85 protein-coding genes, 3 rRNA genes, 1 pseudogene and 3 riboswitches (1 of these 92 cut by a window edge) are annotated in these 105,908 nt (G+C 70.2%); of the genes and pseudogenes, 24 read left to right on the forward strand and 65 right to left on the reverse strand.

From position 1 onward, the window contains the following. On the forward strand, positions 1–587 hold the 3' portion of the coding sequence (locus ACSQ11_RS16090; RefSeq protein WP_436007345.1) for a universal stress protein. The gene continues 301 nt to the left of window position 1, outside the view; only the last 587 of its 888 coding nucleotides appear in the window; its start codon lies off the left edge, out of view; its stop codon occupies positions 585–587. On the opposite strand, the gene ACSQ11_RS16095 is transcribed toward ACSQ11_RS16090, so the two are convergent. From ACSQ11_RS16095 to ACSQ11_RS16190, 20 genes are all read right to left on the reverse strand, one after another. Continuing rightward, complete coding sequence (locus tag ACSQ11_RS16095; protein ID WP_436007515.1) at positions 519–2,708, reverse strand: S9 family peptidase; 2,190 nt, start codon at positions 2,706–2,708, stop codon at positions 519–521. The genes ACSQ11_RS16090 and ACSQ11_RS16095 overlap by 69 nt on opposite strands. Before the next feature lie 43 nt (positions 2,709–2,751). Beyond that, positions 2,752–6,360 carry a DNA polymerase III subunit alpha gene (gene dnaE, locus ACSQ11_RS16100; RefSeq protein WP_436007347.1) on the reverse strand — a complete coding sequence of 1,203 codons (3,609 nt, stop codon included), beginning with the start codon at positions 6,358–6,360 and terminating at the stop codon, positions 2,752–2,754. Between the two features lie 123 nt (positions 6,361–6,483). Further along, the gene (locus tag ACSQ11_RS16105) at positions 6,484–7,407 is read right to left on the reverse strand and encodes an RluA family pseudouridine synthase (protein WP_436007349.1); all 924 of its coding nucleotides are present in this window, start codon (positions 7,405–7,407) and stop codon (positions 6,484–6,486) included. Next, a complete protein-coding gene (gene lspA / locus ACSQ11_RS16110) occupies positions 7,400–8,011 on the reverse strand; it encodes a signal peptidase II (protein WP_436007351.1) in 612 nt (203 codons plus the stop codon). Before lspA ends, ACSQ11_RS16105 begins: the two co-directional genes overlap by 8 nt. Beyond that, on the reverse strand, positions 7,975–8,955 hold the full coding sequence (locus ACSQ11_RS16115; protein WP_436007353.1) for a TraR/DksA family transcriptional regulator: 981 nt from the start codon (positions 8,953–8,955) through the stop codon (positions 7,975–7,977). Before ACSQ11_RS16115 ends, lspA begins: the two co-directional genes overlap by 37 nt. A gap of 201 nt (positions 8,956–9,156) precedes the next feature. Beyond that, a complete protein-coding gene (locus ACSQ11_RS16120) occupies positions 9,157–10,569 on the reverse strand; it encodes a DivIVA domain-containing protein (protein ID WP_436007355.1) in 1,413 nt (470 codons plus the stop codon). 72 nt (positions 10,570–10,641) lie between these two features. Then, positions 10,642–10,917, reverse strand: coding sequence for a YggT family protein (locus tag ACSQ11_RS16125; protein WP_436007357.1), 276 nt, complete (start codon positions 10,915–10,917; stop codon positions 10,642–10,644). Positions 10,918–10,961: 44 nt separating this feature from the next. Then, positions 10,962–11,450: a cell division protein SepF gene (locus ACSQ11_RS16130; RefSeq protein WP_436007359.1), complete on the reverse strand. Its 489-nt coding sequence runs from the start codon at positions 11,448–11,450 to the stop codon at positions 10,962–10,964. 53 nt (positions 11,451–11,503) lie between these two features. After that, positions 11,504–12,202: a YggS family pyridoxal phosphate-dependent enzyme gene (locus tag ACSQ11_RS16135; protein WP_436007361.1), complete on the reverse strand. Its 699-nt coding sequence runs from the start codon at positions 12,200–12,202 to the stop codon at positions 11,504–11,506. After that, entirely contained in the window at positions 12,199–12,921 is a 723-nt protein-coding gene (pgeF, locus tag ACSQ11_RS16140; RefSeq protein WP_436007363.1) for a peptidoglycan editing factor PgeF, read from the reverse strand. The genes ACSQ11_RS16135 and pgeF overlap by 4 nt, the downstream gene beginning before the upstream one ends. A 90-nt stretch (positions 12,922–13,011) precedes the next feature. Then, positions 13,012–14,304: a cell division protein FtsZ gene (ftsZ, locus tag ACSQ11_RS16145; protein WP_436007365.1), complete on the reverse strand. Its 1,293-nt coding sequence runs from the start codon at positions 14,302–14,304 to the stop codon at positions 13,012–13,014. A gap of 263 nt (positions 14,305–14,567) precedes the next feature. After that, positions 14,568–15,338, reverse strand: coding sequence for a cell division protein FtsQ/DivIB (locus ACSQ11_RS16150; protein ID WP_436007367.1), 771 nt, complete (start codon positions 15,336–15,338; stop codon positions 14,568–14,570). Then, the gene (murC, locus tag ACSQ11_RS16155) at positions 15,335–16,780 is read right to left on the reverse strand and encodes a UDP-N-acetylmuramate--L-alanine ligase (RefSeq protein WP_436007369.1); all 1,446 of its coding nucleotides are present in this window, start codon (positions 16,778–16,780) and stop codon (positions 15,335–15,337) included. The genes ACSQ11_RS16150 and murC overlap by 4 nt, the downstream gene beginning before the upstream one ends. Before the next feature lies 1 nt (position 16,781). Further along, on the reverse strand, positions 16,782–17,888 hold the full coding sequence (murG, locus tag ACSQ11_RS16160) for an undecaprenyldiphospho-muramoylpentapeptide beta-N-acetylglucosaminyltransferase (RefSeq protein ID WP_436007371.1): 1,107 nt from the start codon (positions 17,886–17,888) through the stop codon (positions 16,782–16,784). After that, positions 17,885–19,132, reverse strand: coding sequence for a putative lipid II flippase FtsW (ftsW, locus tag ACSQ11_RS16165; protein WP_436007373.1), 1,248 nt, complete (start codon positions 19,130–19,132; stop codon positions 17,885–17,887). Before ftsW ends, murG begins: the two co-directional genes overlap by 4 nt. Positions 19,133–19,136: 4 nt before the next feature. After that, on the reverse strand, positions 19,137–20,627 hold the full coding sequence (gene murD, locus ACSQ11_RS16170) for a UDP-N-acetylmuramoyl-L-alanine--D-glutamate ligase (RefSeq protein ID WP_436007375.1): 1,491 nt from the start codon (positions 20,625–20,627) through the stop codon (positions 19,137–19,139). Next, positions 20,624–21,706, reverse strand: coding sequence for a phospho-N-acetylmuramoyl-pentapeptide-transferase (mraY, locus tag ACSQ11_RS16175; protein WP_436007377.1), 1,083 nt, complete (start codon positions 21,704–21,706; stop codon positions 20,624–20,626). Before mraY ends, murD begins: the two co-directional genes overlap by 4 nt. Beyond that, on the reverse strand, positions 21,703–23,109 hold the full coding sequence (locus ACSQ11_RS16180) for a UDP-N-acetylmuramoyl-tripeptide--D-alanyl-D-alanine ligase (RefSeq protein ID WP_436007379.1): 1,407 nt from the start codon (positions 23,107–23,109) through the stop codon (positions 21,703–21,705). The genes mraY and ACSQ11_RS16180 overlap by 4 nt, the downstream gene beginning before the upstream one ends. Next, positions 23,106–24,662 carry a UDP-N-acetylmuramoyl-L-alanyl-D-glutamate--2,6-diaminopimelate ligase gene (locus ACSQ11_RS16185; protein WP_436007381.1) on the reverse strand — a complete coding sequence of 519 codons (1,557 nt, stop codon included), beginning with the start codon at positions 24,660–24,662 and terminating at the stop codon, positions 23,106–23,108. The genes ACSQ11_RS16180 and ACSQ11_RS16185 overlap by 4 nt, the downstream gene beginning before the upstream one ends. An 11-nt stretch (positions 24,663–24,673) precedes the next feature. After that, entirely contained in the window at positions 24,674–26,470 is a 1,797-nt protein-coding gene (locus tag ACSQ11_RS16190) for a peptidoglycan D,D-transpeptidase FtsI family protein (protein ID WP_436007383.1), read from the reverse strand. 262 nt (positions 26,471–26,732) lie between these two features. Here ACSQ11_RS16190 and ACSQ11_RS16195 point away from each other — a divergent pair, with 262 nt between their 5' ends. Next, on the forward strand, positions 26,733–26,954 hold the full coding sequence (locus tag ACSQ11_RS16195; RefSeq protein WP_436007385.1) for a hypothetical protein: 222 nt from the start codon (positions 26,733–26,735) through the stop codon (positions 26,952–26,954). 70 nt (positions 26,955–27,024) lie between these two features. Here the strand turns inward: ACSQ11_RS16195 and ACSQ11_RS16200 are convergent, their stop codons facing one another. The 3 genes from ACSQ11_RS16200 to mraZ all read right to left on the reverse strand — a co-directional run bounded on the left by ACSQ11_RS16200 (position 27,025) and on the right by mraZ (position 29,351). Then, positions 27,025–27,741, reverse strand: a complete 717-nt coding sequence (locus ACSQ11_RS16200) for a hypothetical protein (protein ID WP_436007387.1) — start codon at positions 27,739–27,741, stop codon at positions 27,025–27,027. Continuing rightward, positions 27,738–28,718, reverse strand: coding sequence for a 16S rRNA (cytosine(1402)-N(4))-methyltransferase RsmH (gene rsmH, locus ACSQ11_RS16205; RefSeq protein WP_436007389.1), 981 nt, complete (start codon positions 28,716–28,718; stop codon positions 27,738–27,740). Before rsmH ends, ACSQ11_RS16200 begins: the two co-directional genes overlap by 4 nt. Positions 28,719–28,919: 201 nt before the next feature. After that, entirely contained in the window at positions 28,920–29,351 is a 432-nt protein-coding gene (gene mraZ / locus ACSQ11_RS16210; protein WP_436007517.1) for a division/cell wall cluster transcriptional repressor MraZ, read from the reverse strand. 438 nt (positions 29,352–29,789) lie between these two features. Between mraZ and ACSQ11_RS16215 the strand changes: the two genes are divergently transcribed. From ACSQ11_RS16215 to ACSQ11_RS16225, 3 genes are read left to right on the forward strand one after another with little or no spacing between them, the layout of a single operon-like run. Next, positions 29,790–30,722, forward strand: coding sequence for an AAA family ATPase (locus ACSQ11_RS16215; RefSeq protein WP_436007519.1), 933 nt, complete (start codon positions 29,790–29,792; stop codon positions 30,720–30,722). A 9-nt stretch (positions 30,723–30,731) separates the two neighbouring features. Then, positions 30,732–31,994, forward strand: coding sequence for a DUF58 domain-containing protein (locus ACSQ11_RS16220; protein ID WP_436007391.1), 1,263 nt, complete (start codon positions 30,732–30,734; stop codon positions 31,992–31,994). Then, a complete protein-coding gene (locus ACSQ11_RS16225; RefSeq protein WP_436007393.1) occupies positions 31,991–34,300 on the forward strand; it encodes a transglutaminase TgpA family protein in 2,310 nt (769 codons plus the stop codon). Before ACSQ11_RS16220 ends, ACSQ11_RS16225 begins: the two co-directional genes overlap by 4 nt. 90 nt (positions 34,301–34,390) lie before the next feature. Here ACSQ11_RS16225 and ACSQ11_RS16230 read toward each other — a convergent pair whose 3' ends face one another. From ACSQ11_RS16230 to ACSQ11_RS16255, 6 genes are all read right to left on the reverse strand, one after another. Then, the gene (locus ACSQ11_RS16230) at positions 34,391–36,025 is read right to left on the reverse strand and encodes an RNA polymerase sigma factor (RefSeq protein ID WP_436007396.1); all 1,635 of its coding nucleotides are present in this window, start codon (positions 36,023–36,025) and stop codon (positions 34,391–34,393) included. Positions 36,026–36,239: 214 nt separating this feature from the next. Continuing rightward, positions 36,240–36,614, reverse strand: coding sequence for a universal stress protein (locus ACSQ11_RS16235; protein WP_436007398.1), 375 nt, complete (start codon positions 36,612–36,614; stop codon positions 36,240–36,242). Positions 36,615–36,779: 165 nt separating this feature from the next. Next, complete coding sequence (metX, locus tag ACSQ11_RS16240) at positions 36,780–37,910, reverse strand: homoserine O-acetyltransferase MetX (protein ID WP_436007400.1); 1,131 nt, start codon at positions 37,908–37,910, stop codon at positions 36,780–36,782. 14 nt (positions 37,911–37,924) lie between these two features. Next, positions 37,925–38,034, reverse strand: a riboswitch (SAM riboswitch). A 64-nt stretch (positions 38,035–38,098) separates the two neighbouring features. Beyond that, complete coding sequence (locus ACSQ11_RS16245; protein ID WP_436007402.1) at positions 38,099–39,352, reverse strand: DUF4192 domain-containing protein; 1,254 nt, start codon at positions 39,350–39,352, stop codon at positions 38,099–38,101. A gap of 94 nt (positions 39,353–39,446) precedes the next feature. After that, positions 39,447–39,872, reverse strand: a complete 426-nt coding sequence (locus ACSQ11_RS16250; protein WP_436007404.1) for a YkvA family protein — start codon at positions 39,870–39,872, stop codon at positions 39,447–39,449. A gap of 3 nt (positions 39,873–39,875) precedes the next feature. Then, on the reverse strand, positions 39,876–40,625 hold the full coding sequence (locus ACSQ11_RS16255) for an EcsC family protein (protein ID WP_436007406.1): 750 nt from the start codon (positions 40,623–40,625) through the stop codon (positions 39,876–39,878). A 153-nt stretch (positions 40,626–40,778) separates the two neighbouring features. Here ACSQ11_RS16255 and ACSQ11_RS16260 point away from each other — a divergent pair, with 153 nt between their 5' ends. After that, entirely contained in the window at positions 40,779–42,476 is a 1,698-nt protein-coding gene (locus ACSQ11_RS16260) for a DNA polymerase (protein ID WP_436007408.1), read from the forward strand. A gap of 140 nt (positions 42,477–42,616) precedes the next feature. Here ACSQ11_RS16260 and ACSQ11_RS16265 read toward each other — a convergent pair whose 3' ends face one another. The 3 genes from ACSQ11_RS16265 to ACSQ11_RS16275 all read right to left on the reverse strand — a co-directional run bounded on the left by ACSQ11_RS16265 (position 42,617) and on the right by ACSQ11_RS16275 (position 48,382). Next, positions 42,617–43,525, reverse strand: a complete 909-nt coding sequence (locus ACSQ11_RS16265; RefSeq protein WP_436007410.1) for a proteasome assembly chaperone family protein — start codon at positions 43,523–43,525, stop codon at positions 42,617–42,619. Between the two features lie 63 nt (positions 43,526–43,588). Then, on the reverse strand, positions 43,589–47,422 hold the full coding sequence (hrpA, locus tag ACSQ11_RS16270) for an ATP-dependent RNA helicase HrpA (RefSeq protein WP_436007412.1): 3,834 nt from the start codon (positions 47,420–47,422) through the stop codon (positions 43,589–43,591). 111 nt (positions 47,423–47,533) lie between these two features. Beyond that, the gene (locus tag ACSQ11_RS16275) at positions 47,534–48,382 is read right to left on the reverse strand and encodes a DUF2249 domain-containing protein (RefSeq protein ID WP_436007414.1); all 849 of its coding nucleotides are present in this window, start codon (positions 48,380–48,382) and stop codon (positions 47,534–47,536) included. A 65-nt stretch (positions 48,383–48,447) separates the two neighbouring features. On the opposite strand from ACSQ11_RS16275, the gene ACSQ11_RS16280 reads away from it, so the two are divergent. From ACSQ11_RS16280 to ACSQ11_RS16290, 3 genes are read left to right on the forward strand one after another with little or no spacing between them, the layout of a single operon-like run. Beyond that, positions 48,448–49,209: a helix-turn-helix transcriptional regulator gene (locus ACSQ11_RS16280; protein ID WP_436007416.1), complete on the forward strand. Its 762-nt coding sequence runs from the start codon at positions 48,448–48,450 to the stop codon at positions 49,207–49,209. Further along, on the forward strand, positions 49,209–50,369 hold the full coding sequence (locus tag ACSQ11_RS16285) for a hypothetical protein (RefSeq protein WP_436007418.1): 1,161 nt from the start codon (positions 49,209–49,211) through the stop codon (positions 50,367–50,369). Before ACSQ11_RS16280 ends, ACSQ11_RS16285 begins: the two co-directional genes overlap by 1 nt. Before the next feature lie 8 nt (positions 50,370–50,377). Then, complete coding sequence (locus tag ACSQ11_RS16290) at positions 50,378–53,002, forward strand: multicopper oxidase domain-containing protein (protein WP_436007420.1); 2,625 nt, start codon at positions 50,378–50,380, stop codon at positions 53,000–53,002. Here the strand turns inward: ACSQ11_RS16290 and ACSQ11_RS16295 are convergent. The 3 genes from ACSQ11_RS16295 to ACSQ11_RS16305 form a co-directional block, all read right to left on the reverse strand. Beyond that, entirely contained in the window at positions 52,989–54,185 is a 1,197-nt protein-coding gene (locus tag ACSQ11_RS16295; protein WP_436007422.1) for a hypothetical protein, read from the reverse strand. The two genes, ACSQ11_RS16290 and ACSQ11_RS16295, sit on opposite strands and share 14 nt — an antisense overlap. Next, positions 54,182–54,469, reverse strand: coding sequence for a hypothetical protein (locus tag ACSQ11_RS16300; RefSeq protein ID WP_436007424.1), 288 nt, complete (start codon positions 54,467–54,469; stop codon positions 54,182–54,184). Before ACSQ11_RS16300 ends, ACSQ11_RS16295 begins: the two co-directional genes overlap by 4 nt. A 134-nt stretch (positions 54,470–54,603) precedes the next feature. Continuing rightward, entirely contained in the window at positions 54,604–55,941 is a 1,338-nt protein-coding gene (locus ACSQ11_RS16305) for a bifunctional o-acetylhomoserine/o-acetylserine sulfhydrylase (protein WP_436007426.1), read from the reverse strand. Between the two features lie 17 nt (positions 55,942–55,958). Further along, positions 55,959–56,074, reverse strand: a riboswitch (SAM riboswitch). Between the two features lie 97 nt (positions 56,075–56,171). Between ACSQ11_RS16305 and mgrA the strand changes: the two genes are divergently transcribed. After that, positions 56,172–57,242 carry an L-glyceraldehyde 3-phosphate reductase gene (gene mgrA, locus ACSQ11_RS16310; protein ID WP_436007428.1) on the forward strand — a complete coding sequence of 357 codons (1,071 nt, stop codon included), beginning with the start codon at positions 56,172–56,174 and terminating at the stop codon, positions 57,240–57,242. A 3-nt stretch (positions 57,243–57,245) separates the two neighbouring features. Here mgrA and ACSQ11_RS16315 read toward each other — a convergent pair whose 3' ends face one another. Together ACSQ11_RS16315 and ACSQ11_RS16320 are read right to left on the reverse strand one after the other, a co-directional pair. After that, on the reverse strand, positions 57,246–57,722 hold the full coding sequence (locus tag ACSQ11_RS16315; RefSeq protein ID WP_436007430.1) for a hypothetical protein: 477 nt from the start codon (positions 57,720–57,722) through the stop codon (positions 57,246–57,248). Continuing rightward, entirely contained in the window at positions 57,715–58,071 is a 357-nt protein-coding gene (locus tag ACSQ11_RS16320; RefSeq protein WP_436007432.1) for a hypothetical protein, read from the reverse strand. Before ACSQ11_RS16320 ends, ACSQ11_RS16315 begins: the two co-directional genes overlap by 8 nt. Before the next feature lie 40 nt (positions 58,072–58,111). On the opposite strand from ACSQ11_RS16320, the gene ACSQ11_RS16325 reads away from it, so the two are divergent. Further along, positions 58,112–59,422, forward strand: a complete 1,311-nt coding sequence (locus ACSQ11_RS16325) for an alpha/beta fold hydrolase (protein WP_436007434.1) — start codon at positions 58,112–58,114, stop codon at positions 59,420–59,422. A gap of 34 nt (positions 59,423–59,456) precedes the next feature. On the opposite strand, the gene ACSQ11_RS16330 is transcribed toward ACSQ11_RS16325, so the two are convergent. Continuing rightward, on the reverse strand, positions 59,457–60,263 hold the full coding sequence (locus tag ACSQ11_RS16330; protein ID WP_436007436.1) for a tryptophan-rich sensory protein: 807 nt from the start codon (positions 60,261–60,263) through the stop codon (positions 59,457–59,459). A 100-nt stretch (positions 60,264–60,363) separates the two neighbouring features. On the opposite strand from ACSQ11_RS16330, the gene ACSQ11_RS16335 reads away from it, so the two are divergent. From ACSQ11_RS16335 to ACSQ11_RS16350, 4 genes are all read left to right on the forward strand, one after another. After that, positions 60,364–61,029 carry a cobalamin B12-binding domain-containing protein gene (locus ACSQ11_RS16335; RefSeq protein WP_436007438.1) on the forward strand — a complete coding sequence of 222 codons (666 nt, stop codon included), beginning with the start codon at positions 60,364–60,366 and terminating at the stop codon, positions 61,027–61,029. 84 nt (positions 61,030–61,113) lie between these two features. Next, complete coding sequence (locus tag ACSQ11_RS16340) at positions 61,114–61,410, forward strand: hypothetical protein (RefSeq protein ID WP_436007440.1); 297 nt, start codon at positions 61,114–61,116, stop codon at positions 61,408–61,410. Further along, positions 61,407–62,984, forward strand: a complete 1,578-nt coding sequence (locus tag ACSQ11_RS16345; RefSeq protein ID WP_436007442.1) for a hypothetical protein — start codon at positions 61,407–61,409, stop codon at positions 62,982–62,984. Before ACSQ11_RS16340 ends, ACSQ11_RS16345 begins: the two co-directional genes overlap by 4 nt. A 35-nt stretch (positions 62,985–63,019) precedes the next feature. After that, positions 63,020–64,192, forward strand: coding sequence for a hypothetical protein (locus ACSQ11_RS16350; RefSeq protein ID WP_436007444.1), 1,173 nt, complete (start codon positions 63,020–63,022; stop codon positions 64,190–64,192). A gap of 129 nt (positions 64,193–64,321) precedes the next feature. On the opposite strand, the gene rocD is transcribed toward ACSQ11_RS16350, so the two are convergent. Next, positions 64,322–65,551 (reverse strand): ornithine--oxo-acid transaminase, encoded by a 1,230-nt coding sequence (gene rocD, locus ACSQ11_RS16355; RefSeq protein ID WP_436007446.1) that lies wholly within the window; start codon positions 65,549–65,551, stop codon positions 64,322–64,324. Between the two features lie 70 nt (positions 65,552–65,621). After that, on the reverse strand, positions 65,622–66,305 hold the full coding sequence (gene pdxH, locus ACSQ11_RS16360) for a pyridoxamine 5'-phosphate oxidase (protein ID WP_436007448.1): 684 nt from the start codon (positions 66,303–66,305) through the stop codon (positions 65,622–65,624). Positions 66,306–66,401: 96 nt separating this feature from the next. On the opposite strand from pdxH, the gene ACSQ11_RS16365 reads away from it, so the two are divergent. Beyond that, positions 66,402–66,860, forward strand: a complete 459-nt coding sequence (locus ACSQ11_RS16365; protein ID WP_436007450.1) for a GNAT family N-acetyltransferase — start codon at positions 66,402–66,404, stop codon at positions 66,858–66,860. Here ACSQ11_RS16365 and ACSQ11_RS16370 read toward each other — a convergent pair. Further along, on the reverse strand, positions 66,857–67,387 hold the full coding sequence (locus ACSQ11_RS16370) for a TIGR03086 family metal-binding protein (protein WP_436007452.1): 531 nt from the start codon (positions 67,385–67,387) through the stop codon (positions 66,857–66,859). The two genes, ACSQ11_RS16365 and ACSQ11_RS16370, sit on opposite strands and share 4 nt — an antisense overlap. A 116-nt stretch (positions 67,388–67,503) precedes the next feature. Here ACSQ11_RS16370 and ACSQ11_RS16375 point away from each other — a divergent pair, with 116 nt between their 5' ends. Then, complete coding sequence (locus ACSQ11_RS16375; protein WP_436007454.1) at positions 67,504–68,226, forward strand: hypothetical protein; 723 nt, start codon at positions 67,504–67,506, stop codon at positions 68,224–68,226. A gap of 76 nt (positions 68,227–68,302) precedes the next feature. Then, positions 68,303–69,211: an oxygenase MpaB family protein gene (locus ACSQ11_RS16380; RefSeq protein ID WP_436007456.1), complete on the forward strand. Its 909-nt coding sequence runs from the start codon at positions 68,303–68,305 to the stop codon at positions 69,209–69,211. Positions 69,212–69,243: 32 nt separating this feature from the next. On the opposite strand, the gene ACSQ11_RS16385 is transcribed toward ACSQ11_RS16380, so the two are convergent. Both ACSQ11_RS16385 and ACSQ11_RS16390 read right to left on the reverse strand, forming a co-directional pair. Further along, a complete protein-coding gene (locus ACSQ11_RS16385) occupies positions 69,244–69,603 on the reverse strand; it encodes a hypothetical protein (RefSeq protein ID WP_436007458.1) in 360 nt (119 codons plus the stop codon). A 203-nt stretch (positions 69,604–69,806) separates the two neighbouring features. Continuing rightward, complete coding sequence (locus ACSQ11_RS16390; RefSeq protein WP_436007460.1) at positions 69,807–70,535, reverse strand: SprT-like domain-containing protein; 729 nt, start codon at positions 70,533–70,535, stop codon at positions 69,807–69,809. A gap of 204 nt (positions 70,536–70,739) precedes the next feature. Here ACSQ11_RS16390 and ACSQ11_RS16395 point away from each other — a divergent pair, with 204 nt between their 5' ends. Next, on the forward strand, positions 70,740–71,858 hold the full coding sequence (locus ACSQ11_RS16395; protein WP_436007462.1) for a hypothetical protein: 1,119 nt from the start codon (positions 70,740–70,742) through the stop codon (positions 71,856–71,858). Positions 71,859–71,912: 54 nt separating this feature from the next. On the opposite strand, the gene ACSQ11_RS16400 is transcribed toward ACSQ11_RS16395, so the two are convergent. The 3 genes and pseudogenes from ACSQ11_RS16400 to ACSQ11_RS16410 all read right to left on the reverse strand — a co-directional run bounded on the left by ACSQ11_RS16400 (position 71,913) and on the right by ACSQ11_RS16410 (position 75,709). Further along, positions 71,913–73,286, reverse strand: a complete 1,374-nt coding sequence (locus tag ACSQ11_RS16400; RefSeq protein WP_436007464.1) for an NERD domain-containing protein — start codon at positions 73,284–73,286, stop codon at positions 71,913–71,915. A gap of 152 nt (positions 73,287–73,438) precedes the next feature. Next, a pseudogene (locus tag ACSQ11_RS16405) lies at positions 73,439–74,765 on the reverse strand (ISL3-like element ISPfr2 family transposase). Positions 74,766–75,397: 632 nt separating this feature from the next. Next, the gene (locus ACSQ11_RS16410; RefSeq protein ID WP_003941073.1) at positions 75,398–75,709 is read right to left on the reverse strand and encodes a putative quinol monooxygenase; all 312 of its coding nucleotides are present in this window, start codon (positions 75,707–75,709) and stop codon (positions 75,398–75,400) included. 108 nt (positions 75,710–75,817) lie between these two features. Here ACSQ11_RS16410 and ACSQ11_RS16415 point away from each other — a divergent pair, with 108 nt between their 5' ends. Then, complete coding sequence (locus ACSQ11_RS16415) at positions 75,818–76,759, forward strand: GlxA family transcriptional regulator (RefSeq protein WP_003941078.1); 942 nt, start codon at positions 75,818–75,820, stop codon at positions 76,757–76,759. A 395-nt stretch (positions 76,760–77,154) separates the two neighbouring features. Here the strand turns inward: ACSQ11_RS16415 and ACSQ11_RS16420 are convergent, their stop codons facing one another. From ACSQ11_RS16420 to ACSQ11_RS16440, 5 genes are all read right to left on the reverse strand, one after another. Then, positions 77,155–78,018: an HNH endonuclease gene (locus ACSQ11_RS16420; RefSeq protein ID WP_436007467.1), complete on the reverse strand. Its 864-nt coding sequence runs from the start codon at positions 78,016–78,018 to the stop codon at positions 77,155–77,157. Between the two features lie 197 nt (positions 78,019–78,215). After that, the gene (locus ACSQ11_RS16425; RefSeq protein ID WP_436007471.1) at positions 78,216–81,185 is read right to left on the reverse strand and encodes a vitamin B12-dependent ribonucleotide reductase; all 2,970 of its coding nucleotides are present in this window, start codon (positions 81,183–81,185) and stop codon (positions 78,216–78,218) included. Between the two features lie 120 nt (positions 81,186–81,305). Further along, positions 81,306–81,824: a transcriptional regulator NrdR gene (gene nrdR, locus ACSQ11_RS16430; RefSeq protein WP_436007473.1), complete on the reverse strand. Its 519-nt coding sequence runs from the start codon at positions 81,822–81,824 to the stop codon at positions 81,306–81,308. 321 nt (positions 81,825–82,145) lie between these two features. Next, positions 82,146–82,802, reverse strand: coding sequence for a hypothetical protein (locus ACSQ11_RS16435; protein WP_436007475.1), 657 nt, complete (start codon positions 82,800–82,802; stop codon positions 82,146–82,148). A 178-nt stretch (positions 82,803–82,980) separates the two neighbouring features. Further along, positions 82,981–84,492, reverse strand: a complete 1,512-nt coding sequence (locus ACSQ11_RS16440; RefSeq protein ID WP_436007477.1) for a S8 family peptidase — start codon at positions 84,490–84,492, stop codon at positions 82,981–82,983. A 249-nt stretch (positions 84,493–84,741) separates the two neighbouring features. On the opposite strand from ACSQ11_RS16440, the gene ACSQ11_RS16445 reads away from it, so the two are divergent. Continuing rightward, positions 84,742–85,338, forward strand: a complete 597-nt coding sequence (locus ACSQ11_RS16445) for a GNAT family N-acetyltransferase (RefSeq protein ID WP_436007479.1) — start codon at positions 84,742–84,744, stop codon at positions 85,336–85,338. A gap of 13 nt (positions 85,339–85,351) precedes the next feature. On the opposite strand, the gene ACSQ11_RS16450 is transcribed toward ACSQ11_RS16445, so the two are convergent. Further along, positions 85,352–85,780 (reverse strand): SRPBCC family protein, encoded by a 429-nt coding sequence (locus tag ACSQ11_RS16450; protein ID WP_436007481.1) that lies wholly within the window; start codon positions 85,778–85,780, stop codon positions 85,352–85,354. Between the two features lie 33 nt (positions 85,781–85,813). Here ACSQ11_RS16450 and ACSQ11_RS16455 point away from each other — a divergent pair, with 33 nt between their 5' ends. Next, positions 85,814–86,947 (forward strand): winged helix DNA-binding domain-containing protein, encoded by a 1,134-nt coding sequence (locus ACSQ11_RS16455; RefSeq protein ID WP_436007483.1) that lies wholly within the window; start codon positions 85,814–85,816, stop codon positions 86,945–86,947. Positions 86,948–87,001: 54 nt separating this feature from the next. Here the strand turns inward: ACSQ11_RS16455 and ACSQ11_RS16460 are convergent, their stop codons facing one another. Both ACSQ11_RS16460 and ACSQ11_RS16465 read right to left on the reverse strand, forming a co-directional pair. Continuing rightward, positions 87,002–87,469 (reverse strand): VOC family protein, encoded by a 468-nt coding sequence (locus tag ACSQ11_RS16460; protein WP_436007485.1) that lies wholly within the window; start codon positions 87,467–87,469, stop codon positions 87,002–87,004. 305 nt (positions 87,470–87,774) lie between these two features. Beyond that, positions 87,775–88,176 carry a LysM peptidoglycan-binding domain-containing protein gene (locus tag ACSQ11_RS16465; RefSeq protein WP_436007487.1) on the reverse strand — a complete coding sequence of 134 codons (402 nt, stop codon included), beginning with the start codon at positions 88,174–88,176 and terminating at the stop codon, positions 87,775–87,777. 184 nt (positions 88,177–88,360) lie between these two features. Here ACSQ11_RS16465 and lexA point away from each other — a divergent pair, with 184 nt between their 5' ends. Then, positions 88,361–89,113 carry a transcriptional repressor LexA gene (gene lexA / locus ACSQ11_RS16470; RefSeq protein ID WP_436007489.1) on the forward strand — a complete coding sequence of 251 codons (753 nt, stop codon included), beginning with the start codon at positions 88,361–88,363 and terminating at the stop codon, positions 89,111–89,113. A 96-nt stretch (positions 89,114–89,209) separates the two neighbouring features. On the opposite strand, the gene ACSQ11_RS16475 is transcribed toward lexA, so the two are convergent. Next, positions 89,210–91,162 carry a sunset domain-containing protein gene (locus ACSQ11_RS16475; protein WP_436007491.1) on the reverse strand — a complete coding sequence of 651 codons (1,953 nt, stop codon included), beginning with the start codon at positions 91,160–91,162 and terminating at the stop codon, positions 89,210–89,212. Positions 91,163–91,313: 151 nt separating this feature from the next. Then, complete coding sequence (locus tag ACSQ11_RS16480) at positions 91,314–92,195, reverse strand: Sir2 family NAD-dependent protein deacetylase (protein ID WP_436007521.1); 882 nt, start codon at positions 92,193–92,195, stop codon at positions 91,314–91,316. Between the two features lie 447 nt (positions 92,196–92,642). Between ACSQ11_RS16480 and ACSQ11_RS16485 the strand changes: the two genes are divergently transcribed. Continuing rightward, positions 92,643–93,584 (forward strand): LysR family transcriptional regulator, encoded by a 942-nt coding sequence (locus ACSQ11_RS16485; protein WP_436007493.1) that lies wholly within the window; start codon positions 92,643–92,645, stop codon positions 93,582–93,584. A 52-nt stretch (positions 93,585–93,636) separates the two neighbouring features. Here ACSQ11_RS16485 and ACSQ11_RS16490 read toward each other — a convergent pair whose 3' ends face one another. The 9 genes from ACSQ11_RS16490 to ACSQ11_RS16530 form a co-directional block, all read right to left on the reverse strand. Continuing rightward, positions 93,637–95,961 carry a ComEC/Rec2 family competence protein gene (locus ACSQ11_RS16490; protein WP_436007495.1) on the reverse strand — a complete coding sequence of 775 codons (2,325 nt, stop codon included), beginning with the start codon at positions 95,959–95,961 and terminating at the stop codon, positions 93,637–93,639. Positions 95,962–96,047: 86 nt separating this feature from the next. Continuing rightward, complete coding sequence (locus ACSQ11_RS16495; RefSeq protein WP_436007497.1) at positions 96,048–96,977, reverse strand: helix-hairpin-helix domain-containing protein; 930 nt, start codon at positions 96,975–96,977, stop codon at positions 96,048–96,050. A 91-nt stretch (positions 96,978–97,068) separates the two neighbouring features. Then, on the reverse strand, positions 97,069–97,680 hold the full coding sequence (locus ACSQ11_RS16500) for a glycerol-3-phosphate acyltransferase (protein WP_436007499.1): 612 nt from the start codon (positions 97,678–97,680) through the stop codon (positions 97,069–97,071). Between the two features lie 10 nt (positions 97,681–97,690). After that, positions 97,691–98,536 carry a DegV family protein gene (locus tag ACSQ11_RS16505; protein ID WP_436007501.1) on the reverse strand — a complete coding sequence of 282 codons (846 nt, stop codon included), beginning with the start codon at positions 98,534–98,536 and terminating at the stop codon, positions 97,691–97,693. 54 nt (positions 98,537–98,590) lie between these two features. Next, a complete protein-coding gene (locus ACSQ11_RS16510; protein ID WP_436007503.1) occupies positions 98,591–100,009 on the reverse strand; it encodes an aminotransferase class V-fold PLP-dependent enzyme in 1,419 nt (472 codons plus the stop codon). A 43-nt stretch (positions 100,010–100,052) separates the two neighbouring features. Then, positions 100,053–100,167: riboswitch (SAM riboswitch) on the reverse strand. Positions 100,168–100,381: 214 nt separating this feature from the next. Then, a 5S ribosomal RNA gene (gene rrf / locus ACSQ11_RS16515) occupies positions 100,382–100,498 on the reverse strand. A 103-nt stretch (positions 100,499–100,601) separates the two neighbouring features. Continuing rightward, positions 100,602–103,716, reverse strand: a 23S ribosomal RNA gene (locus ACSQ11_RS16520). A gap of 379 nt (positions 103,717–104,095) precedes the next feature. After that, positions 104,096–105,619, reverse strand: a 16S ribosomal RNA gene (locus ACSQ11_RS16525). The 16S, 23S and 5S rRNA genes sit together here, the layout of an rRNA operon. 107 nt (positions 105,620–105,726) lie before the next feature. Beyond that, the coding region (locus ACSQ11_RS16530; protein WP_436007505.1) for a hypothetical protein at positions 105,727–105,908 on the reverse strand (182 nt) is incomplete at its 5' end.

Raw genomic sequence — 105,908 nt, forward strand, 5'->3', positions numbered from 1 at the left:
TGGTCAAGGCGTCGCACGACGCGACCATGGTCGTCCTCGGGGCCGTCGGGCACGGCCTGCTCAGCCGCGCGACGATCGGAGCGGTGGCCCAGCAGGTCGCCGCGCACGCCAGCTGCCCGGTCGTCATCGTCGGCCACGAGGGCCACAGCGAGACACCGCACCACCGCGTCGTCGTCGGAGTCGACGGCTCGGCCGCATCGGCCGCGGCCCTGCACAGCGCATTCGACTACGCGGCGTCGCAGGAGTCGGAGCTCGTCGTCGTCCACGCCTGGGAGGCGAAGGGACCCGCAGACCCGACCCTGCACACCGACTCGAGCTGGCCGGCATACGAGAGCGACCTCGAGCAGGAGGTCGACCGTGAGATCGCCGCGAGCAGCGCGAAGCACCCCGCGGTCAAGGTCCGGCACGAGGTCGTGCGCGACTCACCGGTCGCCGCCCTCATCCAGGCCGCCGACACGGCCGACCTCGTCGTGGTCGGCGCGCGCGGCACCGGCGGCTTCCCGGGCCTGCACCTCGGCTCAGTCTCGAGCCGGCTCCTCGGACGCACGGCCTGCCCGCTCGTCCTCGTGCACCCGCGGGAGCCGTGAGGTCGCGCCGAGCTGGTCGAGGACGAACGCCCACTCCCACGCGACCTGCTCCCAGGCGGCGTAGCGCCCGCTGCGGCCCCCGTGGCCCGCTGACATCTCGGTGCGCAACAGGATCGGACGGCTCTGCGGGTCGTTGGTGACGGTGGCGCGCAGCCGCGCCACCCACTTGGCCGCCTCGGTGAAGAAGACCCGGGTGTCGTGCAGGCTCGTCGTCGCCAGGATCGCCGGATAGTCCTGAGCCGCAACGTTCTCGTAGGGCGTGTAGGCCTTCATGACGGCGTAGACCTCGGGGTCCTCCAGCGGGTTGCCCCACTCCTCCCACTCACCCACGGTGAGCGGCAGGTCGGGTCGGAGGATGGTCGTGAGCGCATCGACGAACGGCACCGCACCGTGCGCCACGCGGAACCGGTCGGGTGCGAGGTTGACCACCGCGCCGACGAGCAGTCCCCCGGCTGACCCGCCCTCGAGCCCGAGCCGGTCGGGGGCCACCCAGCCGAGCTCGACGAGCCGGTCGGCGCAGGCGACGGTGTCGGAGAAGGTGTGGGGCTTGTCGAGCAGCTTGCCCTGGTCGTACCAGTGCCGCCCCATCTCGCCCCCGCCACGCACGTGCGCGGTCGCGTGGACGACACCACGGTCGAGCAGCGAGAGACGGGCCACCGAGAAGTAGGGGTCGCTCGAGTGCTCATAGGCGCCGTATGCCGTGAGCAGACCCGCGTTGGTCCCGTCCGGTCGCAGACCCACCCGGTGCACGACCGAGATCGGCACCTGGGTGCCGTCGGCGGCGGTGGCCCACTCGCGGCGCTGGACGTAGTCGGAGAGGTCGACGTCGCCGAGGACGGGCTGCTGCTTGAGCACCGTGCGGTCGCCGGTGACCAGGTCGAGTTCGAGGACGGTGTGCGGGGTGACGAAGGACTCGTAGGCGACCTGCACCCGCGTCTGGCCCGGCTCGGGGTTGTCGCCGAGCCCGACGGCATAGATGGGCTCGTCGAACGCGACCGGAACCGGTGCGGCATACCCGGATTCGCTCGACCCGTCGACGTGGAGGACGGAGAGGGCGGTGAGCCCGTCACGACGCAGCGACAGCACCGCGACGTCGTCGAACGCGTCGACGCCGAGAAGGCGCTCACCCTCGGCGGCGGAGAGCAGCGGCCGCCACTGCTCGTGGCTCGTGGAGTCGAGCGGCGCCCACGCGAGGTCGGAGTCGGGGTTGTCGGTGTTGTGGACGATGAGCAGACGGTCCGAGGCGGGCTCGACGTCGTACTCGACCCCGTCACGCCGGGGCGCGACGACGCGGAAGTCGCCCGTCGGGTCCGTCGCGTCGAGGAGGCGGACCTCGGAGGTCGTCTTCGAACCGAGGGCGAGGATGAGCCACCGGTCGTCGCGACTCGACCCGATGCCCATCCAGAAGCGCTCGTCGCTCTCGTCGTGGACGAGGACGTCACTGCTCGGGCCCGACCCGACCACCCGGCGCCACAGCTGGTGCGGGCGCCATGCGTCGTCGACCCGGGTGTAGAAGATCGTGCCGCCGTCGTGCGAGAACTCGACGCCGTAGCCGATGCCCGTGATCGCGTCGTCGAGGGTCTCGCCGGTCTCGAGGTCGCGGACCACGAGGTCGAAGCGCTCGTCGCCGGTGGTGTCGGTCGCCAGCGCGAGCCGGGTGTGGTCCGGGCTGACACTGAGGGCGCCGATGGCGAAGAACTCGGAGTCCCCGGCCTCGACGTTGCCGTCGACGAGCACCTGCTCACCGTCGGGTGTCTCGCCGGGAGCGATCACCGGACGCTGCGCCGGGTCGGTCACGGGCACGCGGGCGTGGATGGCGTACTGCTGGCCCTCGACGGTGCGCGAGTAGTACCACCACGGTCCGGACCGCACGGGAAACGACAGGTCGGTCTCGAGGACCCGTGACTTGATCTCGCCGAAGATGCTGTCCCGCAACGGTTGCAGGTGCGTGGTGCGCGACTCGGCGTAGGCGTTCTCGGCGGCGAGGTAGGCGAGGACGTCGGGGTCGTCGCCGTCACGCAGCCACTCGTAGGGGTCGAGCACCCGGTCGCCGTGGTGCTCGCGGACGTGCTCGCGCACCTCCGCCCGCGGCGGGGTCGCTCCATCGGACTGCTGTGTCATCTCGTCCTGCTGTCGTGTGGGCTCGTCGGCCGACGGGGTCGGGTCAGCCACCGGTGAGGCACCTGGCCCCGAGCAGCACCTTGAGGTCGCCGAAGAGCGACTCGGTCGCATTGACCCGCAACGCGTCGTCGAGCTTGATGAGGGTGGTCCGACCCGGCTTGGTGAGCTTGAGGTGGACCTCGGTCGTGCCCGGGTGGTTGGCGAGGACGCCCTTGAGCTCCTCCATCCGGCCGGTCGTGGCGCGCAACGTGTCGAGCGTGACGACGACCGGACCACGCGGACCGTCGGTGAGCTCGGGCAGCGTGAGCTCCTGGGCATAGATCGACACCGAGTCGTCGCGGCGGTTGACCTTGCCGCGCACGACGGCGACGACGTCCTGCGAGAGCATCGTCGACACCGTGAGGTAGGAGCTCGGGAAGAACAGGCACTCGATCGCGCCCTCGAGGTCCTCGACGGTCGCGATCGCCCAGAGATCGCCCTTCTTGGTCCGCTTGATCTGCAGCCCCGTGATGAGGCCGGCGACCGTCACCATCGAGCCCTCGGGCTTGCCGTCCTCGGCGCTCAGCGTGGCGATGGTGGTGTCGGCGTGCTGCTGGAGCACGTGCTCGACGCCGAAGAGCGGGTGGTCCGAGACGTAGAGGCCGAGCATCTCGCGCTCGAAGGTCAGCAGGGTCGACTTGTCCCACTCGACGGTCGGGACCGGTGTGAGGCCCATCATCGTGTCGCCCCCGCCCGCGGCGTCGTCGTCGCCGAAGGCGCCGAAGAGCGAGTCCTGGCCGATGGCCTCCTGGCGCTTGATCGACACGAACGCGTCGACGTACTCCTCGTGGATGCGCAGCAGCCCGGCGCGCGACTCCCCCAGCCCGTCGAAGGCGCCGCCCTTGATGAGCGACTCGATGGTCCGCTTGTTGCAGACGACGGCAGGGCACTTGGAGAGGAAGTCGCGGAACGAGGTGAACGCGCCCTTCTCCTCGCGCGCGGCGATGATCGCCTCGACGACGTTGTGGCCGACGTTGCGGATGGCGGCCATGCCGAAGCGGATGTCGGTGCCGACGGCGGCGAACCGCGCGACGGAGTCGTTGACGTCGGGCGGCAGGACCTTGATGCCCATCCGGCGGCACTCGCCGAGGTAGAGGGCGGACTTGTCCTTGTCGTCGCCGACGCTCGTGAGCAGGCCGGCCATGTACTCGGCCGGGTAGTTGGCCTTGAGGTAGGCGGTCCAGTAGGAGACGAGCCCGTATGCCGCGGTGTGGGCCTTGTTGAACGCGTAGTCCGAGAAGGGGACGAGGACGCCCCACAGGGCCGCGATCGACGCCTCGTTGAAGCCCTTCTCCTTCATGCCGGTCGAGAAGGGGATGTACTCGGCGTCGAGCACCTCCTTCTTCTTCTTGCCCATGGCGCGACGAAGGAGGTCGGCGTTGCCGAGGGTGTAGCCGGCGAGCTTCTGGGCGATCTCCATGACCTGCTCCTGGTAGATCACCAGGCCGTAGGTCGTGCCGAGGATCGGCCCGAGGGCGTCGATCATCTCCTGCTGGAGCTTGCCCTTGAGCTGCGGGTCGAGCGGCGTGAGCTCCTGCTTGCCGTTCTTGCGCAGCGCGAAGTTGGTGTGCGCGTTGACACCCATCGGGCCTGGTCGGTAGAGCGCGAGGGCGGCCGAGATGTCCTCGAAGTTGTCGGGCTGCATGAGCTTGAGCAGCGTGCGCATGCCGCCACCGTCGAGCTGGAAGACGCCGAGCGTGTCACCGCGGGCGAGCAGGTCGTAGGTGGCCTTGTCGGTCATGTCCTTGGACAGCGCGTCGAGGTCGAGGTCCTCGCCGCGGTTGGCCTTCACGTTCTCGATCGCGTCGTCGAGGATCGTGAGGTTGCGCAGCCCGAGGAAGTCCATCTTGACCAGGCCGAGCGTCTCGCACGTCGGGTAGTCGAACTGGGTGAGGACCTGCCCGTCCTGCAGACGCTTCATGATCGGGATGACGTCGATGAGCGGCTCGCTCGACATGATGACGCCGGCGGCGTGCACACCCCACTGCCGCTTGAGGCCCTCGAGACCCTTGGCGGTCTCGACGATCTCCTTGAAGTGCGGCTCGGTCTCGACGAGCTCGCGGAACTCCTTGCCCTCGCCGAAGCGCGGGTGCTCGGGGTCGTAGATCCCCGACAGCGGCACACCCTTGCCCATGACGTCCGGCGGCATCGCCTTGGTGAGCTGCTCGCCGACGTTGAACGGGTGGCCCATGACGCGGGCCGAGTCCTTGACCGCCTGCTTGGCCTTGATCGTGCCGTAGGTGACGATCTGGGCCACGCGCTCCGAGCCGTACTTCTCGGTGACGTAGCGGATGACCTCGCCGCGTCGGCGCTCGTCGAAGTCGATGTCGAAGTCGGGCATCGACGCGCGCTCGGGGTTGAGGAAGCGCTCGAAGATCAGGCCGTGCGGGATCGGGTCGAGGTCGGTGATCCGCATCGCGTAGGCGCACATGGAGCCGGCTCCGGAGCCACGACCGGGGCCGACCCGGATGCCGTTCTCCTTGGCCCAGTTGATGAAGTCCGCGACGACGAGGAAGTAGCCCGGGTAGCCCTTGGAGACGATGACCTCGATCTCGAAGTCGGCCTGCTTCTGCGCATACTCCGGTATGCCGTCCGGGAACCTCGCGTGCAGGCCCGTCTGGACCTCCTTGACGAACCACGACTGCTCGTTCTCCCCGGGCGGGCAGGGGAACTTCGGCATGTAGCGGCCCTCACCCTCGGTGAAGGACACCTCGCACATCTCAGCCACGAGGAGCGTGTTGTCGCACGCCTCCGGCAGCTCGCGCCAGGTGTGGCGCATCTCGGCCGCGGTCTTGAGGTAGTAGCCGTCGCCGTCGAACTTGAACCGGTTGGGGTCCATGAGCGTCGAGCCGGACTGGACGCAGAGCAGGGCGCCGTGGGCCTGCGAGTCCTCGGGGTAGGTGTAGTGGCTGTCGTTGGTCGCGAGGAGCGGGAGGTCGAGCTCCTTGGCCAGCCGCAGCAGGTCCTTGATCGTGCGCCGCTCGATCTCGTTCTGGTGGTCCATGACCTCGCAGAAGTAGTTCCCGGCGCCGAAGATGTCGCGGTAGTCGCTCGCCGCCTGCTTGGCGAGGTCGTACTGCCCCAGCCGCAGCCGGGTCTGGATCTCGCTCGACGGGCAGCCGGTGGTGGCGATGAGGCCCTGCCCGTGCTGGTCGATGAGCTCGCGGTCGAGCCGGGGCCACTTCGCGTAGACCTGGTCGAGCGAGGCCCGGCTGTCCATCTGGAAGAGGTTGCGCAGGCCGTTGTTGTTCTTGGCCAGCAGCGTCATGTGCGTGTAGGCGCCGGAACCCGACACGTCGTCGCCGGGGCGGGTGCGCTCGTCACCCCACTTGACGCGGGTCTTGTCGGTGCGGTGGGTGCCCGGGGTGACATAGGCCTCGAGCCCGATGATCGGCTTGACGCCGGTCCCCTGCGCCTTGCGCCAGAACTCGTGCGCGCCGTAGAGGTAACCGTGGTCGGTCATCGCCAGGGCCGGCATACCGAGCTCCGAGGCGCGGGTGAACAGGTCACCGATACGCGCGGCTCCGTCCAGCATGGAGTACTCGGTGTGGACGTGCAGGTGGACGAAGCTGTCCGTGCTGTCCGGGGCTGGGGAGGAGGTGGGCGACGACATCGTGGATCATCCTAGGTCGCTCCGGTGACAGGCTCGAACGGCTCGCCACGCTGTGAAGGATGTGACCCGTGGGAACGCCGGGACACGCGCCACGACACGCCGCGCGACCTCGCCGTCGGGTCGTCAGAGGCGGTCGAGCGCGTCCTGGAGGTCCTGCGGGTACTGGCTCTCGAAGGTGACCCACTCCCCCGTGCCCGGGTGCTGGAAACCGAGCCCGACGGCGTGCAGCCACTGCCGCTCGAGCCCGAGCTTCTTGGCCAGGGTCGGGTCCGCGCCGTAGGTGAGGTCACCGACGCACGGGTGCCGCAGCGCCGAGAAGTGGACGCGGATCTGGTGGGTGCGACCAGTCTCGAGGTGGATCTCGAGCAGGCTGGCGTGCCGGAACGCCTCCAGCAGCTCGTAGTGGGTCACCGCGTGCTTGCCCGACTCCATGACCGCGAACTTGTAGTCGTGGCCGGGGTGGCGCCCGATGGGGGCGTCGATCGTGCCGACGAGCGGGTCGGGCAGGCCCTGCACGAGCGTGTGGTACGTCTTGTCGACCGTGCGCTCCTTGAACGCCCGCTTGAGCAGTGAGTAGCCCCGCTCGCTCTTGCAGACGACCATGAGGCCGGACGTGCCGACGTCGAGCCGCGAGACGATGCCCTGCCGCTCGCTCGCCCCGCTCGTCGAGATGCGGTAGCCGGCGGCAGCCAGCCCGCCGAGCACCGTGGGCCCGGTCCACCCGACGCTGGGGTGTGCGGCGACGCCGACCGGCTTGTCGACGACGACGATGTCGTCGTCGTCGTGGATGATCCCCATCCCCGGCACCGGTTCGGCGATGACCTCGAGCGTCGGGCTGGGGTCCGAGCTCGGCAGCGTCACCTCGAGCATGTCGCCACCGTGGACGCGGTGGGACTTGCCGACGTGCGCGCCGTTGACGGCGACACTGCCCTCGGCGGCGAGGTCGGCGGCCCGGGTGCGGGACAGGCCGAACAGCCGCGCGATGGCCGCGTCGACGCGCTCGCCCTGCAGGCCCTCGGGCACGAGCATGGTGCGGCTGTCAGACATCGTCGGACCCGGCCGAGTCCTCGGGCGTCTCGTGCCGTCCGTGGGTCACCCCTTCGAGGGGTATGCCGCGCAGCGCCAGAACCGCTCCTGCCGCGGCCGCGACGACGATCGCGATGTCCGCGACGTTGCCGATGAACAGGCCGAAGTAGTCGATGAAGTCGACGACGTGACCACGGCCGAAGCCGGGCGCACGAAGGATCCGGTCGATGAGGTTGCCGACGGCGCCGCCGAGGAGCATGCCGAGTGTGACGGCCCACCCCGAGTGCCCGACCCGGGTCGCGGCTCGGCCCACCCAGACGACGATCCCGAGCGCGACGATGGTGAGCAGCCAGGTGACGCTGTCACCCAGCGAGAACGCCGCACCGGGGTTGCGGATGAGGTTGAGGCGCAGCACCGGTCCGAGGAGGTCGCGCGGTTCCCCTGGCGTGAGGGCACCGAGCGCCCACACCTTGGAGCCCTGGTCGAGGACGAGTGTGAGCACGCCGACCCCGATGAGGAGCGCAAACAGCCGCGACCGGCCCTGGCGATCGTCCGGGGCCGGTGCGGGAGTGGAGGGTGGGCTGGAGGTCAGCGGCGTTCCTGTTTCATCTTGCATGGCATGCATAGGGTCGCACGAGGTGCCGCCTGGAGGCGAAGTTTGCCGATCGGCTGGCCACAGGACTCGCACACGCCGTAGGTGCCGTTGTCGAGCCGCTCGAGCGCGTGCTCGTTCTGCAGGAGCATCTCGCGGGCGTTGTCGGCGAGGGCGATCTCCTGCTCGCGCTCGTAGGTCTTGGCGCCGGCGTCCGCCTGGTCGTCACCCGCGCCGTCACCCGAGTCGCGCAGGAGGTCCGAGAGCTCGGACTCGGCGACCTGGAGCTCGGCCTTGAGCCGGGCGATGTCGCCCTCGATCTCGCCCCGGACCTCGCGCAACTCCTTCGCGGTCCACGGAGACTCGTCCTCACGGACGACGAGCGCGACCTTCTTGGCCGGGGCCTTCTTCGCGGGCGCCTTCGTGGCGGCGGCCTTGGTGGACGTGGCCTTCCTCGTCGCCGGCGTCTTCGCCGGCGCGGCCGGTGCCGCAGCCTTGGCGGCGGACGCCTTCGTGGTCGGCCCCTTCGTCGCAGACGCCTTGGTGGCCGCAGCCTTGGCGGCGGACGCCTTCGTGGTCGGCGCCTTCTTCGCAGACGCCTTCTTCGCGGGCGCCTTCGTGGCCGGCGCCTTCGTGGCCGGCGCCTTCTTGGCGGGCGCCTTGGTCGCCGACGTCTTCACAGCCGAGGTCTTCGTCGCCGAAGCCTTCTTCGCAGGAGCCTTCGTGGGGGCCTTCTTGGCGGGAGCCCTCGTGGCCGCCGCCTTCGTCGCAGCCGCCTTCGTCGCCGACGCCTTGGTGGCCGGCGCCTTCTTGGCGGCGGTCTTGGCCGCCGTCTTCGCAGCAGGCTTCGTCCCGGCCTTGCCCGAGGTCGAGGCCTTCGACGACCTCGCGCCCGCCGTGCTCGCCCCCGCTCGAGAGGCGGTCGTCGTGCCGGATCCAGCCTTGGTGGCCCCCGAGAGGGCGCGCTTGGCAGCCATGCCTGTCCTCACTCGTCAACAAAGGTCGGGCCCGGCAGGGCTCGACCGTGTGCGGCGAGGATAAGCCCTCGTGGTGCGCATCACAACGCAAAACGCCCGGTGACCTGCACTGGTCCTGGACGGCACACCCGGCTCGTGGACCACGACGAAGGGCGCCCGGTCCAGGACCGGGCGCCCTTCGGCGTGGAGATCAGTGACGCGTCACTGGTTCTGCTTGGCTGCTTCCTCGACCTCGGCGTCGACCGCCGTGTGGTCGAGCTCTTGGAGCTGACCCTGGATGTAGGTCTTGAGGCGACCGCGGTAGTCGCGCTCGAAGCCGCGCAGCTGCTCGATCTTGCGCTCGAGCACCGCCCGCTCCTCGCTGAGCTCCTGCAGGATGGCCGCCTTGCGCTGCTGCGCCTCGTGGACCATGCCCGTCGACCGCTCACGCGCTTCGGTGATGAGCTCCTCGCGCTTGGCGTTGGCCTCGGCGAGCATCGTGTCGTGCTGCGTCTGGGCCGTCGAGACGAGCTCGTCGTGCTGCGACTGGGCACTGTTGATGAGCTCGTCGTGGCGGGCCTGCGCCGTGCTGATGAGCTCGTCGTGCTTGGACTGGCCCGTGCTCACGAACTCGTGGTGCTTGGCCTCACCGGTCGAGATGAGCTCGTCGTGGCGGGACTGGGCCTCGCGCACGAGCTCGTCGCGGCGGGTCTCACCGGCGGTGACGTGCTCGTCGTGCAGACGCTGGGCCAGGGCGAGGACGCCTGCGGCGGAGCCGGCACCGGCGCCACCGGCACCGGCGATGGCGGCGAGGTCGCCGCCCTGGTCGGCCTCGGCGGGGGCGGCGTTGGCGACCCGCTCCTGCGCCTCGGACTCGGCCTGCTCGGCCGCGGCCTGGGCCTTCTGGATGCGACGTTGGGCGTCCTTCTCGGCCTCCTCGACGCGCGAACGCAGCGTTGCGAGCTGCTCGTCGGCGTTGCTGTTGGCCTTGTCGTAGACCGCCTGGCGCTCCTGCTCGTTCTTGGCCGAGGCCGCCTCGTGCTCGGCGCGGGCGCGGTCACGCTCGGCGGCGATGGAGTCGCGCTCGCCCACGAGCGAGTCACGCTCGCCCCGCAGGGCGTCGCGCTCACCGATGAGCGAGTCACGCTCGCCGACCAGCGAGTCGCGCTCTCCGACGAGGGTGTCGTGGCGGCCGCGGAGGTCGGAGATCTCACGCTCGGACTCGGCGAGCTTGCCCTCGAGCTCGCGCACCTTGGCCTCGAGCTCGTTGTTGCGCTTCGAGAGGCCGTCGACCTCGCCATCGTTCTGGGCGAGCTGGTTCTTGCCCTCGAGCTCCTCGAGCTCGCGAACACGGGCCTCGAGCTCGGTGTTGCGACCCTCGAGCTTGGCGATCTCGGCCGAGCGGTCGGGAGTGACCGCGGCGGGGGCGGGCATCGCGGCCGTGACGGGCTCGAGACCGCGGCCCTGGCGGCAGTCGTTGAGCTGCTTGCGGACCTCTTCGTCGGTCTTGGTCATCCGACGCATCTCGGCGACGATGTCATCGAGGAAGTCGTCGACCTCGCGCTCGTCGTAGCCGCGTCGGAACTGGGTGGTCGTGAACGTCTTGTTGAGGACGTCCTCGGGCGACAACGCCATGTCAACTCCTCTGTATCGATCGGTTCATGGGACCCTGTGCCCCACGAGGCACAGGTGGCTCAGCGATCCAGCCTAGAGGATCGCGATGAGCAGGTAGAGACCTAGGACCAGCACGAGGAACCCGAGGTCGATCGAGGCGCCGCCGAGTCGGATCGGCGGGATGACCCTGCGCAGCGCGTTGAGCGGCGGGTCGGTCAACGTGTAGACGGCCTCGGCGAGCACGAGGACGACGCCGCGCGGCCGCCAGTCCCGGGCGAACACCCGGATCCAGTCGAGGATGAGCCGCCCGAATACCACCATCAGGTAGAGCCAGACGATGAACTTGAGCAGCGACAGCACGGCGTCCATGGCGACCAGTCTGCGTGAACGTCCTGTGGGTCAGGTGTGTGGGGTCAGCTCTGGTTGAACAGGGTGCGGCCGGGGACGGCGGCGGACTCCTCCGCGTTGACCTCGACGGTCGACGGCGAGAGCAGGAAGACCTTGGCGGTCACGCGCTCGATCGCACCATGGAGGCCGAAAACGAGGCCGGCGGCGAAGTCGACGAGACGCTTGGCGTCGGCGTCGTCCATGTCGGTGAGGTTCATGATCACCGGCGTGCCCTCGCGGAAGTTCTCGCCGATCGTCTTGGCCTCGTTGTAGGTGCGCGGGTGGATCGTCGTGATGCGCGAGATGCCCGAGGCCTCCTGGGTGCGCACGACCTGCGCGACGCTGCGACGCGTCGTCAGGGGGGTGACCTCGGCGGGGCGCTCACGTGTCTCGCGGGCGTCGTCGGGCTCGAACTCCTCCGCCGTGTCGTACTCGTCGTAGGCCTCGTCGTAGTAACGGCCCTCGTCCTCGGCCAGCCCGAGGTAGACCATCGTCTTGCGCAGCGCGCCAGCCATGAGTACTCCTAGTGCGAATCGGCGGTCACCATGACCGTGTTCGTGAAAAGAAGTTACCCAAGTGACGGACGAGAACCGAGTATTGCCGTCCCGACACGCAGGTGTGTCGCCCCTTCGGCGACCGCGTCCTCGAGGTCACCGCTCATCCCGGCCGAGATCCAGGTCGCCTCGGGATGACCTGCCCGTATGCCGTCCGCGACCTCGCGCAGTCGCGCGAACGCACGTCGCGGGTCACCTCCGAGTGGCGCGACCGCCATGACCCCGCGCAGCCGCAGCGCCTCCGCCCCGGCGACGAGGTCGGCGAGAGCGGGGACGTCCTCGGGGCTGGTCCCGCCCCTGCCACCCTCGTCGTCGAGGGCGACCTGGAGGAGGACGTCGAGCCGCCTGCCGTGGCGCTGGGCCCCGCGGTCGAGGGCGGTGACGATCTTGGGCCGGTCGACCGACTGCACGACGTCGGCGTAGGCCGTGACGTGACCTGCCTTGTTGGACTGCAGCTGACCGATGAAGTGCACGGTGACGTCGTCGCGCCGGGACAGCTCGGCGACCTTGGCCCCGGCCTCCTGGTCCTTGTTCTCGCCGATGTGGGCCACACCGAGGTCGACGAGGAGGTCGACGTCGCTCGCGGGGAAGTACTTCGTCACGACGACGAGCTCGAGGTCGCCGACGTCCCGCCCGGCGCTCTCGGCGGCCCGGCCCATCCGCGCGTGGACGTCCTCGAGGCGTGACGCGAGCTCCTCCCGACGCCCGCTCACGAGCCACTCCGCACGATGACGCCGGCGAACCGGCCGGTCGTGCCCTCGCGGCGGTAGGAGAACAGCGCCTCCTCCTCGCGGGCACAGCCCGGGACCCAGGTGAGGTCGTCGACCCCCGCGGCACGCAGCTGCGCGACGACACCGGCGGCGACGTCGATGGCAGCCGTTCCCGTCCACGACACCGCACGCGACTCGGGGCTCACCGCGGCCGCCGACTCTCGCATCTCCAGCGGCACCTCGTAGCAGCGACCACACACGCTCGGGCCCACGACCGCCGCCACCTGCGTCGCCCCGAGGTCGCGCATGAGCGAGATCGCCTGTGCGACAACGCCGGTCGTCATGCCCGGTCGCCCAGCGTGCACCGCTCCGATGACCCCTGCCGTCTCGTCGGAGAGGAGGACCGGGGTGCAGTCGGCGACGAGGACGGCCAGAGCGAGGTCCGGCTCGGTGGTGACGATGCCGTCCACGGGCAGGGGGCCGTCGGGCTTCTCGGTGACGACGGCGACGTCGCTGCCGTGGCACTGGTCCATGAAGACGAGCCGCTCCGGCTCGACGGCGAGGGACGTCGCGACGCGAGCTCGGTTCTCCCGCACCGCCGCTGGGTCGTCGCCGACGTGCCCACCCAGGTTGAGACCGGCATACGGTGCCTCACTCACCCCGCCGGAGCGGTCGGTGAACGCACGGCGGATCCCGCCCAAATCGTCTTGCCAGAAGAACACGGGACCACCGTAGACGCGACGAGGGCGACCGGCCACGGCCGGTCGCCCTCGTCGCGCGTGCGTCAGGTCAGGGCCCGACGCCGCAGGGGGTCACTTCAGGAAGTCGGGAACGTCCAGGTCGTCGCCGTCGTCGAAGGTGACGGTGCGCGGCGGTGCGGGACGCTGCTCGGTCTCGGTGCTGCGCTGCGCGTGGTTGACCTCCACCGGCTGGCGAACCGGCTCGCTCGACGGGTTGACCGGCGGGACGGCGGGCGCCTGAGGAGCCTGCCGCTGGGGCTCGGTGTGCTCGACCCGCTGCGCGGGCTCGGGCTGGGCGGGCGCCTGCCGCTGGGGCGAGGTGTGGTTGGACGAGGCCTGCTGCGCCGCGGCGGCCTGCTGGGTCTTGCTCGGACCCTGGATGCTGCCGATGCCACGCTCGTCCGGACGCTTGGCGGGGGTGCCACCATCGAAGCCGGCCGCGATGACCGTGACGCGGACCTCGTCACCGAGGGCGTCGTCGATGACGGCGCCGAAGATGATGTTGGCCTCGGGGTGCGCGGCCTCCTGGACGAGGCGCGCGGCCTCGTTGATCTCGAACAGACCCAGGTCGCTGCCACCCTGGATCGAGAGCAGCACACCGTGGGCGCCGTCGATGCTCGCCTCGAGCAGGGGGCTCGAGATGGCCAGCTCGGCGGCCTGCACGGCGCGGTCCTCGCCTCGGGCCGAGCCGATGCCCATGAGCGCCGACCCGGCACCCTGCATGACGGACTTGACGTCGGCGAAGTCGAGGTTGATCAGTCCCGGCGTCGTGATGAGGTCGGTGATGCCCTGGACACCGGAGAGCAGGACCTGGTCGGCGCTGCGGAACGCGTCGAGCATCGAGACGGCGCGGTCGCTGATCGACAGCAGCCGGTCGTTGGGGATGACGATGAGGGTGTCGACCTCCTCGCGGAGGTTGCCGATGCCGGACTCGGCCTGGTTGGCGCGACGACGGCCCTCGAAGGTGAACGGGCGCGTGACGACACCGATCGTCAGGGCACCGAGCCCCTTGGCGATGCGCGCGACGACAGGGGCGCCTCCGGTGCCGGTGCCACCACCCTCACCCGCGGTGACGAAGACCATGTCGGCCCCCTTGAGGACCTCTTCGATCTCCTCGGCGTGGTCCTCGGCGGCCTTCTTGCCGACCTCGGGGTCGGCGCCTGCGCCGAGACCGCGGGTGAGCTCGCGGCCGACGTCGAGCTTGACGTCGGCGTCGCTCATGAGGAGCGCCTGCGCGTCGGTGTTGATCGCGATGAACTCGACGCCCTTGAGACCGACCTCGATCATCCGGTTGATGGCGTTGACACCACCTCCACCGATGCCGACGACCTTGATGACGGCCAAGTAGTTCTGTGGTGTTGCCACGGTGTGGGGCCTTCCCTGAGAGTGCTGAGTTCTGGTGCTGGTTGCTCGACTGGTCCGCCGGGGTCACGACGGCGGCTGAAGCCTCGACCTGAAGTCAAGAGTCACAGTTTGGTCACGACCCGATGAAGCGACGCTAGGCGTCAGCGAGGCCTCATGCAACGAGCGCGTGGGCGTGTCGCGCCCGAGTCCGGACCATTCTCACGCACGGCCACCACGCGGGTCACATCACCCCCACCAGCCCCACCTGTCACGGGGCCGACGTCTCACCTCGAGGGTGACGGTGAGGTTCCTCCGCGAGTGACGGGCGAGTCGGGAGCGCTGACGTCGATGACCTGCGGCCGGGTCGGGAGCAGCGCCCTGAGGATCGACAGCTTGCGGTCCGCGTCGTCCGCGCCACCCCACACCACGGTGACGCCACCGAGCGTGAACGACACGAGGTTGGCGGTGCTCATCTGGATCGAGGACACCCGCGCCGAGAGGTCCGGCGGCAGCGTCTGGATCATCGACAGGGCAGCCTCGAGCGCAGCCTTGGTCGTGCCCTTGGGCGAGGCCGCGGTGACGAGCGGGACGCCGACGGGTGGAGCCTTCACCGTGTCGTACGAGACGCCGGTGGCATCCACAACCTCGAGTTGACCCTGAGGGTTCTTGAGCACGAGGGCGGGGTGCCGTTGGATGGTCCGGACCCGCAGGGTCGAAGGCCATCCGCGCTCGACGGAGACCTCGGCGATCGTGCTGCGGCTGCGCACCCGCTCCTCGACTGCCTCGAGGTCCACGCGCGCCAGCGGGGTGCCCGTCGGGACCCCGACGAGGCCGTCGACGGCGGTGCGATCCGCGCCGGTCACCCCACTCACCTCGACCGTGCGCACGGCGAGGAGTGGGCTCCAGAAGACGACCCAGGCCACGCCAGCGAGGACGGCGAGTGCCACCACGGTCCACAGGCCGCGAAGCCACGGGCGTCGGCGACGTCGGAGCGCGCGCTCCCGGAAGCGCGGGTCCGCCTGCGCCAGGCCCCGCCGCACACCGACCCCGCTCACCGCTCCCCCAGCGCCGCGAGGACGTGGCCGGCAAGCTCGGTGACGTCACCGGCGCCGACGGTCAGGACGAGGTCGCGGTCGGTGGCGACGGCAGCGAGGTCCGCGGCGATCGACGTGAAGGTGCCACCGACACTCACCGAGCGCTCCCCCGGCAAGGCCCGCAGAGGGCTGGCGATGAGCTCGCTGGTGATGCTCTCCATCGGCTGCTCGCGGGCGCCGTAGACGTCGAGCAGGACGACGGTGTCGGCCGGCGCGAGGCCGGCGGCGAAACCGTCGGCGAAGTCGCGGGTGCGCGAGTAGAGGTGCGGCTGGAACGCGACGTGCAGCCGGCCACCACGACGCCGGGCGATCTCGGCGGCGGTGGACACGACGGCGGCGACCTTGCCCGGGTTGTGGGCGTAGTCGTCGACGACGGTGACGCCCCCGACCTCGCCGCGGACCTCGAAGCGGCGACGTGCCCCGTCGAACCCGGCGAGCCCGGCGAGCGTCCGGCCGCGGTCGGCACCGAAGCCCTCGGTCGCGGCGAGCAGTGCAGCCGCGGCGTTGAGGGCGTTGTGCGCGCCGGGCGTCGCCAGGCGCAGGGTCTCCTCGGCACCACCGGGCAGGTGGAGCGTCGTCGACGTCCCGATGCCCTCGGGGTCGGGACGGTGGTCGGACAGCCGGAGGTCGGCGGCGGCGTCGAAGCCGTAGGTGAGGACCCGGGTGCCCGAGTCGACGGCGCGTGCCGCGAGCCGCGCGGAGCCCGCGTCGTCGGCACAGGCCACGAGCAGTCCCCCGGGACGCAGGGACGAGGCGAACTCGGCGTAGGCCCGCTCGACCTCGTCGAAGGTGCCGTAGAAGTCGAGGTGGTCGGGCTGGACGTTGGTGACGATGGCGACCTCGGGGCGGTAGACGAGGAACGAGCCGTCGCTCTCGTCGGCCTCGACGACGAAGACGTCGCCGTCGGTCCATGCCGCGTTGGTGCCCTGACCGGTGAGCTCGCCGCCGGAGGCGAACGACGGGTCGAGTCCGGCCTCCTGCAGCGCGACGGTGAGCATCGAGGTCGTCGTGGTCTTGCCGTTGGCACCGGCGACCGCGGCCGGGCGCGAGTCCTTCATCGTGGCGGCAAGGCCCTGGGAGCGGTGCAGGACGAGGCATCCGGCCCCGCGGGCGGCAGCGAGCTCGACGTTGGACTCGGGGATGGCCGACGAGATGACGACCGTGTCGACGTCGGCGACGTTGTCGGCGTCGTGGCCCACGACGACGCGCGCACCGAGGGAGCGCAGGGGGTCGAGCACCGCGCTGTCCTTGGCGTCGGAGCCGCTGACCGCGACACCGCGCGCGAGCATGACGCGGGCGACCGCGGACATGCCGGCTCCGCCGATGGCGATGAAGTGGACCCGGCCCAGCGTCTCGAGCCCGGGGACCTCGCTCGCGAAGTCGAACCGGGGGTTGCGCGACATGTCAGACCTTCCCGGACGCCGCGTCGACGACGAGGTCGGCGAGCAGCTCGTCACCGTCGCGCTCGCCCACTGACGCGGCGGCGGCAGCCATCTCGCCCAGGCGGGACGCGTCACGCAGCAGCGGGACGAGGGTCGTCTCGATCCAGGTCGCGGTGAGCGCCGCGTCCTCGACGACGAGTCCGCCACCGGCGGAGACGACCGCCTCTGCGTTGAGGCGCTGCTCGCCGTTGCCGATGGGCAGGGGGACGTAGGCCGCCGGGAGGCCGACCGCCGTGAGCTCGCAGACCGTGTTGGCCCCCGAGCGCGCCACGACGATGTCGGCCGCGGCGTAGGCGAGCTCCATCCGGTCCGCGTAGGGGACGACGACGTAGGGAGCGCCGGCGCCGGGCTCCTCGACCGCGAACTCCTTGCCGACACCGGTGACGTGGAGCACCTGCACACCGGCTGCTCGCAGCGAGCCCATCGCGGTCCGGAACGCCTCGTTGATCCGCTGCGCGCCGAGCGAGCCTCCCGTGACGAGGACGGTGGGCCACTGCGGGTCGAGACCGAAGGTCGCCAGTGCCTCGGCGCGGCGGGCCTTGCGGTCGAGGAGCGCGATCTCGCGGCGCAACGGCATACCGGTCACCGTGGCACCGCGCAGCGGGGTGCCCGCGAAGGTCACCGCGACGTGCTTGGCGAACCGCGCACCGAGCTTGTTGGCCAGACCGGGCCTGGCGTTCTGCTCGTGGATGACCACGGGTATGCCGCGTCGCCGGGCCGCGAGGTAGGCGGGAGTCGAGACGTATCCACCGAAGCCGACGACGACGCGGGCGTCCGCGCCGGTGATGGCGGCGTCGGCGGCCGCCACGGCCCGGCGCAGCGAAGCGGGGAGCCGGAGCAGGTCGCCGGAGGGACGGCGGGGCATGGGGACCTTGGGGACGACCTCGAGGTCGTAGCCGCGTGCGGGGACGAGTCGCGCCTCGAGCCCCTCGGCCGTTCCGAGGGCGGTGATCCGGATGCCGGGCTCGCGGCGGCGCAGGCAGTCGGCGAGGGCCAGCAGTGGCGAGACGTGTCCGGCGGTCCCTCCGCCTGCGAGCAGGACCGAGCCGACGGTGTCGGGGGTGCTCATCGACGGGACCGCCTCTTGGGGATGACGGCGAAGGAGCGCTTGATGAGCGACGGCCGGCCGGCAAGGGCCTTGGCGCAGCCGGGCTCGGCGCGCGCGAAGGAGAGCAGGATGCCCAGCGCGAGCATCGTCGTCACGAGCGAGGACCCACCCGAGGACACCAGGGGCAGCGGGACGCCGATGACGGGCAGCAGGCCGATCACCGTGGCGACGTTGATCATCGCCTGCACGACGATCCAGCTCATGATGCCCGCCGTCGCCACCCGGACGAAGAAGTCGGAGGTGCGCATGACGAGGCGGTAGCAGGTGAGGGCGAGGACGACGAAGAGCGCGAGCACCATGATCGTCCCGGGCAGCCCGAGCTCCTCGCCGATGATCGCGAAGATGAAGTCGTTGTGCGGCTCCGAGAGCCACTGCCACTTCTCGCGCGACTGCCCGAGCCCGACGCCGGTCCACCCACCGTCGGCGAGGGCGTAGCGACCCTGGATCGACTGTCGCGCCGCGCCGAACGGGTCGGTGTCGCGCCCGAGCCAGACGTCGAAGCGGCCCAGCCGGTTGGGGCTCGTGACGACGAAGGTCACCGCGACCGCGGCGAAGCCGGCCGCCGCCATGGCGAACCAGCGCCCCGGCACACCGGCCGTGAAGAGCACGCCGCCGACGACGGCGGACAGGATGAGCACGGTCCCGAGGTCGTGGCCGAGGAGCACCAGACCGATGGCGAAGAGCGCGACGGGCAGGACGTAGGGCACGAGCGCGTGGCTGACCTGGCCGAGCTGCTTGCGCTTGGCCGAGAGGATGAGGCCACCGCTCAGCGCGAGGCCGACCTTGAGCAGCTCGGAGGGCTGCATCGAGAAGAAGCCGAAGTCGAGCCAGTTGCGGTTGCCCTTGACGTCGACGCCGAGCGGGGTGAAGACGAGTACCTGCAGCACGAGCCCGGCGACGAGCAGCGGCAGTGACAGGCGCTTCCACGCCGCCACCGAGAGTCGCGAGGCGATGAGCAACGCGATCCCACCGATGGCCGCGAAGACCATCTGGCTGATGACGATGGAGTAGGCCGAGCCGGAGTTGGTCGCCTGGAGCGAGGAGACGGTCGACGCGGACAGCACCATGATCAGCCCGAAGCCGACGAGGACCGAGGTGACGCCGACGAGGACGTAGTAGGTCGTGACGGGTCGGTCGAGGCGCTCGAGCCACCCGGGGACGACCCCGAATCCGCGCTCCGCGCCTGAACCGGTCGTGCTGCTCACTGACTCACTCCCCAGAGGCCGCGCGGCGGAGCACCGCCTCGGCGAAGGCGTCTCCGCGTGCGCCGTAGTTGTCGAACATGTCCATGGACGCCGCCGCCGGCGCGAGGAGCACGACGTCGCCCGGCTGGGCGAGCGACGCGGCCTCGGTGACGGCGCGGTCCATGGCTCCAGTGTCGGTCTCGGCGACGTCCACGACGGGGACATCGGGCGCGTGTCGGGCAAGCGCCTCGGCGATGCTCGCGCGGTCGCGGCCGAGCAGCACGACACCCCGCAGCCGGCCGGCTGCCGAGCGCACGAGGTCGTCGACGTCGGCTCCCTTGAGCAGGCCTCCGGCGACCCAGACGACGTGCTCGTATGCCGTGAGCGAGGCTGCCGCTGCGTGCGGGTTCGTCGCCTTGGAGTCGTCGACCCAGCGCACCTCGTCGATCGTGGCCACGTGGGCGATCCGGTGGGGCTCGGGCCGGAACGCCCTCAGCCCGGCCTTGACCGCGCCGGCCTCGACCCCGTGGGCCCGGGCGAGGGCGGCAGCGGCGAGCGCGTTGGCGACGAGGTGGGGTGCGACGTCGGGGGCGTCGCCTCGCAGGTCCTCGAGGGAGGCGAGCTCGGCCGCGGCGTGGCGCCGCTGCTCGACGAACGCACGGTCGGCGAGCACGTCGCCGACGACGCCGAGCATCGACGGCGCCGGGGTGCCGAGGGTGAACCCGACGGCGCGGCAGCCCTCCTGGACGTCGGCCTCCTCGACGAGGTGCTCGGTCTGGGGGTCGTCGACGTTGTAGACGCAGGCGATCTCGGTGCCCTCGTAGACCTTGCCCTTGGCGGCGAGGTACTCGTCGTAGCTGCCGTGCCAGTCGACGTGGTCGGGCGCGACGTTGAGGCACACGGAGGCCTGCGGCCGGATCGAGTCCGACCAGTGCAGCTGGAAGCTCGACAGCTCGACGGCGATCGCGTCGAACGGCTGCGGGTCCATGACGGCCTCGAGGATGGGCGTCCCGACGTTGCCGGCGCTGATGGCGCGCTCACCCGCCGCCCGCAGGATCGACGTGAGCATCTGGACAGTCGTCGTCTTGCCGTTGGTGCCGGTCACCGTGAGCCACGGTGCCGCTCCCTCGCTCGGGCGCATGCGCCAGGCCAGCTCGACCTCGCCCCAGATCGCGACACCGGCCTCCGCCGCGGCGGCCAGCAGCGGCTGCGTCGGTGCCCACCCCGGGGAGGTGACGACGAGGTCGACGGGGTCGGACGGCATACGGGAGACGTGCTCGGGACCGAAGCGGAGCTCGGCGTCGAGGATCTCGAGGATGCGCGCCCGCTCGGCCATGGCCGGCGAGGAGTCGGGCGACGAGCCGTCGACGACGATGACGTGGGCGTCGCGCTCGAGCAGGGCGTCGGCGGCGGCGAAGCCGCTCACCCCGAGACCGGCGACGAGCACGCGGAGGCCGGCCCAGTCGGACTCGCGGGAGGTGAGGGACGCGAGCCGACCGGTGATGTCCTCGGTCATGCCGCGCCCACGACCCACTCGGCGTAGAAGAGGCCGAGCCCGAGGGCGACGAAGAGGCCGGCGATGATCCAGAACCGGATGACGATCGTGACCTCCTGCCAGCCGAGGAGCTCGAAGTGGTGCTGCAGCGGCGCCATCCGGAACACGCGTTTGCCCGTCGACTTGAACGACGCGACCTGGATGATCACCGACAGCGTGATCGTCACGAAGAGTCCGCCGAGGATGACGACGAGGAACTCGGTGCGGGTGACGATGGCCAGGCCGGCGAGCAGGCCGCCGAGGGCGAGCGACCCGGTGTCACCCATGAAGATCTTGGCGGGCGAGCCGTTCCACCAGAGGAAGCCGAAGCACGCGCCCATCGCCGCAGCCGCGACGATGGCGAGGTCGAGCGGGTCGCGCACCTCGTAGCACTTGATGCCGGCGTTGGTCTGGCAGTTCTGGTTGAACTGCCAGATGCCGATGAGGACGTAGGCCGCGAAGGTCATCACCGAGGCGCCGGTGGCGAGGCCGTCGAGCCCGTCGGTGAGGTTCACGCCGTTGCTCGTGCCGGCGATGATGACGTTGGCGAAGAGGATGAAGAGCAGGATGCCGACGATCGTCCCGGCGAACGCGAGGTCGAGGTTGGTGTCGCGGACGAACGAGATCTTCGTCGAGGCCGGCGTACGCCCCCGGTCGTTGGGGAACTGCAGGGCGAGGATCGCGAAGATCACGCCGACGAGGCCCTGCCCGAAGAGCTTCTGCTTGGACCGGAGACCGAGGCTGCGCTGCTTGCTGATCTTGATGTAGTCGTCGAGGAAGCCCACGAGCCCGAGCCCGGCCATGAGGAAGAGGACGAGCAGCCCGCTCCAGCTCGGAGCCGTCCAGAAGGCGAGGTGCGCCGCGCCGTAGGCCGCGATCGTCGCGGCGACGATGACCGCGCCGCCCATCGTCGGCGTGCCGCGCTTGGTGTGGTGCGAGGTGGGGCCGTCGTCGCGGATGAACTGGCCGTAGCCGCGCTTGACGAGGACCTTGATGAACATCGGCGTGCCGAACAGTGCGACGACGAGACTGACCACCGCGGCGACGAGCACGGCCTTCACTGGGGATCCTCCTTGGTGGTGCGGTCGGTGGTGGTGAGTCTGTCTCCGAGCCACCGTAGACCCGCATCGCGGCTGGACTTGAACAACACGACGTCGGGCGGGGCGACTTCGGCGCGCAGCACGGCCTCGGCGGCGTCGGCATCCTCGAACCAGCGGATCCGGGTGCCCGCAGCGGCAGGGATGTCGGCCATCGGGCGGGCCGTCGCGCCCACGACGAGCAGCTCGTCGACACCGCGGCGCTGGGCCTCGGCGCCGACCTCGGCGTGGTCGTCGTCGGACTCGTCGCCGAGCTCGAGCATCGAGCCGAGGACGGCCCAGGTGCGGCGGCCCTCACCCATCGCCTCGAGCGCGGCCAGCGCTGCCCGCATCGAGTCGGGGTTGGCGTTGTAGGCGTCGTTGACGATCGTCACTCCGTCGCGGCGCTCGGTGACCTCCATGCGCCAGCGACTCACGATGCCGGCGTCGCCGACCGCGGCGGTGGCGGCGTCGAGCGACATCCCGCACTCGAGTGCGACGGCGAGGACGGCGAGGGAGTTGCCGACGTGGTGGCGGCCCACGAGCCGCAGGGAGACCGTCCCCTCCCCCGCTGGGGTGACGACGCGGAAGCTCGCGCGCCCGTCGCTCGCCACCGTGACGTCGTCGGCCCGCACGGTCGCGTCGGCGGCCTCGCCGACGAGGACGACGCGGGCACGCGTGCGTTCGGCCATCGAGCGGACGACCGGGTCGTCGGCGTTGAGGACGGCGACGCCGTCGGCGGGCAGCGCCTCGACGAGCTCGCCCTTGGCCCGGCCGATTGCCTCACGGGAGCCGAACTCACCGACGTGGGCGGTGCCGACGTTGAGGACCACGCCGATGCGGGGCGGCGCGATGCGGGTGAGGTACTCGATGTGCCCGATGCCCCGGGCACCCATCTCGACGACGAGGAACCGGGTGTGGTCGGTGACACGCGTGACCGTGAGCGGGACGCCGACCTCGGAGTTGTAGGAGCCGACGGGCGCGATCGTCGGCCCGCTCGTGGCGAGGACGGTGCCGAGCAGGTCCTTGGTGCTCGTCTTGCCGGACGAGCCGGTGATGCCGATGACGGTGAGGTCGGTGGCGCGGTCGAGGACGGCGCGCGAGATGGCGACGAAGGCGGCCTGGACGTCGTCGACGACGACACAGGGCAGCTCGTCGACGACCCGGCTGGTGAGCGCCGCGACGGCGCCGTTGTCGCGGGCCGCCGCGACGAACCGGTGGCCGTCCATCGACTCGCCGATGCGGGCGATGTAGAGGCTGCCGGGCTCGGCCTCGCGGGAGTCCGTGACGACGGCACCGCTGACGACCGGGGGCTCTGCGGGGTCGGCGACGCCGTGGAGGGCACCACCGGTGAGGGTCGCGATCTCGGTGAGGGACAGCGCGATCACCGGGTGGCCTCCTCGTCGGTGTCCGTGTCCACGGCGTCGAGCGCCGCCTTGAGCTCGTGGCGGTCGTCGAACGGCTGCACCACGCCGGCGACCTCCTGGCCGGTCTCGTGCCCCTTGCCGACCACGGCGACCACGGAGCCGGCGCCGCCGCCGCGGGCCAGTCGGACGCCCTCGCGGATGGCCTCGCGTCGACCCGCGACCTCGACGAGGGTCGCGTCGCTGTCGACGGAGCGGGCGCCCTCGAGGACGGCTGCGCGGATCGTCGCGGGGTCCTCGCCACGCGGGTTGTCGTCGGTGACGACGACGGCGTCGGCGAGCCCGGCGGCGGCCCGTCCCATGCCTCGGCGCTTGCCGCGGTCGCGGTCACCGCCGGCCCCGAGGACCACGACGAGGCGGCCAGTGGTCGCCGGACGCAGCGCCGCGAGGGCGGCCTCGACCGCATCGGGGGTGTGGGCGTAGTCGACGACGGCGAGCAGGTCGTCACTGTCGGCCGCGCCGGTGACGCGCTCCATCCGCCCGGGCACGTGTGGGTCGGTGAGGATGGCCCGGCTCACGGCGTCGGTCTCCTCGCCGAGCAGGATGAGTGCCACGGCCGCCATGGCGGTGTTGGCGACGTTGAAGTCCCCCGGCAGGGCCGAGCGCAGCTCGAGCTCCATCCCCCGTCCGCGGAGCACGAAGCGCGACGGCTCCTGCTCATCGACGGTGACGGTCCAGTCGGCCTCGTGGTCGGGCAGGGTCGTCAGGGTGGTCACGGGGACGCCGGACCGCTCGACGAGACGCCGGCCCCAGACGTCGTCGACGCACACGAGCCCGCGCAGCGAGTGCTCCGGCGTGAACAGCCGCGCCTTCGCGCTGAAGTAGTCCTCCATGTCGGCGTGGAAGTCGAGGTGGTCCTGCGACAGGTTCGTGAAGAGCGCGAGGTCGAAGACGACGCCGTCGACCCGGTGCTGGCTCAGGGCGTGGCTCGACACCTCCATGACGCAGGTGTCGGTGTCGCGCTCGTCCATCACGGCGAGGATCGCGTGCAGGTCCGTCGCCTCGGGGGTGGTGCGCACGCTCTTGATCCGCTCGTCGCCGATCCGGGTCTCGACCGTGCCGATGAGACCCGTCCTGTGCCCGAGGACGCCGAGGGCGCTCGAGACGAGGTATGCCGTGGTGGTCTTGCCGTTGGTCCCGGTGATCCCGACCATGGTCAGGCTCTGCTCGGTCGTGTCGTAGACCCGGGCCGACAGGGCTCCGAGCACGGCTCGCGGTTCGTCGACGACGAGGGCGGGCAGGTCCACACCGGCGGCACGCATCCGCTCGACCCCGGCGGCGTCGGTGAGCACGGCCGTCGCTCCGGCCTCCGCGGCTTGGGCGGCGAAGTCGGCGCCGTGCGCACGGGCGCCCGGGAGGGCGGCATACAGGTCACCGGGTTGGACGGCGCGGGAGTCGAGGGTCACTCCGCTCACCCCGAGGTCGAGGTCGGCTGGCTCGTCGACAGAGGCGTCGACGAGCAGCGCGAGCTCACGCAGGCTCGAGCTGTCGCGGGAGGCGGGTCGGGGTGCAGACACGACCAGTCAGACTACTTGGCCCGGTGGCGTGCCTTGTCACGCAGCGTGTCCGGGTTGGACAGCGCCTGCTCGGGCGTGACCGAGAGCGTGATGGGTGCCGCGGACGTCCCCGTCGGAGGGACCTTGAGCTCCTGCAGCGCGTAGGTCATGACGTCGTGGAAGACGGGGGCGGCGACGGTGCCGCCGTAGATGCTGGCGCTGGGACGCTGGAGGATCACGGCGACGACGAGCTCGGGGTCGTCGGCCGGCGCGTAGCCGATGAAGCTCGCGGTCTTGCCGCTGTAGCGGCCGAGCCGGGCGTCGTAGAAGTCGGCGGTGCCGGTCTTGCCGGCGACGCGGTAGCCCGGGATCTGGGCCTGGGGCGCCGTGCCCTCCTTGGAGACGACGCCCTCGAGCATGGCGTTGACCTTGGCGGCGGTGTCCTGCGAGACGACGCGGGTGCCCGGCTTGGGCTCGACCTTGGTGAAGGTGCCGTTCTCGGCGGTCGTACCCTCGACGAGCGACGGCGTCATGCGCACACCCCCGTTCGCGATCGTCTGGTAGACCGACGCCGCCTGGATGGCCGTGACCGACAGGCCCTGCCCGAACATCACGGTCGAGCGCTGGGTGCCGTTCCACGTGCTGGCCGAGGCGAGCAGTCCGGCCGACTCCCCCGGGTAGCCCATGCCCGACTTCGAGCCGAGACCGAACTTGCGGTAGTACTCCTCGAGCTTCTTGGACGCGAGGGTCTCACCGATGAGGATCGTCCCGATGTTGCTCGACTCGGCGAGGGTGCCGGAGACGGTGCGATAGAGCGTGGGGTGGTCGTGGCTGTCCTTGAAGTTCGCGTCGAAGCGCTGCATCCGGTTGGGGATGATGACGGGCTGCCCGGGGGTGACCGTCTTCTCCTCGAGGGCCGCCGCCACCGTCATGACCTTGGCCGTCGAGCCGGGCTCGAAGACGTCGTTGAGGGCCTTGTTGACGAGGCTGCCCTTGGCGCTGGCGATGTCGTTGGGGTCGAACGTCGGGTAGGACGCCAGCGCGAGGACCTTCGACGTCTTGGCGTTCATGACCACCGCCGTGCCGGACTGCGCGCCCATCTTGGCCATCTGCTGCGCGAGGGCGTTCTGGGCGTACCACTGGATGTTGGAGTTGACCGTGAGCGTGACGTCCTGGCCGTCGTCGGCGGCCTTGCCGCCCTGGCGTCCGCCGGGGATCTTCGACCCGTCCGGCGCCTTCTCGAAGACGGAGTAGCCGGCCGTGCCCTTGAGGGCCTTGTCCATCATCGACTCGAGGCCGCCGCCGGCGGCGCCGTCGTTGGTCACGAAGCCCACGAGGGAGGCCGAGTTGGGTCCCTGCGGGTAGACGCGCTCGGGCACGGCCTCGGCCGAGTCGCGATAGATGCCGGGGATGCCGAGGTCGGCGACCTTGCGCCACGTCAGCGGGCTCACCTTGCGGTCGAGCACCTGGTAGCGGCCGGACCCACCGAGCCGGGGTCGCAGCTCGTCGACGCTGCGGCCGAGCAGCGGTGAGAGGGCCTTGGCCGCGAGGTCGACGGCGACACCGCTCGTCGCGGGGTCGCAGGTCTTGGTGCTCTTCTGCTTGTAGGTGCAGACCGCGGTGGGGTCGGCGACGACGGTCTCTCGGGCGCGGCTCGAGGCGAGCACGACGCCGTCGGAGGACGTGATCTTGCCGCGCAGGGCTGGGATGACGACCTTCTCGGTGCGCTGCTCGAGCGCCTGCGCCGCCACGGCGGACGAGTCGAACCCCTGGATGCGCAGCAGCTGCGCCGCGAAGATGCTGAAGACGAAGAGGACCGCGATGGTCATGCCCCGCATGCGACGACGGGGGTTGCCCGGCGAACGGGTGGCCCTGCGGCGCGCCGGCGGTCGGCGCGGCGGTCCGCCGCGACCGGACGACTTCGGCGTGGTCCCCCGCGACGTGGACGGGCGCTGGGACGCCGCGCGGGACGTCGCGGCACGGGAGCCGGCCGCACGGTTGGTGGCGGCGCGGCCGGCGCCACGCGCGGCACCGGCCGCGCGGGACGTGGCCGCGCGGGTCGTGGAAGCGCGACTCGTGGACCCTCGCGCCGTGGCGGGCTTGGCGGACGCCGCCGGGCGCTGGGGTGCCGAGCGCTGCGGTGCCGGGCGCTGGGCCGCAGGTCGCTGCGTCCGGGCGGCACCGGCGGCCGGCGGCTGGCGCTTCTTCGCCGGTCGGGCGGTGGGGCTCGCTGCCGGGCGGGCGGTGGGGCTCGCTGCCGGGCGGGCGGCGGGACGAGCCGCGGGGCGTGCGCTGGGGCGCGCGGCGGGCTGACGGGCGGACGGGCCGGACCCACCGGACCGCCGGGGCTCGCGCCCCTGGGGCGGAGGCGGGGTCCGGGGGGTCACGGCGTCGTCGTGGCGCTCGGCGCCGGGCTCGAGGTCGACGGGGAGCCCGACGAAGAGGGCGAGCTCGACGCGCTCGGCGAGGCCGATGCCGAGGGCGACGCGGACCGGCCGACGGACTCGGTCGACGTCGTCGTGCTGGTCTCGCCGGTGCGCGAGTCGACACTCGTCTTCGTCACCTCGATGCTGTCCCCCTTGACCGTCGTCACCGTCGTGGTCGTCACGGAGCCCACCGTCTTGACCGTGGTCTGGGGTGTGGTGGCCGGACGGGCTGCCGCGGCAGCCGAGCTGCCCTGTGTGGCCACCGTAAATTCCTTCTGCGCCGTTGCCCCCTGCGCCACGCCGAGGACCTTGCCATCACTGAGACGCAGGAAGGCTGCGGTTTCCGACGGGACCATCCCCATGTCGAGGGCGCGCTGGGCGAGGACCGACGGAGCGCTCTGGGCGTTGATGGCATGACCGAGCTCCTCCTCGGCGTCGGCGAGCTGGTTCGACTGGTCCTGGAGGTCGCCGAGGACGAACGAGCCCTTGGCCATGGCGGTGTTGAGCATGAGCACGCCGAGCAGGCCGGCGACCAGCAGCGCGAGGCAGGCCGCGACGAACGCCGGCTGCCCCTGCTGGGGCTGCTGCCGGACGACACGCAGCGGCTGCGGCTGCGGCTTGGTCGGCCGCGCCGGTGAGCGGTGGAGTGGACGTGCGGTGGCGGTGGTGGTCATCGCCGGGCCCCCTGGGTCGGTCGTGTGCGTTCTGCGACCCGCAGTCGCGCCGATGCGGATCGTGGGTTGGTGGACTGCTCCTCGGCGGGGGGCTCCTCGGCACCGCGCGTCAGGAGGCGGAGGTATGCCGCGTGCTCCGGGAGCTCGACCGGCATACCGGGAGGGGAGCTCGAGGTGGCACCGGCGGCGAGAGCACGCTTGGTGATCCGGTCCTCGAGCGAGTGGTAGGAGAGGACGGCGATGCGTCCACCGACGGCGAGGACGTCGATGGCACCGACGACGGCCCGCTGCCAGGCGCCGAGCTCGTCGTTGACCTCGATGCGCAGCGCTTGGAAGGTCCGCTTGGCCGGGTGCCCGCCGGTGCGCTGCGAGGCGGCCGGGACCGCGTCGCGCAGCAGGTCGACGAGACGGGCGGACCGGGTGAAGGGCTCGACCTCCCGCTCGCGGACGATCGCCGAGACGATGCGCTTGGCGAAGCGCTCCTCGCCGAAGTCGCGCAACACCCTGATGAGGTCGCCGGGTGCGTAGGTGTTGAGGACCTCGGCCGCGGTGATGCCGCTCCCCTGGTCCATCCGCATGTCGAGGGGCGCGTCCTGCGCGTAGGCGAAGCCGCGGTCGGCCTCGTCGAGCTGCAGCGAGGAGACGCCGAGGTCGAACAGGACGCCCTGCACCTGCGAGAGACCCGCGTCGGAGACGACGTCGGCGATCTCGTCGTAGACGGCGTGGACGCCGCGGAAGCGGTCGCCGAACCGGGCGAGCCGCTCACCGGCGAGCGCGAGCGCCTCCTCGTCACGGTCGATGCCGATGACGGTCGCCTCGGGGCAGCGCTCGAGGAAGGCCTCGGCATGCCCGCCCATGCCGAGGGTCCCGTCGACGAGCACCGATCCCGGCGCGGACAGGGCCGGGGCGAGGAGGTCGACGATGCGGTCGCGGAGTACGGGCACGTGCCGCTCGTGGGCGGCTCCCCGTGACTCCATGTGGTGCTCCTCGTCTGGCTCGGCGTGCGGTGGGTCTGGCTGGTTGCGGCGGTGGTGCGTGGTGGGTGTCTGCGTGGTGCTGGAGGTCGATCCCTGCGGTGATCCGGGGCCCCGGCCCCTGGTCCCCATCCGTCCGGGGCCCGGCACGGGGGAAGTCGTGTCGGGAACCGGTCGGCTGGAGGCCGGGAGCCGGGGCATGCGTCACATGAGTCCGGGGATGACCTCCTCGGACTGCTCGGAGTAGGCCTGCTCGGTGCTGGCGAGGTAGTCGTTCCACGCCTCGGTGTCCCAGACCTCGACGCGCGAGCCGGTGCCGATGACGGTGCAGTCGCGCGAGAGGCCGGCGTACTGGCGCAGGTGCGCAGGGATGGTGACGCGGCCCTGCTTGTCGGGGATCTCGTCGCTCGCACCGGAGAGGAAGACGCGGATGTAGTCGCGGACGGCGCGGTTGGTCGTCGGCGCCTCCTGCATCTGCTGGGTGACCTTCGTGAACTCGTCCATCGGGAAGACGTAGAGGCAGCGCTCCTGGCCGCGGGTCACGACGAGGCCGGTCGAGAGGCGCTCACGGAACTTCGCGGGGAGGAAGAGACGGCCCTTGTCGTCGAGGCGCGGCGTGTGGGTACCGAGGAACACCGCGCTCACCTCCCCATCCGTTTCGACCCGTGGGCGACACTTCTCTCCGGTATCCCCCACTTTACTCCACCTTTACTTGAAATCAAGTCGTTATGGGCGAGCGAACCCGGTTTTTACGCAGGTCAGAAGCGGTGGTGCAAAGTGGGGCAAGTTTCGAGCCGCGCACCTCACGAGGCCCATTTCCGCCCTCCCACCTGCCCGTATGCCGTCCGCCCCCGGCCCGTTCCCACCTGCACGTTCCCTGTGAACCGCGTTTTCGGGCACGAGGCCCTCCCCCGGTGGAGGAATGTGGGGCAAGATCGAAGGCCCCGACGGCGCACGGCCGTGGGAGCACTCATCACAGGAGTTCCGGTGCCGGCACACGACGAGGTCCACCAGACCCACGAGCACGTCCGCAGCGACCACGCGCCGCACACCGGGGCTGCGCTCGACCAGGTCCTGCAGGTCGCCAGCTCGCTGCAGAACGCGATGAACTCGGTCATCGAGGGCAAGCCCGCCGCGGTGCGCACCGCCGTCATCGCCCTGCTCGCCGAGGGCCACATCCTCATCGAGGACGTCCCGGGCGTCGGCAAGACGATGCTCGCCAAGACCCTGGCCCGCTGCATCGACGCCTCCGTGCGACGCGTGCAGTTCACGCCGGACCTGCTGCCGAGCGACATCACCGGCGTGAGCGTCTACAACCAGGACGTGCGTGACTTCGAGTTCCGGCCGGGCGCGATCTTCGCCAACGTCGTCGTCGGTGACGAGATCAACCGCGCCTCACCCAAGACGCAGTCGGCGCTGCTCGAGTCGATGGAGGAGGCGCAGGTCACCGTCGACGGCACGACCTATGCGCTGCCCCGCCCGTTCATGGTGCTCGCGACCCAGAACCCGATCGAGATGGAGGGGACCTACCCCCTCCCCGAAGCCCAGCGCGACCGCTTCATGGCGCGCATCTCGATGGGCTACCCGTCGGCCCGCAGCGAGCTCGACATGCTCGACCAGCACGGCGCCGGCTCCCCGCTCGACGACCTCCGCCCCGTCACCGACGCCACCACCGTCATCTCGATGATCGACGCCGTCCGTCGGGTGCACGCCTCGCAGGCGCTCAAGCAGTACGTCGTCGACGTCACCCAGGCCACCCGCACCAGCTCGGCCCTGCGCCTCGGTGCCTCCCCTCGCGCGAGCCTGCACCTGCTCCGCGCCAGCCGCGCGCACGCCGCCCTCGCCGGCCGGGACCACGTCCTGCCTGACGACGTGCAGTCGATGACCGCACCGGTGCTCGCGCACCGCCTCATGCTCACCGGCGAGAGCCAGCTCGCCCACCGCTCGGCCGCCGACGTCCTCGCCGACCTGCTGCAGCGCGTGCGCGTGCCGGCGCCCACGCGCTGAGGCAGCGACGTGCGTCGCTTCCGTGAGTCCCTCACGACTCGAGGTGCGGCCTTCCTCGCGTCGGGGATCGTCCTCGTGCTGTCCGGGCTGGCGCTCGGCCAGCACGACCTCAGCCGGATCGGGACGGCGCTGTGCGCGCTGCCGCTCCTCGCGGCGATGCTCGGCCGACGACACGATCTCGCCCTCGTGGTCGAGCGTGAGGCACACCCGTCACGGGTGACGATCGACGAGCCCGCCGTCGTCGGGATGACGATCTCCAACCCGTCGTCCGCACGCTCGCCCGTGCTCCTCGCGGAGGAGCACCTCGACTACTCGCTGGGCGACCGGCCGCGGTTCGTCGTCCCCGGACTTCCCGCTGGGGGCCGGACGCACGTGGAGTATGCCGTCCGCGCCCACGCGCGTGGCGCGCACCGTCTCGGCCCGCTGGGCGTCCGGGTCCAGGATCCGTTCGGCCTCACCCTGCGCCACACGTCGATCAGCAGCCACGACGAGCTGCTCGTGCTCCCCCGCGTCGTCACCCTCTCGGACGGTCGGGCGCTCGGCCGCGGCCTCGGCTCCGAGGGGTCGGTCCCCCACCGCGTCGCGCTGCACGGCGAGGACGACCAGTCCATCCGTGAGTACCGCGACGGCGACGACCTGCGACGCATCCACTGGCCCGCGACCGCTCGGACCGGCGAGCTCATGGTCCGCCAGGAGGACCGCCCGGCGAAGCGCCGCGCCGTCGTCCTGCTCGACACCCGCGCCCGGGCCCACGGAGGCACCGGACCATCCGGATCGCTGGAGTGGGCCGTGACGATGGCGGCGTCGGCGGTCAACCACCTGCTCGACACCGGCTTCGCCGTGCACCTCCTCACCCCGGACCCCGGCCAGGAGTCGGGCGTGCGCGAGGACGCCGACCTCGACGTCGCGCTCGAGACCCTGGCCCGCACCGTCGCCTCCGACGAGGCCGGCGTCGGCAGCATGCTCCACGCCGCGAGCGGTGCCACGGCGCAGGGCGGTCTCGTCGTCGCCGTCGTGGGCGCCATGGACGACGACTCCGCCCGCGCCCTCTCCTCGCTGCGCCAGCCCGGTGGCCCCGGGCTCGCGTTCGTCGTCGACGGGCAGTCCTTCGGGCGCGGCGACCAGCCTCGAGGTGGCGACCTCGACCCGAGGGCCACCACCGCAGCCCTCGCCGGTGCCGGCTGGGCCGCCCTGCCCGTCACCCCCGACGTCGGCGTGGGAGACGCCTGGGCCGCCGTCGCCGGGTCGCGGCGGATGGTGGGTGCGCGATGAACCGCGCCCGTCCGGTCGAGACCCTGCTCGCCGCCCTCGCGAGCTTCACCGTCGCCCTGCCGCTGCTCACCCTCTTCGACTCCAACGCCTGGGTGCGCCCGTCCCTGGTCGTCGTCGCCACGGTCGCGGTGGTCGGCCTCGTCCTGCGGTCGGTCACGGCCTCCCCGATCCGGGTCTTCGCGGCTCAGCTCGTCGCGGCGACCCTCGTCGTGTCGTGGCTGCACGGCCGCGGACACCTCTACTACGGGCTGCTCCCCGGCCCCGACACCATGCGGACGTTCGGCATCCTGCTCGGGGAGGCGCAGCGGACGGTCATGGCCTTCTCCGTCCCGGTCCCGACCGAGCGCGGGGTCGTCGTCGGGATCACCATGCTCGTCGGGCTCACCGCCCTGGCCACCGACACGATCGCGGTGACCCTGCGCCTGCCCGCGCTGTCAGGGCTCGGTCTCCTCACGGCATACCTCGTCTCCGCGACGAACTCGGGTGAGGGGCTGAGCTGGAAGTACTTCGTCCCGCCGATCGCGTTCTGGCTCGGGCTCGTCGCGAGCCAGGGCATCGCGAGCGTCCGGCGGTGGGGCACGGCCGTGCCGCGCACGTCCGACGGCCAGGAGCACGACCCCGTCCTCGGGGTCGCCGGGACGGCACGTCTGCTCGGCGCTGGCGCTCTCGCCCTCGCCGTCGTCCTGCCCATGGTCGTGCCGCACCTGCCGACGACCTACCTCGCCGAGGGGCTCGGTCGCACCGAGAACGGCGAGGGCGGCGGCAGCGTCCGGCTCAACACGACCCTGGACCTGCGCCGCTCGCTCGAGAGCCAGTCGCAGCAGCCGGTCATCGACTACACGACGTCGACCAGCACGCCCGTGCCGCTGCGGGTCGCGATCCTCACCGACTACCGGGGCGGCGAGTGGAGCACCGGCTTCGACGCCAACCGCGTCGTCACCAACGGGGTCGAGCCGATCGTCGGTTCGCAGGACGTCAAGCGCACCGACGTCGAGGTCAAGGTCACCGAGAACCGGCTCGAGGCACCGCAGATCGCGCTGCCCACTCCCCTGAGGTCGGTCGACCTCAACGGGGTGCCCCTGCGGCGCAACTTCGTCGGGGGCTACGAGGTCGACCGCTCGCGCGGCGACTACTCCGCGACCTACAGCGAGGTCGCTCCGGTCGAGGCCGACTTCTCCGGTGACGGTCCCGCGCCCGCCGGCTCCGACCAAGGCATCTACACCGAGGTCGGGGGCGAGGGCATCCTGCGCCTCAGCGAGCTCGTCGACTCGGTCGTGCCCAGCGACGCCACCCCGCTCGAGACGGCCCGGCTGCTCCAGGCACACTTCCGCAGCAGCCAGTACACCTACTCGCTCCAGCTTCCGACCCCGACCGACCCGGTGTCGGGGCGAACGATGATGTCGGACCCCCTGTCGAACTTCCTCGTGTCGCGCACCGGCTACTGCGTCCAGTTCGCGTCGGCGTTCGTCATGGCGGCTCGGCTCAAGGGGATCCCGGCCCGGATGGCGATCGGCTTCCTGCCGGGCACCTTCGCCAACGGCGGCTACACGGTGCGCGCCGCGGACGCCCACGCCTGGCCCGAGCTGTGGTTCCCCGACCTCGGCTGGACGCGGTTCGAGCCGACGCCGGGCGTGCGCGCCGGGTCGGCACCGGTCTACAGCCTCATCCCCACCCAGGCCGACCCCACCACGAGCCCGACGGCGAGCGCGACGACCTCGGCGCCGGCACCGACGGCCAGCGAACGCCCGGACAGCGACCTCGGCGCCGTCAACGACCAGACGTCCTCGCTGCCCGGTCCGCTGAGCTGGGTGCGCGACCACCTCCTCGCCGTGGGCCTCACCCTCGGTGTGCTGCTCGCGCTGCTGCTCCTGCCCGTCGCGGCCTGGGTCCGCCGACGACGTCTGAGGCTCGACGCTCGCGACGACGCCGAGCGGGTCGAGGCCGAGTGGGCCTCACTCATCTCCCGGCTCGGAGACATCGGCATCGCGCCACCGGCCGGCAGCACTCCCCGTCAGGCCGGGGCCCGGCTCACCTCCGACGCGATCCTCACCGGTGACTCCAAGGCCGCCATGGGACGCATCGTCGACACCGTCGAGCGGGCCCGCTACGCCCCACCCCACACACCCGTCGGCGACGTCGGCGACGACGCCCGGGCCGTGTGGAAGGCCGCCGTCTCGGCGCGCCAGCGCAGCGACCGGGCGCGCGCCTACCTCGTCCCCGGTGACGGGGTCCGGCAGTGGAACGACGCCAAGGACGCGGCTCTGGACTGGCCCCGCCAGGCGTGGGCACGCGTGCGCCGCCGCTGATCTCGCCGGGTCGCCTCCACGGAGGCGGCCACGACGCACGTATGCCGTGTGCCCGAGGCCGGCATACGTCGTGCGTGTGGTGCGGCTCGCTCAGTCGAGGTAGTCGCGCAGGGCCTGCGAACGGCTCGGGTGGCGGAGCTTGCTCATCGTCTTGGACTCGATCTGGCGGATCCGCTCACGGGTCACGCCGTAGACCTTGCCGATCTCGTCGAGCGTCTTGGGCTGGCCGTCGGTGAGACCGAAGCGCATCGAGACCACACCGGCCTCGCGCTCGGAGAGCGTGTCGAGCACCGAGTGCAGCTGCTCCTGCAGGAGCGTGAAGCTCACGGCGTCGGCCGGGACGACCGCCTCGGAGTCCTCGATGAGGTCACCGAACTCGCTGTCGCCGTCCTCGCCGAGCGGGGTGTGCAGCGAGATCGGCTCACGGCCGTACTTCTGCACCTCGACGACCTTCTCGGGCGTCATGTCGAGCTCGAGCGCGAGCTCCTCGGGGGTGGGCTCACGGCCCAGGTCCTGGAGCATCTGGCGCTGGACACGGGCCAGCTTGTTGATGACCTCGACCATGTGGACCGGGATGCGGATGGTGCGCGCCTGGTCGGCCATGGCGCGGGTGATGGCCTGACGGATCCACCACGTCGCGTAGGTCGAGAACTTGTAGCCCTTGGTGTAGTCGAACTTCTCGACCGCACGGATGAGGCCGAGGTTGCCCTCCTGGATGAGGTCGAGGAAGAGCATCCCGCGACCGGTGTAGCGCTTGGCCAGCGAGACGACGAGGCGCAGGTTGGCCTCGAGCAGGTGGTTCTTGGCGTTCTTGCCGTCCTGGGCGATCCACCAGAGCTCACGCTTGAGCTTCATGTCGATCTTGTCGCCGGAGTTGAGGCGCTCCTCGCTGAATAGGCCGGCCTCGATGCGCTTGGCGAGCTCGACCTCCTGCTCGGCGTTGAGGAGGGCGACCTTGCCGATCTGCTTGAGGTAGTCCTTGACCGGGTCGGCCGTCGCGCCAGCGGTGACGACCTGCTGGACGGGGGCGTCCTCCTCGTCGTCGTCGCGCAGGACGAAGCCACCGGCGGTCTCGGGGACGGCGTCGGCCTTGGCCTTGTCGTCGCCCTCGCCGTCTTCGGTGTCGTCGTCGGAGTCGGTGGCGCCGGCCGTCGTGGGGGCGTCAGCCTCCTCGACCACCTTGGCCAGCTCGGCCTCGTCGACCTCTTCGGTCTCGACCTCCTCGCCGTCGGCGGCCTTCTTGGCGGCGGCCTTCTTGGCGGCGGCCTTCTTGGTGGCGGGAGCCTTGGCGGCGGCCTTCTTGGCCGGAGCCGCAGCGGCCGCGGCAGCCTTCTTGGTCGTGGCGGCCTTGGCCGCGGTCTTCTTGGCCGGGGCCTCGTCGGCAGTCTTGGCCGCAGCCTTCTTGGCCGGCGCGGCCTTCTTGGCGGGCGCCGCCTTCTTGGCCGGTGCGGCCTTCTTGGTGCTCGCGGACGTCGTCTTCTTGGCGCTGGCCTTGGTGGCGGCCACGGCGCGCTCGGGCGTGATCATGACGACCTCGATGCCCTGGCCCGCGAGTGCCTTGAGGACGACGCGACCCCGGTTGGCGCGCACGCCGGCGGCGACGATGGCCTGGGACACCTGCTCACCGGTCACCTGGCCGGACGTGCGACCCGTGCGGACGAGGTCCTGCAGGGCGGGGTGACTGAACTCGGCGGGGAGGGGCGTCTCGGAGGCGTTCGTGGACACAGGCGACACCGACAACCTTTCGTTCACGGGGAGCACGGTGGTGCTCACGCTCGGGCGGAGCACGGACCGGCTGGTCTGTTTGGTGCACCTTCTGACGTGATCCGCAGGGGTGAGGATCGGCCGTTGCTCGAAGGGTGCATCACCATTATAAATCGCCGCGACCCCCCAGCCCTATTCCAGGGGGTCGCAGCGCGTTGCCGAAGGAGGTGCCGGGTCAGCTCTTGACGGCCAGGACGGGGCAGGGTGCGTCGAGCAGGATGCGCTGCGCGTTGGAGCCGAGGATGAGCTTGCCGACGGGGGTCCGGCGCCGCAGACCGATGACGATGAGGTCGGCCTTGATCTCCTCGGCGACGGCGATGAGGTCCTCGGCCGGCTCGTTGCCCCGGATGAGCTGGCGGACCGTGACGCCCACACCCTTGGCCTTGAGCTCGTCGCCGAGGCGGTCGAGCTCCTCCGAGTCGTCGCCGGCGCCGTCACGACCCGAGTTGATGACGACGAGGTCGGTCTTGCGCAGGAGTGCTTCCTCACCGGCACGCGCCAACGCGGCTGCGCCTTCCTTGGTCGGGATGTATCCCACGACGATCGCCACGAGTGTCTCCTTCTGGTCAGCAGAGCAGCCGGATGGCCCTTGGCTGGACGCTACCGGAGTTTGTGACGCAGGACACGGAAGCCCGGGCTGCCGGATCTGCGGTCAGGCACGCGTCGTCGCGCGGCCACGTCGAGTGAGGGCCCGGCCACGTCTCGTGGCGCCGGCTCAGGTCCGGTCGGCGAGCGCCTCGCGGATGATCGCGCCCACCTGCTCGATCTCGATGAGGAACCCGTCGTGTCCGAACCTCGACGCGATGTGCCGCAGAGTCGTCCCCGGACGCAGCGCGGCGATCTCGTCGGAGAGCCGCTCGGGATAGAGCCGGTCGGTGTCGACCCCCGCCACGACGAGCCGGCCCTCGAAGGCCGCGAGCGCCGACGCGACCCCACCGCGGCCCCGGCCGACGTCGTGGCTGTTCATCGCCTCGCTGAGGACGAGGTAGGAGTTCGCGTCGAACCTGCGACCGAGCTTGCCTGCGTGGTGGTCGAGGTAGGACTCGACCGCGAACCGTCCACCACGGTCCAGCGGCTCCTCCCCCGCCTGGGCCTCGCGCCCGAAGCGCTCGGCCAGCTCACCCTCGTGGCGGTAGGTCACGTGCGCGATCCGCCGCGCGATCCCGAGGCCGTCGCTCGGCACGACGCCGTGCTCGTAGTAGTCGCCGTCGTGGAAGGCCGGGTCGCTGCGGATGGCGAGCAGCTGCGGCTGGCACCAGGCGATCTGGTCGGCCGTCGCGTATGCCGTCGACGCGAGCACGATGCACGTCGCGACCCGCTCCGGGTGGGAGGTCGCCCACTCGATCGCGCGCATCCCACCCATGGAGCCGCCGAGGACCCCGGCCCAGGTCGTGATGCCGAGACGGTCGGCGAGCAGCGCCTCGACGGCCACCTGGTCGCGGATGGTGACGGAGGGGAACCGGCCTCCCCACGGTCGCCCGTCCGACGCGTCGCTCGACGGGCCGGTGGTCCCCTGGCACCCGCCGAGGACGTTGCTCGAGACGACGAAGAACCGGTCGGTGTCGAGCGGTCGCCCCGGACCGATGAGCCCGTCCCACCAGCCTGGGGTCGGGTGACCCGCCCTCGGGGGGCCCTCGACGTGGGAGTCGCCGGTGAGCGCGTGCTCGACGAGGACGGCGTTGTCGCGGGCCGCGTTGAGGGTGCCCCAGGTTTCGTAGGCCACGGTGACGTCCGGCAGCGTGCCGCCGCGCTCGAGGGCGACCGGGCCGAGAGCAGCGAACTGCCGCTCGCCGGGGTCGTCGCCCGGGCGCCAGAACGACGTCGTCGGGAGGTCGGTGATGGTCATCGGAGGTGCTCCTCGGATCGCGCTTGCCCGCCGGTGCCGACGGGCCGTGTCTTCACCCGGGGCACCCCACCGCGAGGAGGGTTGCCGCCCAGCAAGCCGGGGCTTGTCGCTGGGACTCATGACCTTGGGGCGAGTCTAGGTCCGCGTCGCCCGCTCCCGGCAGGCCTGTCCGCACCGTGGATGCGCCCTCAGGCGGCGACGTCGGGCCACCGGTGCCGAGGTCGCATCTGGTGCTGGACCATCTGCGAGAGATAGCCCGCGAGCATGTAGTCGGGGTGGACGCGCAGCGCCCGCTCGACGGCGTCGCCGGCCGTGGCGCCGTTGCCCACTCCCCAGGCGACGCAGCCCGCCACCGTGCTCATCGCCGCCGCCTCGACGGCGAACTCGTCGGGGACGCGCGTGGCGAGGTGCAGCACCCGCCGGAGCACCACCTCGGACTGCTCCGACGTGGTGGTCGGACCAGCGGGCACGTGCTCGACGAGGAGGGCCCGGGAGGTCTCGTCGACGAGGTCGAGCGGGAACATCACCGGTGACATCCACGCGACGAGCGAGTCGCGCCAGTCCTTGTCCGCGAGCGAGTGCGCCATGCGGGCCACTGCGTCGTCGGACACGGTGAAGGAGTCACCGCGCTCCCCGACCGGGGCCAGGACGTGCGCCCACAGATCCGGAACCCGGTCGAGCTCGCGCAGGCGTGCTCGGATGCGGGACAGTGCCTCGCCCAGCGAGGCCTCTCGCGCGGCGCGCTCCTCGTCGTCCTCCTCGTCACCGGTGTCAGGGCTCCACGAGTCGCACCAGTCGCACCCGGACCGGCACGCCCCGTCGCACCCCTCGTCGTCGTGCACCCCCGCCGGGACGACGCCCTCCGGGTCGACCTCGTCGCAGAACTGCTCCCAGAGGTCGGCCAGGACGTCACCGACTCCACGGCTCAGTGCAGGGTCCTCGGCCACGAGAGCACTCACCTCGTCGCGGCTCGCCAGCGGCGCGCTCCCGCGCGCGATGAACTCGGCGACGGCCGGCACCGTGGCCTCGTCCGGCAGCGGGTGACCGTCGAGGTGCTCGGCGAGGAGTCCGTCGAGCTCGTCCCCGGGCCGGCAGCACCACCCCCACCACCGTCCGTCGCGCACGACGACGTGGTCGATGATGCCGACGCCTGCGGCGACCAGTCCGGCGTGAAGGGCACGCAGCAGCGACCGCGACTCCCCCGGCACCGTGTCGTGGCCGACGAGCATGGCCGCCTGCGGGCCGACCCGTCGCAGGCTCTCGAGAAGGTGCTCGGCCGTCGGGCCGACGTCCTTCTCGGGCGGGATGTCGATGCGCGCGACGGGTCCCAGGATCCGGTCGGTCACCATGATGATGGCGACGCACTGCTCCGGCCGGTGCCCGAGCTGGTGCGGCAGCAGGGCCAGCAGCTCTTCGGTGGTGGAGATCTTCACTGAGGTCATGACCCCAGCGTCAGGACGTGTCGGGCAGCCCGGGAAGGGTCAGGTCACGCGCCTGTGGACGGCGGACGGCATACGGGACGCCTGTGGACGATGCTCACGCACGAGGTGGGACGGAACCGCCACGCACCGCGTCGTCGACGACCACGCCCGGTACGGGATCGGCGCCGGCGCCATGGCCGGTGCCACGACCGGTCCGGCGCTCCCACTCGAGGAACGCCTCGGTCTCGGTGACGAGCTGGGCGGCCAGCCACGAGCCCACGACCGCGTCGTCGGCCAGCCCGAAGGCCCCCAGCAGCGCCTCGGGCAGGAGGTCGACCGGGGAGACGAGGTAGCCCGCGGCGCCCGCGATCATGAGCAGCCGACCCACGGAGGTGCCGGTGTACTCACCCGAGCGCACCGCCCTGACCAGCCGCGGCACCGCCTGGGCGCGCTCGACCATCGACGGTCCGCCGGGACGCGTGGCGATGCGGATCGCCGTGGCGAGGCTCTTGAACGTCGTGACCTTGGAGGCCATCGCCATGGGTCAGCCCCTCGCGATCTGCGCCGTCGCCGTGGGGAACTCACGACGCGCGTTGTCCGAGATCCGCTTGAGCAGCCAGCCGTCGAGCCCGGCGCCGACGACACCGCCGACGAGCGGGACGTTGCGGCCGAAGCGCGAGAACGTCTTCTTGCCGGCGGTCGAGAGCAGCCGGAACCCGATCGCCTTGTTGACGACCATGAGGGCCGGGCCGGGCAGGCGCTGGGCCGCGAGGTTGGTGAGGCGACCGGTGGGCGCGACCATGCCGGCCTTGGCCAGAAGGTCGTCGGCGTCGGCGCCCACGAGCGTGAGCAGGACGGCCGTGCGGATCTGCGGCTGGGCGATGTCGTGGCCGCGCACCTGCGCGATGGCGCCGGTCATGCGCGTGGCGATGAGGTAGAAGCCGAGGACGTTGGCCGGCAGCGAGACCGGGAGGGTGATGAACCCACCGAGGCTCGTGACGAACCCGCCTGCGGCCGCGAGCTTGAGGTGGCTCTTGACGATGTCGTCGACGGCCGCGTCGGCGTTGCCGCCGTTCTTCTTGAGTGCGGCGGCCGCGACCTTGGCCGCGGAGTCGAACGGACCCTTGCCGTCGATGCCGGTGTCGAGGAGGTTCTCGACCATCTTGGTCGCGGAGTTGCCGACGAAGCCTTGGTCCTTGGGCGCCTCCTGGGCCTGCTCGAGCGCGGACTTGGTCTGCGCGATCCGGTCCTTGGCGTCCTTGGCATCGTCCTTGCCGAGTCCGAAGAGTCCCACTGATGACCTCCTGTGGCGCCCGGGTCGCCCCGGTGCCGTTGCGAAGCTGTCTCGTCGCTGCCGCGACGCTGCTGTCCGCACCGATCCTGCCACGTCAGGGCGGGTATGCCGCTCGCGCGCGGAGGTGTCCTGGCCCTCACCTAGGCTTCGCCCATGCCCCCTCCCGGCGGCCCCGCCGACCTCGTCGCCGCTGTCGTCCACGGTGGCCGCGCCGCCCTCGTCGGCGACGGTGTGCGGCACGTGGGCTCCGTCGCGGACGTGGCTCGCGAGATGGCCGGGATCGAGTCCGCCTCAAGGCCGCGGTGGGTCTGGTGGTCCGCCCGGTATGCCGGTGAGCTGGCCTCCGCTCTCGGCTCACCGATCGCCCGGGCCTGGGACCTCGCCGAGGCCCACCGCATCCTCCACGGCGGCTGGAACGCCGAGCCCGGCCGCGTCTGGGCGGGAGCACACGGCATACCCCTGTCGACGATGCCGGCGCCGTCGGCAGGCGACCTGTTCGACTTCTCCGCAGGTGACGAGGTGGGGCCGGACGAGCTCGTCCGGCCCGACGGCCACCTGCGCGCCGACGCCGCCTCGGGGTGGCTGGAGAGCGACGACCGCCTGCTGCGCTGGGCCGAGGCTGCGCTCGAGTGCGCTGTGCGGCAGCGGGATCGGGCCGAGTCGCTGCGGGCACGGACGGTCGGCACGATCCACTCGGAGTCGGCGGCGGCGCTCATGTGCCTCGAGCTCGAGTGGGGTGGCCTGCCGGTCGACCGGGTCGTCATGGAGCGGCTCATCGGGGAGTTCGCCGGACCGCGGGCGGCGTCGGAGGAGGCCGCGGCGGCCGCCCGCCACGAGCGCGACGCCGAGGTCCTGCGCCACGTGCCCGGCCGCGAGTCGACCGACCTACGCAACCCGCAGCAGGTGCGCGACATGCTCGCGGCCGTCGGCGTCGACGTGCCCAACACCCGCAAGTGGGTGCTCGACGCCTACCGCCAGGTCCACCCCGTCGTCGACGCGCTGCTCACGTGGCGCAAGGCCGAGCGGATCGCGACGACCTACGGCTACCGGTGGCTCGACGAGTGCGTCGGGCCGGACGACCGGTTGCGGGGAGGGTGGTCGGCCTGTGACGGCGCGGCCGGGCGGATGACCGCCGAGAACGGCCTGCACAACCTGCCCGCCGCCCTGCGCTCCGGCGTGGCCGCGCACCCGGGGCACGTGTTCGTCAGAGCCGACCTAGGGCAGATCGAGCCGCGGGTGCTCGCCGTGGTCTCCGGTGACCCCGTGTTCGCCGAGGCCACCCGCGCCGACGACCTCTATGCGCCGGTCGCGGCCCGCCTCGGGGTGGAGCGTCCGGTGGCCAAGGTCGCGGTGCTGGCGGCGATGTACGGCCAACGCAGCGGCGCCGCCGGTGAGGCGCTGCGCGGGCTCGAGCGGGCCTACCCGGTGGCGATGGGGCTGCTCGACCGGGCCTACGAGAGCGGGGTGCGTGGGGAGCCGTTGCGGACGTTCGGTGGGCGGCTCATCCCCACGGGCCGCTTCCTCGCCCAGTCCCCCGTCGGCACCAACCCGGCCCTCGACGCGGCGCGGGGACGGTTCGCCCGCAACGCGATCATCCAGGGCGCTGCCGCCGAGCTCTTCAAGGCGTGGGCGGCGACGGTGCGCGCACTCGGCGGGCCACTCGGTGCCCAGATCGTGCTGTGCCTGCACGACGAACTGCTCGTGCACGCCCCGATCGAGCGGGCCGACGAGGTGGCCGCCCTCGTCGACCAGGCGCTGGCCGACGCGTCACGCCGGTGGGCGGCCGGGGCGCCGGTGCGCTTCGTCGCCGACACCTCGGTCATCTCCCGCTGGTCCGACGCCAAGGACTGACGCGCCGGGCCAGACGCCAGACCCGACGCACAGCCGGTTGTCGCCGCCGTCCTGCGTCGTCGCCAGCAGATCAGCCCGCGACAGCGCGAGGTGGCCCCGACAACGGCACCGGAGCGGCCGGCATACCCCTGGAGGGACGGTCAGTCGTCGCTGACGTTGCGGAGGAACTCCTCGATGTCGGCACCGAGCTCGTCGGCCGACGGGAGGTCCTCGGCCTCGGTCGCGAGCAGGCTGGGGCGCTCCTGGCCCTCGACGAACGCGTCGTACTGCTGCTCGAGGGCGCTGACGATCTGACCGGCCTCGGCGTTGTCGTCGAGCTCGGCCGCGATCTCGCGGTTGTTGACCCCGGCCTTGGCGACGAGCTCGTCGTTGGGCAGGTTGAGCCCGGTGGCGTCGGTGATCGCGTTGAGCGCGGCGAGGGCACCCTCGGCCCACTCGGCCTGGGCGAGGTACTGCGGCACGTGGATCGCGAACCCGAGCGCGTCGCGACCGGCCTCACCGAGACGCAGCTCGAGCAGCGCCGGGAAGCTCGCGGGCACCTGCACCTGGCCGAACGGCGACTCCTTGTCACCGACGAGGCGCGGGTCCGTGGCGTGCGCGGTCATCCCGACGGGACGCGTGTGCGGGACACCCATGGGGATGCCGTGGCTCGTGACGACGAGAGTGATCCCGAGGATCTGGATGAGCTGGCGGATCGCCTCGATCGTCCGCTCCCACTGGAAGTCCGGCTCGGGACCCGTGAGCAGGTAGTAGGTCTGGCCGTCGCGGTCGCTCATGCGGTAGAGCACCATCGACGGGTCGGCGTAGCTCTCCCAGCGGTTGGTGTCGAACACCATCGCCGGGCGGCGTCCGCGGTAGTCGAGCAGCGCGTCGACGTCGAACGTCGCGACGACCTCCGCGTGGGAGGTGTCGACGAGGTGGGTGCCGAGGATGCGCTGGATGTTGCCGGCGTCGATGAAGGCACCGAGGAGCACGATGAGTGCGCCCGGCTGCCGGGTCGGCGGCTGGACATCGATCTCGAAGCGGTAGAGGTCAGACGGGTTCTGCACGGGAACAGCCTCTCAGGGGGGTCACGTGTTCGGTCAAACGTGCCGGTGGCCGCGGAGATTCCCTCATGGCGTCGCCGCCGCGATCGCGTTGCGCACGCGCTTCTCGCTCACGGGGTGCGCGGTGCCCAGCGACTGGGCGAAGAGGCTGACTCGCAGCTCCTCGATCATCCAGCCGATCTCGGTCACCTCGGGTGCGTGTGTGGCGGTGGCCGGGAGGGCGTCGAGGAGGTCGGCGTATGCCGTCTCGATGCTGTCGACCTGTGCCTGCAGCTGGCTTTCACGCGGGTTCGTCGCGGCCCGCTCGAGTCGCTGGAGCATGGCCCTGAGGTAGCGCTGGAGGTGCGGCATCCGCGCCAGCCCGGAGTCGGCGACGAAGCCGGCGCGGACGAGGCCGTCGAGCTGCGCCCGGACGTCGGCGGTGGTGGTCGCGAGGCTGCGGGCGGCGGCGCCCGACTCGATCGCGTCGAGACGGCGGCGCACGTCACCGGCGAGGGCGAGCACTGGCTCGACCGCCTCGATGGTCAGGAGGACACGGGTGACGACGTGGGTGCGGACGGCGGTGTGCGCGGTCTCGAACTCCGCCTTGGTCCGGACCTCCCCGGCGACGTGCTCCGCGACGATGGCGTCGACCGCAGCCGCGAGGCAGTCCTCGAGGAGTGCGGGGACGGAGCCGTGGGGGTTCTGGCCGAGAGCGAGCTTCTGGGCGTTGCTGAGCCGGGCGAGCACCCGCTTCCACGGGGCGGTCGTGTTGAGCAGGAGCAGGCGTCGGACGCCCTGCCGGTGGGCCGCCGCGGCCGTGCCGGGGTGGTCGAGCACGCGCAGCGCGACGGATGTGCCCTCGTCGACCAGGGCCGGGTAGCCCTGGACGGTGTGGCCCGCCGAGCGGCCTTCGAAGGTGCGCGGGACGTCGTCGACCGTCCACGCCGTGAGTCCACGACGCTCGATCGACGCGCCCGCCCTGGCCATGCGCCGGCGCACGGCACCCTCGGACTTCGGGCGCAGCTCGTCGAGGTCCTTGCCTCGGGCGACGACCCGGCCGCCCGGCGCCTCGACCGAGAACGTGATGCGCAGGTGGTCCGGGACCCGGCTCCAGTCCCACTCCCCCGGCGGGATGCTCACGCCGGTGCGCTCACGCAGGACCCGGGCCAGCTCGTCCGTGAACGCCGCGCCGGAGGTGGCGTCGGCGGCGGCCAGCGCAGCATGAGCGTGGTCCGGGGTCGGGACGAAGTGCCGGCGGGTCGCCTTGGGCAGCGACTTGAGCAGGGCGACGGCGAGGTCCTCGCGCAGACCGGGGACCTGCCAGTCGAAGCCGTCGGCGCTCACGCGGTTGAGCACGGCGGTGGGGACGTGGACGGTGACGCCGTCGGCGGCCTCGCCCGGCGAGAACTGGTAGGTCACGTCGAGCTCGAGGTCGCCCTGACGCCACGAGCGCGGGTAGTCGCCGGCCGAGACCGCGTCGGCGTCCTCGCGGGTGAGCAGCTCCTCGGTGAACGTCAGCAGGTCGGGCCGGCGTCGCTGCTCGCCCCTCCACCACCGGTCGAAGTGGCGCGCCGACGTGACGTCCGGCGGGATGCGCGCGTCGTAGAACTCGAAGACGACCTCGTCGTCGACGATGAGGTCGCGGCGGCGGGCCCGCTCCTCCAGCTCCGAGAGTCGCTGCAGGAGAGCGGTGTTCGCCTTCCAGAATTTGTGGTGGGTGTCCCAGTCACCCTCGACGAGGGCGTGGCGGATGAAGAGGTCGCGCGCCTCCTCCTGGTTGATCCGGCCGTACTGCACGGTGCGGTCCACGACGAGCGGGACGCCGTAGAGGGTGACCCGCTCGGAGGCGATGACGCTCCCCTGCGACTTGCTCCACCGGGGCTCGCTGAACGTCCGCTTGACCACGTGCGCGCCGACCTCCTCGGCCCACAGCGGGTCGATGGCGGCGTTGACCCGGGCCCACAGCCGCGTCGTCTCGACGAGCTCGGCGGCCATGACGACGTCGGGCTGCTTCTTGAACAGGCCCGACCCCGGGTTGATGCCGAACCGCGAACCGCGCGCGCCGGCATACTCACGCTTCTGCTCGTCACGCACGCCGACGTGCGAGAGGAGACCCGCGAGGAGGGCCTTGTGCACGAGGTCCCAGTCGGGTTCGCCTCCTGCGGAAGCGGTGCTCTGCTCGGAGTCGATGCGCGCCTGCTTGCACGCGCTGCGGAGCTGCTGGTGCAGGTCCTGCCACTCGCGGATCCGGAGGTAGTGGAGGAACTCGGCCTTGCACATCCGGCGAAAAGCGCTGCCGGACAAGGCTTTCTGCTGCTCCTTGAGGTAGCGCCACAGGGCGTGGAAGCCGGCGAAGTCGGAGGTCTCGCTCTTGAAGCGCGCGTGCTGCTGCTGGGCCTGCGCCTCCTTGTCGACGGGCCGCTCGCGCGGGTCCTGGATCGACAGCGCGGCGACGATGACGAGGACCTCCTTGGTGCAGCCGAGTCGCCCCGCCTCGATGAGCATGCGTCCCATGCGCGGGTCGAGCGGCAGTCTCGCGAGCGTCTTGCCGTATGCCGTGAGCCGCTTCTCGCCCCGCCTCCCCTGCCCGTCGCGCAGGGCGCCGAGCTCGTCGAGCAGCCGGACGCCGTCGGCGATCTGGCGCGGGTCCGGGGGGTCGACGAACGGGAAGCGGGCGATGTCGCCGAGCCCGAGCGCGGTCATCTGGAGGATGACCGCGGCCAGCGACGTGCGCTGGATCTCGGGCTCCGTGAACTCGGCACGGCTCTCGAAGTCCTCCTCCGAGTAGAGCCGGATCGCGATGCCGTCCGCGACGCGGCCGCACCGACCCGAACGCTGGGCCGCACTCGCCTGTGAGATGGGCTCGATGGGCAGCCGCTGGACCTTGGTGCGCTGGGAGTAGCGCGAGATGCGGGCGGTTCCGGTGTCGATGACGTAGCCGATGCCGGGCACGGTGAGCGAGGTCTCGGCGACGTTGGTGGCGAGGATGATCCGGCGACCCTTGCCCCGGGTGAAGACCCGGTGCTGCTCGGCTGACGACAGACGGGCATAGAGCGGGAGCACCTCGGTGCTCGGCAGGGCGAGCGCGTTGAGGGCGTCCGCGGCGTCGCGGATCTCGCGCTCGCCCGAGAAGAACACGAGGATGTCGGTCGCCGTGTGGCCCGGTGGGGTCTCGGTCCACAGCTCGGTGACGGCGTCGCAGACCGCGGTGACCTGGTCGCGCTCCTCGATGACGTGACCGCCCTCGGCGCGCTCGACGAGCGGGCGGTAGCGGATCTCGACGGGGTAGGTCCGGCCGGAGACCTCGATGACGGGGACCTCGCGCACCGCCTTGCCGTGGGCGTCCGTGGCGAAGTGCTCGGCGAAGCGGGCGGGGTCGATCGTCGCCGAGGTGATGACGACCTTGAGGTCCGGCCGGCGCGGCAGAAGGGACTTGAGGTAGCCGAGGATGAAGTCGATGTTGAGCGAGCGCTCGTGGGCCTCGTCGATGATGATCGTGTCGTACCGGCGCAGGTCGCGGTCGCGTTGCATCTCGGCGAGCAGGATGCCGTCGGTCATGACCTTGACCCGGGTGCGGTCGCTGGAGTGGTCGGTGAAACGCACCTGGTAGCCGACGAGGTCGCCGAGCTCGACCTCCATCTCCTCGGCGATGCGCTCGGCGACCGAGCGGGCGGCGATCCGCCGGGGTTGGGTGTGGCCGATCTGCCCGGTGGCGCCGAGGCCGAGCTCGAGGCACATCTTGGGCAGCTGCGTCGTCTTGCCGGAGCCGGTCTCTCCGGCGATGACGACGACCTGGTGGTCACGGATCGCGGCGAGGATGTCGTCGCGGCGCTCGACGACGGGGAGCTGCTCGGGGTACCTCAGGCGCTCGGGGTCGACCGGCCCACGGTCGGCGACGACGGGTCGGGGCTCGGGCACGCGCTCAAGGATAGGTCGGGCGCGGGACACGGGTCGTCCGAGTTCTCCGGCGCCGGCCGGTCGTCCGGCGCCGGAGAGGTCCCGCGGCGGGCTGGGCCGGCCTCCGCGAGGTCAGCCCCGGACGAGCTGGAGACGCCAGGCCTCCGGTCCCCGTTCGAGGTACTCGACCGTGAAGGCACCGGGGGCGCGTCCCTCGAGCTGGCGCAGAAAAGGCAGCGGGTCGTGCGGAGCGACGAGGACCAGGCCGCCGCCGGGCTCGACGCCGTCGAGGGCACCGAAGATCGTCGCGTGCCGGATGGCGTGCGGGACATCGCGTGCGTCGAGCTCGGGGTAGTCGGCGCCGTCGCTCTCGCCGCAGGCGCAGGCGCCACCGCACCCACCGCCCGGCGCCGGTTCGGCAGCCGAGGTGGGGGCTGCCTCGCGGCGGTCCCCGGCGTCGCCGTGTTCGTCGTGACCGTGGTCGGGGTCGTGGCTGTGCTCGTGGCCCCCGAGCAGCTCGTGCATCCCCGCGAGCGCCGCGGACAGCGACACGTCGGGCTTGCCCGCGAGCAGGGGGAGGATCTGGTCGTTCTCCTTCGCGAGGTGGCTGTCGAACGTCACCGCGAGGGCGCGTGCCTCGGCTGCGGCGTGCACGTGGTCGGGCGCCGCGGCGAGGCGGCCGACGAGCCCGACGATGAGGACGTGCTCGGCGAGCATCGCCTCGACGAGCAGGCCGGCGCGCTCGTCGGCGTGCGCGAGGGGATACATCGCCGCCTCCTCGGCACGGGCGTGCGGGACGAGGTCCCCCTCGGCCCAACGGACGAGGGCGTCGCGCGCCCGGAGGGCGGTCGCGTCGTCCGTCGCGTCGAGGACCCTGTCGACCAGCCCGGCGAGGGTGCCGGCCATGTGTGCGTGGTGCTGCTTCACCGCCTCGACGGCTTCGGAGTCGGACGCGGAGCTGGCGACGACGACGTCGTTCACGGTGGTTCCTTCCCTGAGGGCCCCCGGTTGGCGTGAGGCCGCATCTATTTAATACACTTTGTTCCGTGAATAATCCAATCCGGGCGACGGCGGCCCTTGACGAACGGATGGCTGCAGGCCTCGGCCCCCGTCCGGCCACGACGAGCAGGGTCCGCGAGGCGCCCAGCCGAGCCGCCGGCGCCGTCCTCGAGGTGCTCGAGCGCCTCGAGGCGCCGGTCTCGGTCGCGGAGGTCGCTGAGTCCACCGGCCAGCACTCCAACACCGTCCGTGAGCACCTCGACGCCCTCGTCGCCGCGCGGCTCGCGACACGCGAGGCCCGGGCCGCGACCGGGCGCGGTCGACCGGCCTGGTTGTATGCCGCGGTGCCGGCCCCCGAGCCCGGCGCACCCGAGTACGCCGGGCTCGCGACGGCCCTGGCGATGCAGCTGGCCGCCACCAGCCCCGACCCACGGCGTGAGGCCGCCGCTGCCGGTGAGCTGTGGGGGCGACGGCTCGCCGACGATCGCCGCCCCGAGCGCCGGGGCGCGGTAGCCGCCCGGCGGGCAGTCGTTGGGCTCTTGGGCCACCTCGGCTTCGAGCCGGCCACCGACTCCCGCGCCACCACGACCCGCCTCACGACGTGCCCCCTGCTCGAGGCCGCCGTGGACCAGCCCGACGTGGTCTGCTCGGTCCACCTCGGGATCGTGCGCGGGGCCCTCGACACGTGGGGTGCCGACGACGAGCCGGCCGCGCTCGTCCCGTTCGCCGAGCCCGGCGCCTGCCTTCTCCACCTCGGCCACGCAGCAACGCGCCGCGCCGGGTCGAGCGCCGGCCCTGCGAGGTCCTGATGCTGCGCGTCCGTGCCGATGCGAGCGACGACGCGACGGTGAACGCCTCGGCGACGTCCCTCCCTCCACGGACCCGTCGTGGTTCGGCTGTCCCGCCCGGGCTGTGGCGCGTCCCATTTCTCGTCCCCGGGGCGGTGGCCCTCCTTCTCGGGCTCGACGCCGGGCTGCTCCTCCTCGACGCCCCGGCTCTTCCCCTCGGCAGCCGCCTGCCGGACGTGCACGGCTTCCTGCTCGTCCTGGGCTTCGTCGGCACGCTCATCGCGCTCGAGCGAGCGGTCGCCCTGCGCCACCGCGCCGGCTACGCCGCGCCCGCACTGCTGGGGACGGGAGGGCTGCTCCTCGTTCCCACTGCGACCGGCAGGCTCGGACAGCTGCTCCTCGTGGCCGGATCGGCGGCGCTCGGCCTGGTCCTCGTCGCCCTCTGGCGACGACAGCGCGACGAGGCCGTGACCGTGCAGGCGCTCGGCAGTGTGCTCGCCCTCGGTGCATCGCTCCTGTGGCTGAGGGACGTGCCCGTGCCACGCCTCCTTCCCTGGCTCGCCGGCTTCGTCGTGCTCACCATCGCCGGCGAGCGCCTGGAGCTGGCCCGCATCGAGCTCGCGCGGTCCGGCCCGGTCGTCCTTGGCGCCTTCGGGCTCTGTGGGGCGGCGGTGGCGTCGCTGCTCTGGCCCGAGGCCGGCCAGGCCCTGTTCGGCCTCGTTCTCGCCGGACTCGTGGTCTGGCTCGCCGGACACGACGTCGCGAGACGGACTGTCCACGACACCGGTCTGCCCCGGTTCGCCGCCGCCTGCCTCCTCGCCGGCTACGCCTGGCTCGCCGTGGCAGCCCTGCTCTGGCTCCTCGGCAGCCCGGTCCTCGACGGAGCCACCTACGACGCGGTGGTCCACTGCGTCTTCCTCGGCTTCACGCTGTCGATGATCATGGCCCACGCCCCGGTCATCCTCCCGGCCGTGCTCCGGGTGCGACTGCCCTACCGGTCGGCTCTGTGGGCGCCGGCCGTGCTCCTCCACGGTTCGTTGCTGCTGCGCGTCGCGGTCGGTGACCTGCGTGGGTGGGAGCCGGCTCGGCAGCTGGGCGGTGCACTCAACGTCGCCGCGGTGCTCCTCCTCGTCGCGGTGCTCGCCCGGTCCGCGACGACGGCCGGGCGGCGAGCCGGATGAAGTCCCGCGTGAGGTGGCACGTGGCCGCCAACAGTGGCGTCGTCCTGTGGCTGCTCGCCCTCCTCGCCACCACCCTGACCCACCCCTTCCTGCCCGAGGCCCGCTGGCTCATGGTCCACCTGCTGCTGCTCGGTGCCGTGACGAACGCGATCCTCGTGTGGAGCACCCACTTCGCCCGCGCCCTCCTGCGCGCGGCACCGTCGAGGAGACGCTGGGAAGCTGTGCGCCTGCTTTCGCTCAACATCGGTGTCGCCACGGTGGTCGCCGGTGTCGTCGGCCAGGTGTGGCAGCTCGCCCTGTTCGGCGCCTTGGTCGTCGGCGCATCGGCTGCAGCACACGGCATCTCGCTACTTCGCCTCATGAGACGCGCCCTGCCCGGACGCTTCGGCACGACGATCCACCACTACGTGGGTGCCGCGCTCATGCTCCCGGTCGGAGCCATCCTCGGGACTCTCCTGGCACGAGAGCCAGCCGATCCTGTCCACGGCCGCCTGCTCGTCGCGCACCTCACCGTCAACGTGCTCGGCTGGGTGGGGCTCACCGTCATCGGCACGGTCCTGACCCTGTGGCCCACCATCCTGCGGACCCGCATCCCCGACGGTGCCGAGCGCTCCACCCGGCGCTCGCTCCCCGTACTCGTCCTCGGCCTCTCGGTGGTGGGCGCGGCAGCTGCCGCGGGGGCGCTCACCCTCGCCGCGCTGGGCGTGGTCACCTACCTCTGCGGAGCCCTCTGGTCCCTCAGTCCGCTCCTCGTCGCTGCCCGCACCAAGCCACCGCAGTCGTATGCCGCGTGGTCCGTGCTCGCGGCGACCGGCTGGTTCGTCGTCTCGGTCGCGTGGTTCGCGATGCTGCTCGCCACTGCTCCCGACTGGGCAGCCGCCGGCGAGAGCGGGAACCGGGTCGCGGTGCCACTTGCCGTCGGCTTCGCGGCACAGGTCCTCCTCGGGGCCCTCACCCACCTCGTGCCCGTGGTCCTCGGCGGCGGGCCGGCGCGCGTGCGCGAGCTCAACGCCACCCTCGAGCGAGGTGCCGCGCTGCGTGTCGTCGTCGCCAACACCGGTCTCCTCGTCTGCCTCCTGCCCTCCCCGAGCCTCGTCAGGGTCCTCGTCTCGATGCTCGTGCTGGGCGCGATGGCGTCCTTCGTGCCACTCCTCGGCGGGGCCCTGCGTCGCTCGCAGCGTCCGATCGGCCCCGTGCCGACCCACCCGGCCCGCCACGTGCCGGAGCCGGGAGCGGTGGTACGCGGACGGCATACGGGCATGGGAGCGCTCGGACTCGCAGCGGTCGTCCTCGCCGTGGCCGCGGGCGCCGCCGCCGACCCGAGCGCCCTGGGCGGCGTCGGACGCTCGGCGGCGGGGGGCATCAGTGCCACCGGGGCGACGACCACGGTGCGGGTGGAGGCCCGCGGGATGCGGTTCCACCCCGACCGGGTCGCGGTCCCGGCCGGCAACCGGCTCGTCGTCGAGCTCGCGAACGCAGACGAGGACGTGCACGACCTCGCCCTGGAGAGCGGCGAGCGCAGCGGACGCATCGCGCCCGGGTCGAGCGGAAGGCTGGAGGTCCCGGTGGTGGGCAGGGGTCTCGACGGCTGGTGCACCATCGCCGGCCACCGGCAGATGGGCATGCTGTTCGCCGTCGAGGTGACCGGCCTCGACGCGGCCACCCGGTCCGACTCGGTGGAGCATGCGGCCACTGGACACTCGACCCAGGAGAACGACAGCGACGCTGCGCCGCGGCAGAACGCCTCACCCGCACCGCGGTTCGACTTCATGGCCGCTCCCCTGCCCGGCTTCCGAGCACGCGACGCGGCCCTCCCACCGGCGTCGCCGAGCCGGACCCACCACGTGGAGCTCACCGTGCGCGAGGTCGAGCGCGAGGTGGGCGTCGGTGTGCGACAGCGGCTCTGGACGTTCAACGGCACGACGCCCGGTCCGGTGCTCCGAGGCCGGGTCGGTGACCGGTTCGTCATCACGCTGCACAACGAGGCCACGATCGGTCACTCGGTCGACTTCCACGCGGGGTCGCTGGCGCCCGACGGCGCGATGCGCACCATCGCGCCCGGGTCGAGCCACACCTTCTCGTTCACCGCCACGCGGGCCGGCGTGTGGATGTACCACTGCAGCACCATGCCGATGTCGCTGCACATCGCGAGTGGCATGTTCGGTGCCGTGGTCATCGACCCGCCCGGACTCGCGCCGGTCGACCGGGAGTACCTCCTCGTGCAGTCCGAGCTCTATCCGGGCCTGCCCTCCGCGGATGCCGACAAGGTCAACGCGGAGCGTCCGGACGCCGTCGTCTTCAACGGGTTCGCCAACCAGTACGACCACGACCCGCTTCGCGCGGGCGTCGGGGAGCGGGTGCGGCTCTGGGTGCTCGACGCCGGCCCGAACCGGGCGTCGTCCTTCCACGTCGTCGGAGGGCAGTTCGACACAGTCTTCGCCGAGGGTGCGTTCTCGCTGAGGCCCGGATCCCCGGGCAGCGTGGGCGGAGCCCAGTCGCTCGGGCTGCACCCCGCCCAGGGCGGGTTCGTCGAGCTGGCCCTGCCCGAACCAGGGCACTACCCGTTCGTCTCGCACCTCATGGTCGACGCCGAACGCGGGGCCCACGGGGTCCTCGAGGTCACTGCACCCTGAGCTCCACGGGCACCTCGCCTCTCTCACGCTCGCGACAGGCCGCCTGCTCCTGCCGCTCCACCCGGCCGTCGTGGACCCTGTCGACCTTCGCGGCGACGGTGGGGGCGTGCTTGAGCGTCATGCCGGCGACAAACATCCGCTGGGCCTGTGGACCGCCCGCTGTGGCGACCCGCCAGCCGTCGAGGACGGCGTTGTCGACGGCCCGCGTGGCCGCGTTGACAGCCTTGCCGGTCATGGACGTCGCGGCAGGAAGGGGCCGCGGTGGGATCCGGACCTGAGCGGGTGCCACCGGCAACCCGGCCTTGACCCGCCACCCGCGCACCCAGTCGTCGAACGTGGTCCGCGCGCCCGCGCCGAGCCGGGACCCGGTCGACGGGTGGGTCACCTTGGTGAAGACCCGCTGTCCGCGCTCGACGGCGACCCTGACGCCCACCGCGGAGCCGGCGGCCATGACCGAGCCCGCGGCCGTCCCGACGGCGACGAGCGCGTTCGTGCCCACCTGCTTCCACGAGCCCTCGTCGTAGAAGACGAGGAGACCCACCTCGCTGAGTGTGCCCGTGGCGGCGCCGGCGACGCCGATGAGCTTGAGCCGGCCCGGCAGCATCCCGCCGAGCATGGCGACCGGCTTGGACACCGTCCCCGCCCCGACGACCGCCCTGTATGCCGTGGTGTCCTCGATCCCGTCCCGCGCCAGGGCCCGCAGCGCTCGGGTGCACGAACGGTCCGCCTCGCGGTGGAGCTCGACGGCTCGGGCATGGCGCCGCTCGGCGTCATCGATGAGGGCGATCTCGGCGTTCATGGCGCGCTCGAGATCCTGTTGCTCGACCGGGTCGACGGCGAACCCACGCCGGCTCATGAAGGCGTCGTGCCGGTGCCACGCCTCGTCGTGCGCGATCATCGCCCGGGCCACCTCGTGCTGGGCTGCCTCGAGCGAGTCGGCGAGGGTGCGCAGCGCCCGGGACGCACCGGCATACCTCTCGATGACGGCGGCGATCACGGGTGGTGGCGCCTGGACGGCCGCCTCGAACGCGTGCCCCGACGGACTGTCCCAGCGCACGCCGGCGCGTAGGCCGAGCAGCACGGTGTTGACGGCCGACAGCCGGGTGGCGCCACCCGTGAGGGCCTCTGCAAGCAGGCGCAGCCGTTCGGGATGGCCGCTGAGCGGGAGCAGCGCCCGGGTCACTGGGACCCCCCGGCGAGGGACCGGCCGACCCTCTCCTCGGTCTCGACGAAGGCGGCTCCGGCAACCGAAGCCCTGTCGGAGAGGTCGGCCAGCTGCTCGACGAGGGCGAGCCGCTGACGGCGCCACCCCGCCATGAGGTGGTCGAAGGCCGCCGCCGCGTCGCCGGGACCGAACGCGGCTGCGTCCTCACCGCCGTCGCCCGCCTGCGCCAGCTGCGCGCTGATGTCGCCGAGCGAGACCCCGAGCTGGGCGATCCACTCCGCCTCGATGCGCATCGTCGTCATGGCGACGACGCTAGGGCGAACCGCGGGCACGGCCGTCGAGTTGTCCACAGCCCCCGGGCCCTCGCTCAGGCCCAACGACTTCTTGCCCGGATGCGACAGGCTCGCTGGCGCATCCGGGCAAGAAGTCGGGGTGCTCAGGCGCCCTTCGCCGCGGTGAAGCCCTGCTCGAGGTCGGCGAGGATGTCGTCGATGTGCTCGATGCCGACTGCGAGGCGCACGAGCCCGGGCGTCACGCCCGCGGCCAGCCGGTCCGAGTCGGGTCCCTGCGAGTGGGTCGTCGTCGCCGGGTGGATCGCCAGCGAACGGACGTCGCCGAGGTTGGCGACGTGCGAGTGCAGCCGCAGCGACTCGACGAACGTCCGACCGGCCTCGACTCCGCCGGCGATCTCGAACGCGAGGACGGCGCCGGAGCCCTTGGGCGTGTACTTCTGCGCGAGCTCGTAGTAGTCGTCGCCCGGCAGCGAGGCCCAGCGCACCGACTCGACCTGCTCGTGGCCCCGGAGGAACTCCGCGACCTTGCGGGTGTTCTCGAGGTGCCGGTCGATGCGGAGGCTGAGCGTCTCGATGCCCTGCGCGATGAGGAACGCGTTGAACGGCGCCACAGCCGGACCGAGGTCGCGCAGCAGCTGGACCCGCGCCTTGAGGATGTAGGCGAGGTTGGCGCCGAGAGCACCGCCGACGCCGAGGTCACGCGCGAAGACCAGCCCGTGGTAGCTCTCCTCGGGCGTGTTGAAGTTCGGGAACCTCTTGGGGTCCTTGCCGAAGTCGAACGTGCCACCGTCGACGATGACGCCGGCGATGGTCGTGCCGTGGCCGCCGAGGTACTTCGTCGCCGAGTGCACGACGATGTCGGCGCCGTGCTCGAGCGGGCGCAGGACGTAGGGCGTCGCGACGGTGTTGTCGACGATGAGCGGGACACCTGCCTCGTGGGCCACCGCGGCCACGGCCTCGATGTCGAGGATCTCGATCTTGGGGTTCGAGATGGTCTCGCCGAAGAACAGCTTCGTGTTGTCCTGCACCGCTGCTCGCCACGACTCCGGGTCAGCCGGGTCGTCGACGAAGGTCACCTGGATGCCGAACTTCGGCAGCGTGTGCTTGAGCAGGTTGAACGTGCCGCCATAGAGCGACGGCGACGCGACGACGTGGTCGCCGGCCTCGGCGACGTTGAGGATCGCGAGGGTCTCGGCGGCCTGCCCGGACGCGACGAGGAGGGCACCGACGCCACCTTCGAGCGAGGCGATGCGCTGCTCGACGGCGTCCTGCGTCGGGTTCATGATGCGCGTGTAGATGTTGCCGAACTCCTTGAGCGCGAACAGGTTTGCCGCGTGCTCGGTGTCCTTGAAGACGTAGGAGGTCGTCTGGTAGATCGGCAGTGCGCGTGCACCTGTCGTCGGGTCGGGCTCCTGCCCGGCATGGATCTGACGGGTCTCGAAGGACCAGTTCGGGGTGCCGGAAGTGGGGTCGTCGGCCATGGCCTTGCTCCTTGTGTGTGCCGTGCTTGCGGGACGTCGGTCGACGTCGCGCCCGGTCTTCACCCGGGGCACCCCACCGCGGTTGGAGGGTTGCCGGCCAGCGAGCCGGGGCTTGTCGCTGGCACTCATGACCTGGTCCCCACGGTAGCCGCGCGTGACCGGCATACGACATCGGCGTCTCGGAAGGTGGACCATCCCGTGGTGACGCTGGGCGCGGGCAGAATGGACGCATGACCTTCCACGTCGACGAGTACAAGGCGGCCGCTGGCCGCTACCGCGCTGGTATGCCGTTCCGCCGGGTCGGGCGGTCGGGTCTCGACCTGCCGGCCATCTCGCTGGGCCTGTGGCACAACTTCGGTGACGACGTCCCGCTCGAGCGTCAGCAGGCGATCCTGCGTCGCGCGTTCGACCGGGGCATCACCCACTTCGACCTCGCGAACAACTACGGGCCTCCCTACGGCAGCGCCGAGCGCAACTTCGGGACCCTCTTCGCCCGCGACTTCAGGCCGTACCGCGACGAGCTCGTCATCAGCAGCAAAGCCGGTTACGACATGTGGCCCGGCCCCTACGGACAGGGCGGGGGCGGCCGCAAGTACATCCTCGCGAGCGCCGACCAGTCGCTGAAGCGGATGGGGCTCGACTACGTCGACATCTTCTACAGCCACCGCTTCGACGAGACGACCCCGCTCGAGGAGACGATGGGCGCGCTGGACTCCCTTGTGCGACAGGGCAAGGCGCTCTACGTCGGCATCTCGTCCTACTCCGGCCCCCGCACCCGCGAGGCCGTCGAGATCCTGCGCGAGCTCGGCACTCCCCTGCTCATCCACCAGCCGTCCTACTCGATGCTCAACCGTTGGGTCGAGTCTGCAACTGCCTCCGGCGGCGGCGCAGGCCTCCTCGACGTCCTGGAGGAGACCGGCGTCGGGTGCATCGCGTTCTCGCCGCTGGCGCAGGGGATGCTCACGAGCAAGTACCTCAAGGGCGTCCCCGAGGGGTCACGCGCCTCGCAGGGCAAGAGCCTGTCGCCCGACCTGCTCACCGAGGAGTCGCTCAAGCACGTCCGCGCGCTCAACACGATGGCCAAGAAGCGCGGCCAGACGCTCGCCCAGATGGCACTCGCCTGGCTGCTGCGCGACGACCGGGTGACGTCGGTGCTCGTCGGCGCCTCCAGCGTCGAGCAGCTCGACGACAACCTGCTCGCGGTCAAGAACCTCGGCTTCAGTGATGATGAGCTCGCGAAGATCGACAAGCACGCCGTCGACGCGGGCATCAACCTCTGGGCGACGTCCTCGAACCACTGAGGCTCAGGCGTCCGTGCGGGTCCCGTCGGGGCCCGCACGCAGGCCTGCGTGGCGCACCTTGGTGAGCCACCAGATGCCGAGCACCGGCAGCACGAGCGGCACGTAGCCGTAGCCCGAGCCGAAGTGCGACCAGACCGTCTTGTCCGGGAAGGCGCTCGGGACGGCATACGAGAGGGCCCCGACGACGAGCACCCCGACGAGCTCGACGGTGCACGCCAGCAGCGCCACTCGCGTCGATGCGCGGTCACCGCGGGCCATCCCGACGGTCGCCACGATGTAGATCACGGCTGCCAGCGCCGAGAGCAGGTAGGCCAGCGGCGCGCGGCTGAAGTACTCGAGGATCTGCAGGATCGAGCGCCCCGTCGCCGCGAGCGCGAGGACGCCGTAGACCACGACGAGGATGCGTCCCGGACCTCGGCCCGAGTGCGTGGGCGCAGTGGCGTCGGCGTCGTCGGTACCGAGGTCGGAGGCGTCAGGCATAGATGTCCCAGATCTGCTGGAGGCGGAGGGTCATGACGATGACGGCGAACGCGCCGACGGCGACCGAGGCCATCGCCCAGCGCGTCTTGTCCTTGATCGCGCCCCAGGTCGTGATGCCGAGGACGAACGGCAGCGTGACGATGTATGCCGCGAACGTCGCCCGGTGCCCGTCGAGGCTTCCGATGCCCGCCAGCCCGGCGACGAGCTGGACGATGACCCCGAGCTCGACGAGGGCGACGAGGCCGAGCAGCCAGTTGTCGATGAGCCGGTCGAACAGCGTGTAGGCCAGGGCCATGAGGGTGAGGAGCGCCGCGGCGGCGACGAGCACCTGGGTGAGCAGGAGGAGCACGGCGGACAGCCTACGTCGCGGGTTTGGTTGGATTGCAGGCATGACCTCAGCGCAGATCGGCGACGTCCGGATCGAGTACGTCGTCGACGGTCCCGACGACGGCGAGCCGATGCTCCTCATCATGGGTATGGGCGCCCAGCTGGTCGCATGGCCGCAGGATCTCGTGGACCTGCTCGTCGAGCGCGGCTTCCGGGTGGTTCGCTACGACAACCGCGACCAGGGTCTGTCCTCCTTCACGGATGCCCCCGCCCCGACGCGTGGCGACATCGCCCGCGGGCTCGCCGCCCGACGGCTGGCCCGCTCGGACTACACCCTGGGCGACCTCGCCGCCGATGCAGCGGGCCTCCTCGAGCACCTCGGCATCGCGTCGGCGCACGTCGTCGGCGCGTCGATGGGCGGGATGATCGCCCAGGAGCTCACCGTCACCCGACCCGAGATGGTGCGATCGCTCTGCTCGATCATGTCCAACACCGGTCACCGGCGCTACGGACGGACGTCGGCCAAGCTGCTTCCCGCGCTGCTGCGCCAGATCCGCGCGAACCCGCCACGCACCCGTGACGAGGCCGTGGCTGCCAGCGTCGAGGCGTTCCGGGTCATCGCCGGGCACGACTTCGACGCCGACGAGATGCGTCTCATGGCGCAGGCGCACGTGGAGCGCGGCGCGGTGACGTCGGTGAGCCGCGACCGTCAGCTCAACGCGATCAACGCCTCCCCGGACCGCACGCCGCGGCTGCGGCGGATCACGGCGCCGACGCTCGTCATCCACGGCCTGCGCGACAGGCTGGTCCTGCCTAGCGGTGGGGTGGCGACGGCGCGGGCGATCCCGGGCTCACGCCTCCTCGTCTTCCCCGAGATGGGACACGACCTTCCCCGTGGGCGACGGGTCGAGATGGCCGACGCGATCGCGACGAACGCGGCCCGCGCCGGGTCCGCCGACAGCACGCGAGCCGCCGACGTTCGCGCGATCGATGGCATCGTCGACGAGTTCTTCGCAGCGTTCTCGACCGGAACCGGCCTCGACGAGCGGATGGACCGCCTGGCCGAGCTGTTCCTTCCCGGGGCCAGGATCGTTGCGGCACAGGGGGACTCGGTCCGCTCCTTCGACGTCGGCGAGTTCATCGAGCCCCGTCGTGCCCTCCTCGCCGAGGGCGGGACCCTCGAGTCGTTCCGCGAGTGGGCGAGGCCGGGCCGCGTCGAGATCTTCGGCGACGTCGCCCACTGGTTCGGGGAGTACGCCAAGGAGGGCGTGCAGGACGGCGAAGCCTTCACGGGTCGCGGCGGCAAGTCGATCCAGCTCGTGCGCACCGGTGGAGCGTGGCGGATCAGCGCCGCCGCGTGGGACGACGCCTGAGGGACGACGCCTGAGAGACGACGCCTGAGGGACGTCAGACCGCCTCGGGCCGGACAGGGCTCGAGCGCCGACCGACGGTGAGAGCCACCGCGGAGATCGCGACCGCGGCAGCAGCAACGAGGGCGAACGCGCCGACGACGGACGACTGCGGCTCGTCGGAAAACCGCCCGAAGGCCAGCCATGACAGGCCCCAGACCGCGGAGGCGGCCACGCCCCACCGGGTGGGCTCGGCGCGCATCAGGGCCACTGCGACGGACGTCACGAGAGCGAGCGCCAGCACGGCGGCGACGACGGCACCCCCACGCGTGACGTTGACCCCGCTGTTGCCGAGCGCCGCAGCGACGTTGGCGAACGTCGCGACGGCGACCCAGCCGAGATAGAGCCCGGCCGTGATCCGCACGAGCCACGTCCCCGCGGGACCGGCGGCATGGTCGCCGGCGGAGGCGAGCTCGAGCGCGAGCCGGGCGAGGACGAGCAGCAGCGCGAGGATGACGAGCACGCTCACCCAGATCCACCCCTGCTGCGTCACGAGCAGCCAGACGGCGTTGAGGACCATCGAGCCGGCGACCATCCACCCCGTCCGGCGCGCGAGCTCGCTGCGTCCCGGCCCGGGCAGCCACTGCCACACGGTGTAGGCGGCAAGCCCGATGTAGATCACCGACCAGATCGAGAACGCCGGCCCGGCCGGAGCGAGCAGGGTGGCGTCCGCCGAGAGCGAGCCGCCGGACGACTCCTCCACGCGGGTACCGATGACCCCGACGCCGACGAGCGTTCCGAGCACGCAGAAGATCTCGGAGAGGGTCACGACGACCTGACGTGTGCGATCCGACGACATGTCCATGTGAGCAGCCTGCCACCCGTCACCCGGTCGAGACCCGCACGACGTACCCGTCTGATGACATATCTGCAGGTCCGGGCGCTGGACCCCCTACACTTCGGAGGTGACCACCACCCCAGCAGCGACGATGCCGGTCGACGCGATGCTCGTCGCCGCACGCGCCATGGACGAGCGCACGCTGCGCGCGCTGCTTCGTGACGAGGCCCGCAGTCACGGCGTGAACGCCACGATCACCGACGTCGTGCTGCCCTTCCTCAACGCTGTCGGTCAGGCATGGGAGCGCGGCGACTGCTCGGTCGCCTCCGAGCACTTCGCCAGCCAGGTGACCCGGTCGTGGCTCACGGCGGCAGCGGTCAGCGACCCGGACGCTCCGTCCACCGCGGTGGACCCCGTTGTCCTGGCCTGCCCGCCCGGTGAGCGTCATGACCTCGGCCTGCTGTGCTTCCACGTCCTCCTGGTGCGATCCGGTGTGCCGTCGCGGTTCCTCGGCTCCGACACGCCGCTGCCGGGTCTGGCCAACGTGTGCCGGGCCATCGGGGCATCAGGTGTCGTCGTCGCGGCGACCCGTCCGCGCGTGTTCGAGGCGCACGCCGGCGCGCTGCGCACGCTGGCGCGGCACTACCCGCTTGCCATCGGCGGCGCAGGAGCCGACTCGGACATGGCCGAGCGCGTCGGCGCCACCTTCCTGCCGGGCGACATGCGGCGCTCGCTCGCCCACCTCGTCCGCTGGCACCGTGGTGAAGCCGGCGGCGTGACCGTCTCGGCCTAACCGTCTCGGCCTGACCGTCTCGGCCCGACCGCACGGGGAGTCCTCCCCATTCCCGGCACGGCCCGACGCTCCTACGCTGGTCCCATGACGCTCCGGATCCAACCCGGAGAGGTACGCACTGCCTGGACTCTGGGGGCCGCCGAGGCACGCACGGACCTGGGGAACACGACGACGGACCTCTCGAACGCCCAGGGCTCCTCCATGGGCGACCTCGCGGACGACCTCGCGTATGCCGTGGGGCGGGTTCGCGGGGTCACGACGACGACCTCGCGCGTCCTCGAGTCCTTCGACACCAACGTCGAGTCGTGCCTCACGACCTACGAACGGACCGACCACGCCTCCGCCGGTGCGTTCACCTCCCTCACTCCCCCGCAGCCATGAGCATCACCGACGTCATCGACAAGCTGCAGGGGGTCATCGCCAACCTGCAGGACGTCGACCTGTGGCCGCCGTGGGACGCGGCCCAGACGATCGTCAACCTCGTCGGGGACCTGGTCACCATCGCGACGGAGGCACCGGGGCCCGCGCCCACGGACATCGACGACGCCGCCTCGGCGTGGCGCCGTCTCGGGCGGACGTGGAACGGCGCCTGCACCGACGTCACCCGCACGCACGACAAGACGACGACCACGGTCTGGGAGGGCGACGCCGGCGACGGCTACCGCGCCTCGCTCACCGCTCTCGTGGACCGGATGGACTCCGTCGAGCCCGCCACCCGCGCGATCGACAGCGCGCTCGGAACGCTGAGCACCGACATGGAGTCGGCCCGGACGAGGCACGCCGACGCCTGGGTCGAGCTCGACGAGCACCGGTCGATCTCGTGGGGCGACCTCAACCCGTTCGCGCTCAAGGACAAGATCGCGGGCATCCTCCAAGCAGTCCTCCACGGGGCACAGGAGCTTCTCGGCGCCTACCAGGACGCCGACTCGGCGATCACCACGGCGGCTCGGCTCATCCGCAACGCCGTCGACGAGCTCGAGCTGCCCCACGAGCTCCCCGAGGGCGTCGACCCCGTGAGCGGCGTCAACCTCTTCGTCGGTGGCGGCGACGGCAACGACTCCGGACCACTGCGCGGCAACACCGTCGCCCGCGCCAACGACGCGATGGCCGCCATGACACCGGCCGAGCGGGCAGAGGCTCAGCGCCTGCTCGCCGCCGCACCCGACGACACCGCGCGGGGCTGGCTCCTCGCGGCCATCGCGGCCGGGGCCACGGGGGCCACCTTGCTCAACTACTCGACGAAGCTGGGGCAGCTGTCACCGGCGCAGCGACGAGCCCTCGACCCGACGACCCACCCCGGCATCCTCCGGCAGCCGGACGGCACGACCTGCGGCTCCTCGAGCCTGCTGCTCGCCTCGATGCTCAACGACCCGCTCTACGCCATGCGCGTCCTCACCGGCTACGACCCCCGGACCGGTCAGCAGGTCCCGGACCCCGGGCCGGTCCCCAACGACCGCAACCCCCTGGGCCCGGGGGCCACACCCGAGCAGATCGCGATGCACAACCGGTTCCAGCACGACGCCATCGACCTGCACCACCAGACCAACGGCCTCACGACGCACGACGGCAAGTTCAACGGCTGGTGGCCCGAGGCTGCCGGCACGAGCCCCGGCTCGGCCGCACGCCAGATGTCCGGGGACGGCGGCTCCGGGACGGGCGGGGACTACGAGACCCGTTACGTCGACCCCGGTGACCCCGGCGACGCCTACGACCGGATCGCCCGAGCCGTCGACAACGGCCAGGCGGTGCCCGTCTACACCTACGACGTCGACGGCACGGACAACGCCGGCTCCCACATCGTGCTCGTCACCGGCACCGAGGACGGCAACCTGCGCGTCTACGAGCCAGAGTCGGGCGAGACTCGCACGACGACCCGCGAGGACTTCGTCAACCGCGACCTCGGCGGCTCGATGGGCTGGGACAAGCCGCTCGTGGCGATCCTGCCGCCCGAGTGAGCGCGTGGCAAGGTGTGGGCATGCAGCGTGCGGGGATGCGGGGGGCGAACGCGATCGGGCTCGGCCTGGCGGGCATCCTCGCCGTCGTGACGCTGGCCGGCTGCCAGACGGAGAAGGACGGACGCACCTTCCCCGACGCCACGGACCTCACCCGCGCTCAGGCTGCGTGGTCCGACCCGTGGATCGCGGCTGCGAAGGCCACCACCGTCGGACCGAACGGTCCGGCGCCCGCAGTGAGCCGCTCCGTCGCCGGTCGCGCCTACGTCACGACCAGCGCACCTCGGGCTGCCGTCGCCACCGAGGTCAGGGCGGCGACCGGCGCCGGGTGGAACCTCGTCCAGGCGGAGTGCGCACCTGACGAGCAGGGCTTCCCCGGGGCTGCGAGTGCCCAGCTCGTCCGCGGCACGGGTGACGACGCCATCACGGCCCTGCTCCGGGCGTCGACGGCCCTGCCCGACACCACTCCCTCGGCCTCCGGCTCGCCGGTTCCGGGCGCCTCCGACCGCACGCAGGTCGGCCTCGAGGCGGTGGTCCCCCACCACCTCGAGCGGGCTCCCGCGCCGTCCCCCTCGCTCGACCCGGCAACCACCTGCCTGTTCACCGGCGCCGCACCCACCGCGTCCCCCACCGACACCGCGGCGCCCCCCGTCGTGTCCAGTCCCGCGGCTCTGACCGGCGAGCGAGTGAAGCCTCCTGTCTGGCCCGACGAGGACACGAGCGACATGGCTGCCGACGTCAAGGTCATCGAGGGTGACCCGGGCCTGGCCTCGCTCGGACTGAAGGTGGGCACGCCCGGCTCGCGCGGCGAGTCCGAGGCCCGCGACGCGGCCGGCGGTTCTGTCTCGGGGGTGGCCGCCCCCGGCGGGCTTCCCGCGCTCGTGGACTCGCTCACCTCGAGCGGGTGGGTTCTCACGTATGCCGCGTGCATCGGTCCCGGGGCTCCCAACGTCGCCGAGCTGACCCGGCCCGCCGGCACGCGATCCGCGGTGCTGCGCCTGTCGCAGGTCGCCGCTCCCCCGGCATCGTCCGGACCGTCGACCCCGGCGTCGGTCGACGCCACCGTCGTCCTGTCCACTCCCGGCTACAGCCTCGCCGTCCCGGCCACTGTCGACGACCCCTGCTTCAGCGCGTCACCGTCCCCGACGTCGTTCTCGCACAGCGGAACCCCGCATCTGGGGCCCACGCGGATGTTCCCGCTCATCCGCTGACCACGTCGCGTCCCTGACCCGGTGAGGCACCCACAGCTCGCCAGTCGAGACCGCCGCCAGCAGAACGGCGCCGCGCCACCACGAGGTGGTGCGGCGCCGTTCTCATGGCGCGACGTGTCGAGCCTCAGGTCAGGCCTCGAGCGAGTCCTTGACCGCGGCCACGAGCTGGTCGACCTCGTCCTCGGTGATGACGAGCGGCGGCGCGAGACGGATCGTCATGCCGTGCGTGTCCTTGGCGAGGATGCCGCGCTCCATGAGGCGCTCGCACAGCTCGCGACCGGACGGACCGCCGGGCGTGACGTCGAGGCCGGCCCAGAGACCGCGGACGCGCACCTCGTCCAGACCGTGGCCCACGAGCGGCTGCAGGCCGGCGAGCAGGCGCTCACCGAGGCGACGCGCGCGGTCCTGGTACTCGCCGGTGGCGAGCAGACGGCATACCTCGTGCCCGATCGCGGCAGCGAGCGGGTTCCCGCCGAAGGTCGAGCCGTGCGAGCCGGGCGTGATGACGCCGAGGACGTCGGTGTTGGCCGCGACGGCGGAGACGGGATAGAGGCCGCCGCCGAGCGCCTTGCCGAGGATGTACATGTCGGGCACGACCTCCTCGAGGTCGCACGCGAAGGTCGTGCCGGTGCGCGCGAGACCGGACTGGATCTCGTCGGCGACCATGAGGACGTTCTCCTCGGAGCACAGGACGCGCAGGTCGCGCAGGAAGCCCTCCGGCGGGACGACGACGCCGCCCTCGCCCTGGATCGGCTCGAAGAGCACCGCGACGGTGAACTCGTCGATGGCCGAGCGGACCGACTCGATGTCGCCGTAGCGGACCGCGCGGAAGCCCGGCGTGTAGGGGCCGTAGTTGTCGTGGGCGACCTTGTCGTCGCTGAAGCTGATGATCGTCGTCGTGCGACCGTGGAAGTTGCCCTCCATGACGATGATGTTGGCCTGGTCCTCGGGCACGCCCTTGACCTCGTAGCCCCAGCGACGGCTCACCTTGATCGCGGTCTCGACGGCCTCGGCGCCGGAGTTCATCGGCAGCACCATGTCCTTGGCGGTGAGCTCGGCGAGGGCCTTGGCGAAAGGGCCGAGCTGGTCGTTGAAGAAGGCGCGGCTCGTGAGCGTCAGGGTGCCGACCTGCTCGCGGGCGCGCTCGACGAGCTGCGGGTGCGAGTGGCCGAAGTTGAGGGCGGAGTAGCCCGCGAGGCAGTCGAGGTAGCGCTTGCCGTCGACGTCGGTGACCCAAGCGCCCTCGCCGCTGGCGAGCACGACCGGGAGCGGGTGGTAGTTGTGCGCCGCATAGCGCTCGGTCGTCTCGATGTGCTGCTCGGTCGTGGCGGCGGGGGTGGTGCCGTTGTCGGGCGTCATTGCGGTGTCACTTCCTTCGTGGTGGAGGTCGCGGCCACTGTATCCGCGGCCGGTCGGGGCTGACGAAGGCTCAGGGTTGACGTCGGCTCAGGGTCCAGGCGCCGGCGTCGTCGAGGTCGCCGTCGCCGGTCCTGGTGAAGACGAGGCGGTCGTGCAGCCGGTTGGTCCGCCCGCCCCAGAACTCGACCTCGTCGCACCGGACGCGGTAGCCACCCCAGAAGTCCGGCAGGGGCACGTCGTCCGCGTTGCCCCGGTCCGGCCAGCGGACGGCATACGACTCGTATGCCGTCTCGAGCTCGGCGCGCGAGGCGGCCGGTTGCGACTGGCGCGAGGCCCACGCGGAGATGCGCGAGGCCCACGGGCGGCTGGCGAAGTAGTCGGCGACCTCGGTGCGGTCGAGCAGCTCGGCGCGGCCGCGGAACCGGATCGCCCGGAACATCGCCGGCCACGTGAGCGAGGCGGCGATGGCGTCGTTGCCGGCGAGCTCCTGTCCCTTCGCGGACTCGGTGTTGGTGAGGAAGCCGGGGCCGCGCTCGTCGAAGTAGCGCATGAGGACGGTGCGCACGTTGGGGGCGCCCTCGGTGTCGACCGTGGCGACCGAGAGGGCGTGCGGCTCGGGGACGTCGGCCTGGGCGCGCGAGCGCTCGACCGCCTCACCGACCCAGATCTGGGCCTGCTGCCAGGGAGTCGGTGCGACCTCGTCCTCGGAGATGCCGGTGCCGGTGTAGTCGATGCGGGTGACGTCGTTGTTCACGGAACCGAGCGTATGCCGCCCGCTCGCGGCGGTGCTGCCGCCTCCCCTCTCCCTCCCCCTCGCTGCCGTCGTGGGTGCGGGCGGTTGGATGGTCGGGTGCTGACGATCGCTGCCGCCGACCTCTCCGACCCGGAGCTGCTCGGCTTCCTGCAGGACCATCTCGACGACCTCGCGCCCACCGCTCCCCCGGAGAGTCGGCACGCCCTCGACGTGGACGGGCTGCGTCGGCCCGGTGTGCGGATGTGGGTGGCTCGGGACGGTGTGCGGTTGGTGGGGACGGTGGCCCTGGCTCCCCTCGAGGTGGGTCACGAGGAGCTCAAGAGCATGCGGACCTCACCGGAGTCGCGTGGCCGCGGAGTGGGTGCGTCGCTGCTGCGGTACGCGCTGGACGATGCCCGCGCTCGGGGTGTCGCGCGAGTCTCGCTCGAGACGGGGAGCATGGAGTTCTTCGCGTCCGCGCGCTCGCTCTACCGGCGGGCGGGGTTCGTGCAGTGTCCGCCGTTCGGGTCCTACGTGAAGGACCCGAACAGCACGTTCTTCTCGATGCCCCTCTAGGACGCGGGCACGGTCCTGCCGGCGAACGCGGCGAGTCGGTCCTGGATCGGGGCGTCGTCGCTCGCCTCGACCTCGGGACCGAAGACGCCCTTGCGGTTGTCCGGGGTGAGGTTGTCCCGCATGAACGCCAGCGCCTGCTCGGCGACCTCGTCGTCGAGCGTGGTGTCACTGTGGATGGAGTGGGCGAGGTCCCAGCCGTGGACGGCGTACTCGGGCAGGGCGGCGCCCGAGATGGCCTCGGCCTCGCCCGACGTGACCTTGGCGGCGAGCTCGTCGGCGGAGGACCGGAACTCGGCCGCCGGGTCGTCCCCGATGTCCGGTGTCGAGGCCCAGTCGACGTCCTGGCCCGCAGCCATGTCGGCGAACCGCTGCGGCGAGGCGACGACGTGCTTGACGAGGTCACCCACCGTCCAGTCCTGACAGGTCGAGGGCTTGTCGTAGTGGTCGGGGCTCACCTCGTCGAGCAGACCCGCGGTCTGGTCGAGAGCGCGGGTGAGCAGGGCACCGGCGTCGGTCTGGGAGCTCATGGGTGGAACCTTCCGTGGACGATGGGCTGTGCTCTCGACGCTAGTGACGGGCACCGAGACGGTGGGGTTTGCGGTGGGTCATTTCGGTGGTCGGCAGCGGTAGCGTCACGCGGACCATGGGGATCCACAGCTTCCACCTCGCCACCGTGCCGCCGCTCCTCGCTGCCCGAGCGTTGATGGGTGGTGCGCGCGAGATGACGTCAGTCGACGGCCTCGAGCACGTCGAGCACCTCTCACTCATGAGGCTCGGGGCGCCGGCGGTGTCGCTCGAACGGCTTCAGCTGCGTCGCCACGCGGTGTTCGCGCGGTGGGAGTCGGAGTCGGCGCTCGACGCCTACCTGGCAGGGGATCCGTTCGGGCGCCACCTCGCGGACGGGTGGCACGTGCGGCTCGAGTTCGTGCGGCGCTGGGGTGTGGTGTCCGGGCTGGATCGCCTGCCGCCTCGGGTGGGTTCGATGGAGCCGGACGAACCGGTCGTCGCGGTCACGCTGGCCCACCTCAAGCTGCCCGAGCTGCGTCGCTTCTTCGCGTGGGGGCGGCCCGTCGAGCAGCAGGTGCGGGACTCCCCCGGGGTCTCGTTGGCCCTCGCTGCGGTGCGGCCGCCGCGCACGTTCTCCACGTTCTCGGTGTGGCGGTCCGTGCAGGAGATGCGCGAGATGGTCGAGGGACACGGTGTGGGTGCGGGTGCGGGTGCCGCTGCGGCCGCGCAGCGGCACGCCGCGGCGATGGTCGAGCGCGAGCGCCGGGACTTCCACAGCGAGTTCACCACCCTGCGGTTCCGTCCGCTGTCCGAGCACGGCTCGTGGCAGGGGCGGAATGGGATCGTCCCTCAGGGCTGACGGCGGTCGTCTCTCCCCAGCCGACTGTCAGGACGCGTCGTTAGGGTGCGAAGACCCCTGCCACGAGGAGCTCGCTGTGCCGACCGAACCCGCCCCTGCCCGCTGGGACACCCGTGCCCGACGCCAGCTCGCGAGCGCCCTGCGCTCCCGCGTCGCCGGCGACGACGCCGCCTCGAAGGCTGCGGTGATCTGGGGCGCCGAGGGCGAGCGCTGGTTCACACCGCAGGACCCGATCTGGCGGGTGCACGCCGATGCCGCGATGTTTCCCGGTGGGATCCGGGCACTCCTGCTCCAGTCGCTGCACCCGCTCGCCATGGCCGGCGTCGCCGGACACTCGGGCTTCAAGGGCGACCCGTGGGGGCGCCTGCAGCGCACGAGCGAGTTCCTCGCGACGACGACCTTCGGGACGATCGAGCACGCCGAGACGCAGATCGACCGGGTGCGGGCGATCCATGAGCGGGTGCGCGGCAAGGCTGCCGACGGTCGTCCGTATGCCGCGAGCGACCCGCACCTCCTGCTCTGGGTGCACGTCACCGAGGTCGACAGCTTCCTCGCGTCGTTCCAGCGCTACGCCGCCGAGCCCCTCACCGACGCCGAGGCCGACCGCTATGTCGAGCAGACGGCAGTGGTCGCTCGGCGGCTGGGCGTGCTCGACCCGCCGGTCACGACGGCCGAGCTGGCCGCCACGATCGAGGCCTATCGACCCGAGCTGGAGTCGACGGCCGCCTCGCGTGACGCGGCCCGCTTCCTGCTGCTCCGCCCGCCACTCCCCCTTGCTGCCAAGCCGGGGTATGCCGCCCTGGCCGCAGGTGCCGTCGCGCTGCTTCCGCGGTGGGCACGACGTCCGCTGCGGCTGCCGTGGCTGCCGGTGACCGAGATGGTGCTGGCGCGGCCGTTGGGTGACGTTGCGACGGCGACGGTGCGGTGGGCGATGACCGATCCGGAGGATGTGCGTACGGTCGCGGAGCAGTCCCGGGCGGGCTGATCCGGCCTCATCTGACCCCACCTGTCCCCGGGTCAGCTCGAGAGCTGCTCCAAGAACTCCGCGACCGAATCGATGACCCGGTCGGCGTCCTGTCCTTCCTCGATCAAGGCTCCCACGCCAGATCCCACGATGTAGGCCATGAGGTAGGCGGCGTTGCCCTTGTAGTTCTTGTCCAGGTCCTCCAGCGACGGGCCCGGTGCGAGCTCCTGGGTCCGATCGCGGTCGGCCTCGCGGACGCGCACGAACAGGTCGTTGAGCATGTCGAGGCACTCCTCACCGCGGCGTCGACCTGCCAAGAGAATGACCTCGGACGGCGGGCGTGCGATCGCGACCTCCTGTGACATGTCGCCGTCCGGTTCGCCGAACCTGTCGGTCAACGCTACGAGCGCCATGAAGCACGCATACGTCAGCGGATACCCGTGCTCGTTCCACGCGGCCTGACTGGACTTGAGCAACTGAGGCGGGGTTCGAGGTGTGGAGATGAGGTCCAACGCACGTTCAGCAGAGGGATGCACCTCCCCACCCTAAGACTCCGCCCGGCGAAGGCACGTCGTGCTTCGACCGCTGCCAGCAGGCTCCGGCGAGCTGAACGTCATCAGCTGGCGATGCGCTCAGCGACCCGCAGGAGTTCGTTGGGTACGGCATACAGCTCGTCTCCGACCCGGACCTGGCTGCGGGTCGAGAAGGTCGCCTCGACCTCACCGATGGCGCCGTGCATGGCCCCGTCGGCGACGATGCGGACCTGGGCGCCGATCGGGAAGGTGACATGAGTCGGCGTGGCCGGGCTGGTGGTCAGGGTGCGTCGAGTCACGGATGCGCCGTGCCGGCGGATGATCTCGTCGAGCTCGTGGCGGTACGCCTCGCCCATGTCGACCCGGCGACCCTGATAGGTCCACGTGAGGATCGAGCCGGCGTCGAACGCGGGGTGGCAAGTGAGGCAGCTCAGGACCCGACGCGGCCGACGGTGCCGGGTATAGGTGTGCCCGGCGGGGCACTCGCCGCGCCAAGGCCCCTCGACGTGCGGCGAGCTGGCGTCGACGGTGCGCTGCCCACTGCACCCGATCTCGATGGCCTTGCTCCGCCAGACGTCGTCGTGACCGTGGGCGGGGCCGACGAGCGCGTGCGCGATCTCGTGCAGGAGCGTGTCGCGGACCTCGGACTCGTCGTGAAGGCGGGTCAACGGGTCGCTGAGGGAGATCGTGCGGGCGCCGAAACGGCATACGCCGGCTCGTGTCTTGGCGCGGTCGGTCGTGACGCGCCAGTGCTCGAGCCCGTGGTCGCGCAGCAGGCTGCGACCCAGGGCGAGTGCTGACGAGATCTCCATGAGCACATGCTGCCAGCGCCCACCGACAGTGCTGAGGACCCTGTGGACAACTCGGCGGCGCGTTGGGCGATCCTGTCCAGACTCGCTCACATGACATCGAAGCGTTCGTATGCCGTTGCCATCCTCGTCGTGTCCATCTCACTCCTGCTCGCCGGATGCGCACCGGAGGACACTGCTCCGGCGCGCAGGGGCTCGTCCCCGACGGTGTCCGCGACGGGGTCCGCGAGCCCGACCGCGACACCGCTTGCCCTCTCGGTCCAGCAGGGCAAGGCCGTATCGCTGTTGAGCCAGCGCGCGACCGGGAACGTCTATCCGGGTGCTCCGCGCCTCGAGGCGCTCGACTGGGACGTGTGCGGCGAGAAGCTCTCCGCGGCGGCTGATGCGACGTGGCTGACCGGTTCGAGCGCCAACCCCAACGGCGACACCAAGGCGTCCTCGGAGCTGGCGAAGGTCACCCTCGGTGGCGCCTACTCGGTCGTGACGGTCCTCGAGGGGGCTGCAGAGCGGGAGACGTGGGACGCTCGCCTGAAGAAGTGGGCGACCAGTTGCACGGATCCGGGCGGGTCGGTCATGCCCAGCACCGTGGCCACCCCAGGTGTCGACGCCGCTTTCGCCTACACGCAGGTCCGGCCCAAGGCCGACGTCACCGAGCGGCACGTGTCGGCAGTCGTGGCCAGGGTCGGCAACGTGGGAGTCATCTGCTGGCTGGCTGCCAAGGACCCGGCGACCGCCACATCGGCCGCGGCCAGCTGCGTCCGGGACACGGTGCAGGGCTCACGGAGCGTCGCCGATCTTGCCTCAGCATCAGGTCCTCTCGGGGCCAGGGCCGTGCTCGCGAGTGTGGTTGCGAGACCGAGGGCCAAGAGCGAGGTCACGTTCGACCCTCAGCTCAAGGTCGGACCGCCCTGCGGCTCCATGAAGGAGAGCCTCATGACACCCGAGTCGGCCTTCGCGACCTTCCGAGTTTCCGGGACGGACATGTACGCGCCGGCCACGGCTTCGGCCGCAGTCACCGCCATGAAGGATCCTTTGGCGGCCAAAGCCCGTGTGGCACAGGCACTCACGACCTTCGGAGGCTGCACCGGCAGGTACGCGTACGTCGCAGGGACGAGGACGTTCCCTGCGCGAGTGCTCGGGGTGGACGACGTGGCCTTCGGGGACGGCGGGTTTGCCATTCGCGACGAGGTCAGCTTCGGCGCGGACAAGCCTGAGCCGGGCTACACCGCCATCTTCAGCGTCGGACGGTTCGTGGTCCAGGTCGACCAGTGGCGTGCTGGCTACGGCAAACTCGTCGCCCAGGAGATTGCCGAGGCCGCTTCGTGAGGCGTATCCGGCGCTAACGACGAACGCCCTTCGGAAGGCCCGAGGAGTGTCCTGTCAGGGTGTGGCGTTGACTCCCATGGCGATCGCGCGTGCCATCCATCTGGCCCGCTCGTCCGTGACCTTGAGGTCTTTGGACGACACCACCACATGCGTGTTCGTGCGTGCGGTCACCGTGGTCTGCTTGCCGACGATCGGCTGCCCCGTGGCGACCCAAAGGGCGGTTGCGCTATCCCAGGTGTTGTCGTAGGCCATGCCGTAGACGACGCGTCGCTGGCTGGCCGAAGACACGAACTGGAAGTCGCTCGGGCGGTACTCGGCCTGTGTCTGCAGGGTGAGGACGACTGTGCTCGGATCGTCGAGGCGGGTTCCCCACGAGCATCCGGCTCGCGTGGCGACCGGATGGACGGTGCGTCCCACGATGTCCCCCACTTGTGCCGCGGTCAATCCAGAGCACGTGCTCGCGGGTACGACCGGTGCTGAGGTGGCGCGCGGCTTGGCCGCGGAGCCCTTCACGGTGGGTGTGGGCGTCGAAGTGGGTCTCGCTCCACTTGGAGACGGCGTAGCGGCACGTGGTGTCGCCAGCGGCGGCGAACTCGCTGAAACGGCGTCAGCGATTCCTCCCAGGATCAACGTGGGGATGACCTTCGCCGCGAAGACCAAGGCGCCAGCCATGAAAACGAGAGCAGCGAGCGTCCGCACGATCCGGCCGAGCACTCCACGGCGACGAGGCGCCACAGGGGCCACCTGAGCGGGGCGCCGGGGTACCCGTGCCTTCGGGTGCCGGCCGTGTCGACGGCGGATTCCAGAAGCCTGGGAAGCGGCGCCGATGGCAGCGAGGAGGTCCTTATCCGTGGTCGTCGAGGGGAAGCTCGTCATGAGCGTCACCGCCGCCCGCTCCACGCCCTCGCGTTCGAGTCTGTGCGTCTGCGACCTGAGCCAGGCCACAATGCCCGAGGCCGACGTGACCCACACCCCGCGGATGAACTGCGGCTCACCGAACTCTGCCTCGTGTTGCCCAGCCAGGCAGATGACAGGAGTCACCGGCATGCCGGCTTCGGCCGCCATGTAGGCAGCCATCCCGTGCACCTTCGCGATCTCTCGGTGCTTACTCACGCTCTGGCGTGAACCACGGGGGCCGGTGTGCTGGTAGAGGTTGCCCTCCCACGCGGTGATCGAGCCCTTCCAGTTCTTGGCGTCGATGAAGTAGGCGCCGCTAGGGCCAACCACGACATGGTCGAGGTTCACCGCTGATAGGCCAGGCGACAGGAGCCGGTCGTGAAGCACGGTCCACGTTTCCGGCAGGGCCGACAGGTGCGCTGCTACGCGACGCTCCCCTTCTGCGCCCGCAGCCCAGGCTCCGGCTGACCCATCCCCCGTGGCGGCAAGATCCTCGGCCCTACGATCTGCGCTTCCGCCCCCGACCGCCATCAGCCAGCGCCCCCTGAAACTCTCCTACGCACCTACGGAGGGTATGAGTTCCCTCGCCCATCAGTCTCGCGAATCGGTACATCGAGAATGTGTGACATCGCCAAAAGACATCCAGGTAGTAAGCGGGACTCGATTCAGGTCCCTTAACTGGCTCATCCCAATCGGGGGTGTAGGAGTTGGGGTCTGAAGCCGCCGGTCTCGAGCAGGCTTCGGGCGATGTAGTTGGTCAGGTTGCGGAACCCGAGTGCGGAGCCGCGCAGGTGTTCGAGCCGTCCGTTGAGCGCCTCGGTCGGCCCGTTGCTGGTGCCGGGTCGTTCGAAGTAGGCGAGCACGTCAGCGGCTCGCTTCTTCAGGGTCCGGCCCAGGGTGGTGAACTCGGTGAGCACCTTGGGGACGCCGGCGCTGAGGTCGGTGATCAGCTTCTCCATGAGCTCGCGGCCACGTTGCCGGTCCTCGTGGCGATAGGCGGCGATCATGCGCTGGTAGACACCCCAGGTCGCCTCGACCTCGACGTGAGCGTCATCAACGAACAGCGCGCGTAGCCTGTCGCTCTGCTTGTCGGTGAGCAGGTCCGCGCCGGTGTGCAGCGTGCGCCGCGACTTGTAGAGCGGGTCGTCCCTGAACCCACGGTGCCCGTGGATCGCGAGTTGGACCCGGCGCCGGCACCTGTCGAGGGCGTCACCGGCCAGGCGCACGACGTGGAAGGGATCCATCACCGTGACCGCGTCCGGGATCTCCTCTGCAGCGGCGGTGTTGAACCCGGTGAAGCCGTCCATCGCGACCACCTCGACCGCGTCACGGAAGGCGTCGTCGCGGTCGGCGAGCCAGGTCTTGAACGCCGCCTTCGACCGGCCCTCGACCATGTCCAGCAGCCTTGCTGGGCCGGCGCCATCGCGGACCGGGGTGAGGTCGATGATCACGGTGACGTACTTGTCGCCACGCCTGGTGTGGCGCCAGACGTGCTCATTCGACGCCAATGACCTTCACGCCCTCAAACCGCGTGGGGTCGTTGATCAGCAGCCGCTTGCCTTCAGCCAGGACCGCGTTGTTGGCGGTGTCCCACGCGACCCCGAGTCCCTCGGCGACACGGGCGACGGTGAGGTGTGCGACCACGATCCCTTCCAGCGCCCACCGCAGCCCGGTGCGCGAGAGCTTCGCGCGTGGCTCCGCCGCGGCGCTGGTGTCTTGGCGCCACACGTGTCCGCAGTCGGCACAGCGGTAGCGGCGCACTACAACTTCCAGCACGGTCGGTCGCCAGCCCAGCGGCTCGTGGGCCAACCGCCGGATCACGGTGTCACGAGCAGCGCCTTCGCTGCCGCACCGTCGGCACCACTGATCTGGTTCCACCACGCGGCACGCGAGGACCGCACGATCCGGTTCAAGTCGTTGTCCGGTCACGCTCAGACCGAGGCCGTCGAGTCGAGCGAAGGCGGTCAGGTCAGGGCGGCCGAAGCCGGCCGGCGGGGTAGCGTCGGACACGTCGAGGTCTTTCGGATGGATGGCGTAGGAGCCTCCGTCGTCGGGAGACCTCGACGTCTATCTGCGGACCGACGCGCCCGGCCGACCTACACCGTCATCTGAGAAGACCCCTGAAACGTCTTCGACGACGACGGGACCGGCGACGAGGAGGGTGCGGTGAGCTAAAGGAATGGAGCTTGCTCGGCTTCGACGCCGCCGCAAGCTCCGGTGAAACGGTCGGTACTGGTCGTTCGTCGTCGGTCACCACCGGATGGCGGCGTCCCCCACGCTCGGCGTTTGCGCAGGTCAGCGGCTCGTTCGCCTAGTGGGCGCATCAAGCGATAGACGCAAAGCCGACGTGATTAGGTCGTCGGTTCGATTCCGACAGGCGGCTCCGGCGAACAGCCCCTGACCTGCGGAAACGCAGGGCAGGGGCGGTTCGGTTCTGGTGGTCGCGCGATGCGCTGGCCTCACGGCTCTGCCCGACACCGACGTCGCTCTCCTCTGCGACGGACCCCTAGCCGGCTGAGCGCTCGCGGCCGGCATCCTGTCCGTGTGCCGATAGGCCTCGCACCGCTCGGCAACGCAGCGTGGCGTTGCGTCGCGACCTGGCGACGGCTCGGCGGGGCGCGATTGTCTCGTGCGTTGGCGGACTACGGGAGCTTGGACGCGAGGACGTCGGCCGCCAGGATCTCGGGTGCTGCGCCGAGGAGGTGCTGGTTGGCCATCAGGGCTGCGACGATGGCGCCGTTGGCGTGGGCGTCGCGAGCGGCCTCGTCGGGGAATGCATCGAAGATCCAGAAGGTGTCGGCGTGGGTCCTGACCGCGAACCAGACAATCGTTCCTACTTCTTCGTTGGCGAGCGCGACAGCGCCGGCGAGCAGATCGGCGAGCGCGTCGTGCTGTCCATCGGCCGCGACGATCTTGGCGACGAAGGCATACGGAAGTGATGCGGGTGTGGACATGAGGGGTTCTCCTAGGTGTCGAGGTTTCTTGGTGAAGCGAGTTCAGCGTATGACGAGTAAGGGCATGTGAGAAGTGGCGTATACGGCAGTATTGCTATTGTTCGCGCCATGCGTATCGGACTGATCGCGATCGACGGCTGCTTCGGTTCGGCTGTCGCGTCGGTCATCGACATCGTGCGGGTGGCCGACGGAGCCCGCGGCGATGTCGACCCGCGGATCGACCCGATCGAACTCGCCATCCTCGGACCGAAACGGAGAGTGACCACGACGGCATCGATGACCCTGTCGGTGGACCACCCGCTGTCGGAGTCCGCAGAGTTCGACGTGGTCGTCGTCCCTGCGCTTGGAACCCTCACGGCCGCCGCTACCAACGACGCCCTCCAGAGCCGAGATGCTCGTTCGGTCATCGCCTCGCTCGGGCGCCTCGACGACGCGACCACACGGATCGCCGCGGCGTGCACCGGCGTGTTCGCTGTCGCCGAGACCGGACGGATGCATCATCGGCGGGCGACGACCAGCTGGTTCCTGGGGCCGGAGTTCCTGAAGCGCTATCCGACCGTCGCCCTCGATCTCGACACCATGGTCGTGGTCGACGGGAACCTCGTCACCGCCGGCGCCGCGTTCGCCCACATCGACCTCGCGCTCTCACTCGTGCGATCGATCAGCCCCGACCTGGCCCAACATGTCGCCAAGCTCCTCATCATCGACGAGCGTCCGTCGCAGGCGGCCTTCGTCGCCTACGAACATCTCCGGCACGAGGACCCGATCGTCGTCGAGTTCGAACGCTTCGTGCGCGCCCGACTGGACGAACCGTTCAACGTCGCCTTCGTCGCGCAGTCGCTCGGCACCAGCCGGCGCACCCTCGAACGACGAGTCCGTGCGGCGCTCAACCTCACTCCGCTCGGCTTCGTCCAACGGCTTCGCATCGAACGAGCTCGGCACCTCTCAGCAACCACGGACCTTACCTCCGCCGAGATCGCGCTACGGGTCGGCTACGCGAACGCCGAGACTCTGCGCTCCCTCCTGCGTAGGGAGCGACGCCGTTCCTGACCTATCGCCATGCCTGTAGCCGGTGTCCTAGTGCTCGACTGGAACCACCTCTCAGCACGTCGCGTCGACGCTCCTGCGTCGCCCCTGGACGACCCACTCGACACGCCCGCAGCACAGGCCATGTGACGTGTCCCGGCTTCCCGGACGGTCGGGGTTGGGTGGCTGTGATGTCGCTGTGTACTCGTCGAGGGGGTCAGCAGACTCGATCAGGGTTGATTGGGATGAGACGCGAAAGCGGTCAGGTCAGGGCGGCCGAAGCCGGCCGGCGGGGTAGCGTCGGTCACGTCGAGGTCTTTCGGATGGATGGCGTAGGAACCTCCGTCGTCGGGAGACCTCGACGCTATCTGCGGACCGACGCGCCCGGCCGACCTACACCCTCATCTGGGAAGAGCCCCTTAACTCGCACGAAAGTTGGCATAGGACTGTTCAAGCAGTAGAGGGTCGGGACGTTCTCGGTGAGACCGCGGCAGAACCATGAGCGGCTGGCCGTGTCGTTCCTGAAGGCCATGTTTCAGCATGGGACCGTCGATCTCGTCCAACAGATCTGCGCGGATTTGCACCACGTAGTCAGGTCGTACACCGAGGATTCGCGCATCCAGTGCGGCGTGATGGATCTTGCAAAGCGCAAGCCCATTCCTCACGGCTGCTACGCCGCCTTCTTCGCGATCCGGGACGATATGTGCCGCATCCAAAAGGGAGCTGTGCCCAAGCGCACAGACAGCGCATCGCGTGTCGTATGCCCGCATGACCGTCGCCCGGAATATCGGCTGGTGGAGGCGACGCTTGGTCTCCACCGTGATGTATCGACGCAAGGTCTCCTCGAGAGGGCTTTCAGGGTTGAGCGATCCGCCGCTCACCGCGTCGACGCTGAACTGCAGCTGTTTCGGCTCCTCGCCCACGATGAAGACAGGAAAGGTCGGGAGGTACACGCCGGGCCCCACGCCGAAGAACCAAATCAGTGGAAGCCTGCGCTCCATCGCGACCCGCAGGCCGCGGTTCTCGGGGTGCTGGGGGTCCGTGCCACGGTACTTGTATCGAATCAGACCGTCTGAACCGACGGCGTCATCGTAGGGTCGGATGGCGCCGTCTGGTCGATAGACCGTCCTGAACGACAGGGCGGCGTCGAGCACTGCGGGCTTGCGAATCCCGCGCTGCATGTCCATCAGGGGGAAGCGTTCACCACGGAAGGTGAATTCAGCGACCTCCGAAGAGGAGAGGGGATCAGTCCCATCGTTCGTTCGCAGGGCCAGCCACGCCATCGCTTCGCGACGTAGGAGTCGATCGTTCGCGTCTGACCATTGCACGGGCATTGCGACAGCTTGCCAGGAAGATGCTCAATGTCCTGCAGAACGCGGCATAGAGCGCGCGTTCTGCAGGACCTCGTCCATCGCCTGACGACATAACGATGGCCCCGACTCCTGGTGGAGTCGGGGCCATCGTCAGGGGCGCAGGATCATCAGCTGCAGCCGCTGGTGCTTCCGCAGCCTTCGCAGACGTAGCAGGACCCAGCCGGGCGCATCTTCGTGCCGCAGGTCATGCACATCGGCGCGTCGGCCGACACACCCTGGAACTTCTCGAGCAGCTCGGCCGACGAGTGCACGTCACCCGAGATCTCGCGAGCCGAGGCCGCACCGGCGCCCGACTTCACCTCGGACGCGTGGTCCGCGCCATCCGCAACCGCCGGCGACTCACCCTTGGGGGCAGCCTCGGCCGACTTCTTCGGCGAGGTCGCACCGACACCCTGCGAGAACGACTCGATCTCGTCCTCGAGCGCCTCGGCGTCCTCGTCGTCCACCGTCGACGGCGCGTACGAGCCCGTCTCCAGCTGACGCTGACGCTCCTCGGCGGTGTGGATGCCCATGAACGACCGGGTCTCGAAGTCGAGGTGGTCGAGCGCGAGGCGACGGAAGACGTAGTCGACGAGCGACTGGCCCATCCGGATGTCCTGGTCGTCGGTCATGCCGGCCGGCTCGAAGCGCATGTTCGAGTACTTCTCGACGAACGTCTCGAGCGGCACGCCGTACTGGAGGCCGACGGAGACGGCTATGGAGAAGGCGTCCATGACACCGGCCAGGGTCGAGCCCTGCTTGCCGAACTTGAGGAAGACCTCGCCGAGGCGACCGTCGGCGTACGTGCCGGCGGTGAGGTAGCCCTCGGCGCCACCGATCGCGAACGACGTCGTCTGCGAGGAGCGACGCTTGGGCAGACGCTCACGCGTCGGACGGTAGACGACCTTCTCGACGACCTGGGCCTCACCGGCGGCCGCAGCAGCGACACCGGCAGCCTTGTCCGCCGCAGCGTCCTTGGCGGTCGAGCCACCGTCGGACAGCGGCTGGCCGACCTTGCAGTTGTCGCGGTAGACCGCGAGTGCCTTGAGGCCCATCTTCCAGCCCTGGACATAGACGTCCTCGATCTCCTCGACCGACGCCGTCTCCGGCAGGTTGACCGTCTTGGAGATGGCACCGGAGAGGAACGGCTGGGTCGCCGCCATCATGCGCACGTGACCCATCGGGGAGATGGCGCGCGCACCCATGGCGGTGTCGAAGATCTCGTAGTGCTCGGTCTTGAGACCGGGCGCGTCGATGACGTGGCCCTTGTCGGCGATGTACTCGACGATCGCCTCGACCGTCTCCTCCGTGTAGCCGAGCTTGCGCAGGGCACGCGGGATGGTGAGGTTGACGATCTGCATCGAGCCGCCACCGACGAGCTTCTTGAACTTCACCAGCGAGAAGTCCGGCTCGATGCCCGTGGTGTCGCAGTCCATCATGAAGCCGATGGTCCCGGTCGGGGCGAGCACCGACGCCTGGGCGTTGCGGTAGCCGTTCTTCTCACCGAGCTTGACGACGGCGTCCCACGCCTTCGTCGCGGCGCGGTGGATGTCCTTGTCCATCGTGTGCAGCGTGCGCACCGCGTCGTTGGCGGCGGCGTGCTTGCGCATGACCCGCTTGTGCGCGTCAGCGTTGCGGGCGTAGCCGGCATACGCACCGACGACACCGGCGAGCTCGGCCGAGCGCTTGTAGGCGGCCCCGGTGAGCAGCGAGGTGATCGACGCGGCGAGCGCGCGGCCACCGTCGGAGTCGTAGCCGTGGCCGGTCGCCATGAGGAGCGCACCGAGGTTGGCGTAGCCGATGCCGAGCTGGCGGTAGTTGCGGGTCGTCTCGCCGATGGGCTCGGTCGGGAAGTCCGCGAAGCAGATCGAGATGTCCATCGCCGTGATGACGAGCTCGGCGACGGCCTGGAACTTCGCCACGTCGAACGTGTCGTCGTCCTTGAGGAACTTGAGCAGGTTGAGCGAGGCCAGGTTGCACGAGGAGTTGTCGAGCGACATGTACTCGGAACAGGGGTTGGACGCGGTGATGCGGCCGGTCTCGGGGTTCGTGTGCCAGTCGTTGATCGTGTCGTCGTACTGGATGCCCGGGTCGGCACACTCCCACGCGGCCTTGGCGATCTTGCCCATGAGCTCGCGGGCGTCGACGGTCTCGATAACCGAGCCGTCCTTGCGCGAGCGCAGGCCGAACTCGGTGCCGTCCTCGACGGCACGCATGAACTCGTCGTTGACGCGGACCGAGTTGTTGGCGTTCTGGTACTGCACGGACACGATGTCCTTGCCGCCGAGGTCCATGTCGAAGCCGGCGTCACGCAGCGCGCGGATCTTGTCCTCCTCGCGCGCCTTCGTCTCGACGAACTCCTCGATGTCGGGGTGGTCGACGTCGAGGACGACCATCTTGGCCGCACGACGGGTCGCGCCACCGGACTTGATCGTCCCGGCGGACGCGTCGGCGCCACGCATGAAGGACACCGGGCCGGAGGCCGTGCCACCGGAGGAGAGAAGCTCCTTGGACGAGCGGATGCGCGACAGGTTGAGACCCGCGCCCGAGCCGCCCTTGAAGATGAAGCCCTCCTCCTTGTACCAGTTGAGAATGGAGTCCATCGAGTCGTCGACCGACAGGATGAAGCAGGCCGAGACCTGCTGCGGGCTCTTGGTCCCGACGTTGAACCAGACCGGCGAGTTGAAGCTGAACACCTGGTGCAGCAGGGCGTAGGTCAGCTCGTGCTCGAAGATCTCGGCGTCGTCAGGGGTCGAGAAGTAGCCGTGCTCCTTGCCCGCCTTGACGTAGGTGAGGACGACGCGGTCGATGAGCTGCTTGAGACCCTGCTCGCGCTCGGGGGTGCCGACGGCGCCGCGGAAGTACTTGGTCGTGACGATCGTGGAGGCGTTGACGCTCCAGAAGTCGGGGAACTCGACACCGCGCTGCTCGAAGATCGTCTCGCCGGTCTTCCAGTTCTGCTGGACGACGTCGCGCTTCTCCCAGGTCACCTCGTCATAGGGGTGCACCCCCGGGGTGGTGTAGATGCGCTCGATGGCGATTCCCTTGTCCTTGGCGGACTTGCGGGCACCTGCACGTGCACCGGCGGTCTCGGTCATGACTGCTCCCTCTTCTGCCCGACACCCGTCGGACGTATGTGTGACCTGGTTTCTTTTCTACCCGCGAGCACTGACAGTGACGCGGTCCTGCTGTGGTGCTTCGCTGCTTCGGTGTGCCGGTCAGTCCGGCGGGGTGACCGAGGCACCCTGGGAGGCGGACGGCATACCCCGTTCCGGCTCCTCCCCCGTCGCGTCACGTTCGACGCGGAGCAGGGTGATGGCCTGCTCGAAGTCCTCGAGGCTGTCGAAGGCCTGGTAGACGCTCGCGAACCGCAGGTAGGCGACCTCGTCGAGGCTGCGCAGCGGCTCGAGGACGGCGAGGCCGACCTCGTGGGCGTCGATCTCGGCCTGCCCCGCGCTGCGGATGCTCTCCTCGACCTGGTGGGCGAGCAGGGCCAGCTGGTCCTCGGTGACCGGGCGGCCCTGACAGGCCTTGCGGACGCCGTCGAGGACCTTGGAGCGGCTGAACGGCTCCGCGGCCCCGGACCGCTTGACGACGGACAGCGCTGCCGATTCCAGCGTCGTGAAGCGCTTGCCGCACTCGGGGCACTGGCGGCGGCGGCGGATGCTCGCCCCGTCGTCAGTGGCGCGCGAGTCCATCACGCGGGAGTCGGTGTGGCGGCAGAATGGGCAGTGCATGACCGGGCTCCTTCTTCGCGTGCTTGCAGCGGTGCTTGGGGACAACTCTGGGGACTCGTTGGGGACAATCTGTGGAGAACCGCCCCGCCCCTGTGAACCATATGTGGATGAACTACATCGGTGTAACCACTAGATGTAGTGCCAAGTATGCGCCCGTGTGACCCGCGCCGCAAGCCCTCTCGCACACTTCTGCGTGTCGCGCCGCAGCCGTGCGGCGCGGGCCCTTCCGGTCCGGCGTGTCGCCCCCTGAAAGGACCCCGACACGCAGGTATGCCGGCCGCCCGGGGTGGGTGGCCGGCATACCTTTTCGTGTGTCTCGGCTCAGAGGGCGGGACCCTGGGAGCGGAGCTTATCGACCTCGCTCATCGCCTCGCGGAGCTGGCCGAGCCACTCGTCGGCGTGCTGGCCGACGAGCCGGACCGACCATGCGAGCGCGTCGCTGCGTGAGCGGGCGACGCCAGCGTCGACGAGGGTGTCGAGAACCTGGCGCTCGGGCTGGCGCAGCCGCGTCATGACCGGCGCCGCGAGGTGGGTGAACAGCGCCTGGGTCTCGCCGAGGCGCACGCCCCACGAGACCTTGCGCTCGTAGCGCGACTCCGCCTCCTGGGCGATCGCGATGCGCTGCTCCTTGGTGTCGCTGCGCCAGCGGCTGATCCGACCCTCAGCCTCTGCTCCCTCGAGCTTCTCGTCGGGCAGCGTGCCGATGACGGTGATCTCGTCGCGGTCGACGCGGACGTCGACGTCGGTGAACCACTCGTCGGGCAGGCGCCCGGCGAACCAGTCGCCGGCGTCGTCGGCGTTGGGGACGTCGGCCTGCTGCCAGCCGCCGGGACGGCCCATGCCGCGTCCGCCGCCCATGCCTCGACCGCCGCCGGGGCCGCGTCCGCGACCCGGGCCGCGACCGGGCATCCCGCGGCGCTCGCCGCGCTCCGTGGGGCGTGGGGTGTCGCTGTCGTCGTGGGTGTGGTGGGACCTCATGGTGGGTCTCCTTCCTGATCCTGCTGCACTGCGTCTTGCAGTGCTTACATCATTACACAACTGCAGGGATCACGGAATTCTTCCCCTGAGAACGCCGACTGCCGGGGGTGAGCGGATGCTCACCCCCGGCAGCGGGAACTGCTGGAGCTGTGCCGACCTCAGTCGACGTGGTGGTGCGTCAGCTCACGGCCTTGAGGGCGTCGACCATGCCCTCGCCGTAGTAGCTGTTGTCCGCCGGGGTGCCGACGCACGCCGGACCGCTCGCCACGGTGCAGGCCGTGTCGACCGCGTCCGCACGCAGCTTGGCCACCATCTGCTCGGGGGTGAGCTCAGGGTGGGCCGACTTCATGAGCGCGAGGACACCCGCGACGTGCGGGGACGCCATCGAGGTGCCGCTCTTGAGGCCGTAGCCGTTGTTGCGCACGATCGTCGAGAGGATCGAGCTGCCGGGAGCCGAGACGTCGATGACGCCGAGGCCGCGGTTCGAGAACGACGACAGGGCGCCGGTGCGGGTCGCGGACGAGACGGTGACGACGCCGGGGAGCTCGGCGGGGATGTCGTGGCAGCCGTTGTTGATGGTGCGCAGGACCGGGGTGGTGTCGTTCGGGCTGCCCGGGTCCTTGAACTTCGTCTTGTCGGACAGGTCGTAGGCCGAGTTGCCGGCAGCCGCGGCGTGGACGACGCCCTGCTTGGTCGACCACGCGACGGCGCGGCTCACGGCCTCCTTGGCGGCGGCCTGGTCGGGCTGGTCACTGCACCAGAACTCGAACGGATCGACGTAGTAGCTGTTGTTGGTCACGTCCATGTGCTTCTCACCGGCCCAGACGAAGCCGCAGACGGCGTACTCCGGGTAGATGAAGCCCTCGTCGCTGACGACCTTGACCGCAGCCATGCGGACGTTGGGGGCGACTCCGACGATGCCGACGCCGTTGCGCGGCGCGGCGATCGTGCCGGCGACGTGGGTGCCGTGGTCGCTCGTCGTGGGGTTCCAGCCGGTGGCCGAGGTGTCCGGACGGCCGCCGTCAGTGCAGTTGACTGAGTTGGCGACGTCGATGTTGGACTGCAGGTCCGGGTGGTCGGGGTCGATGCCGCTGTCGAGCACGCCGACGAGGACGTTGCGCGAGCCGTCGGTGATCTTGTGGGCCTGGTCGGCCTTGATCATCTGCATGTCCCACTGCTCGCCCTCACGGGCGTCGGTGGTCTCGGCCGGGGTGGTGGGCGCCTCGACGTCACCGTTGGTGGGCTTGTTGGCCCCCTTCTTGTAGCCGCTGGCGCCGGGCCCCCAGGGAGCCTGCGCGTCGGCGGGCGTCCCCTCGAGGACCTCGGCGGTGCGCGAGGCACCGACCGACTCGAGGGCGTTGCCTCCGGCAGCGCGGACGTCGGCGCGGAACGCGGAGCGCTGCGAGTGCGCGACGACGACGCCGATCTGCGGCCAGCTCTGGACGACGACGCCGCCGGCCTTGGTGACGGCCTTCTCGACGAGTCGGGTCTGGCCGGGGTTGGCGACCTTGGTGTTGAGGATGTAGCTCATGGTCGTGCCGTCGGGTGCCGCGATCGGCACGGGCGTCGACGACGCCTCGCTGGTGGATGCGGACGCCACGGTGGGGACGCCTCCGAGCAGGGTGACGGCCGCGGCCGCCGTCGCTGCGACGGCGAAGGTCGTCCGCCGGCGCTGACTGAAACGAGTCATTCTCACTCCGTTGTGAAGGGGGAGCCGTCCGGTGACACGGACGGACCACCCCTGCAAGGGTGGCGTGACCCATCCTGACCATGACGTCTGACAAAAGCCAGACCCGGCCGAAGACGTGTCCTCCCCCGAAGCGAGGTTGGACAGACGTGGCCGAGCCACCTCCGCATTCCTGTCAGACTCCGCCGTATCCATGCGGCGTCGATTGCGATCACCATGGCGACTGTCGGCGGTCGTCGGCACAATCGCCGCATGACGACGGACGCGCAGTGGGAGACGCACCCGGTGACTCCGGACCGGTTCGAGGACTTCGCCGACGTCATCAACAGGAACCGCCGGCCGACCCACTGCTGGTGCCTGTCGCACCGGCTCACCGCGGCCGAGATCGTCGAGCTCGGCGGCGACTGCGAGGACCAGCGAGAGCGAGCCATGCGCGCCCTCTGCGAGCGCGAGCACCCACCCGGTGTCGTCACCTACCTCGACGGGGAGCCCGTCGGCTGGTGCAACATCGGACCTCGCAGCGAGATCACCCGCCTCAACCGTTCCACCCTCATGCTCCCCACCGACGACCTGCCGGTCTGGAGCATCGTCTGTGTCGTCGTCCGCAGCGGGTTCCGACGTCGCGGGGTGAGCCACGAGCTCATCGAGGGTGCGGTGGCGTGGGCCGCGTCGCGGGGCGCCCCCGCAGTCGAGTCACATCCCGTCGACCCGAAGGGCCGGATGGACCTCACCATGGCGTTCGTCGGGACGCGCGCGATGTTCGAGCGGGCGGGGTTCGAGGTCGTCGGGACCACCGATGCGACGGCGAGCAAGATGCCGCGCCTCACGATGCGGCGCACCCTGACATGAGCGGTGACCCGGCTCAGGGCGTCGACTCGCACCGAGCCTTGAGACCCGCGGCCTCGGTCGCCAGGTAGCGCTCGGTGAGGCGTCTGAAGAACAGCCGGCCCATGACGGTGCCGACCGGGCCCGCCTGCTGGACCGACAGTCGCACGCGGCTGGTGGAGCCGGCCCGTGACTCGATCCGGTGCCGCGCCGTCGTCCGCACACCCGGCCCGGTGGCGACCCAGGTGAACCCCGTGCCCGGCTCGAACTCGGTGACGACGTACTCCGTCGCCGGCAGCCTCGGCTGCTCCACCCTGACGCGCGAACCGAGTCCGAGGCTGTCGGAGTCGAGCCGCGTCACGGCGTTCACCGTGTCGGTCCACTCCGGCCAGCGCTCGATGTCGCTCATGACCTCCCACACGCGCTCGGGCGACGCGTCGATGTCGACCTCCGTGCTCTGTTCCATGCACTCAGTGTCCCGCTCCGACAGGATGACGTCATGACTTCCGGCGCGCCCCGTTCGGCCTCGCGCGACTGGGTGGTGCGCCGACGTCTGGCCGTGCAGCGGCTCGCGTCCTCGCCACTCCCCCGCGCCGGCGACGCGATCCGCCTCCTCACCTGCGTGCAGAGCCAGGACGCACCCCTCGCGGCGCACTCCCTCGCCATGCGCTCGAGAACGACCTCGTATGCCGGCGTGCTGGCCGAGCAGTCGGCTGGCGGTTGGGTGCGCACCCACATCCTGCGCCCCACGTGGCACCACGTCGCACCCGAGGACCTGCGCTGGATCCAGGCGCTGACCGGCCCCAAGGTGGAGTCCTCCGACGCCGCTCGCCAGCGGCAGCTCGGCATCACGGAGCAGGTCAAGGACCGTGGGCTCGACCTGCTCCGTGAGCTGCTCGCCGCCGGACGGGCCATGACCCGCAAGGAGATCGGGCCGGCCTTCGCGGAGGCCGGCCTCCCCGGGCCGGGCGAAACCATGGCCCACCAGCTCATCGTCGCCGAGGTCCGGTCGGTCATCTGCTCCGGAGCGCCACGAGGGGCCGAGCACACCTACGTCCTCGTCGACGACGTCGTGCCCGCTGCAGCGTCCGACTCGTGGTCACGGGAGCGGTCCCTCCTCGAGCTGACCCACAGGTTCTACTCCGGGCACGGCCCGGCGTCCGAACGCGACCTGCAGCGCTGGAGTGGGCTCACGCTCACCGAGATCCGGTGGGCGACCACGGAGCTGACGACCGACCCCGGCCTGCGCGAGTCGCACCCGATGGAGTCGGTGGAGTGCGCCGGGGAGGTGCTCTGGTTCGACCCGTCGGTGCCCGCTCGCACGACGCGGGAGCACACGGCATACCTGCTGTCGACGTTCGACGAGGCGGCGCTGACGTATCCACGGACCGGGTTCCCACGGCGCAACCACGACGCCGACCGGACCCGGCTGGTCTCCGAGGCAGGCGGCGGCATCGCCGTCGTCGACGGGCGCGACATCGGTACCTTCAAGCGCAAGGCCGACGCCCGTCGAACTCTCGTGACGGTGCGACCTGAGGTGGACCTCACCACACGTGAGCGCGCCGGGGTCACCGAGGCCGCCGAGTTCCTCGCGGCCTTCCACGACATGCCGCTCGAGCTCACCTGGGGCTGAGCCCGGCGGGCCGAGCACTGCGGTCTGCGCCCACCCGGTGCGGCCTGCTGTCGGTCACGAGTCGTTGGTGCCGAACCCTTCGCGCTGCGACCGTTCGTGCGAGGCCTCGGTCTCCTCGAAGAGCGTCACGGTGAGCCCGGCCGGCGCCTCGAGTCGGGAGTTGAGCGACTGCCACGGGGTGAGCACCGGCTCGGCGACGACGGTCGCACCCGCCTCGTGCGCGTCACGCGTCGAGGACTGGGCGTCGTCGACCTCGAACGCGATCCGGATCTTCGGGCTGCGTATGCCGTCCGCCTCGAGCCTGTCGATCGCCTCGCGGTGCGCGGGGCTGGCGATCTCGAACGTCGCCCGCCCTGCCTGGAGGATCGCCACGCGGTCCTCCCCGCCCTCGGAAAACGCGGCGATCTCGTCCATACCGAGGACGTCCCGGTAGAACCGGACCGCCTCGTCGTAGTCGTCCGCCTCCACCACCACTCGCAGCTGCCGAATCTTCTGCACGCGCGTCACGCCGTCGTCGCTCATGCCCCAGTCAACCGCGACTCCGCCGCACTGTGTGCCCGCTGACCACCCGCCGGCCACCGAAACCAGGATCGGTGGGTGGCCCCTGGGCCACGAAGTCGCCGTCAGACGCGACACGTGGAGGCACAGCGTCACGTAGTCACTGGAGAGCCGCCCACACACTCCCGGGCACGGCAAAGGGCGCCCCGCGCAACAGTGGCGGGGCGCCCTCCGTGCTGAGCCGGCGAGGGGTCGAAGCTCGCTCGAGGACTCAGGCCCGAACCGGGGTCGAAGCGGCTCGGAGTGTGTGGACCGTCAACGCAGTCACATCAACCCTGGGGGATGACGATCGTCTGGCCGGCCTTGACCTGCGCGCTGCTCAGGCCGTTGGCGAGCTGCAGCTCGGCGACCGCGGACGTGACCGGCATGCCGCCCATCTGCTCGGCCGCGATCTGCGACAGCGTCTGCCCCTGCTCGACCGTCACGGTGACCGGCGCGACGGATGCCGACGCTCCGCCGGTGAGACCGACGAACGCGGCCACGAGGGCGAGGAGGAGGACCGTGCTCGTGATGACGAGCCGACCGACGCGGGTCAGACGCAGCGCCGGCCCCGCGACCTCGCGGACCGACTCGCCGGTGGGCACGAGGACCAGGCGCGGACGCTCGGGACGACGCGTCGGGAGCGGGACGGCATACCCGGCTGCGGTGTCGTAGGCGACAGCTGCACTCATGAGGTCCTCCTGGGTCGAAAGGACGTTCGATAGAACGTCTGTACGATTTCTAGCACGGATGTTCGACTACTTCAAGACACGCCTCGAACAGATGTTTGAAACACCTGCTCGAACTCCGTACTCTGACGTCATGTCGAGAAGCCAATCAGGCACCTCTGACAACGCCCCTGCGAGGAGACGAACCATGAGCGACAAGCGCCGCCAGGACGCCGACGACGCCGCCGTCCACGAGCTGCCCGACCGCGACCCCGGCGACGGCACGCTCACCGTGCGTCAGCGCAAGGTCCTCGACGTCATCCGCAACTCGGTCGACCGTCGTGGATACCCGCCGAGCATGCGCGAGATCGGCCAGGCCGTCGGGCTCACGTCCCCGAGCTCGGTATCGCACCAGCTGCACGCCCTCGAGAAGAAGGGCTACCTGCGCCGCGACCCCAACCGCCCCCGTGCCCTCGAGGTCGTCTCCCCCGACACCCCGAGCGACATCCGCGGCTACCGCGGCGGCGCGGCCCCCGACGACGTCGACGCCGACCTCGACCCGACCGGTTCGGGTGACGTGCGCCCCGAGGCGAGCTACGTCCCGGTCCTCGGCCAGATCGCCGCCGGCGTCCCGATCCTCGCCGAGGAGACGGTCGACGAGGTCTTCCCGCTGCCCAAGCAGATCGTCGGCGAGGGGTCGCTCTTCCTGCTCAAGGTCGTCGGCGAGTCGATGATCGACGCCGCCATCTGCGACGGCGACTGGGTCGTCGTGCGCCAGCAGCCGACGGCCGACAACGGCGACATCGTCGCGGCCATGCTCGACAACGAGGCGACGGTCAAGACGTTCAAGCGCAAGGACGGCAAGGTCTGGCTGATGCCGCACAACCCGGCCTTCGACCCGATCGACGGCGACCACGCGACGATCCTCGGCAAGGTCACCGCGGTCCTGCGCCGCGTCTGAGCTCAGCCCGTCACAGACGTGACGCCAGACCAACCGTCGAATGAAGCGGCGGCGACATCCCACGCGGAATGTCGCCGCCGTTCTGCTCAGTCCGGGTCAGCGCTTGGAGGCCCGGTACCCCGCCGCAACAGCGGCTGACTGAGTGCGGAAGCACTCCTCAGGGTTCGTTATGGCGTAGTAGGCGCCGCCCGGCATGTGGTAGATCATCGAACTGGCGTTGCCCTTGATCGGGGCCCAGGAGGGGCAGCTCGAGAGGCTGATCGGCACAGTCCTCGACGGGTAGCCCACAGCGCCTGTGATCCCAGAGGTCCTTGCCACAGTGGCGAACCCGGCCTTGCTACCCGTCACTCGCACACTGATCTTCTTCCCCACAACACCCGTCCCCAGACGTAGCGTCGAAGCCGTAGCCCCAGACAGGGCGGCACCATTGGCGAACCATTGATAGCGGAAGGTCGTTCCTGCAGTCCATGCCCCCGGGCGCGCGGTGAGGGCGTAGGTCACGAGCGTTGAGCCCGCGACGGACGGCGCTGCTGTCGCGGGAACACGCAGGGTCGCGGCCGAGACCCTTGCGATGGTGGCATATCCAGATTTGCGTCCGGTGACGCGAACGGAAATTCGCTTGCCGCTTGTCGTGCTGCCCAACGTGTACGTCGACCCCGTGGCACCGGGAATGACGACTCCGTCCGCGAGCCAGGCGTACGACAGGCTGGTGGACGCGGACCATGTCCCTGGCCGAGCGGTCATACGGCCGCCGAGCATGGGGGTGCCTGCCACCGTCGGCGTCCCAGCGGTGAGGACCCGAGCGGACTGCGCCGAGAATCGGCCCACTGTTAGATGTCCCGCCTTGGATCCGGTGACCGAGACCGAGATCCGCCGGTCCCGTTGGGCCGTACCCAGCTTGAGCGTCGCGGTGGTCGCACCAGCAACGGCACGACCGTCCGCGAACCACTGGTACCGCAACGTGGCGCCCGTCGTCCAGACCCCGGGCCGCGCAGTGAGGGGCTGGCCGTAGGCGAAGTAGCCGGAGATGCCGGGCGAGGACCAACGCATGACCCTTTTCGTGGCCGCGGAACCACGGGTCACCGTGGCATAGGCCGGCTTGGATGCAGTGACAGCGACATGGAGGGCCTTCCCGTCCTGCGCGGTCGTGAGTGTGAATGTCCGGCCGGTAGCTCCGGGGACAGGCGCGCCGTCGGCAAACCACTGGTAGGTCACCGCGGTGCCGGTGGCCCAAGCCCCGGGCCCCGCAGTCAGAACGCTGCCCACCATAGGAAGACCCGCAATGGATGGCGTACCAGGCGTCACGACCAACGCCGAACGCTCGCTCGTCCGCGACGCAGGTGCATGTCCGGCGAGTGACCCGTCGACACGAACCTCAACCCCCTTGTTCGCATGGGCGGCGGTCAGGACGAGGGTGCGCTCCGTGGCGCCAGCCACCGGCGTGCCACCAACGAACCACTGAAAGCCGAACGCGGTCCCTTCGGCCCACCCGTCGGTGCTCGCCGTCAGCCGGTACCCCACCGCGAGGTTGCCCACAATGACCGGGACTGCAGTCGTCAGCGGTGCCAACTCAGCAGGGGCGAGGGTGCGTCCAGCGGCGAAGACGGTCCCTCCTGGGCAGTCACAACGCTCGGACGTGAAGAGCATGACAGTGAACACACCCGAGCGCGAGTGCTCGAAGGAGCGGGAGACGTGCCCGGTCCGCGAAATCTCGGTTTCGTCAACCAGGGACGCCCCGGGGCCACTGCCGTACCCATGGCTGACGACCGTCTCTCCGCTGAACGGGAACGCCGTCGCGTCACCCTCATAGATCCCGAGACGAACCGGACCCCAAGCAGGTGCCTCGCCGTCGGCGTAATGCTCGTAGTCGAAGGCCACGTCGAAGCCTTGGGCCGTCGGCTCGATCGTGACGTTCGACAGCGTCGGCAAGGCGTCGCCCGTGTCCCCGATCACGATGTCGGAGTCGACACCAATGGCGCCGACGGGTGTGGTCCGGTAAGCGGCGTCGGATGCCGACGCCTGCCCCAGACAGAGCATGAACGTCAGCACGCCGACCAGAAGGGCACGGGCAGAGCACAGCAATGGAGACCCCTAGACCACGATTGGAAGCCGATGTCTATCTGGCTCGGCACCCGAATGCTAGGGGCCGTTCGCGCCGGTTGTGGCGTTTTCCCAGAACTCGTCGGCACATCGTCGCAGGTCAGGCGATGCCGACCGCGACCTGAGAGGCCAGTGCCGACAACGTGACGCCGAGCGACGCATCGATCCGGTGCGTCGTCTCGGCGTCGCCGCGTGTGGGGCCCCTCGTGATGACGACGACCGGTATGCCGTGTGCCGCCGCCCGTCGTACGAACCGGTAGCCGCTCATCACCTTGAGCGAGGAGCCGAGCACGACGAGCACCGGCGCGGCGTCGGTGAGAGCGAAGCAGTGGTCGACGCGGTCGCGCGGAACGGACCCGCCGAAGAAGACGACGTCGGGCTTGAGGGTGTCGTCACCGCACACGAGGCAGCGCGGCGCGACGAAGGTCCGCACCGCCTCGTCCGCGAGGACGATGTCGCCGTCGGGCCGGATCTGGCTGCTCACCTGCGACCCGTCGGGCACCGAACCGAGCGCCCGCGCGCCGAAGCCCGGGTTGGCGTCGTGCATGAACGCCTGCACGAGGTCACGATCGACCCGCTCGTCACAGGTGAGGCAGACGACCTCGGCCAAGGAGCCGTGCAGCTCGACGACGCCCCGGGTGCCGGCGTCCTGGTGCAGCCCGTCGACGTTCTGGGTGATGACGTCGCCGAACACGCCCGACCGCTGCAGGGCGGTCACCGCGAGGTGACCGGTGTTGGGCTCGGCCGCCGTGAACCGCTGCCACCCGATGAAGCTGCGCGCCCAGTAGCGCTGCCGCGCCTCGCTCGTGGCCGTGAACTCCTGGTGGGACATCGGGGTGACCCGTCTGGTGCCGTCCGGCCCGCGGTAGTCGGGAATCCCGGACTCGGTCGACATACCTGCGCCGGTGAGGACGAGCGCAGGTCCGCGCTCGCTCAGCAGGTGCGCCACATCGGCGACGCTCACTGCCCGGGGGACGTCCACACTCACCCGGACATCGTAGGCAGGCCGACCGACAGGGCCCAGTCGCCCGAGGGCGAACGATCTCGGCCACGGCCCCAGCCATGGCCCCAAGCGCACCGGCCATGGCCCCAGGCGCACCGGCACACACCGCGTCGACCCGGCGCCCTCGCCGCCGCTCACTCCCCCGGGCAGGCGTTCTGGTGCACCAGCGCCGAGGTGACCATCCAGCGCCAGTCCGACGAGGTCACGCCCCCGTGCGCCCCGGCACCGCACTGGCACCTCCAGTGCCACCGTCCCAGGGCGTCACAGCTGACGTCCGGGTGGTGGCTGCGGCGGGCGGTCCGCCGTCTGCTGGTCGTTCTCATGTCCAGAAGGAGGACGCATCGTCTCGGCTGATACATGGCGCCTCGCATCACACGCCGTGGCGAGGACTGGAATCTCGATAACCAAGCGTTATAGAATTCATCCGTGATTGATGCAGCGGGTCTCCGGGTCATGCGCGCCATCGCCGACGAAGGCAGCTTCACGGCGGCGGCGCTCTCGCTGGGCTACTCCCAGCCCGCCATCTCGCAGATGGTGCGGCGACTCGAGACACGGACGGGCACCACCCTCGTCGAGCGTGTCGGTCGTAGCGTCCGGCTCACCGAGGCCGGCTCCGTCCTCGCGCGCCACGCCGGACCGGTGCTCTCGGCGCTCGACGCCGCCGAGGAGGAGGTTGCGGCCATCGCCGGGCTCCGCTCCGGCCGGGTCCGCCTCATGGCCTTCCCCAGCGCCTCGGCCACGCTCGTCCCCAAGGCCCTCGCCAAGGTCAAGGCCGACCACCCCGGCGTCACCATCACGTTCAGCGAGGCCGAGCCCCGCGAGTCCCTGGCCGCCCTGCGCGCCGGTGAGTGCGACCTCGCCGTGGCGTTCGTCTACGAGGGCACCGACCTCGGGCGTGGCGAGGAGGACCTCGACGCCTTCGTCACGACTCCCCTGCTCGACGACGAGGTCCTGCTCGCCGTCCCGCACGACCACGACCTCGCCACGTCCAAGGCCACCAAGGCCGACATGGCCACGCTCAAGGACGAGACCTGGATCGCTGGCTGCCCGCGCTGCCGCGGTCACCTTCTCCAGCTCGCGAGCACGGCCGGCTACGTCCCGGACATCGCCTACGAGACCGAGGACTACGTCGCGGTCATGGGCCTCATCGCCGAGGGCCTGGGCGTCGCGGTTATCCCCGACCTCATCCTCAAGACGGTCCACCACGAGGACGTCGTCGCCCTGCCGATGACCCCGGCGTCGCGCCGGCACATCGTCGCCGTGACGACGCCGGACCTGCAGCGCGTCCCCGCCGTCAAGGCCACGCTGGACGCCTTGGTCCAGAGCGCCCAGAGCACCAGCGCCAAGCCCTCCCGCGCCTCCCGCTGACCGGCGCCGGCCCCACGCGTCGGTCGGTGCTTGGGCGCATGCCCATCGCCTCTCACCGTGAGGTGACCACCTCGAGCCGCCCGCCGGGCTCCTCGACGATGGCGACGTGCCCACGTTGGTCGGTGCGGTGGACGGCATACCCGTTGCGAGCGAGCATGGCGAGGTGCGCCGCCGTCGGGTGCCCGTAGTCGTTGTCCTTCCCCACCGAGATCACCGCCACCGGGGCACGTACCGCCGCCATGAGATCGGCGTCGAGGTTCGCACTGCCGTGGTGCGGGGTCTTGACGACGTCGAACTCCCCTGACGCGGCGGCCATGTCCGGGTCACGGCGGAGCCGCAGCAGGAGGTCGTGCGCCGCCTCGCGCTCCACGTCGCCGAGGAGCAGCGCATCGACCTCGCCGACGCGCACGGCGAGGACGACGCTCGCGTTGTTGGGGACCGACCCCGCGGCGATGCGACGCACCGGTGCCCAGACCTCCGCCGTCACATCACCGAAGGCCAACCGGTCTCCCGCCGCCAGGGACGACACCGGTATGCCGTGTGGTCGCGTCCATCCCGTCACCTCACCCACCTGCCAGGCCGGTTCGGCGACCGGAGAGGTGAGCACCTGCCCCACCTCGCGCCCGCCGAGCACACCGGGGAGGCCCTCGACGTGGTCGGCGTGGAAGTGGGTGAGCACGACCGCGTCGACCACCTCGACCCCGAGGGAGTCCAGGCAGCCGTCGACCGCGGGCGGATCGGGCCCGGCGTCCACGACGAGCGCGTGCCCCGGTCCGGTGCGCACGACCGCGGCGTCGCCCTGGCCCACGTCGCAGAACACCACGCGCCAGCCCTCCGGTGGCCACGACACCACGCGCGTGGGCACCGCCATCGCGGCGGTGGTCGCCACGACGGTCACCGCGAGGAGGGGCTTGAGCTGGGCGAACCGAGCCAACCACCGACCGGTGAGCACGACCAGCGCCGTGACACCGGCGAGCAGCAGTGCGCCACGGCCACCGTCGGGCCAGGGCATCGTGCCGCCGGGTACCTCGCTCATCACCCGGGCGGTGCGTGCGATCCCCAGGGTCGGTACGGCGCCGACCCATCCGACGATCCGGGCGGGACCGTCGGCGACGACCGAGACCACCGCCGCCACCACCCCCGCAACGGTGGCCGGCGCGACCAGCGGTGCCGCCACGAGGTTCGCCACCACGCCGATGACACTGACGGATCCCTGGAGGAGAACGATGAGCGGTGCGCACATGGCCTGCGCCGCGACCGGGATGGCGACGGCCGGCCCCACGAACGCCAGTCGGGGTGGCAGGTGACGGGCGATCGCGTCGCCCCACGGGCGGGTGAAGAGCAGCAGTCCCAGCGTCGCGAGCGCCGACAGGGCGAAGCCGAACGACCGGGCCATCCACGGATCGGCGACGAGCACGACGACGATCGCGCCCGACAGGACCGGCAGACCGGCGCTGCGCCGTGACCGGCTCACACCGACCAGACCGATGAGACCCATGGCCGCCGCGCGGACGACGCTCGGCTCCGGACGCGCGAGCACGACGAACCCGAGGATCGCCACCGCCACCACCCACGGTCGCAGTCGCCGGGGAACCCCGAGCAGCACGCAGAGCCCGAGCACCATCCCACCGACGACGGCGATGTTGGAGCCGGAGACCGCCGTGAGGTGGGTCATCCCCGTGGCCTGCATCGCCTCGGTGAGATCCGGCGGGGTCCGACTGGTGTCGCCGATGACGAGCCCTGGCAGCAGGCCGCGGGCATCGGCGGGCGTCGAGTCCACCGACCGGCGCAGACCGGCCCTCAGGTGCTCGGCCACCCGGGCGACCCGACCCGCCGGTGCGATGACCTCGTGGGAGGAGACCCGGAGCACGGCCAGCTCGGGCCGACCGGAGTCCGGCGGCGCGAGCCGACCCCGGAACCGCACGCTGTCGTGCCACCGCAGCGACATCAGGCCCTGGTCTCCGCGGATCGTCACAGGTGCGTGGACACGGCTGGCCCGTCCACGACCCTCGACCCGGTATGCCGTCCCGCGCGCCATGACGACCGGCTCACGTCCCGGACGGGCGGCCGGCGTGAACGGGTCCGAGGTCACCGTCGCGTCGAGGGTGACGACGGCACCCGCCGCGGTCAGGGCGTCGAGGTCCCCCACGGCGCGCAGGGCGTGCTGAGCGCTGCCGGCGAGCTGGAGCAGGAGGGCCACCCCCACCATGAGCAGGAGCCCGGACGATCGCCGCCGCACCACCGCGACGACGGCAGCCGTCGCGGCGAGGCAGGCGACGACCGCCCAGCGCCGAGGAGCCGACCACGTGAGGGTGCAGGCGAGCAACGCCCAGGCCACGAGGGCTGGCGCCAACATCCGCAGGTCGCTGAACCTCACGACCTGTCGCTCCCAGGTCGGCACCTCAGCCTGCGCGTCACCACCACCGGGACGGGACCGGACCGCTGTCTCCGTGCCCCGCGACGTCACAGGGTGACCTTGGGGGTGAGCTGGGCGAGGAGCTTGTCGCCGATGCCGCTGACCTCGCCGAGCTCCTCGACGCTCGTGAACCGACCGTGCTCGGTGCGCCAGTCGAGGATCCGCTGGGCGAGCACGGGTCCGACCCCGGGCAGGGTGTCGAGCGCCGCGAGGTCGGCCGAGTTGAGGGCGACCCTGCCACCCGCGGAACCGGATGAACCGGGTGGGTTCGCCCCACCACTCGTGGCTGCGCCCCCGGCCGAGCCCCCGTCGAGGGGCACACCCACGCTCTCACCCGGTCTGGGCACCACCACCTGCTCACCGTCGACGAGCACCCGCGCGAGGTTCACCGCGGCGAGGTCGGCCGAGCGGGTCGCTCCCCCGGCAGCGGTCACCGCATCCGCGACGCGGGACCCGGCAGGCATCCGGTAGACGCCGGCAGTGCGCACCTGACCGACGACGTGCACCACGAGCAGCCCGGTGGCCGCACCCGCAGCACCGGCAGCACCGGCAGCACCGGCACCAGCGCCGTCGACACCACTGCTCGATGGGGCGGCACCTGTCGACGGCGGCGCCGAGCCGGTGGGTGAGGCCCGAGCCAAGGTCGACGTGCCCCGGCTCACCCCGTCGGTGGCCCCGGGCCCGCGCGCACCGATCGCCTCCCCGTCACCGGCCCCGGTCAACCAGACACGCACCCCGAACACGAGGGCCACGAGCACCACCACGACGAGCACGCCGAGTGCGGCTGACCGGCTCGGCGCCCACCTCGCACCGCTCAGGCTCGCGGGCACCTCGAACAACGGCCCGCGCGACACCTCGAGGGGTCGGTGCCGGCCGCGTTCGGCTCCGGCGACCTCACCCGTGTCGCGGTCCGCACTCGCCCGCACCCGCGCGAGAGCGCGTGGCGAGAGCGGCTCAGGGTCGCGGCGGGACGGCATACGTCGACGGTAGGAAGCCTGCGGGGACGGCCCAAGCGGCAACGTCGGCAGCTGTGGACGACCGGGACCGCCCTACCGTGCTGTGGACAACTCAGGCGGTGAGCCGCCCCGCCCAGATGGCGATGTTGCGGCGGTGGCGGGCCAGGACCAGCAGGGCCATGACGGCGAGCCAGACACCGACGCCACGGTCGATGTCGCTGCTCGCTCGTACAGTGAGAACCACCCCGGCGACGAGCAGGTAGCCGGTCGCCAGCACCGAGGCGTCACCGAGCCTCTTGACGAAGGGCAGGGCCACCGCGAACACGAGGACGGCCACGAGCGCCATCCACGGCGCCACGGCGAGGATCGCGCCGAACGACGTCGCGACTCCCTTGCCGCCGCGGCCGCCGAGGTAGGGGCTGTAGATGTGCCCCAGCACGCACGCGACACCGCCGAGCAGTGCCGCCCACGTGCCGAGCGTGCGGAGCACGACGAAGGTCGGCAGGAAGCCCTTGAGGACGTCGAGGGCCCCGACCGCGATCCCCCACTTGCGACCGATGACCCGGCCGAGGTTCGTCGCGCCCGGGTTGCCCGACCCGACGCTGGACACCTCGATCCCCCGACGGCGACCCACGATGGTCGCGGGGTTGATGCCGCCGATCGCGAAGCAGACCGTGGCCACGACGAGCGCGAGGAGGACCTGGGCCGGGACGGCGAGGTTCACGGCGGTCCGGTCAGGCCCGCGGACTGATCGCGATGGCGAGCGTGCCCGGCCCGACGTGGGCACCGACCACGGCTCCCAGCTCGACGACGACGAGCTCCTCGAGCCCGTCGACACGAGAGCGCAGGCGCTCGGCGAGCTTGTCGGCGCGTTCGAGCGAGTCGAGGTGGTGCACGGCGACGTCGACGCTGTCGGTACCGGATGCGGCCTCGACGGCGAGATCCTCGAGGCGGGCGATGGCGCGAGACGAGGTCCGGACCCGTTCCAGAGGGACGATGGCGCCGTCACGCAGACCGAGGATCGGCTTGATCGCCAGGGCGGACCCCAGCAGGGCGTTCGCCTTGCCGATCCGCCCGCCACGCCGCAGGTGCTCCAGGGTATCGACGTAGAAGACCACGGTCGCCGCATCGCACCGGGCGCGCACGAGGTCCGCGACGTCCTGCGCCGAACCACCCCGTGAGGCGAGTTCGGCGCCGGCGAGCACGGCATACCCCATCGCCATCCCCATCGACCGGCTGTCGACGACGGTCACCGGCACCGGCGACGAGTTCGCGGCGAGCTGCGCGGACCCGAGGGTGCTCGACATGTCGGCCGAGATGTGGACCGAGACGATCGCGTCGGCACCCTTGTCGGCGAGGTCCTGGTAGACGTCGAGGAACGCCTGCGGCGCCGGTCGGCTCGTGGAGACCGGCGTGAACGTCCGCAGGGCCTCGGCCACCTCGCCGGGCCCGATGTCGACGCCCTCGCGCCGCTCCTGACCGCCGACGACGACGTGGAGCGGCACGACACCGATGCCGTGGGCGTCGACCAGCTCGGGAGACAGGTATGCCGTGGAGTCGGTGACGAGTGCGGTGGTCACGTCCCGAGGCTAGTGCTCACGACGCCGCGCCGTGGCCACCGTGCCGAGGGTCGGTCACCAGAGCAGGTCGACGAGCGTCTCGCGCTGGTCCTCGACCGGCACCCAACCGCGTCCCTCCACCTGTTCGTATGCCGTCCCCGGCCCGTCCGCGGCCAGGCTCGCCACCGCGGCGAGGAGCCGCTCGACGTGTGCCTCTGTCGTCGCGAGACCCGCACTGACCCGGACGGCGGTGGTCGTCCCCGCCTCCTCGTCGGACAGGAGCGCGTCGACGAGGAGGTGAGCGCAGAACTTGCCGTCGCGCACCCCGATGCCGTGCTCGGCGGACAGCGCCGCGGACACGAGCGAGGACTCGAGGCCGTCGACGGTGAAGGTGACCACCGGAGCACGGTCGGACTCGTCCCCGAAGATACTGAACGTCTCGACACCGTCGATGTCGCGAAGACCGGTGACGAGCCGCTCCGTGAGCCTGCGCTCGTGCGCCTCGATCGCGCCGCGGTTCTCACGGACGGCCGCACAGGCGGCCGCCAAGGCGATCGCGCCCAGGACGTTGGGTGTCCCGCCCTCGTGACGGGCCGGTCCGGTCTTCCACGTCGTCGACAGGGGGCCGACCGCGGCGGTGGCCCCTCCGCCGGCGAGGTAGGGCGCGGCCTTGTCGAGCCAGTCGGACCGGCCGACGAGCACGCCGGCGCCGTACGGCGCATAGATCTTGTGCCCGCTGAAGGCGACGTAGTCGACGCCGAGAGAGTCGAGGTCGATACGGCGGTGACCCGCGAACTGCGCGGCGTCGAGGGCGACGCGCGCCCCGCGACCGCGGGCGAGGGCAGCGAGGCGCTCGACCTGCCAGTACTCCCCCGTGACGTTGGACGCGCCGCTGAGGACGACGAGCGTCGACGAGCTCGTGCTCCGCTTGAGCGCCTCCCGCAGGAGCGCCTCGGCGTCCTGGTGGGTGAGCGGCACGGGGAGCCGGGTCGTCCGGCGCTCCTCCCACGGCAGCAGGGTCGCGTGGTGCTCGGTCGCGAAGACGATGACCTGGGTGCGCCGCGGCAGCGCCTTGGCCAGCAGGTTGAACGAGTCGGTGGTGTTGCGGGTGAAGACGACCTCGTCGCCTTCACGGGCACCCACGAAGCGGGAGACTTCGTCACGCGCCGCCTCGTAGTAGTGGCTCGAGACCTGGCTGGTCCAGCCCTGACCCCGGTGAACGCTGGAGTACGTCGCGGTCGCCTTCTCGACGGCAGCGACGACGCTCGCCAAGGCAGGGGTGGAGGCACCGTGGTCGAAGTTCGCGTACTCGACGAGACGGCCGTCGCAGGTGGGCACCGTGGGAGCTGCCACGACGGCGGGAACGGCGACGGTGGAACCGCCGCGGCTCGAGCCCGGTGCCCGCGGCGCTGCAGCGGGTGCGGGCACGGAACGCAGCCACGGCTGGCGGCGGTCCCGGGTGATGGTGTGCGGAGTCGAGCTGGCGATGGACATCTACTGCTCCCTGGAGAGTCGGTGGACCCTCGAGGTGCTCGTGAGTCCGCGCTTGCCGACTGCGTTGCTGCAGCCGACCAGGTCGTCACCCGGAGCACCCCACCGCGGAGGAGGGTTGCCGACCAGCAAGCCGGGGCTATGCGCTGGTACTCATGACCTTGTGCACCGACTGTAGCGCCGGCCACCGCCCTCGAGGGGCACGTTTCACCATCTGGGAACCCGCCCTCTCTCGACACCCCGACGTTCACCCGACGAACGTCACTCGGGACAACCATCTCGCCGCGTTCCGATTCCGGCGCCTGGAATGGCGCAGGACAATGTCCAGAAATGAGAAATGGCCCGCCGGGTGGGCGGGCCATTTCTTGAATGTTTGTCCGGCTGCGTCCTACTCTCCCACACCGTCACCAGTGCAGTACCATCGGCGCTGAAGGGCTTAGCTTCCGGGTTCGGAATGGAGCCGGGCGTTTCCCCTTCGCTATGACAGCCGAAACTCTATGGAGATGTCAGTGGATTCACACCCCGTGTTCTCGGGGGTCCCGACCGTATCTCGGGAACTGCACAGTGGACGCGAGCACAACAAAATCTTTTGGTGTGTATCAAGTTATCGGCTTATTAGTACCAGTCAGCTACATGCATTACTGCACTTCCACGTCTGGCCTATCAACCCAGTAGTCTAGCTGGGAGCCTCTCGGACACGAGGTCCATGGAAATCTCATCTTGAAGCGTGCTTCCCGCTTAGATGCTTTCAGCGGTTATCACTTCCGAACGTAGCTAATCAGCGGTGCTCTTGGCAGAACAACTGACACACCAGAGGTTCGTCCATCCCGGTCCTCTCGTACTAGGGACAGCCCTTCTCAAATTTCCTACGCGCACAGCGGATAGGGACCGAACTGTCTCACGACGTTCTAAACCCAGCTCGCGTACCGCTTTAATGGGCGAACAGCCCAACCCTTGGGAGAGACTCCACCCCCAGGATGCGACGAGCCGACATCGAGGTGCCAAACCATGCCGTCGATATGGACTCTTGGGCAAGATCAGCCTGTTATCCCCGGGGTACCTTTTATCCGTTGAGCGACGCCGCTTCCACAAGCCAGCGCCGGGTCACTAGTTCCGACTTTCGTCCCTGCTCGACATGTCTGTCTCGCAGTCAAGCTCCCTTGTGCACTTACACTCGAAACCTGATTACCAACCAGGCTGAGGGAACCTTTGAGCGCCTCCGTTACCTTTTAGGAGGCAACCGCCCCAGTTAAACTACCCACCAGGCAATGTCCCTGATCCGGATCACGGACCGAGGTTAGATATCCAGAACGACCAGAGTGGTATTTCAACGTTGACTCCACCGACACTGGCGTGCCGGCTTCACAGTCTCCCACCTATCCTACACAAGCCGTACCGAACACCAATACCAAGCTATAGTAAAGGTCCCGGGGTCTTTCCGTCCTGCTGCGCGTAACGAGCATCTTTACTCGTAGTGCAATTTCGCCGAGTTCATGGTTGAGACAGTGGAGAAGTCGTTACGCCATTCGTGCAGGTCGGAACTTACCCGACAAGGAATTTCGCTACCTTAGGATGGTTATAGTTACCACCGCCGTTTACTGGGGCTTAAATTCTGAGCTTCGACCTTACGATCTAACCCGTCCTCTTAACCTTCCAGCACCGGGCAGGCGTCAGTCCGTATACATCGTCTTGCGACTTAGCACGGACCTGTGTTTTTAGTAAACAGTCGCTTCTCCCTGGTCTCTGCGGCCGTTCAGGCTAGTCCGTGAAGAACTTCACCCTCTGGGCCCCCCTTCTCCCGAAGTTACGGGGGTATTTTGCCGAATTCCTTAACCATGATTCACTCGATCGCCTTGGTATTCTCTACCTAACCACCTGAGTCGGTTTGGGGTACGGGCGGCTCGAACCTCGCTAGAAGATTTTCTTGGCAGCATAGGATCACCCTGCTTCCCGCATTCGCGGTCACTATCAGGTCTCAGGACATGTGTGACACGGATTTGCCTATGTCACTCCCTACACCCTTGGACGTGGACTACCATCGCCACGCGGAGGCTACCTTCCTGCGTCTCTCCATTGCTTGACTACTACCAGATCGGGTCGCGCGCTCCGCCCGCATCGGTCCGAAGACGTCAGCGGGTTTCAGGCGCTTAGCATCAAAAGGTTCGTCATGGGCGGTTCTTCGCCGGTTCCGGAATATCAACCGGATGTCCATCGACTACGCCTGTCGGCCTCGCCTTAGGTCCCGACTTACCCAGGGCAGATTAGCTTGACCCTGGAACCCTTGGTTATTCGGCGGACGGGTTTCTCGCCCGTCATTCGCTACTCATGCCTGCATTCTCACTCGTGTGGCCTCCACGGCTGGATCACTCCGCCGCTTCCCTGGCCACACGACGCTCCCCTACCCATCAACACGCTTGGACCACCAACCCGCAGGTGTGGTGGCCGGGCAATATGTCAATGCCACAGCTTCGGTGGTGTGCTTGAGCCCCGCTACATTGTCGGCGCGGAATCACTTGACCAGTGAGCTATTACGCACTCTTTAAAGGGTGGCTGCTTCTAAGCCAACCTCCTGGTTGTCAATGCAACTCCACATCCTTTCCCACTTAGCACACGCTTTGGGACCTTAGCTGGTGGTCTGGGCTGTTTCCCTCTCGACTACGGAGCTTATCCCCCGCAGTCTCACTGCCACGCTCTCACTTACCGGCATTCGGAGTTTGGCTAACGTCAGTAACCTGTTGAGGCCCATCGGCTATCCAGTAGCTCTACCTCCGGTAAGAAACACGTGACGCTGCACCTAAATGCATTTCGGGGAGAACCAGCTATCACGGAGTTTGATTGGCCTTTCACCCCTACCCACAGCTCATCCCCTCAGTTTTCAACCTAAGTGGGTTCGGTCCTCCACGACGTCTTACCGTCGCTTCAACCTGGCCATGGGTAGATCACTCCGCTTCGGGTCTAGACCCAGCGACTCATACGCCCTGTTCGGACTCGCTTTCGCTACGGCTTCCCCACACGGGTTAACCTCGCCACTGAGCACTAACTCGCAGGCTCATTCTTCAAAAGGCACGCTGTCACCCCACAAGGAGGCTCCAACGGATTGTAGGCACACGGTTTCAGGATCTATTTCACTCCCCTCCCGGGGTACTTTTCACCTTTCCCTCACGGTACTTGTCCGCTATCGGTCACCAGGGAATATTTAGGCTTAGCGGGTGGTCCCGCCAGATTCACACGGGATTTCTCGGGCCCCGTGTTACTTGGGATAACTCTCTGAAGTTCACGATGTTTCGTCTACGGGGGTCGCACCCTCTGTGCCGGGCCATTCAATGCCCTTCGACTACACCGCGAATTTTTGACTCCATGCCAGGATGTCAGTCCTGACCGAGAGGTCCCACGACCCCGTACCTGCAACGCCTGACAGCTATCACACAGATACGGTTTAGCCTCTTCCGCTTTCGCTCGCCACTACTCACGGAATCGCGGTTGCTTTCTCTTCCTGTGGGTACTGAGATGTTTCACTTCCCCACGTTCCCTCTACTCACCCTATGTGTTCAGATGAGAGTGACTGGACTTGCCTCCAGCCGGGTTTCCCCATTCGGAAATCCACGGATCACAGTCTGGTTATCGACTCCCCGTGGCTTATCGCAGATTCCTACGTCCTTCTTCGGTTCCTGGTGCCAAGGCATCCACCGTGCGCCCTTAAAAACTTGATACGCAAAGATAAAGATGCTCGCGTCCACTGTGTAGTTCTCAACATACGGGCGGCCCACCACCATGCGCTGCAATGCCTACCCAACACCCACCCACCAGGGGCAGAGCTGGACGGTTCACCAGCGGTGACAGTCCTGACCGGATACCGGCCTGACGATCCGAGCTTGACGCCCGAGCCCTCAGGACCCAACAACGTGTCAGGCGCCGACCCGACACACCACCACGTTCCACACCCACCCCCCACAAAGGGAAGCCGGCTGTACTTGCGTGCAGTGCACGAGACGACGCCAAATAATCGATGTTCCACCCTTGAGCACCTGCCGTCCCACAGGCGGGGACGAAACAGGGCCTGGACCACAAAACGTGGCCAGTGCTCCTTAGAAAGGAGGTGATCCAGCCGCACCTTCCGGTACGGCTACCTTGTTACGACTTAGTCCCAATCGCCAGTCCCACCTTCGACGGCTCCCTCCACAAGGGTTGGGCCACCGGCTTCGGGTGTTACCGACTTTCGTGACTTGACGGGCGGTGTGTACAAGGCCCGGGAACGTATTCACCGCAGCGTTGCTGATCTGCGATTACTAGCGACTCCAACTTCATGGGGTCGAGTTGCAGACCCCAATCCGAACTGAGACCGGTTTTTTGGGATTCGCTCCACCTTGCGGTTTCGCAGCCCTTTGTACCGGCCATTGTAGCATGTGTGAAGCCCAAGACATAAGGGGCATGATGATTTGACCTCATCCCCACCTTCCTCCGAGTTGACCCCGGCAGTCTCCTATGAGTCCCCACCATCACGTGCTGGCAACATAGAACGAGGGTTGCGCTCGTTGCGGGACTTAACCCAACATCTCACGACACGAGCTGACGACAACCATGCACCACCTGTATACCGACCTTGCGGGGCACCCATCTCTGGATGTTTCCGGTATATGTCAAGCCTTGGTAAGGTTCTTCGCGTTGCATCGAATTAATCCACATGCTCCGCCGCTTGTGCGGGCCCCCGTCAATTCCTTTGAGTTTTAGCCTTGCGGCCGTACTCCCCAGGCGGGGAACTTAATGCGTTAGCTGCGGCACGGATCTCGTGGAATGAGACCCACACCTAGTTCCCAACGTTTACGGCATGGACTACCAGGGTATCTAATCCTGTTCGCTCCCCATGCTTTCGCTTCTCAGCGTCAGTAGTGGCCCAGAGACCTGCCTTCGCCATCGGTGTTCCTCCTGATATCTGCGCATTTCACCGCTACACCAGGAATTCCAGTCTCCCCTACCACACTCTAGTCTGCCCGTACCCACTGCAAGTCCGGGGTTGAGCCCCGGATTTTCACAGCAGACGCGACAAACCGCCTACAAGCTCTTTACGCCCAATAATTCCGGACAACGCTCGCACCCTACGTATTACCGCGGCTGCTGGCACGTAGTTAGCCGGTGCTTCTTCTGCAGGTACCGTCACTTGCGCTTCTTCCCTGCTGAAAGAGGTTTACAACCCGAAGGCCGTCATCCCTCACGCGGCGTCGCTGCATCAGGCTTTCGCCCATTGTGCAATATTCCCCACTGCTGCCTCCCGTAGGAGTCTGGGCCGTGTCTCAGTCCCAGTGTGGCCGGTCGCCCTCTCAGGCCGGCTACCCGTCATCGCCTTGGTGAGCCATTACCTCACCAACAAGCTGATAGGCCGCGAGTCCATCCCAGACCGAAAAACTTTCCACACACTCCCCATGCGAGGGTGTGTCATATCCGGTATTAGACGCCGTTTCCAGCGCTTATTCCAGAGTCAGGGGCAGGTTACTCACGTGTTACTCACCCGTTCGCCACTGTTCACCCAAGAGCAAGCTCTCGAGGTCACCGTTCGACTTGCATGTGTTAAGCACGCCGCCAGCGTTCGTCCTGAGCCAGGATCAAACTCTCCGTTGATGATTGCTATCCCCCAGCCAAAGCCAGGGAAAAACATTACCCACAAAGGGTTGTACAAATCCTGGCTGAGCAAGAACAACCAGCAAAAAACTGCTGAATGATCATTGTCAACCAAAGGAAAAAAATTCGTTCGCCACGACAACAACACAACCCCAGAACAGGGGCCGCGCCACCACCGCAACGAGACGAGGTATTGGCATCGATTTTTGACACGCTGTTGAGTTCTCAAGGATCGGACGCACACCATCCACCAACCCGCAGGCCAGCATCAAGGGCAACCACTCAAAAC

This window comes from Knoellia sp. LjRoot47, from assembly GCF_964253435.1.
GTDB lineage: Bacteria > Actinomycetota > Actinomycetes > Actinomycetales > Dermatophilaceae > Knoellia.

Coding starts and splice junctions, on each gene's coding strand:
- ACSQ11_RS16510 (WP_436007503.1), bottom strand. CDS start 100,009: ATGTCCATCGCCAGCTCGACTCCGCACACCATCACCCGGGACCGCCGC.
- nrdR (WP_436007473.1), bottom strand. CDS start 81,824: ATGCACTGCCCATTCTGCCGCCACACCGACTCCCGCGTGATGGACTCG.
- ACSQ11_RS16460 (WP_436007485.1), bottom strand. CDS start 87,469: ATGAGCGACGACGGCGTGACGCGCGTGCAGAAGATTCGGCAGCTGCGA.
- rocD (WP_436007446.1), bottom strand. CDS start 65,551: ATGACGCCCGACAACGGCACCACCCCCGCCGCCACGACCGAGCAGCAC.
- ACSQ11_RS16440 (WP_436007477.1), bottom strand. CDS start 84,492: ATGACTCGTTTCAGTCAGCGCCGGCGGACGACCTTCGCCGTCGCAGCG.
- ACSQ11_RS16400 (WP_436007464.1), bottom strand. CDS start 73,286: ATGGCGGTCGGGGGCGGAAGCGCAGATCGTAGGGCCGAGGATCTTGCC.
- ACSQ11_RS16465 (WP_436007487.1), bottom strand. CDS start 88,176: ATGAGTGCAGCTGTCGCCTACGACACCGCAGCCGGGTATGCCGTCCCG.
- ACSQ11_RS16250 (WP_436007404.1), bottom strand. CDS start 39,872: ATGGCGATGGCCTCCAAGGTCACGACGTTCAAGAGCCTCGCCACGGCG.
- murC (WP_436007369.1), bottom strand. CDS start 16,780: ATGTCGCGCAACCCCCGGTTCGACTTCGCGAGCGAGGTCCCCGGGCTC.
- ACSQ11_RS16420 (WP_436007467.1), bottom strand. CDS start 78,018: ATGGCGTGGCTGGCCCTGCGAACGAACGATGGGACTGATCCCCTCTCC.
- ACSQ11_RS16415 (WP_003941078.1), top strand. CDS start 75,818: ATGCGTATCGGACTGATCGCGATCGACGGCTGCTTCGGTTCGGCTGTC.
- ACSQ11_RS16350 (WP_436007444.1), top strand. CDS start 63,020: ATGCGGGGGGCGAACGCGATCGGGCTCGGCCTGGCGGGCATCCTCGCC.
- ACSQ11_RS16340 (WP_436007440.1), top strand. CDS start 61,114: ATGACGCTCCGGATCCAACCCGGAGAGGTACGCACTGCCTGGACTCTG.
- ACSQ11_RS16245 (WP_436007402.1), bottom strand. CDS start 39,352: ATGACCTCAGTGAAGATCTCCACCACCGAAGAGCTGCTGGCCCTGCTG.
- ACSQ11_RS16370 (WP_436007452.1), bottom strand. CDS start 67,387: ATGAGCTCCCAGACCGACGCCGGTGCCCTGCTCACCCGCGCTCTCGAC.
- ACSQ11_RS16445 (WP_436007479.1), top strand. CDS start 84,742: ATGACGACGGACGCGCAGTGGGAGACGCACCCGGTGACTCCGGACCGG.
- ACSQ11_RS16200 (WP_436007387.1), bottom strand. CDS start 27,741: ATGACCACCACCGCCACCGCACGTCCACTCCACCGCTCACCGGCGCGG.
- lexA (WP_436007489.1), top strand. CDS start 88,361: ATGAGCGACAAGCGCCGCCAGGACGCCGACGACGCCGCCGTCCACGAG.
- rsmH (WP_436007389.1), bottom strand. CDS start 28,718: ATGGAGTCACGGGGAGCCGCCCACGAGCGGCACGTGCCCGTACTCCGC.
- ACSQ11_RS16375 (WP_436007454.1), top strand. CDS start 67,504: ATGGGGATCCACAGCTTCCACCTCGCCACCGTGCCGCCGCTCCTCGCT.
- murG (WP_436007371.1), bottom strand. CDS start 17,888: ATGAGCACCCCCGACACCGTCGGCTCGGTCCTGCTCGCAGGCGGAGGG.
- ACSQ11_RS16385 (WP_436007458.1), bottom strand. CDS start 69,603: ATGGCGCTCGTAGCGTTGACCGACAGGTTCGGCGAACCGGACGGCGAC.
- ACSQ11_RS16190 (WP_436007383.1), bottom strand. CDS start 26,470: ATGACCATCGCGGTCCTCTTCGTCTTCAGCATCTTCGCGGCGCAGCTG.
- metX (WP_436007400.1), bottom strand. CDS start 37,910: ATGACCATCACCGACCTCCCGACGACGTCGTTCTGGCGCCCGGGCGAC.
- ACSQ11_RS16435 (WP_436007475.1), bottom strand. CDS start 82,802: ATGAGGTCCCACCACACCCACGACGACAGCGACACCCCACGCCCCACG.
- ACSQ11_RS16285 (WP_436007418.1), top strand. CDS start 49,209: ATGCTGCGCGTCCGTGCCGATGCGAGCGACGACGCGACGGTGAACGCC.
- ACSQ11_RS16305 (WP_436007426.1), bottom strand. CDS start 55,941: ATGGCCGACGACCCCACTTCCGGCACCCCGAACTGGTCCTTCGAGACC.
- murD (WP_436007375.1), bottom strand. CDS start 20,627: ATGACCGAGGACATCACCGGTCGGCTCGCGTCCCTCACCTCCCGCGAG.
- ACSQ11_RS16125 (WP_436007357.1), bottom strand. CDS start 10,917: ATGGACGCCGTGCTGTCGCTGCTCAAGTTCATCGTCTGGCTCTACCTG.
- ACSQ11_RS16425 (WP_436007471.1), bottom strand. CDS start 81,185: ATGACCGAGACCGCCGGTGCACGTGCAGGTGCCCGCAAGTCCGCCAAG.
- mgrA (WP_436007428.1), top strand. CDS start 56,172: ATGACCTTCCACGTCGACGAGTACAAGGCGGCCGCTGGCCGCTACCGC.
- ACSQ11_RS16105 (WP_436007349.1), bottom strand. CDS start 7,407: ATGTCTGACAGCCGCACCATGCTCGTGCCCGAGGGCCTGCAGGGCGAG.
- ACSQ11_RS16315 (WP_436007430.1), bottom strand. CDS start 57,722: ATGCCTGACGCCTCCGACCTCGGTACCGACGACGCCGACGCCACTGCG.
- ACSQ11_RS16095 (WP_436007515.1), bottom strand. CDS start 2,708: ATGACACAGCAGTCCGATGGAGCGACCCCGCCGCGGGCGGAGGTGCGC.
- ACSQ11_RS16120 (WP_436007355.1), bottom strand. CDS start 10,569: ATGGCGTTGTCGCCCGAGGACGTCCTCAACAAGACGTTCACGACCACC.
- lspA (WP_436007351.1), bottom strand. CDS start 8,011: ATGCATGCCATGCAAGATGAAACAGGAACGCCGCTGACCTCCAGCCCA.
- ACSQ11_RS16455 (WP_436007483.1), top strand. CDS start 85,814: ATGACTTCCGGCGCGCCCCGTTCGGCCTCGCGCGACTGGGTGGTGCGC.
- ACSQ11_RS16260 (WP_436007408.1), top strand. CDS start 40,779: ATGCCCCCTCCCGGCGGCCCCGCCGACCTCGTCGCCGCTGTCGTCCAC.
- ACSQ11_RS16390 (WP_436007460.1), bottom strand. CDS start 70,535: ATGGAGATCTCGTCAGCACTCGCCCTGGGTCGCAGCCTGCTGCGCGAC.
- ACSQ11_RS16450 (WP_436007481.1), bottom strand. CDS start 85,780: ATGGAACAGAGCACGGAGGTCGACATCGACGCGTCGCCCGAGCGCGTG.
- ACSQ11_RS16325 (WP_436007434.1), top strand. CDS start 58,112: ATGACCTCAGCGCAGATCGGCGACGTCCGGATCGAGTACGTCGTCGAC.
- ACSQ11_RS16130 (WP_436007359.1), bottom strand. CDS start 11,450: ATGGCTGGCGCGCTGCGCAAGACGATGGTCTACCTCGGGCTGGCCGAG.
- dnaE (WP_436007347.1), bottom strand. CDS start 6,360: ATGTCGTCGCCCACCTCCTCCCCAGCCCCGGACAGCACGGACAGCTTC.
- ACSQ11_RS16300 (WP_436007424.1), bottom strand. CDS start 54,469: ATGACGACGATGCGCATCGAGGCGGAGTGGATCGCCCAGCTCGGGGTC.
- ACSQ11_RS16345 (WP_436007442.1), top strand. CDS start 61,407: ATGAGCATCACCGACGTCATCGACAAGCTGCAGGGGGTCATCGCCAAC.
- ACSQ11_RS16495 (WP_436007497.1), bottom strand. CDS start 96,977: ATGCCGTCCCGCCGCGACCCTGAGCCGCTCTCGCCACGCGCTCTCGCG.
- ACSQ11_RS16225 (WP_436007393.1), top strand. CDS start 31,991: ATGAACCGCGCCCGTCCGGTCGAGACCCTGCTCGCCGCCCTCGCGAGC.
- ACSQ11_RS16410 (WP_003941073.1), bottom strand. CDS start 75,709: ATGTCCACACCCGCATCACTTCCGTATGCCTTCGTCGCCAAGATCGTC.
- ACSQ11_RS16115 (WP_436007353.1), bottom strand. CDS start 8,955: ATGGCTGCCAAGCGCGCCCTCTCGGGGGCCACCAAGGCTGGATCCGGC.
- ACSQ11_RS16330 (WP_436007436.1), bottom strand. CDS start 60,263: ATGGACATGTCGTCGGATCGCACACGTCAGGTCGTCGTGACCCTCTCC.